Genomic DNA, 115,343 nt, shown 5'->3' with positions numbered 1-115,343 from the left:
TGGGGTGCGGTCAGAACATCAAATTGGGTGCGGAGCGCAAGGCACGGACGCGAAAAGGGGATGCGCAGAGGTCTCACTTCATCTGGTACAGGACCGATACGTTTTCGTGAGATGAAGGTGTCTGGACGGCAGACCCTTCACAAAATCACATCATTAACATTGCAGGAGTTTGTTATGAAACGGTTGACGGTCTTTCTCGCACTCGTCTTTATGTTGGCCTTGTCGGCGACCGCCTTTGCCGGTGAAGTTGCCGTGCTGGATGAGATGTACACTGACAAAGATGGCGACATGGTTGCCGATTTCGCCACTGATAACTGTAAGGATCCCAGCACGCTGGTATTCACCTACACCCCGGTTGAAGATCCTGCGGTCTACAAAGACGCATTTGCCGACTTCCAGGAATACCTGAGCAACGTCACCGGCAAGCGAGTGATCTACTACACCGTTCAGTCCAACGCTGCTGAAGTTGAAGCCATGCGTTCCGGCAAGCTGCACATTGCTGGTTTCTCCACTGGCCCCACCGGCTTTGCCGTCAACCTCGCTGGTTACGTACCCATCGCTGTCAAGGGTTACCCTGATGGCTTCCAGGGTTACAACCTCGTCGTTGTCACCAAGAAAGACAGCCCGATCAAGGAAATGAAGGACCTCAAGGGCAAGAAAGTTGCTCACACTTCCGCTTCCTCCAACTCCGGTAACCTCGCTCCTCGCGCTCTGTTCCCCGAACTGGGTCTCGTACCTGACCAGGACTACACCGTTGTTTACTCCGGCAAGCACGACCAGTCCATCCTCGGCGTTGTTCACGGCGACTACGATGCAGCTCCTGTTGCTTCCGACGTTTATGATCGCATGATCGAAGCCGGCCGTGTGGACAAGGACGCTCTCCGTGTCATCTGGCGCAGCCCCAAGTTCCCCACTTCCTCCTTCGGTATCTCCAGCCAGCTCTGTCCTGAACTCGCCCAGAAGATCATCGGCGCTTTCATGACCTACCGCTTCCCCAAGAGCATGCAGGACTCCTTCAAGGGTGCCGACCGTTTCTACCCCATCACCTACAAGGTTGACTGGAAGGTAATCCGTGACATCGCTGACGCCACCGGCACCAGCTACAACAAGGCCGGACTGGAAGCCATGGCAGCCAAAGAAGCCGCCAAGAAAAAGAAGTAAGCATACTGTGACTAATCAAAGCAATAATGGGAATGGGGGGGCAACCTCCCGTTCCCTTACCGTTAATAATGTCGTTAAGGAATATGTTGCAGGAACACAGGTTCTCAAAGGTATCTCCTTTGAAGTGTCCGGACGCAGCACCGTTGCCATCATCGGCCCTTCCGGTACTGGTAAATCCACCCTGCTGCGCTGCATCAACCGACTGATCGAACCGACAGGTGGCGAGATCCTTATCGCCGGTCGTGACATCACCAAGCTGTCCGGCAGAGAACTTCGCCAGGCCCGCCACTACATCGGCATGGTCTTTCAGGAGTTCAATCTGGTCGAACGGCTCTCAGTGATTGAGAACGTTCTGTGTGGCCGCCTGGGATTCACCTCGGTTTGGCGTGCATGGCTTCGCAAGTATCACCAGGAAGACATTGATCGCGCTTTCGAGCTTATCGAAAAGGTCGGTCTGGGCGATTTCGCCACTGCACGCGCAGACAGCCTGTCCGGCGGTCAGCGTCAGCGCGTCGGCATCGCACGCGCCGTCATGCAGAACCCCGACATCATCATGGCGGACGAGCCCACTTCTTCGCTCGACCCCAAGACCTCTGTCGAGATCATGGAACTGCTGAACGAATTTTCCGCTGACCAAGACATCCCGTTGCTGATCAACATCCATGATGTCAACCTTGCCAAACGATTCGCCGATCGCATTATCGGCATGAGTGAAGGACATGTCGTGTTTGACGGCAAGCCCGAAGAACTCAAGGATGAGCACCTCAAGGCCATCTACGGTGGGGAGGACTGGCTGGTATGACCCCCCGAACCGCTGTAAAACGGCGCCCCTTTCAGACCAACTGGCTAGCCCGTGTCGGGTGGCTTGTTGTTCTGATATACGCAGCCTATGCTATCTCCGCTCTGGATATATCATGGACGCGTTTTGTTGAGGGGCTCGGCAATGGCGCCAAGTTCATCGGAGAACTGTTTCCCCCCAACTTCGAGCGGTGGAAACTCCTGGTAGGCAACCTTATTGAAACCATAGAAATCGCTGTCATCGCTTCAGCGTTTGGTATTCTCTTCTCGCTTCCCATCGGACTTCTGGCAGCGCGCAACCTGATGCCGCCGTGGGCCACCTGGCCTGCACGCACCGTCATCTGCGTCTGCCGCTCCTTCCACCCTGTCATTTTCGCCATCCTGTTCGTCAAGGCAGTCGGCTTCGGCCCCATGGCAGGTATCCTGACGCTCATCTTCGCTTCCATCGGCTTCATCGGCAAACTCTTTGCCGAAGCAATCGAAGAGATTTCGCTGAAGCCTGTCGAAGCATGCAGAGCTGCAGGCGCACCCTTCATGAGTGTGCTCATCTACGCAGTCATGCCCCAGGTGCTGAACCGATTCATCGGTTTCGCCACCTACCAGTTCGACGCCAACATGCGTAACTCCACCATGGTCGGCATTGTCGGCGCAGGTGGTATCGGCGGCACCCTGTTCGCTGCGTTCCAGCGCTACGACTATGACTTCCTGTGCGCCATCCTGTTGTCCATCATCGGCCTGATCATGATCAGTGAATTCCTGGCCGTACGGATCAAGGCGGTGTTCAATGACTAAGCACTACGAATGGCAACGATTCACCCCTGCCCAACGGCTGGCACGATTCGCCGTCTACCTCGGTGCAGTCATGGCTCTTGTCGCTTCCATGCGGACCGTGGAAATCATACCGGAGTTCCTGTATGACGCCCCCACACAGATCGCCGATCTGTTCACACGCATGTGGCCCATTGATACCGCGCACTATGCCGTCGGCGTTCATGACGCGCTCATCGAAACGCTCAATATCGCCACTCTCGGTACTGTGTTGGCACTTCTCATGGCGTTCCCGGTCGGGCTCATGGCTGCCAGCAACATCACCAAGATTCCGGCGCTGAACTGGTTCGCGAAACTGATTCTCGTCTCCTCGCGTTCCGTCAACTCGCTGGTCTGGGCAATTCTGTTCGTGGCCATCTTCGGTCCCGGCGCCCTTGCGGGTACCGTGGCCATCGGATTCCGCTCCATCGGTTTCTGCGGCAAGCTGCTCGCCGAAGCCCTTGAGGAATGTAATCCCGGCCCCATTGAGGCTCTCAAGGCTGCAGGCGCACCATGGCCGACCATCATCCTCAAAGGATACTGGCCGCAGGTCGCCCCCGCGTTCTGGGGAATCACTCTCTTCCGCTGGGACATCAACGTCCGTGAATCCTCTGTCATCGGTCTGGTCGGTGCCGGCGGTATCGGTGTAGCACTCGACACGGCGATGAACCTGTTCAACTGGGATCAGGTCTCCCTTATCCTGTTGTGCATCTTCACCATCGTCATTGCTGCCGAGATCTTTGTCACCAAGGTTCGCGAACGCATCATCTAGACGCACTACATACTCAAACAAAAGGCGCTGCTCCAATCGGAGCAGCGCCTTTTTATTTCTGTATGAATGACCCGGATTAATCGAGCAGATCGAAGGGGAATTCCTCGCCTGTCTTGAGCAGGTAATCCACATCGAACTCACCGCTCGGATCATGCGGCCAGCCACAGAGGATCAACCCTGCGGCACGTGCGGCAGCCATTCCCACGGCAGAGTCCTCCACGGCAATACACTCTTCCGGCGCAAAGCCGGCCTGCTTGGCAGCCATCAGGTATGGATCGGGAGCGGGCTTGCCCGGATCGCAGTTGCCGCCTGTCACCAGAAAAGAAAACACATCGCTCAAACCGAGAATCTCGACATTGGCTTTCACGACTTCATGCTCTCCATTGGAGACACATGCCTGCAGGATGCCGCGCTCGGCAACCTTTCTGACAATCTTCAGGGCGCGGTCCAGTCCCTTGTCGGCTGTCAGTCGTTCAATATACCAATCCTCGCATTCGCGACGAAACAACGCTTCCGTTGCCGAGGAATCGACCCGTGGTGCCAGAATTTGCCATTTTTCAGGCATTGTCTTGGCAATCAATTCGTCATTCGCCTCAAGTGTGAGTTCATAACCGAACTTTGCGCACCAATCGCGAATAACCTCATAATGAAGGTCTTCGGTATCGATGAGGGTGCCATCCATATCCCAGAAAACAGCACGTGCTTTTGTGGTCATTGAGCGACCTGAATCCTTTGGTAGTTGGGTTGGGCTGATCCATGCAGCCGTTGAAAATATGGAGAATTTCGATCTCCCGTAAACAATGCATGATTTCATATAGGAAAAGGCCGAAGCTGTGAAGTACGGCAAGGTGCAAGTAATGTCTGGCGCATCGGCAGCATAATAATATAGTAATACATGCAGAGTTTACCAAGTCACATTCCTGTAAAAAACGCAGACGTCGGCTACACAAGGATTTCAAAATTGTAATCTTTCACCAGCACACCGACTTACCCGTACGCGACCTCTCCTCAGCTTCATCTTGGTATCGCTAGTTGTTTACTCCTGAAAGGTTTTCTGGCATTAGCATTGCACTTCATGACGGGCCGCGCTTTTCAGGTTCTGCGGCACTCATTGTATCACTCAAATCAAGAGAGAGGATTCCAGATGAAACGGTTTATGATCATCGCTGCTGCGCTCTGCCTGGCGGTTGCCATGTTTGCGGGCTCAGCCATGGCCGGGGACAAAATCAAGGTAGCGGGCATCTACACGCAGCCCATTCAGCAGAAGTGGGACGCATGTCTGCACAAGGCCCTTCAGAAGGCCGCTGACGCCGGTGAAATCGAGTATGTCTACTCCGAAAAGGTTTCCAACACCGACTACATCCGCGTCCTGCGTGAGTACTCCGAAAAAGGTGTGGCCCTGATCGTAGGTGAAGCCTTCGGTATTTCCCGCGATGTCACCAAAGTTGCCAAGGACTACCCTGAAGTCGCGTACCTCATGGGCGATTCCTTCGGTCCTCGCGGATCCAATCTTTCCGTCTTCGATAACTACATCCACGAGCCGTGCTACCTGATGGGCATGATCGCCGGTAAAATGACCAAGACCAACAAAATCGGCATGGTCGGCGGCTACCCCATCGGTGAAGTCAACCGTCTTTTCAATGCCTTCATGGCCGGAGCCAAGTCCGTCAATCCCGCAGTCGAGTTCAAGGTCTCCTTCATCGGCTCCTGGTACGATCCGCCGAAAGCCAAGGAATTTGCCTACGCTCAGGTCGAATCCGGTGTTGACGTGCTCTACGCCGAGCGCGCCGGTGTTGTTGATGCAGCCCGCGAAAAAGGCATCATCGCCTTTGGTAACGTCAATGACATGAACAAGGAAGAGAACGGCAAGGACGTCGTTGTTGCCTCTGCCCTGTGGCACATGGAGCCCGCCATCAACCACGCCATCGAGCTGGTCAAGGCTGGCAAATTCACTGCCGAGGACTACCGTGATTTCACCATGATGGCCAAGGGTGGCGCATCCCTCTCTCCCTTCTACGAATTCGACGCCAAGATTCCCGCCGAAGTGAAGGCCAAGGTCGAAGAGACCGCTGCCGCCATCAAGGCCGGAGATTTCACCGTTGAAATCAACGACAACGAACCGAAGTCCACTTTCTAGCGACAACAATGGACCGCCTCACCCGAGGCGGTCCTCTATTTTTCTTTGGGGAAGATGTGTCCAAAACGGTACTCAAACTGACAGGCATAACCAAGACCTTCGGCTCTGTGGTTGCCAACCAGGATGTGACGCTTGAACTGAGGGAAGGCGAAATGCTCGCCCTGCTCGGAGAGAACGGCGCTGGTAAAACGACCCTGATGTCCATCCTGTTCGGCCATTATGTGGCCGACTCCGGTTCGGTGGAGGTCTTCGGCGAAAAGCTGCCCGAAGGTTCGCCCCGTGCCGCGCTCAACAAGGGCGTCGGCATGGTTCATCAACATTTCACTCTGGCCGGAAACATGACTGTTCTTGAAAACGTCATGCTCGGCACCGAGTCACTGTTGGCGACCAGTCATGACAAGCAGACAGCCCTGACCAAACTTTCCGCGCTCATGGATCGCTTCTGCCTTGAAGTGAATCCCACGGCCATGGTCAAGGAGTTGTCCGTGGGCGAACGCCAGCGCGTCGAGATTCTCAAGGTGCTCTATCGTGACGCCCGCATTCTGATTCTGGACGAACCCACATCGGTCCTGACCCCGCAGGAAGCCGACCACCTTTTTGCCACCCTTCGCCAACTGGTCAAGGAAGGCTTGTCCGTCATCTTCATCACCCACAAGATGCGCGAAGTCATGGCCTCGTCCGATCGTTGCGCCGTACTGCGCCACGGTTGTGTGGTCTTTGAATCCGCCACGGACGCGACCACAGCCGAGGAACTGGCCCATGCCATGGTCGGCAGCGAGATACCCAAAGCGCAACGGTCGAGCCAAAGCACCGACATTGCCTGTGAGATTCTCTACCTCGATTCCATTTATATCAGTGACGGCACGGACAAACGCCTGCTGGACAACCTCACCCTGCGACTCAATTCCCATCAGATTCTGGGCATCGCCGGTGTTTCCGGCAACGGACAGGCCCAGCTTGCCGATCTGCTCTGCGGACTGATCGAACCCGAATACGGCCTTATGACCATCCACGGTGAACCGCAGCACAGGCCCACTCCGGCAGACATGATCGCCAATGGAGTTGGCCGTGTCCCTGACGACCGTACCGGCACCGGACTGGTTGCCGACATGACCGTCATGGAAAACACGGCCACTGAATCCTACACTCTCCCGCCCGTCTCCAGACGAGGCATCCTCAATTTCAAAAAGATCGCCGCACACGCCAAAGAGCTGATCGAGACTTTTGACGTCCGTTGCCCCGGCATCGATACGCCGGTGCGCAAACTCTCGGGCGGCAATATGCAAAAGCTCATCCTCGCCCGTGTTCTGTCGAGCAATCCATCCATCATCGTGGTCAACCAGCCCACCTGGGGCCTTGATGTGGGAGCCACCGCCTACGTACATCAGCAACTGCTTGATGCGGCCGAACGCGGCGCCGGGGTCATCCTCATTTCCGAAGACCTCGACGAACTGTTCCAGGTGACCGATTTCATCCAGGTCATGTATCAGGGCCGGCTCTCCGCCCCCATGCCCACCCACGAAGTGGACCGCGCCAAGCTCGGCCTGCTCATGTCCGGCAACAGTGAGCCGGAAGCATGCGAGACCGGAGGTGCAGCATGAGAATAGAAGCCCGTGAAAATGTTTCGCTGACCATCAAGACCCTTGCGCCGCTCATGGCGGTGGGTGTCGCCATGGCAGTCTGCTCTGTCCTGCTGCTCTGGGCGGACGCCTCTCCGCTGGAAGGATGGGCGCTGATGCTCTCCGGCGCGCTCGGCTCCAAATTCGCCATCACCGAAACCCTGACCCGCGCCACCCCGCTCATCTTCACCGGTCTGGCCGCAGCCGTGGCTTTCCGGGCCAAGCTGTGGAACATCGGCGGCGAAGGCCAGCTCTACATGGGGGCGGTTATCGCCACATGGCTGGGTACCGGATCTGTCGAGATGCCCGCGTATCTCATGGTCCCGTATCTCTTTCTTGCCGGGGCAATCGGCGGCGGGGTGCTCCTGCTGCTGCCCACCCTGCTCAAGACCAAGCTGCATGTGGATGAAGTCGTGACCACCCTGCTGCTCAACTTCATTGTCCTGCTGTTCGTCAACTGGCTGGTGTTCGGCCCGTGGAAAGACCCCATGGCAATGGGTTGGCCCCAGGCCGCACCCGTGGTCGACAGCGCCATTTTGCCGCAGTTGATCGCAAAATCCCGGCTCCACCTCGGTTTCATCTTTGCCCTTGTCTGTGCCGTTGGCGTGTGGTGGTTCATGCGAAGCACCACCTGGGGATTTGAAATCCGGGCTGTGGGCGCTTCGCCCAAGGCATCCCGCTTCGCCGGTATGCCGGTCAACGCCGTCATCGTACGTACGGCACTGCTCTCGGGCGGACTCGCTGCCATGGCCGGGGTTTCCGAGTTGTGCGGGGTCAAGGAATACCTGACCCTCGACCTGTCGCCCGGCTTCGGCTATTCCGGCATCGTCGTCGCCATGCTGGCCGCCCTCCATCCGCTGGGCGTCGTGGCCTCCTCCATTTTCGTGGCGGTCATCTACATCGGTGCGGATTCCATGAGCCGGGCCATCAACATTTCCAACTACATCGCCGACGTGACCACGGCCGTCTGCCTGCTGGCAGTGCTGGTTTCCATGTTTCTGGCGAAATACCGCATCCGCTGGAGGTAACCGATGGACATCTTCAACTTCCTCCTCGAAACCGGTTTCTGGATGGCTACCATCCGCATGGCCACGCCACTCATCTTCGGCACCCTTGGTGAGCTGATCTGCGAGCGCGCAGGTGTGCTCAACCTCGGCATCGAAGGAATCATGGCCGCCGGATGCATGGCTGGCTGGACCTGGGTTTACCTTGGCGGTGATCTGTGGACCGGCATCATGTTCGCGGCCTTCATCGGCGCACTGTTCGGCCTGCTCCACTCGCTGTTCACGGTCCACCTCGGATTGTCCCAGCATGTAACCGGGCTTGGTATCACCATGCTCGCGTCGGCCCTGTCGTCGTTCATCTTCCGCATGCTGCTGCCCAAGGCGACCACTCCGCCCAAGATCGTGCCGTTCCAGACACTCGACATCCCCGTGCTGTCCCAAATCCCCTTTGTGGGCGAAATCCTGTTCAGCCAATCCGCGCTGACCTATCTGGCATTTCTGGCAATCATCGTCGTGAGCTACGTTCTGTTCCGCACACCCATCGGGCTGGCGGTCCGCATGACCGGTGAAAACCCCATGGCTGTCGAGGCGCAGGGATTGTCCGTCTTTTCCATCCGCACCGGTGCCGTCATGGTCGGTTCCGCATTCATGGCAGTGGGTGGCGCCTTCCTCACCATGTCCGCCTTTGACGCCTACTACATCGGCATGGTCAACGGACGCGGCTGGATATGTATCGCCCTTGTGGTCTTCGCATCGTGGAAACCCGGCAAGGCGCTGCTCGGCTGCATCCTGTTTGCTGCGTTCGACGCCATACAGATGCGCGTGCAGCAACAGTCCGGCATTGCCATTCCGTATCAATTCTACTTGATGATGCCGTATGTTTTCTCCATCATAGCCCTGATCATCATGTCGCGCCGTGCCGCCTATCCTAAGGCATTGCTCATCCCCTTCCGAAAAGGTGAGCGATAAGCCAGCGTAGCGACTGTGATGGATTCATAGGACGAACTAACCACGGGGAACGCCCCTGGAGATACCATGCTTGATTTACTCGTAAAAAATGCCCGCATCGACGGTGAACAATATCTTGTGGACATCGCCTGCAAAGACGGCAAAATCGTTGAGATAGCGCCTTCCATCAGCGGCGAGACCATCCGCACCATTGACGCGCTGGGCAATTTCGTCACCCCGCCGTTCGTGGATTCACATTTTCATATGGATGCCACTCTCTCCATGGGCATGCCCCGACTGAACCAGTCCGGCACCCTGCTTGAGGGCATCAAGATATGGGGTGAGCTGAAACCCGACCTGACACCCGAAGGGCTCAAGGAACGGGCGCTCAAACTGTGTTCCTGGTCCGTGGCCAAGGGCAACCTCGCCATCCGCACCCATGTGGACACCACCGACCCGACCTTGATGGCCGTGGACGTGCTGCTCGAAGTCCGTGAAGAGATGAAGCAATTCATCGACATCCAACTCGTGGCCTTCCCGCAGGATGGTGTTTTGCGGTGCAAGGAAGGCGTGGACCTGCTCAACAAGGCGCTGGACAAAGGCGTCGATGTGGTTGGCGGCATCCCCCATTTCGAGCGAACAATGGACGAAGGCCGCGAATCCGTTCGTGTACTCTGCGAGATTGCTGCCGAACGCGGCCTGATGGTGGACATGCATTGCGATGAATCCGATGATCCCCACTCCCGGCACATCGAAGCACTGACCTTCCAGACCCAGCGACTGGGATTGCAGGGGCGCGTGGCCGGATCGCATCTCACCTCGATGCACTCCATGGACAATTATTACGTATCAAAACTTCTGCCGCTGATGGCCGAAGCCGAGATGAACTGTGTATGCAACCCGCTGGTCAACATGAACCTGCAGGGGCGTCATGACACCTACCCCAAGCGCAGGGGCCTCATGCGCGTGCCCGAACTCATGGATATGGGCATCAACGTCTCTCTGGGACACGACGACGTCATGGACCCGTGGTACCCCATGGGCACCCACGACATGCTGGAAGTCGCCCACATGGGCGCCCACGCCCTGCACATGACCGGTGTGGATCAGCAGGAGGCGCTCTTTGACGCGGTGACTGTCAATGGAGCGAAAACCCTCGGACTTTCCGGGTATGGTCTGGCCACCGGCGACAATGCCGACATGGTCGTATTGCAGGCCGCCGACAAGATGGAAGCGCTGCGCCTCCACCCGGCCCGCCTTTTCGTTATCCGCCGTGGCGCGATCATCAGCACCACCCCTGCGGTGGAAGCCACTGTTGAACTGGATGAAAGCATCAAGGTGGATTTCCGATAATCTCTGTCCAACAAGCACTCAAAAAAAGCCGCTCGGGATTCCGGGCGGCTTTTTTTCGGTTCTGCAAATGATGGAACACACTCTGCCGTCTGCTGCACACCGATGCCCCAGTCACATTCGTTGCTGCGTCAAAGGTCAAAGCACGAGATCACTCCCTCCAAAACGATATCAATCAGGCTGCGGAGACACAGAAACCCGTATCAAGGGGTTCCAATCATAGCGCAAATCATCTATCTGTCTAAAAAATATCGAGAGCAGGAAGGAAAACCGTGCACATCTATATGTCTTCACGTGTCCAATTCCTCTTGATGTGGATGGGACACCTTGGCTGAGTCGGAATCACTTCCGCCACTCACCAATCATCGATCCATCCCAATTTGCCCCGCCAAACAGGACCAACGCTTTTTTGCAGAGAGAGACACGCATGAAGAAGCACTTCATTTTATCGCCACGGCATTCATTTTACCTCTCATTCCTGCTGCTGACAGTGATTGCATCGTTTTTCGGCCCTTCTGCAGCACACGCCAACGAAAAGGTGAAGCTGGCTCTGCAATGGTACCCACAGGCCCAGTTTGCCGGATACTACATGGCAAAAGAGAAAGGTATATTCGACCGTTACAATCTGTATGTGGAGTTCATCCACGGAGGAGCGGACACGGATTCGCTCATCCTGCTGAGAGAAGGCAAGGCCGACTATGGTACCGCCTTTCTCTCCACCGCCATGGAGCAACGCTGCAATGGCATTGCGCTGGTCAATATCGGTCAGATAGTCCATCGCTCTGCGCTCATGCTGATTACCAGAAAGGATTCCGGCATCAAGACCATCAAGGATCTGGACGGAGCCAGAGTCGGGACGTGGGGGACCAAATTCCAGTTACAACCCACGGCACTTTTTTACCGGGAAAACCTCGATGTGACCTTTGTTCGTCAGTCACCGTCCTTTGAGCTTTTCATGCGCGGCGGTCTCGATGCCGCCCTGGCAATGTGGTACAACGAGTACCACCGCCTCATCGCCTACGGATTGAATCCTGAAGAAATGACCACGTTCTTTTTCAGCGATCTCGACCTGAATCAACCCGAAGACGGTATCTACTGTCTGGAATCCACACTTGCCGCCTCGCCTGAAACGGCTGATGCGCTGGTCAAAGCTTCGGTGGAAGGATGGGAGTACGCCTTTGCTCACCCCGAAGAGACAGTCGACACTATTTTGCGCATCATGAAAGAGGCAAATATCCGCGCCAACCGTGCTCATCAGGCATGGATGCTGGCCCGGATGCAGAACATCATCCTGGCCGAGGGACAGACACAATTGAGCACCGCGCTCGACCAGTCCGATTTTGAAAAGACCAAGAAAGCACTGCTGACGACCGGTGTCATTGAAAACGACATATCCTACAACGATTTCCATAGAGGGCCGACACAATGAGATTCAACGGCATCGCTTTCCGGCTGGCATCCCTGACCCTCCTTGTTTCCACCCTGACACTGGCGGCCATCGTCGGATATAACTACACGGTATCCCGGGACATCATCGTGAAAATGGCCGAGGAAAAAGGAACGCTGTTGGCCAATTCCACGGCACGGGATATCTCGGGTGTGCTCAAGACCGTCCAAAAGGTGGCGGATTCCATTTCGTTCTCTCTGGAAGACGGCAGCCTGTCCGAAAAACAGCTCAAGGAACTGGGGCGTCGCGTACTTACCGACAACCCCGAGATATTCGGCACGGCCATCGCCTTTGAGCCATACGGGTTCATGTATGACAGCGAGTACTATGCTCCCTACCACTATCGATCACAAAATCGCATCACCTACACCAATCTGGGTGGCGAAGACTATCAATACTTCTACATGGACTGGTACCAGTTGCCCAAGGAACTGGACCGCGCCATCTGGACCGAACCCTACTTTGACGAGGGGGGCGGGCAGGAATTGATGGGAACCTATTCGGTACCCTTCTACCGGCAGCGTGAAGGCCAGAAAGCGTTTGCCGGGGTCGTCACCGCCGACATCTCCCTGACATGGATGCAAAAGCTGCTGGCCTCCATCAGCCAGCGCGAATCTGGGTATGTCTTCCTGCTTTCCCGATACGGCACCTACATTTCTCACCCGGACTCAAGTCTCGTCATGAACGAGACAATATTCACCGCAGCCGAAAGCCTTGACCGACCGGCCATGCGCGAAGTGGGACGTAGAATGGTGGCCGGGGAATCCGGTGTTGTCGAACTCAGCGACATGCCGCTCACCGGCGACAGTTTCCTCTACTTCAGTCCCCTCCCGGACCAGCAGTGGTCCATTGGTGTTGTTTTCTCGAAGGAAGCGATGCTGGCTGATGTCTCGCGCATGAACAGGGAGGTCGCCACCCTCGGAGGCATCGGCTTTGTGGCACTGGCGCTCCTTATTATCTACCTTTCGACACGCATCACACGGCCGCTGCGCGCTTTGACCGAATCAGCCAACGACATGGCATCCGGCAACCTCGATGCGCAACTGCCTGAAGCGAAATCACAGGATGAGGTCGGTGAGTTGACCGATTCCTTCCAGACCATGCAGGACAGCATCAAGAGCTACATCACCAACCTGACGGAAACCACGGCGGCCAAGGAGCGCATCGAGTCCGAACTGCGCATCGCCCATGACATCCAGATGGGTATCCTCCCGAAACTGTTCCCGGCATTCCCGGAGCGCAGGGAGTTCGACATTCACGCATCCATCGAACCGGCCAAGGAAGTCGGTGGTGATCTCTATGATTTCTTTTTCATCGATGACGACCACTTCTGTTTCCTCGTAGGCGACGTTTCCGGCAAAGGGGTTCCGGCTGCCTTTTTCATGGCCGTCACCAAGACCCTGATCAAAGTCGTGGCAGAGCGGAAGGTCGACCCCGGCGCCGTGCTGGCAAAGGTCAACAACGACCTTGCCGAGGACAATGAGTCCTGCATGTTCGTGACGCTCTTCCTGGCGGTAATCAATATCCACACAGGTGAGGTCAACTATGCCAGCGCCGGACACAACCCGCCGCTGCTTCTGCCAAAAGGAAAAGAAGCCGAGTGGGTGCCGCCACTCAACGAACTGGTGGCAGGCATCATGGAAGATACGAGCTACACCACCAAGACAATGACGATGAACCCGGGCGATACGCTGTTCATCTACACCGACGGGGTCACAGAGGCCATGGACAACGACAAGGCACTCTATTCCGAGGATCGCCTGGTGGAGGTCATCAACCAGTGTAGCGGACAGTCGGCAGAAGAGATCATCCACTGCATAGAACACTCTCTCAAGCAGTTTACCGGCGGAGCTGAACAGTCGGACGATATAACCATGCTGGCGATGCAGTTCCTCGGCAACAGTGAAAAAGGTCAGGGAGATCAGTGATGGATATCGTGTGTGACAAGAAAGAGACAGGTACGCTGGTACGGGTTAACGGACGGCTGGATGCGGTCAATGCACCGGTCTTTGAAAAGGAATGCATGCAGGTCGTTGACGGCGGCGAAACCATGATGGTGATCGACCTGTCCGACCTCGAATACATCAGTTCGGCCGGACTGCGCAGCATTCTCTCGGCAGCCAAGAAGCTCAAGGGAACAGGCGGAACAATGCAGTTCTGCGGCCTTACCGGCATGGTTGAGGAAGTATTCAAGGTATCCGGGCTTGGCACCATGTTCACGGTAACCGATACGGCAGACGAGGCCTTTGCATCCTGATGAGCCACACTGACGAGTCACGGACCTTTCCCGCAGAACTGGAAGCGCTTACCCAGGTTCATCAGTTTGTCTGTCAGCAGGCACAATCTGCGGATGCACAGGATACCTTGCGCTCCAAGCTGGAACTGGTGGTGGAAGAGGTGTTCGTGAACATCATTAACCACGCCCGCCCAAGGCACAAGCCCGAGGTGGAGGTCACCTGTTCCCTTGAACAAAATGATAGCGCACCAAGCGGCGCATTCTGTGTAGCCTTGCGCGACTGGGGGCCGCCGTTCAATCCATTGGACCAGCAGCAGCCAAACCTGGAATTAAGTGTCGAAGAGCGTGCGATCGGGGGGCTTGGCATCCATCTGGTCAAGCAGATGGCTGACCGTTGTGAATATCGCAGGGAAAACGACAGTAATCTTTTCTCGATCTGCTTTTATCTATAAAAAAACGACCTCACCCGAATCGGATGAGGTCGTTGTATTTCTATTCAACAAGTCCAGGACTAATAGCGGCTGTAACCGTCGTCGAGACTTCCGGCATCAAGGGCCTGCCGGGGATCATTACGAACAACCCGGACCTGATGTGAGCCCGTTTGATCGGTCTTGAAGAAGGCCATTGTCCGCTCAAGGTTGTCTGACTGCGAGGTCAAACCGCTGGCCGTTGCTGCCAACTGTTCGGCAGCCGATGCACTGGACTGGATGACCGTTTCCATTTCACGGATGCTGACCAGCACTTCCTGCAACCAGCCCACCTGTTCGGTCGCCACAGAGGAAACCTCCTGCATCTGCTCGGATGTTGCACTGATGCGCGGCAGGAGATTCTGAATCAGGCTCCCGGCATTCTCGGCCAAAAGCATGGTGCTTGATGACAGCTCGCTGATCTCGCCAGCAGCCTCACCGCTTCGTTCTGCCAGCTTGCGAACCTCAGCGGCAACCACGGCGAACCCTTTGCCATGCTCACCGGCACGGGCAGCCTCAATGGCCGCGTTGAGTGCCAGCAGGTTGGTCTGCCGTGCGATGTCTTCAATGATGAGAATCTTTTCGGCAATGCTCTTCATGGCGCTGACAGTCTGCTCCACAGCCTCACCGGTGCGCTTGGCATCCTCGGTGGCCTGCGTTGCATTCTGCTCCGTATCGTTCACGATCTCCACGTTTCGACTCACACTCGAATCGACCTGCTCGATGTTGGTGACGATACCACCGATCGTGGCCGACTGTTCACTGGCACCGCCAGCCAATGTCTCGGAGGAACTGGCGACTTCCGCGCTCATCTGCACCAGATGCGCGACCGCTTCGTTGGTATCGGAAACCACCGAGGAGATGGAATCCGAAGTGGAGTTCAATGCGGTTGCCAGTATCTGGAATGATCCGGCATCGGCAGGATCAATACGCTGGGTGGTATCCCCCTGTCCCAGTGCATGCGCGCCGTTGGTACAGGTATCAAGCGCCGCAAAATCCTTACGGGTCAGCAGGAATCCGGTGACAAGAACAAAGAGCACACCAATGGCACCACCGATGAGAATCTTCATCTTACTTTTGGTGGTACTATCCTTGATAGCCTGGGTTGCCAGGGCAAAATCGCTATCGAGTTTTTTGACCAATCCACCGAAGTATTTACGAGACTGGTTCGCTACGGGAGTGGCGCTCTTGCCGTACTCTCCATACAGTGTATGCCGCTCTTCCTTGGGCAGATCTTTCATGCGCTCGACAAATGTAAGTCCGTCATTGGCGAAAGCCAGTGCTGCGGTGCGTGCCTTGGCAACATCATAGCCCGGTGCATTACCAAGGGCTGTTTCCAACTGGTCGAATGATGCCTTGATGGAGTCAATTCGAGCATGGAGCTTCTTGAGATCCTTGTCATAGTTGCTTCCCAGCATGATGTTTCTGGTCAGGCGGCTGATATAGTTCAGGTCCCGGTTGATCTCCAAGGTTGAAACCTTGGCCATCATCTCCCGATTCCAGGCACTGGTAAACGAAGCATCCAAAGAAGTAATGGACCAGTAACCGGCAGCAATACAGCCCGCAGTAGCCAGAAGCCCCAGAAGAATCGTCATCGCGATCTTCAGTCGAAAGGAATTGGCCTTGTCGAAAAGGCCTATCTTGTTTTTCATCATTATTTCACTCGTTAAAGATTATATCCGATAGGCAAGAGTCGCCCATAATCACTTGAGTAGCTCAAGTGACAAATCAAGAAACGTACCACATTGTAAATAATGCAATCGCCTACAATTATGTGATTTATTATTTTACTTTTTTAAAACATCGCCAACTGTGGTTGCCATTGCTGCCAACGATGGTTTACAAAATATGGATAGATAATAAGAATAGATATTCTCAAGTGATAGCTGCCTTAATAGTCAGCCCGATATGCCTAAGTCCTTCATTTTCTTCCAGAGCACCTTTCTGCTGATGCCCAACATATCGGCTGCCAATTGTTTCCTGTTTCCCGTCTTCTCCAGAGCGCCCACGATCCGCTCCCGCTCATACTGCTGCACCCCTTCCTCAAGGGTGAAGTTGTCCTTGGCCTTGCAGACCGAGACAGGCTGTTCTTCTCCGCGCACCCTCTGTGGCAGATGCCCCACGCGAACCACGCCGTCCTGAGCCAACAACACCGATCGTTCAATTATATTCCGCAATTCGCGGATATTGCCGGGATAGTCATACGCCAGCAGTGCCTTTTGTGCGTCAGACGAAATGGAAACTTCCTGCTTGTTATGGCGTCCGGCATAGAGATGGAGAAAGTGCTGCATGAGCTTGACGATATCGTCGCCACGCTCCTTCAACGGCGGCAGATTGATGGGAACCACGTTGATTCGGTAGTACAAGTCCTCCCGAAACGTGCCTTCCTCAAGGGCTGCATCCAAGTCTTTGGCTGTGGCGAAGATGGTGCGCACAGCCACCTTGATCGGCTTGTTTTCCCCCACACGGGTGATTTCGCCATCCTCCAGAACGCGCAGCAACTTTGCCTGCAATGAAAGGGGCATATCCCCTATTTCATCAAAGAAGAATGTTCCACCGTTAGCTACTTCGAACTTACCGATGCGCCGCCTGTGAGCACCGGTGAACGCCCCCTTTTCATGACCGAACAGCTCGGACTCCAGCAGGTGTTCCGGGAGCGCGGAGCAGTTGATTTTGATGAAAGGCTTGTCTGCGCGGTGACTCAGGTTGTGCAGGGCGCTGGCTACCAGTTCCTTGCCCGTACCGCTTGGGCCGAGGATCAGGACGGGCGTACAGGCATCGGCCACGGCGCGGATGCGATCAAAGGCGGGCTGCATGGCCTGTCCGCCGATCATGCCTTCCAGGTCCTCACCGCTCTTGAGCCGCGCATTTTCCTGCTTCAGGTCACGGTAGTTGAAGTATCGCTCCACAGCGATGAGCAAGCCTTCATTGGAAAACGGCTTGCACAAAAAATCGAATGCACCATGGCGCATGGCTTTCACGGCCAGATCAATTTCAGGAAATGCCGTAATGAGCATGGTTCCGGTTTCGGGATGCAGCTCTTCGACCTTGCTCAGTAGTTCCAGCCCGGACATACCGGGAAGACGCATGTCGGTGATGAGCAGGTCGAACCCGCCGGGCTGCATGAATCGCAACGCACTATCCGCATCTTCGAATGCCTCAACAGTATACCCTTCGGCAGTCAGCGTGTGCTGAATGCCTATGCGTATGGATAGTTCGTCTTCTACGACAATGATGCTCTTACTCATGCTGAATCCCCTTCTTCCGAATATGGAAAACTAATGGCAAAGACGCTGCCCGACGAATCGGAACTGCGCAATTCCAGTTTGCCCCCATGACGTTCGATAAGCGATTTGGCAATAGCCAACCCCAGGCCGGTCCCCTGCCCGACATCCTTGGTCGTGTAAAAGGGATCGAAAATCCTGTCCTGAATCTCGGGCGCTATCCCCGTGCCCGTGTCTGAAATAAGGAAAGTGAAGCTGTCTTCAACCGCCTGCCCACTGATCGTGATGGTTCCTCCATCAGGCGTAGCGTGAATCGCGTTGACCAGCAAGTTGACAAAGACCTGTTGGATTTTGGCACCGTCCATCTGGATCAATGGGAGCGGTTCCGGCAGGTCAACGTGGATGGTGACATCGCGCTTCTTACTGAACAGTTCGAGCAGGGAGAGGCTCTTGTGAACCACATCGCTGACATCGGTCTGCTGAATATTCAGCGAGGATTGACGCGAATAGTCCAGCAGATCACGCATGATGGTACGGATTCGTTCCAGACCGGAATTGATCACCTCCACATGCTGTCGATGGGCGTCCTCATCCAACCTTCCCTTCATCAGATTGTTGAAGCAGAGAAGGACACCGCCCAACGGATTGTTCACCTCGTGGGCAATGCTTGCGGTCAGCTGTCCGATGGTCGCCATCTTCTCGGTGTGGAACATTTGCTCCTTGGTCCGGTTGCGCTCCTGCTCCTCCCGGTGCAACCGCTTGACCATCCATTTGAAGCTCTGCTGCAACTGCCCGATTTCATCTTTTCGTTCGGGAAGGTCCGGAAAGGGTTTGGAGAAGTCGCCGTTGACCGTGAACCGCTCCATGGCATCGGAAAGCCGCTGCAACGACTTAACGAGGTAATCCACGCTGAATCCGATGACCATGAGAGAGAAAAGAAGGCATGCCCCTGAAATGGCAAAGACTTCATTGCGGGCTGCGATTCTGGCTTTTTCGATGTCCTCAAGGGAGAATTGCAGTCGGCAATAGCCCCACTGCTTCGATTCAATGGCCAGCGGCTTGGTAATAACGAACATGGCGTCAACGCCCTGCCCGATCAGCTCAATTTCCGTGTCGTTAACGGCCTCGGGAACAGCGGACTCCCGCCCGTCGTTGCGGACGGTATTCTCGACCACGATACGGCCATGTTTATCCACCACCGTGAACGCCTCGATCCTCGGGTCCGTGCGCATGACATCCGCCACATAGTAGGACAGGTAATCCACCATGTCGGACTCGTCGATCATGTCCAGCTCTTCATAGATGAGGGTGTTGGTAAAGACGATGGCAGACGCCTTGGTCAGGGAAAGCGCCTGTTGCCGGGCGGTGTCCATGAGCAGTTCACGCTCTTTGTCGAGCATGTAGTAGGCGGTGGAAAAGATCGTTCCCGAGATGCACAGCAGAACGATACCGATGAACTTGAATCGCAAACCCTGGGGGAAAAACATCGGTCTATCCCCCGTATCCATATTGCTGGGCACAGGTCAGCAACTCCCTGACACGGGCATAATCCTGGTCGGCGACCGAGGTGAACCCGTTACGCAGCAGAGAACTCCACTTAGCCGAACGTTCCTGCAGGTCAGGGGAAGAAAAATCCAGGCTCAAAAGGAAATGTTTGAGGTTTTGGATGGCTGGAAGGTCCGTTTTCCTTGCCACAATGACAAACCCGGGATGCGGCGGCGTTTCCGCCAGCACGGTCAGCCCTTCTGCGGCGAAACGATGGTAGGTGGAAACCGAAACAGCACCCGCATCGTGGCTTCCCCGGAGCACGGAACGGACAACGGACTCATGGGTTCGCAGATTGTCTTTCTTGCCAAACGAGACAGAAGAAACACCGTTGTTCCCCATGTAGCAAAGCGGATGCAGATACCCGGACGTGGAATGGATGGAAGCAAAGGCAAACCGCTTACCGACCAGATCCGCCAGACTTTTTACTCCACTACCCTTGTAGGTGAAGATAACGGTTCTGTTGGTGGGCGTCCCATCTTCGGAGAGAATGGCACACAGCGGCGTGATGGACTCTGACGCCGCCCGTGCTTCGATGTAGGACAGGCCGCCCAGCAGTGCGAGGTCTATCTCGCCGGTGAGCAGATCGTCGATGATGGTCTCGTAGTCCTTGGCAAGGATCAGCTCCACACCGATACCGCTCTCCTGGGAGATGTAATCGGTAAAGGGAAGGTACTGCCGATACATCATCAGAGGATGGTTGAGCGAGATGACACCGAGTTTAAGCGGCGTTTCCGCCCTCCCCGGCGTAGCGAGGGTGCAGAAAAACAATGACAAAAGGACCAGTGTCCGCATCAATTGTTTCATCACGCTCATCGCTCCTTTGGTTATTCATGTATCTGCTTTACTGCGCACGGTGCCTTTCGCATCAGGCTGCGGGACAGGCTGAAGGGGTTGAACCGCTTCCTCTTCCCGCCGATGACGAGCAGCTCGGAGCCATCCCGTCGGGCCTGTTTCACGATACAATATAAGGGAGCATCCCATTCGATGTACAGTTCATAGTCCACATTCAAGGCGCGGGCATGGGCCATCACCCGTTGCAGGCGCTCTGTGGCATCATGAGACTCCTGATGGCGGGCATGGCCGATGAATCTGTGTCGATCGCCTTCGGTGGCGAGGGTGTCGACCTGACCGTAGTGCTCCAGGCTGGAGTCCACGGCGTGAATGATACGAAGAGGCATGGCCTCTCGGGCACAATACGACACGGCGAACTCTTCGGCCCTTCGGCAGTCATCGCTGCCGGTGGTTGCAAGAAGTACGTGACGCATAATGACCTCCTGAAAAAAGTTTACCGGGGCCGCGTCGTCGGTTACGGCCCCGGTTTTATACAGTCTCGTTAGCCATTGATGGCAATGGCAACGAAGACCAACCCTATACCGAGAAGGCAGACCATCAGGTCTTGCTTACGGCTGGAGGAGAGGCGTTTGATGAAACTGATCATGATGTAACTCCTTTTCTGGTTATTGGATGAAGTACAATACGGCGAGCAGTGCGAGTCCTGCCTTGAGGGATGCGATGGTAAAGCCGACAACAACGCCGGATACGCCAGCAGCCTTCAGGTCGGACAGACGCGTGGTCAGACCGATGCTCGCAAAGCCGAGAAGGAATGCCCATTCCATGAAGGTCTTGGCAGTCTTAACGGCGGGTTCACTGATCATGCCCATGGTATTCAGCAGGACCACTGTCAGGAAGCCGAGTACGAAGACCGGGAACTTGGAGACAATGATCTGCCACTTGTTGACCGGCTCACAGGACAGGGAGGTTTCCCGCTGGCAAGCCATGATGGTCAGCATGAGAACGATGAAGGGAAGGAAGATCACTCGACCGATGTTGTAGACACCGGCAATGATGCCTGCTTCATCACTGAAGCCGAAACCGGCAGCCAGCACCTGGGCGGAGTTGATGATGCCGACTCCGGCAAACGCACCGTACTGGGCGTCGCTCAGGTTGAGCCACTGACCGAGAGGCGGAAAGATAACCAGCGCCAGCAGGCCGAACATCAGTACAACAGCGATGGAGTAGGCCATCTCTTCTTTTTTGGCATTAACGGCGGGTGCAACAGCGATGGTTGCGGAAACACCACACACGGAAAGACCGGCAGCCAGACATGCGCTCAGAGAAGGCGACATATTGATCTTTTTACCCACCCACATGAGTACGACAGCAGACATGAACAGGAAAAAGAAGATCATGCCGAGTGCCTGTCCACCAACCGTTACCAGACCGATGAGCGAGTATTTAGCCCCCATGATGACGATACCCGTCTTGGTCAGGATGGTTGAGAAGCGCAGGCCTGGCTGCAGGAAATTCGGCACACCCACGGTATTGCGGAGGCGATACCCACGAGGATGGCAAGAATGAAGTCTTTGATCGTCAAATAGGTTTTGAAGAAGGGGCTGTACCAGATAACTCCTTTGGGTTATCGGTATGGCAATGCGAAAAAGTCGTTTGAGCAAGGACAAGCAGCTTCGTTTAATCGAACATTTTGTGGCTGGCACGACAGCTCGTTGCGCTGCCGATCTGGTTGGTGTGAACGTCAAAACAGCCGCCTATTACTTTCACCGGCTCCGGGAAATCATAGCGGTAGAAGAGTCCTGTGAAGGGATGGATTTTGGCGAATTTGAGGTCGATGAGAGCTACTTCGGTGGCAAGCGAAAGGGCAAAAGAGGACGTGGGGCGGCTGGTAAGGTTCCTGTTTTTGGAATCCTTAAAAGGGGCGGGAAGGTCTATACACAGGTGATTCCTGATGCGAAAGGTAAAACCTTGCTTCCCATTATTCAGGAAAGAATCCAGCCAGACAGTGTGGTTTACTCGGACTGCTGGTATGGCTACAATGTCCTTGATGTGTCAGCGTTCAAACACTTCCGAATCAACCACTCGAAGCTGTTTGCAGATAGCCACAACCACATCAATGGAATCGAGAATTTTTGGAACCAGGCCAAACGCCATATGAGGAAATTCAACGGCATTCCAACCAAGCATTTTTCTCTGTTTTTAAAGGAATGCGAGTGGCGTTTTAATAACAGCAATCCGCGAAGCCAGTTTAAACAACTGAAACAGTGGGTTAGAAGACATATGGGCTAGTTATCTGGTACAGCCCCTTGAAGAAATCATACTGCTGCAACAAAGGCGCAGTGTAGTGCGCGAAAACTGCAACAGATGTGATGAGAAGAAGACCGGGCAGGCTGTCCAGAACTTCCTGCGCGAAGCTCTTTTGCAAATCTGCACCGTTTATAGCCGATGAATTGTTCGTCATGAGATCCTCCAATTTGTGATGACCTCATATAGGCAACTAGCGTGCCATCGGCTTTTTACATTCTATGCACTTGAAATTATGACTCTTTATTTTACCACTGCTTTTGCTGTCACCAAACAAGCGTTCCCTGTCGGGAACAAAAAACATGGCAATGTTCCCGAACGGGACCCAGTGTACCCTCTTCGGCACAAGGAAGTTTCTCCATGGGCATGTCGGCTGAAAAAGACCGGTCACATCAGAAAGAATCAAAGGCTCCCCGCATCAGCAGGAAGCCTTTGATGTGTAGTATCATGAGATCATTGCCGTTTGATTCGGCAAGCGGATCATTGGGGGTCAGTTAGTATAAACCACCCATGTTGGCAGCGGTATGAATCGTATCGGCAAAGAATCCGGCGCGTCCCAGCAGTTCGCCTGCCAAGGCGAGCACGGGCAGCCAGACCGGGATGGTCCGTGTCTTCCAGATCACGCCAAGCGAAACAATCAACACGCCGATATGCGCCCAGTAGAAGCCGGAACCAAGCCAGGCCTCGGCGGTCATGCGCATCACCGTGCTGCCGGAAAGCCAGATGCACGGGGCAGCCAGATAGAGAACCAGCCCGACCACAGCTGCGGAAGTGAACACGCGCGCCAGCATCGGCTGTCGAGCTTCACCGGCGAACCAGCTTGCGAATCCAGCGCCGAGCATGACCGCGGAGATCAGGAAGAACAGCGCGGGCAGTGCGTTGTTCACAGCAGGCAGTGCCGGAGGTGCGTAGGTCATACCCGCGGACAGAATCAGACCAAGCCCGAGCACCACGCCACCCCACGCGAATACAGGCTTGCCTTCACTGCCGCTGAGGACCGCAGCCAGCACGGCCAGACCGGCAAATGCACCGGCGAACAGCACTTCGCGGCTCAACCACGCCTTGTTCAAGTGGGCGATGGCATTGATCGCACCTTCGGGATGGCCAAGGTGAAAGAGCGAGGCGATCATTCCGACCACCATCAGCCCGGCAACCATCTGCCATTCCTTCTTCGCATCACCCTCGTCAGGACCGGAGACCGTACCGAGAGCGCGCATGAAGGTCATGCCGATTGCCACCTGAGACAACACCGTAAAGATGACAAGTGAGAGTTCCATGGACTGCATATCTACCTCCTCACCATCTTCGGCAATTTGGGAAGGATGAACCGCGTGGACGGATTCAGGTCCTTCATTTTCGGATACCCTGCCGGATACTGTACTTCGCTGGTCTGGCGATGGGTTGCCAGATCAATCAGTTGAAGCGCATCCGTGGGACAGGACTGCGTGCATGCGGGTTGCAGACCGGCATCCAGTCGCTCGTGACACAGGCTGCATTTTTCGGCCCGCTTCTCGACCGGGTTGTATTTCGGGGCACCGTAGGGGCAGGAACGGATACAGTTACCGCAGCCGATGCATTTTTCCTGATGGTGCACGACCACGCCGTCCTCTTCCCGTTTGGTGTACGCCTTCACCGGACAGACATTCAGGCACGCCGGGTCCTCGCAATGGTTGCAGGACAGCGAGAAGAACGCCCGTTCCCGATGGGGGTATATTTCCTCGTCCAGCGGATAGACCTGCCGCCAGATGACACCTTCTTCCTGATGATAGAAGTTCCGGCAGGCCATGGCACAGGTGAAACACCCGATGCACTTTTCGGCATCAACCAGAAACGCGTATTGTTTTTTCATCGTCACTACTCCTTAGACCCGTTCTATGTCGGCAAACTGGTCATGAATGGCGACGCCGGGAGCGCCCGCCTTGAATGCGCCCATATCGGCGGATTCATCGTCCACAAGGTTCTGTACGTTGAAGCTCGAATCCTTGCCGAACCACGCCGTGTACATCAGGAGACAGTCTTGAGCGACGTTGTCCGTCAGCTTGACGCGTACCCGCTGCTCGCCCACCTTGTTGAAGACACGGACCATGTCCAGATCCTCGATGCCCTTTTCGGCCGCTGCACCGGGGTGCATGTAGACGAACGGCTCCTTGTAGTATTCCTGCATCCAGTCCAGATTGACGAACTGGGAGTGGATACCAAACTTGGTGTGGGGAGTGAGCAGACGGAACTTGTCGTAGCTGTCGCGCCCCGCCTTGAACTCGGGCAATGCCTTGTGGCCGTTGTCCTCGCACTGCTGCGAGAAGAACTCGTACTTGCCGGACGGCGTTCCGAACTTCATGTCATGCCAGGATGCCGATGAAGCGTACTTGGCCTTGACCGGTCCGTTCAGAAGGTCTTTCCAGTCCTCGATACCGAAGTAATCGTAGATACCCTGGTTGAACTCCTTCTCCATCCATTCCTTGGTATCGATTTCCTGCGGGAAGGTGCAGGAACCGGGAGACAGCTCATTCATCTTTGTGGACAGGGCAGCCGCGATTTCGATGTTGGACTTGGTCTCGTACATGGGCTTGATGGCCTGCTCGTTGATGCCAAGCCAGTAGTGCCAGTAGGAGACATTGACGGTCCATTCCTCGAAGAGCGTGGTGACGGGCAGCACGATATCGGAGTTGGCCACGGTTTCGGTGAAGAACTGCTCCACGGAAACGACCATATCCAGCGTGTCGAACGCCTTTTCCAGCTTCGGACGATCAAAGTCCTGCCCGAACGGGTTCTTGCAGGAGACCCACAGCATCTTGATGGCCGGGTCTTTGGTGTCGAGGATTTCCTGTGCCGTCTTGTTGATATTGACGCTACGGTCAGAGTAGCTCTGCTCGGAATCGCCCGAGAAATCGAATTCACCCTTGGCAGCACCGCCGACGAATCCCTTGGACCCTTCCGGCTGCTTCTGAACAAAGGCGTTGTAGTTGAATCCCCAAGTCTGGAGGTGGCCGTAACGTGCGCCGCCCCCTTCCTTGCCGACATTGCCGGTCATGGCGACCAGCGCGTCGATCGAACGAACCGAGGCGCCACCGTTGACGTGGCGCTGCATGCCGTATCCGATCCAGATGGTGGCCGGATCGGCTGTGGCAAACTCTTCGGCCACTTCACGGATATCCTGCGCCGGGATGCCGCTCTGCTCTGCCGCCCACTCAACGGTCACATTGGCGTTGAGGTAGTCGACAAACTGATCAAAACCGAGGCTGTGCTGATTGACGAAATTAGTATCCACCAGCCCCTGATCCAGAATGTGCTTGGCCATGCCAAGGGCCAGCGCGCCATCGCTGGAGGTCTTGGGCTGCCAGAAGACATCGCCCTTTGCCGCTGTCTGGGTGAAGAGCGGGTCAATGACCACGACCTTGGCGCCACGACGTTTGGCTTCGAGGATGTATTTCATGGTGTGAACAGAACACCATGCGGGGTTGGCGCCCCAGATGATGATGTATTTGGATTTGACCATATCTTCGGGGTCGTTACACCACATGTTACCCAGGTCGTAGTTCTGGGCGTCAATACCTGCGGGCCAGCAGGGGGTGCCGACAAAACGGGTGGTGTACCCGAGGGAGGACATCATGCCTTCGACACCATAGTTGGTAATGCCGAAGTTGCCGGAATACTTGGTCAGGCCCAATCCGAGCAGATTGCCGTCCTGCTCCTTGAGTTCAAGGATTTTTCTGGCGATCTTGTCCATGGCTTCGTCCCACGAGATGCGACGCCACTTGCCCGAGCGGCGGCCATCCTGAATCATGGGATATTTGACCCGATTGGGGCTGTATGGCCGACGGGTGTAGCTGTACCCTTTGACGCACAATCCGCCGTCCGTGAAAGTCGATTCCGGGGCACCTTCAATATACTCGACCACGCCATCCTTGACGTAGGTCTTGATACTACAGGTGTCATAACAGTTTCTGGGGCAGGCATTGCGGAACACCTTGTACTCGTCCGGATTGAATCCGGCCGCCTGCGCCTCGGCAGGGATCAGGAACCTGCATGGCAACATGGCTGCCGCACCGGCTGCAGTGACTCCCTGCAGAAAACGTCGTCTGCTGAGGCCTTTTCGTTTTTCTGACATACTCATACTCCTCTCTTTCATCCGCTTCAGTGTCTGTCGTGCGACACGGCGCTTTCCAGCCAGCGCCCCAGGGCATCGGCTGCAACGGCCACCGCAGGGGTGACGTCCTGTTCCGCCTTGATCGCGGCAATAAAATCGGGAACCCATTTCCCCATGTGATCGGCGATGAACCACGCCTTAGTCCCGGCAAGGTCGTCATCCCCGGATACGTCCAGCCCAATCAGGGCAATGGCTGCGTCCAGTTCAAACGCCAGATGATCATCCGGGGTTTGTCCCTGATCGGGAACGGCAAGCCCCAGACGTCGATACACCTTGCGCGCTTCAAGTGCCGGTTTCCCCATCAGCGTCGGCTCCACCTGATAGGCAGAAGCATACGGCGGGGCCGGCACTGCCGCTGGACCGACAAAGAGCCGATTGAAGTCGTACTCCACTTCGGTCCAGTCAATCTCCCCGTCCAGCGGCAAATTGAAGCGCTGCGCAAGGGCCAGTCCGGCCGCCTGCAGATCATTCGCATCCACGGATGCAAAGAAATCCCGCAGTGCGGCTCCTTTTTCCATTATGTGTTCATTGTCTGCCACCTAGTCCTCCACTCTTGAGAATACAGGAATTACACATAGTATGTATTATAGTATTCAAAAAGGACGACAGACGGGAAAGTGGGGATAAAATGGGTAGAAAAATATACCCAGTCAGTTGGAGAGGCCGATCCGTTTGAGGTGGGCATACAGACTCACGCTTTTGCCATGCAGGCCGAGCTTGCGGCGAATGTTCTTGCGGTGCGTCTGCACGGTTTCAATGGAAAGGTTGAGGCTGTTGGCAATATCCTTGGAGGAATGCCCGGCCTGAATGAATTGGCAGACACGCGTTTCCATGTGCGTCAGCTTGAGCAGGCCCGGTTCGGACGAGGCACTGCCCGGAGCAAGGCGGGCAAGCTGATCCTTGGCCACGGTCAGGTACCCTTTACGGATTCCCGCATCCTCTTCATTTTCAATACGGTCCAGGGCAGGGAGCACGAAGTTGTTCACCTTGGCTGTCACTTCACCGAGGAGGTCTTCCCGCTCCTTATCGATGCTCTGCAGCACGTTGCGCAGGGTGATGTTCATCTCTTCCAGTTGTTCCTTTTCCTGGCGCAAGGCTTCGGTGCGCTCGGAAACCACCCGCTCCAGAGTCTCGCGCTGGGTGGCGTGGGCAGTGATATTGGTCAGCATGATCATGTACTCGTCACTGGCCATGCTGACATTGCCGATGGAATTGATCTGCAACCGGTAGATGATGTCATCATCAAAAGGGCTCATTTCGCAGGACATGCCTATGGGATAGTATTTGAGCAGGTCCTCGACAGACTGGCCTTCCAGAACCAGTGCATCCCAGACGGGAACACCCATAACGTCCTTTTCATCCACCACTGCCTTGACCGCTTCGTTGACGTTGGTCACGACCCCCTCACTATCGACCACAAGAATGAGGTCTGAGGTGGCGTTCAGGATGTTCTCGAAGCGACACTTCTCCAGCGTGAGGAGCCGGTTGGCATGATCAAGTTCGCGTGTGGCCATGTCCGGCAGGGTCTTGGTCCAGTCCCGGACAAAGAGCACTTCCAGGGCATCGCCATACAGCTTGGCATGACGACGGGCCTGAACCTTGGTCTCATAGGAGGCGTCCATCTTCTCGATGACATCCATGAGGCTATGGATGAATGTCTTAAAGCACCCAAGATACATGTCCGAGGTAATGCCGCGCATTCGATGGCGACGCGCCGACTCGATCTGTGGTTTGCCCCATTCGTTCTCGTGGCGGATGAGCCAGGGGAAATCCGGTTCGGCGCCGCCCATCTCCCAGTGCGCGATCATGGGACTCAGAAAGTCGTTCAAGGCCTGCAGACAATCAACACGCTTGGCCGTGGTATGCTGAAGATATCCGGCCTGTTCCATACGGACAGACCACCGTTCGAGAAAATATTCCTCCTCGTTCGGCATGCTTTTCAAGATATCCCGATAGTGCTTTCGACCTTCGCTCATGTTCTTCATAATCGCTCCTTCAGACAGCTACCCAGTACATACCCATACCTTGCAATATACCGGCGAAGACGTATCATGCAACCATGAACACAACATTATCGCGTCTTCCCATGCTGCTCCTGCTGGCAGGGATCATGTTTCTGGCTTGTGCCATGCCGATTCCGGCGGATGCCGGTGACACCGGCATAACTGATGCCGAGGTCCGCATCGAAGGGGAAACCACGGTCGGTCAACCGGTGACGCTGGTCTTTGACCTCAAGGGATATACGCTCCCAACCGGGACGTACTCTTCGGTCAATGTCCGCTATCTCAACCGACCAAACGGGCCAAAGCCCACGGTGAAGACAGGATACCCGACCACGGTCATGACCTTCAATACCCCGGGCAGTTACCGATTCGCACTCATCCTGAACGAAATAGCCAAACCGAGCTGCGGCGGTGTCGAGGCCAAGACACTGGTTGATACAGTCATTGACGTCGAGATAGCCCAGTAATCTGGCTTAAAGCCCCTCTTTCATACGCGGGCTATCCCCGTCCTCCCTTTGCCGGAACGGTCGTTACCAGTTATAGTCATCCGAATTTGTTGAAACAACGCCGTGCTTTTGGCATATAGAAGCATGGTGAATCCCGGCACGGCGTGAAGTGTTCCCGAGCCGACGACAAAAAAGGATGACTGCAATGACCACTGGAAATACCCCCACCGGCCTGGAACTGCTCCAGAGCGAAATGGCCCGCCAGCACCGTGACGCCTTGGTTTCGCTGGATACCAACCAGCAGCGAGCAAGCGAGATTGCCAAACATGCCAAGGCCACCGGGCGGCTGCTTTTGCTTGGGATGGGTGCATCCCACTGGATCAACCGCGTTGCCGAACCGCTCTACCGCGCCGCTGGCATTGATGCCACAGCCCAACCGCTCTCCGAATATCTCCGCGCCCCCATTGCAGGAAAGCAAACCGTCATTCTGACGTCCCAATCCGGTGGATCAGGGGAAATCATCCGCTATCTCGATACTGCCGAAAGTACTGACGGAATCTTCGGCCTGACACTGGACCCGCTCAGTCCTCTGGCCGATCGCGTTCCAAGCCTCATCGGGGCAGGAGAAGTCGAAAAAGGATTCGCCGCCACCCGAAGCCTGCTTCTTTCCCTTGCCATGCATGGAGCGGTTCTTGCCTGCCTCGGGCAGCCGCTTGACGATTTGAAGGCATACCTCAACGCTCCGAGCAAATACGAAGACGCAGCCGTTGTTTCCCATCTTTCCGAGAGTGACTGCGTGATTCTCTCCAGCCGTGGAGTATTGCAGGGCGTGGCCGACGCCGGATCGCTCTACTTCATGGAGTTGGCTCGTATCCCTGCATTTTCTCTGGAGGGAGGTCAGTTTCGTCATGGCCCGTTCGAGATGCTTCGCAAAGGAATCGGCGTGGTTCTCTTATGCCCATCAGACAACGACAGTGAGTCGGTACGTCGATTGGCAGAGGAATGCCTTGCGGCAGATGTCACTCCAGTCATTTTCGATATGAGCGGAAAGGATGCCGTGCCAGAAACACTGACCATCTCCATGCCCCCCTACACCGGGATCACCGCAGCCGCAGCCGGACTGGTCGCCATGCAGGAGACGCTGCTCAAAGCAGCTACGGCCATGGTGCCGGATGTCGGCACACCGATACGATCAACCAAGGTAACTGACGGGGAGTAAAGAGTGCCGAAAACTCTCATGACAGACATAACTGGACAAAAGACACCCTGTTGCGCTTATATTACATAGCATGACACCTTTTTACCCCGGATGCCGTTCATGAAGCGTATTTTACTCCAGTTAGTCGCCATCTATTTCGGTTTGTACGGTTGCGCCACACTCCCCAAAGGGTATGAGCGCTCGGAGTCCTTCGCCCTGCCCGCGGTCGAAGGCTCTGATCTGCAAAACGAAGCACGCACCATCCTGCCTACTCCCAACGGGGAAGACGCCATCCTGCTGCTGGGCAACGGCATCAATGCCTTTGCGGCCCGTGCCTTACTGGCCGAGCAGGCGCAAACCACCATTGATGCGCAATACTATCTGCTTCATAACGACATGGCGGGCAAGCTGTTCATCGCCAAGCTGGTTCAGGCATCACAGCGCGGCGTGCGGGTGAGGCTGTTGGTCGATGATATGGATCTGGCGGGACGGGACCTCGGCGCAGCGTCACTGGATGCGCTCCCCAATTTCGAAGTACGCATTTTCAATCCCTTTTCCCGCAACATCAACCGATTCACCCAGTTCCTTACCCGGTTCGGTCATGTGACACGCCGGATGCACAACAAGACGTTCATCGTGGACAATACCTTTGCCGTGGTCGGAGGGCGCAACATCGGTGACGAGTATTTCGAGGCCCACGCCGATGTCGATTTTCTTGATCTCGACGCCATGTGTACCGGCGATGTGGTTCAGGATGTTTCCTACCAGTTTGATGCCTACTGGAACAGCGAACTGGCCTACCCCATCTCGGTTCTCCACACAGGCCCACCGCACTCGACGGAAACGACCCTGTCCATGGCTCTGGACCCGCTCACGGAAGCCCAGAACCAACCTTTCCTGCAAAAAGTCAGTGATTCGAAGCTGATGAACGTTCCTCTCTCCACGCAACCATTCAAGACAGGCAATGCGCGAGCCGTATTCGACCTGCCGGAAAAGATCGCGGACACCGAAGGAAGAAGGGAGCTGATGCTTTCCACCAGCATTCACGGCGACCTGAGCAATATCCGAAAGGAACTGCTGCTCGTATCACCCTATTTTGTTCCGGGAAGAGATGGCGTCAAATACTTCAAGCAACTGGTGGAGAACAATGTTCGGGTTCGCATCCTCACCAATTCACTGATGTCCAACGACGTACCCATCGTACACGCAGGATATGCCAAGTATCGAAAGAACCTGTTACGAGCCGGGGTGGAACTCTATGAGTTGAAGCCGGCTGATCCTGACCGGGATATCAATTTCAGCGGGTTGAAAGGGTCATCCAAGGCGAGTCTACACGCCAAGACGTTCATCATTGACGATGAAAAGGTCTTTGTCGGGTCCCTGAATATCGACCCGCGCTCCTTTGCCCAGAACACCGAAGTCGGCCTGATGATCGATTCACCCGATATCGCTGACGAGCTAAAGCAGGGGGTGGAGAAGACACTCGAAACCAAAGCGTACACCGTGCGCCTGATCACGGACAGCGACGGAGTGGAACGGCTGCGCTGGGATGCTCCTGGCACGAACCCCAAGACATACCGGTCCGACCCGCATTCCTCGTTCATTCAGCGCTTCGGCATCGGACTGCTGGGAATCCTGCCCATTGAATCCCAGCTCTGATCACACAATGAATTGACCCAGCTCACCATGCACGGCCATTGTCAACAAAACAAATTCCGCTCCCATTACCATGAACAGGAGCGGAAACGAGTGACTTTCACCAACACGGCATGTGTCTGATTACATGATGGAACCGTCCGATCAGCCGAGCACTTCTTGAGCCAGCATTTCGGCAGACTGGCCGATCTCGCGATCCACACGCGCCAGAATATTCTTTGCTCTGTCCATTCGGCTCAGAATCGCTTTTTTAGCTCGCGGCTTATGTCCATGAAGCTCCAGCTTCTTCTCATACCGCTGCATCAATGGTGCGGGGTGTGAGCCGCAGACCAGTTTATCGGCCAAAAAGACGAGGGTATTTTCGCTCACCGCATCTTCGACTTCCAGCCGTTGATCAAAATGTTCCAGCGCGATGCGTGCGGCGGGATGAAATCCATGCTCGCGCAGTCGCTGTGCACCGACCACCTCGTGCTGCCTGCACCCCTGGCCTATGTCATGGGTCAAGGCGGCTCCGCGCACCAGGCCCATGTCGAGCCAGGCCCCGCTTCGCACATGGAGTCGTTCGCCCAATGCTTCGGCCACATTGGCAACGGCCTGACAGTGCGCGATGTTGTTGGACGGCGTATCGTAAATGCCCCACAACTGCTGGCACTCGTCGTCCAGCGGTCCCTCTGACAACATTCGGCTGACAGCCTGCTCATAATCGGGAAATTGATTCAACTCGAACACAGTACCGCAATCGGCAACATCGAGTTCCGCGGCATGGTCTTCGACCGAATCCAGTACACGCCCCAATCCTCCTTGCCCATCATGGGCGGTCAGCATCGGGATCATGCCCGCACCGATAAGCGGCGGATAGCCACGCTGCCCATTGAATTGAGGATACAACACAGCCGGTTTCCCGGACCTGTAGGCAGATACAAGGCGAGTCACGGTGTGATTTCTGATGGTCGGCATGTCTATGGGCAGGAAAAAGAAGGCATCAACCCCGACATCCAGCGCCCGGACGCCACTCACCATGGAGGTGAGCATACCCTGACGGTAGTCCTTGTTGAATACCGGCGTTGCACCGGCTCTTCGTGCCTCCACAGCCACTTCATCGGCACGATGCCCCGTGACTACGATGACCTGCTTGATGCAATTATACCTGAAAAGTTTGATACAGGTGGAAAGCACGGTACCATCCCCCAATGGCAACAACGGCTTGAACCCACCCATGCTTGCGGAGTTTTCTGAGGCCGGAATAATAGCAGCTATCTTCATAGCGCCTCACCTCCCCTTTGCTTGTGCATCAGCTTCGAGCCAATGCCGACAGCGAGTATCACGGGAATCTGCACACCTCTGTTCACCCCTGCAAAACAAGTACGTCGTTTCATGTTACCGCCTTTTTCTACTCTGTTCGGATACGTCGTTTCCCCAATCCTTCTCCAACGGTTGCACAGCCCTGCCGTACCACAATTTCCAGATTAACGGCACCCTCTGCGTGCGCTTTCCCCACTTGCGTTTCCCGAAGCAATGCATTGCGAATGTATTCGGACAGATCATGCCCCAGACCGCAGGCAAAAATGCGGAGCGTATTCCTGCTGTACTCCACGCTGAAATCGGCCAGTCCTTCCACGGCATACAGCGCCTCGTTCAGATCGAACAGGGAGAGGTTGACCCCTGCCAGATCAACGGTATCTGTCATGCGCCGTATCTGCGTATCCAAACGGCGAAGCGGACTGCCGCAAAAGCACTCTCCGGGGATTATCCGGCCCATATCGCCGGTACGGTAGCGAATAAGCGGCATGCCACGGCGCATCGGAGTCGTGATCACGATTTCACCGAACTCCCCATCCGGACAGGGAGTGCATGTGCCGACTCGGACGATCTCGACAAAAACATCGGTTTCGCGCAGGTGCATGCCTGAATGGGGCTCGCACTCCACCGCTCCACCGAGTCCGGTTTCGACCATGCCCCAGTGCCGATACACGCTGCATCCCAGCACCCGCTCCACCCTGTGGACAACAGGCCCCGGAACAGTATCCCAACACAGCAGGACCGAGTTGATATGGTGCGGGATCAGTCCACGCTGCTCCCAGCCCATGGACATCACATTGAGATGGGCAGGGGTACCGACAATACAAGTGGCTTTTGTTTCCAGACAATGATCGATGGCGGCATCAACATCTTCCAGAATTCCGTGTGTCACGACCTGCGCGCCGAAACGGGCCAGCGCTTCCTTCAGCAATCGCCCTACATTGCTTGGGCCATCTTCAGGCATCAGGACAAAAGCCACTTCACCTTCAGCGACCAGTCTGGACATGGTCCAGGTAAAGTAATCGATGGTTGCCTGCATATCTTCGGCGGTATGAAATGTATGCTTGGGCATCCCGGTTGTCCCGGAACTGCTCAATGTGACCAGTGAACCAGCACTCTCTTGCGGTACACACAACAAGCGTTCCGGTTCATTGCGAAGAATGTCCTGCGTCAGGCAGGGAATTTGGGCAAAGTCTTCAAATGACGAAATGGATGAAGGGTCAATGTTTCCAAGGTGATCTGCATAAAACGGACTGTGCTTCCGGGCGTGTTCAACGACATCGACAAGCCGCTCAAGCTGCCATTGCCGCAATTGTTCCCGAGTGGGAACGTGTTCGACATCCACCAGACCCATTCGATCTTTCAACCAGATATCAAGAGGAGCTGTATTCATACGTACTGTTTCAATATGGAGTTTTCGTTCACTGCTGACTCACCGTTCGCTCCGTTGAAGATGATTACGAGCGAAACGGCATGAGCCATGAGAAGTTTCCATTTGGGCGTTTCAAATCTGATATACACGAGGAGAAGCAGGAACCTACGGATTACGACGCGCTCGCACCTAAACGATACGGTACGGTTGTGACCGCCTGCCTTGTGCGGCCAAAAACCAACACACGGCAAGACTCCACCAAAGGCCCCACCCCTCTACATAAATCGAGACAGACACTCATCTTCCCCTGTGTCTATCCTTTACAACAAGCAACAGACCGTTATCACATGTTGGATATAAAAGGAACAACATACAGGATCGTAATATGCAGTTTTTTCCACAGCAGAACCAGGAGGCCGAAATGATGGAATCCGCCCCCGGATGGTCAGCCGCTCTGAAGTCTCCATCCATGGGCATATACGTTGAAAGAAGAGCTTTTGAGCCTCCCGACAAGGGTTATGTTGTTCTCCTCGGCATAGCCGATGCCCGAACTGGTGGCGGCGGAGAACCCGCACAGGATGGGAATGTTGGCCACAGCCGCCTTGACGGTCAATTCCAGTGCCAGACGTGACGAAAGTATGGCGATAACGACCCTATCCAGACTCCCCTCAAGAAGAGCGCGGCCCACGGCCTTGTCAAAGGCGTTGTGCCTTCCAACGTCCTCGCCAAAGGAGATCAGTTCGCCATCCTCGGCAAACAGAGCGGCAGCATGGGTCGAGCCGGTATTCTTATACAGATTCTGACGCCGCTCGAATCGTTCCTTGAACTCCAGCAGCATTTCCGGGGCCACCCGGACCGGCCTCGGCGAAGGGTAGATTCGACGGATGCCGGAACATCCCGCCAATTCCACATCCACCCGGGCCACGCCCCGATAGTTGAAGGAAATATTGGCAAGATCTCCTGCCTCCCTTATCCGGGAACAGGAAAAGAGATGACCGGCAACGAGGTTGAGGTCATCTCCCGGTGTCCGTGAAAGGATGGCTTCCTGTTGACCGGCAATCATCAGTCGCAGGTCGGATTCAACGGCAATGGAGTCACCGTGGAATTGGAACCGTCCGTTTTCGTACCGTTGCAACGTGGTCGGGCGAGAGAGCTTGGCGGGAGTAAGCCCTTGAGTTCTCTCTTCGCCTCGCAACGGTTCGGCGGTGGCGGCTTTAAGATGCGGGAGAGCCATGACTGTTCCTATTCCACGGTGTTCCAAAGGGTTGGCTTGATAGGTGTCAGACTGTTCTTACGGGCGTACAAATCCAAATGGATCAAACCCATCTGGATAGCGTCCAGATGCGGGTGCGGGTCAAACTCACGCATATCGATATTGAGACAGTACTTCCCGCACTGATGGCACGCCTCGATACGCTCGTACTGCACGTCATCAATATAAAAGACTTCCCGTGTCTCGCTGTCCTCATTGCCACAGGAAGGACATGCATTGCGCTTGAAGCGCCAATCGAACCCACACAAAGAACAGTGCAGAAACTTCTTTCCACCGCCGCCCACAAGCTGATCGAGGTCAGTGACTTCCTTGGGGGACAGGTGGGAAATGGATGGGGATGAACCGCAGGCCGGACAATGCCCTTCCTGCCAGTTCAAAGAGGAAAGGGACTCGTCCATGGTATCGACGATGGCACCCAGTACGGGTGAACTGATGGTCTCTGAAATATACAACATGACGGTAGGCGGGACGGAATCCTGTTGTACGGAGGTCTTTTCAAAGAAAGGCCAGTCACCGTCGATCCGGGCACGAACGAGTCCCATGACATTGTCGGCATCCCCGAAATATTCGATCAATTGATCCGCGACGTCACTCTCCAGTTCGAGCACTTCACACAGAGAAGGCAGGAGCCGTTCGGCAGCCATTGCAAAATCATCTCGCCACGTTTCCATATCATTGCCGGCCAGTACAGGAGCACCGGCTGCAACCCGGGCCTGATTGATATCGGCTGTCGCGATCCCACGTTTTACCAACTCATCATGGACTGATGCCGCGGCTTTGAACAGAGAACCGAAACGCTCCGTCAATTCTTCATAGGCAGGAGTTTTCACGCGAATGGATTCAAGTGTCTTTTCAACTGTGTCGAGGGCAGGTGCGGATTTCATTCAATGCTCCATCAAACCCTCCCCGAACCGGGCACCCTGCGGGTGCACCGGTCGGGAGAGGATGGTTATTGGTTGTGGCTACGCTTTCATCGCCTTAAAAGGACGGGCCAGTTGAGCGAAGAACTGCTTCTTCGTCATGGGACCGACACTGTTTTCGGCAACCGAGAACTCATGATAGTTCTCGGGCTTGTCGATCAGCAGGAAGATGACGTTGACATCATCCGGGTCCGCCATCATGGCATCGGGCCAATCCTTTTTAAGCACTTCGAGGCGCGCTTCAGCCTTTTTGAGCATGTCTTCCCGCTCACCGAACTGCATGGTGCCCGTGGGGCAGACCTTGACGCACGCAGGCGGCATGCCATTGTGGATACGGTCGTTGCACATGGTACATTTGGCCATGATTCGGGTTTCCATATTGCGGCGAGGGATGTTGTAGGGACAGGATTCCCTGATCTCCTCGAACTGCTCATCCGAGTATTCACGGGTCTTCTCGGTAAAGAGAATGGCCCCGGTGGTATCATCCCTGACGATCGCTTCTTCAATGTAGATATCAGCGGTCTCCTTGCAGGGAGCCATGTCGCAATGACGGCACTGATCCGGGAAAAAGTTCCAGCGGATGACGTCGCCATCGAGATGCTCACTGAAGCGGACGAGTTTATAGTTGTTGGGATTCAGATCCGGTGGATTCTGATGGCTGCCCCACTGATACTGAGTGGTTTTGTTGGCATCCAGTCCATGCCATTCCTTGCAGGCTATCTGACATCCGCGGCAAGCCGTGCAGCGGGACGTGTCTACCAGTATTGTCTTGGTCATGACGGTCTCCTTTTCCGTTAGGTTGCAAGCTCAGTGAGCTTGTCGGCCTTACGAATGTTTACGCAACAGGCTTTGTATTCCGGGATAGTCGTATTCGGATCACCGACAGACGGGGTCAGCCGGTTGGTGGCGTCACCGGTGCCGGGAGTCGTCCAACCGAAGCAGAACGGCATACCGATTTCATGAATGATACGACCATGGACCCTGAGGGGCCGCATGCGGACCGTGACCATGGCAAAGGCTTCCACTCTGCCGCGGGCGCTTTCAACAATGACACCGTCACCGTTGTTAATGCCCTTCTCCTGTGCCAGTTCCGGGCTCAACTCCACGTAGAGCTGCGGCTCGGTTTCGAGCAGATTCGGCACGTTGCGGGTTTCACCGCCACCGCACCAGTGCTCTGTCAGGCTGTAGGTTGTCAGTACGATGGGATAGTCCGGATCAGCGGGCTTGGCCAATTTGTCCATGTCGCTGGATACGAACTTGTAAACCGGGCTGTTCAACTGTTTGGAGAACATGTTGCTGTCCACCGGCGTTTCCACAGGTTCATAATGTTCGGAGAACGGACCGTCCTGACGGCCGGGACCGAATATCTGTCCGAGTCCATGCTTGGACATGATGAACGGATATCTGCCCTTGCCGGTAGCCATGGGCGGCCAGCCACCATCGGGAACGTCGCCGACCCACTTGCCGTCCTTCCACTCGATAACGGCCTTATCCGGGTTGTACGGATTACCGTTGAGATCGACGGAAGCGCGGTTGTACAGGATGCGGCGGTTGACGGGCCAACACCAGGACCACTTCGGATACAGACCGATATTGGCCTGCATCGGAGTCTGGGAGGCATCACGGCGCTTGGCCTTGTTGCCACCTTCTTCGGTGTAGCTTCCGGCGTAGAGCCAGTTCAGGCTCATGGTTGAACCGTCGTCGGTCAGGGCGGTGAACGAAGGCACCTGCTGGCCCTTCTTGTACGTCTTGCCCTTGATGACCGTATCCTTGGTGAAACGTCCGTTGATACGGGCGCACAGATCTTCAGGATCGTAGGTTTCCGGGTAATCGAGCCATGTGACGGCTTCAGGATGGGTTCCCCCTTCCTTTTCATACAGCTTCTTCACATGAGACACGACGCCACAGAACAGATCGCCGAACGGCTTGGCTTCGTAAGCAGGCTTGATGGCCTGATTGTGCCAGAGCAGCCAGCGACCGGAGTTGGTTGTGGAACCTTCCTTCTCCAAACGGTGGGCCGAAGGCAGCAGGAAGACTTCGGTCTTGATCTTCTTGGGATCAACGCCGGGTCGCTGCCAGTTGTCGGTGGTCTCCGAGTGGTGAAGCTCGGAAGTGACCAGCCAGTCCAGATTGTCCAGCGCCTTTCTGATCTTGTTGGAGTTCGGCACACTGTTCATGGGGTTCAAACCAATGATGAACCCGCCGCGAATCTGATTCTTGTACATGCGATCGAACAGGAACATGTAGGAGTAGTCCTCGCCCTTTTCGATCTTGGGAAGCAGTTCGTAACAGAAGCCGTTTTCCTTGGTGGCCTTGTCGCCGTACCACGCCTTGAGAAGGCTGGCCAGGTACTTGGGCTTGTGCTGCCACCAGTTGGCGGACATCGGGTCATTGGTTTGAGGCGTGTTGGCCTTGATGTACTCATCATAGGTCTGCCAGCCGTTGTGCGGCATGGCCATATACCCGGGAATGATGTGGTACAGCAGAGTGTGGTCGGTAGAGCCCTGTACGTTCGGCTCACCACGAAGGGCGTTGATACCGCCTCCAGCCACACCGAGGTTACCCAGCAGGAGCTGGATGATGGCAGCGGAACGAATGTTCTGCACGCCGACCGTATGCTGGGTCCAGCCCAGTGCATACATGATGGTTCCGGCCTTGTCCTTGCGACCGGTGGCGGCAAAGGCGCGGTAAACCCTGAGCAGGTTCTCCTCGCTGACGCCGGTGGTCTGGGCAACGGCATTCAGGCCGTACCTGGAGTAGTGCTTCTTCATCAACTGGAAGACACACCGGGGATGCTGAAGGCTCTTGTCCCGCTTGGGAACGCCGTTGGCATCCATTTCAAATCCCCACTTGGACTTGTCGTACGAGCGGGTCTTTTCATCATAACCGGTGAATATGCCGTTCTTGAAACCGTAATCCTTGCCCACGATGAGCGAGGCGTTGGTGTATTCAACGACGTATTCCTTGAAGTAGGTTTCCTCTTCGAGAATGTACTTGATCATGCCCCCGAGAAACGCGATGTCCGTTCCGGACCGCAAGGGGACGTGGAAATCCGATCTGGCGGAGGTACGCGAGAACTTCGGGTCCACATGCATGACAGTGGCGCCCTTGTCCTTGGCTCGCAATACCCACTTGAATGAAATCGGATGGTGTTCGGCAGCATTACTGCCCATTATAAGGATTGAATCGGCATTCTTGATGTCGATCCAGTGGTTGGTCATCGCACCGCGTCCGAACGACTCTCCCAGAGCCGCAACAGTTGCGCTGTGTCAAATACGTGCCTAGTGGTCCATATGAACGACGCCCAGGCCTCGCATTGCTTGGTGGATGATGGCACATTCCTCGTTGCCCGCATGGGATGTACCCAGCAGGAACATGGATTCCAGTCTGTTGACGGTGTCGCCCTTGTCGTTCTTGAGGATGATATCCTTGTCGCGGGTGTCCTTGATGCGTCTGGCCATACGCTCGAACATCCACTCCCAGCTTTTCTCTTCCCACTTCTCACTGTAGGGAGCGCGATACAACGGCTTTTGCAGTCGATGATGGCTGGTGGTCATGGTGAACATGGCTGCGCCTTTTGCGCACAGCGACCCTTCGTTGACAGGGAAGTCGGGATCACCTTCGGTGTTCACGAGCTTACCGTCTTTGACATGCCCTATGACATGACAGCTCACGGAGCAGAACGGACAGACTGTCACCACCTCTTTGGCGCCGGATATTTTTATATCTGCAGCGTAGGCTTTGACCGGAGCAAGACTGACTCCGAGCTGCCCGAGGGTGAGACACGCCGCTCCAGAGCCTGCGAGCTTCATAAAGCTTCGGCGGTCGAGTTTCATACCTGTGGCCTCCTTGGTCTATGCCTCGCAACAAGTCGCTCGGCAGTGTTGTTTCCCGAACCAAATGTTCGAGCACTGCTACGATAGCATTAAATACAATTATTACAACATGTTATATTTAACACATTAAAAGATACGCGATTCCTTTCACTCGTACTGCTTCAAAGAAAACGGAAGATATTCCAGACTCTTATCAAGAGCGAACTGTTCCACCTCGCGGTACCACTCATCAAAGCTCTTTGCGAGGTCGCTTCCAAAGGGGGTCAGGCGGTACCCGGCCCGTCGACTGGCGGCCCGTTCAATGAGTTTTTTTCCCAACGCTTCTTCGGTCGTTTTGATCTTTCCCCATGCTCCCCGATAGGACATTCCAAGGGACTCGGCCGCGCCTTTGAGCGAACCGCACTGTTCCACCTGTCGGATCAACTGTAAGCGTCCCAGCCCGAACAGAACCCCCTCTTCGGTTTCAAACCACAGATGCATCCGCATGGTCGGCCCAACAGGTGCGGGCTGATCTTTCTTGGACTGAGGGTTTCTCATTGACTACCTCCCGAAGGGGCATTTGGGGAACGTGCAGGATGCACACTCCATGCACATGCCGCCATTACCGAGCTTGGCAACATCATTGCGACTGATGGAGACACCGGCCAACAATCGCGGCAGCAGAACATCAAGACTGGTGGTCTTATGGAACAAAGCGCAGGCCGGGACACCCAGCACACGAGCGTTTCCAATCCTGCCAACCAGTGTCATGGCACCCGGCAGCACCGGCATACCGTAAAGGGCATCGGTCAGACCGGCCTCGACCAGTCCGAGGCGGGTGACATCATCGGGATCGACGGACAGTCCGGCGGTGGTGATTATCAGGTCACACCCCTGGGCTTCCAGATCAGTGGCCGCCTGTGCAATGGCAGTGGCGTCGTCGGGACGAATCAACGTATTGACGACACGACTGCCCAGTGCTGCGACCTTTGCGGTGATGACATCGGCGAAGCGATCTTCGATCAGCCCTTTGAACACTTCATTACCGGTGATGAGCAGACCGACTTTGGCCTGCATTATTGGGGCAATGGAGAAAACCGGTTTTCCATTGAGTATGGCCATGGCCCGGCCAAAAACGGATTGATCCAGATACAGGGGGATAGCCCGGGTAGCGGCGACACGGCGTCCGGCTCGAACCAGACTGTACTCGCGACGGGATGCGGCCATGACATGTTGCAGGGAGTTGAACGCCCGGAGCTTGGCATCGTCAATGATCAGCAGGCCATCGCTTTTGGCTACCATATCCACACGCCCTTCCCGCGGATCGGCAACCGGCTTGACGCCTGAACCGCACATGGAATCGGCAAAGGAACGAGCCGCATCATCTTCATGGATGAACCCGTTGGGCGCTTCCTGATCGACATACAGATTGAACCGGCCCATCTGCTGTAATCGGCACACATCACCGGCTGTGACCACGTGTCCTCGCGAAAAAGCAACGCCCTTGGATTCGCCCGGGACAATGCGCGTCATATCGTGAGCCACTGCCTTGCCAACGCTTTCCTGAAGCGGAACCGAAGGGATGGTTTCCTTGATATCCACGACCAACGAAGCGGACATATCGTCAACATACGGACTTTCGCCAGCGCAGTTGCGGCAGATGGACCCGTGTGGCTGTGGAAAGGCGTCGCCACAGATGGGGCAGATGGCAATGGCTCCCTTGCTGCGCTTGTGAACGACTTCGGGTTTGACCGTGATGCTCTGCACTTCGAGCATATCCGGGCCGTGCTCGCGGATTTCCCTGCGCAAGGCATCGGAGTCCTGATCCGCCTTGGGTTTCGTCTTCATCAGCCAGCAGCGGGTGTGAGGAAAATCTTCAAGTTTTGCGGGATCCAGACGGACACGAACCCCTTCGCCGGTATGCTTGTCGAAGAGTGACACGGCATACACACCGGTATTTCGGATACGCAGCCAGCCGTTGCCGACCGTGCAGGGGGTCAGCAGTTGCACGGCATCCGGCAGGCACCAGGATGTCTCGCTGACGGCATCAAACAACACCCCTTCAGGGATGTGGCTTTTAGCCACTTCAACCATGTACCCACCAAGCAGCAGCCCGGGAGCAGGATAATTGTGGAACCAGGTGGCCAGCTCAATGAAATCGTCAAAGGAGAAAGGTTTTCCCTGCCCCATTTCAGCATGTGTATGTTCGGTCGTGTGATTCAGCATTGTCCGTCCAAAAGTTTTATTATGCCCGATTAGACATAAAAACTCTCTATGGAGAGAACACCCACTTAGACAACAAACACAAGACTTACTCACACTTTGACACTAAGCGCAAATAAACCATTTAATTACAGACAACTATAAACATTTTTCCGTTATTCATTCTCCGCATTTTCAGAGTAAAAGCGGCTTTTTTTCTCACAATTACGCTTTGATGGCAGCGGGTTAGGCTTTTACCACCTCTGTTTGTGTCAAAACTTGGCACAGTCAGAGCACAACAGCATTCAGCACCACACAACACATCAACTCACGTCCCCAAAACACCGGGAGAAGCGATGTTCGAACGATGTCCCGTAAAGTGTATTCCGAGATTCTAGCCTGACAAAAACACAAGGCAGCAACCTCTTGTGGATACTTATTCCAACTTCGTCACACTTGTTGACACTTTTTTTAAATAAGTGTTACCAGACGCAATCTTATTAACAATACGTACCACCGAGAGGATCGTATGCATCAATGTAACAGCTCTTCATATCGAAAACTCATTCTCATTGTCCCCCTTTTGTTTTGTCTGCTGGGTACGACATTTACCACCCCTGCGGCAGCCAAAGACTCCCTGACCCTCGCCATCAAGGGCGAACCTGATGATGGTTATGATCCGACTCTGGGATGGGGCAGATACGGCAGCCCGCTGTTCCAGAGCACCCTGCTCATGCGAAACAGCGATATGCAAATCGTCAATGATCTGGCAACGAATTACACCATCTCCGAAGACGGACTGATCTGGCGCGTCACCATTCGTGATGATGCGTTTTTCTCTGACGGCACGCAACTCACCGCCAAGGATGTCGCTTACACTTTCACGACAGCAGCCACAGCCGGTGGCAAAGTCGATCTCATGAAGATGCAGTCGGCAAAGGCCATCGACAAACACACTGTCGAGTTCCGACTGAAGCAGCGTGACACGACCTTCATCAACAGGCTGGTCAGCCTGGGAATCGTCCCGGCAGAGACCCATGGTCCGGGATATGCCCGCACCCCCATCGGATCCGGTCCATACAAGATGGTTGAATGGAATGAAGGCCAGCAGATGATCGCCGAGAGCAACCCTCATTATTATGGGGACGAGCCCCATTTCAAGCGACTGGTTTTCCTGTTCACTGATGAGGACACTTCGTTCGCGGCAGCAAAGACCGGCGGCGTGGATGTGGTTGTTGTACCACAGGCCCTTGCCAGTCAGGAACTTCCGGGCATGCGCCGACACACCGTGCAAAGTGTTGATAACCGAGGCCTGTTGTTCCCCACTGTGCCGAACACCGGGAAAAAGACCGATAAAGGCGCTCCCATCGGGAACAATGTCACCGCTGACATTGCCATTCGCAAAGCCATCAACATAGCTGTGGATCGTGAACTGCTCGTTTCCGGCGTACTCGAAGGGTATGGACGTCCGGCATACGGCGTATGCGATGGTCTTCCCTGGGACAACCCCGCCAACCGCATTGATGACGGCGATCCAGCCGCAGCCAAGGCCCTGCTGAAAAAAGCGGGCTGGAATGACACCGATGGCGACGGCATCGTGGAAAAGGACGGCGTCAAAGCCGAAATCACCATCATCTATCCGGCCACACGCAGCACCCGCCAGTACCTCGCCCTTGCCTGCGCCGACATGCTCGCGCAGATCGGTATCAAGGCCAATGTGGAAGGCAAGCGCAGTTGGGACGAGATCAAGCACCTCATGCATTCCGAGGTCATCGTCTTCGGCTGGGGCAGTCATGATCCCATCGAACTGTACCATTTGTACAACAGCAAATACGCCGGTGACGGCTGGAACAACTCCGGCTTCTACAATAACCCCGTTGTGGACGAGTATCTGGAAAAGGCCATTGCGGCCCCGGATTACGAATCCTCCCTGACCTATTGGAAAAAAGCGCAGTGGGATGGAACGACCGGAGCCAGCGCCCAAGGCGATGCGCCGTGGGCCTGGCTGGTCAATCTCGATCACGTCTACTTCATTAATGAACACCTCGACGTAGGCGCATCGCAGATTGAACCGCACGGTCACGGCTGGCCCATCACTGCCAACATCCACCAATGGAAGTGGATCGACTAACCTCCCGTCTTCAGGGTGGCAGTCCTCCACTGCCACCCTGAACAAGGAATCCCCATGCACACGGCATCCCCTTCATTTTTACTCGGCAAGGCCGGACGACTGATCCTGATCATGGGGTTGGTTTCGGTTCTCGCATTCACTCTGGTATCCCTCGCTCCCATTGATCCGGTGTCGGCCTATATCGGGCTTGACCGCATGCAGATAAGCACCGAACAGGAGCAGCAAATCATCGAACGGTGGGGATTGGACAAACCCGCTGCCGAACGGTTCTTCATCTGGGCAGGCAATGCCCTTCAAGGCGATCTCGGCACCTCCATCATCTTCAATGAACCGGTGACAACGGTCATCGGCAAGCGGTTCATGACCTCGTTCTGGCTCATGGCCTCAGCGTGGACCATTTCCGGTGTACTCGGATTCATCCTCGGCGTGCTAGCCGGAATGCGTCGCGACTCATGGCTGGACCGTACCATCCGCCTGTACGCCTACACACTGGCCTCCACGCCTTCCTTCTGGATGGGGATCGTGTTGCTGGCGGTCTTTTCCGTATCACTGGGTATCACGCCGTTCTGCTGCGCCACACCGCCGGGTGTCTCGCCAGATGATGCAACCCTGTGGCAACGAATCCAGCACCTGATCCTCCCGGCTGCAACACTCTCCGTCATCGGCGTGGCCCAGATAGCGCTCCATACACGAGAGAAGACCATCGACGCCATGAACAGCGAGTACGCCCTCTTTGCCTTTGCACAGGGCGAGTCCCGTGCAGGCGTTGCGTGGCGGCACGCATTGCGTAACGTGGCGCTCCCGGCTGTCACCCTGCAATTTGCTTCCCTTGGCGAACTGTTCGGCGGGTCTGTTCTGGCCGAGCAGGTGTTCGCCTATCCGGGGCTGGGCAAGGCCACGGTCGAAGCAGGCATACGCGGCGATGTTCCGCTCCTGCTTGGCATCACCTTATTTAGTGCCCTCTTTGTCTTCACCGGCAACTTCATCGCCGACATGTTGTATGGCGTGCTCGATCCGCGCATCCGAATGAACATGGAGGAGGCAGCATGAGCGTGACCGAAACCATATCGCACGCAGCACCATCATCCTTTTTTTCCACTCGCGGAAACCGTCGAACCCGGGCCTTGTGGACAGCGGGACTCTGCCTGCTGTTTTTCTGTGTTCTCATCGTGGCGGGATGGCTGATGGACGACGCAGGACTGGCAACCAACTTCATGCAGAAGAAGATCGCCCCCAGCCTCGCCTTTCCCTTCGGGACCGACTGGCTGGGCCGGGACATGCTGGTTCGCACCATCAAGGGGTTGAACCGCAGCCTCTACATCGGTCTGCTGGCTGCAACCGTCAGTTCATTCATTTCCATCGTGCTGGGCGTTCTCTCGGCAACCATGGGGCGCAAGACGGATACGGTCATCTCCACCCTCATCGATCTGGTCATGGCCACTCCCCATCTGGTGCTGCTCATTCTGGTCTCCTTTGCCTGCGGTGGCGGGGCAACCGGTGTCATCATCGCGGTCGCTATTTCCCACTGGACACGACTGGCGCGCATCATCCGGGCTGAGGTACTGCAACTGAAACAGGCCGAGTTTGTCCTGATCTCTCGCCGACTGGGACGCTCCAACTGGTGGATCGCCAGAAAGCACATGCTGCCGCACATCATACCGCAGTTCATCATCGGCCTGATCCTGCTTTTCCCCCACGCCATCCTGCATGCCGCAGGGCTGACCTTCCTCGGATTCGGCCTGACTCCGCACACGCCGTCCATCGGCATCCTGCTCTCCGAGTCCATGCGCCATCTATCCACCGGCTACTGGTGGCTCGCCATCCTGCCCGGGGTGGCGCTGCTGATAACCGTGAAGCTGTTCGATGTGCTGGGCAACACCCTGCGCGTCCTCACCGATCCCCGGACCAATCAGGAGTAACCATGCTTTCCGTGCACAATCTGTCCATACAATTCACAAGGTACGACGGCGGCTGGCGAAGAAAGATCATCCAGCCCGTTCGCGACCTCTCACTGGACCTCGACGCCGGTTCCATTCTCGCAGTTGTGGGATCAAGCGGCTCGGGCAAAAGTCTGCTGGCCCATGCCCTGCTCGGCCTTCTGCCCTCAAACGCACAGACAGGCGGAACGATTCTGTATCAAAAGGAACAGGTGACCCTGAAGCGGGCCAAGAAGCTCCGGGGTCGCGAACTCGCGCTCATTCCGCAATCCGTAGCCTATCTCAATCCCCTGTCACGCGTCGGCAAACAGGTCTACCGCGCATCCCGCTTGAGTGGGCAGTGCCGCGACAGTGCATGCAAGAACAGGGATATGGCATTCAGCCGCTATGGTCTCGGCAAGGAAGTAGCGCCCATGTATCCGTTTCAGGTTTCCGGCGGCATGGCGCGCAGGGTGCTGACCGCCACCGCCACTGCCGGGGATGCCTCACTGCTCATCGCAGACGAACCCACGACCGGCCTTGATGCCGACGCCACCATTCAGACCCTGCATCACCTGCGGGAACTGGCCGATGGCGGCAAGGGCGTCATACTGATCACCCATGATCTGGAATCAGCCGTGGACGTTGCCGACAATGTGGCTGTCATTTACGCAGGCACCACAGTGGAAGTCGCCCCGGCCGCTCATTTCAGGGACGGCACAACCGTGCACCCCTACACCAAAGCGCTATGGAACGCCCTGCCACGCAATGGATTTCAATACCTGAGCGGCAACCAACCCTCCGAGGATGACATCATCAGCGGATGTATCTTCCATGACCGCTGCCCCAACCGGCAGCCTTCCTGCGAGACCAATGCGCCGAGCCTGCACAAGACAGGCGCAACCCAAGTGAGGTGTTTTCATGCTTGAGTGCAAAGCCATATCCTACGGCTACAACGACGACTCCATGATCATCAACGATGTGGATTTCCAACTGAACCCAGGGGAAGTCGTGGGGCTACCGGGACCAAGCGGGCAGGGAAAAACAACCTTTGCCAAAGTACTGGCTGGCTATCTGCAGCCGCAGACCGGCGCTGTCATCTGCGACGGAGCGCCACTGCCCACCGATAGCTACTGTCCGGTCCAATTGCTGTTCCAGCACCCGGAAAACGCCCTGAATCCCCGATGGAAACTCGGTGATTCCATTGCTGAAGGGTATACGCCGTCACCATCCATACTCGGCAAGCTCAACATCGACCCCAAGTGGCTGCATCGCTACCCGCACGAGCTTTCCGGTGGCGAGTTGCAACGTCTGGCATTGGCGCGGGTCATGACGGAGAAGACGCGCTACCTTATTGCAGATGAAATGACCGCCATGCTCGACCCGAACACCCAGGCCATGGTCTGGAACGCCGTCCTTGGCTGGGCTAGAAAACACGACGTGGGGATTCTTGCCATCAGCCACGATTATCCGCTGCTGCACAGAGTGACCGACAGGATTGATCGCACGTTTGCCAAAGAAGTACTGACTTCCGCCATCCGGCAGGAGTTGCGACCTGCGGCCTAGAACCGCTCGGACGTCTGATCACGAGTCAGTCAACGAGGTAGATCACTGCATTTTCTAGTCTTTTGGTAGGAATTACACTTTGTATTGGCAAAAGATGACAATAATGTATGTACATTCATTACAGAGTGACATTTCTGTATGAGAAACGTCACTTCTGCATAAGGAACTTTGAAATAAAGTGCTTTTGCATCAGGCAGTTATAGAGAAACAGCCTGTATGGAATGGAGCTTGCTTTGATCAACGCATGATTTCTCACGCCCACAGATATCTCTGTTTGCGCATCAGCGATAACCCCATCAACCATGGCAGCAGACACCGCTGCCGATTGACATGAATATTGCCTGGATAAACATAACCGAACCCGCATTTCTCGATCCGCTTCTGCTGACACTCAAAGTGGCGGGACTGGCGACATTCATGTCATTGATACTCGGTGTGGCCGCAGCCTATGCCCTCGCACGCTGGCGATTCTTCGGGCGGGACTTTGTAGATGCCGTGTGTACGCTGCCCATGGTCATGCCCCCGACGGTGCTGGGGTACTACCTGCTGGTCTTCATCGGCAGACGAGGCGTTGTCGGGCAATGGCTGCAAGAGACTTTCGGCATCACGCTCATGTTCACCTGGCAGGGAGCGGTCATCGCCGCAACCGTGGTCGCCTTTCCCCTTGTTTTCAAATCAGCACGAGCCGCTCTGGAAAGTGTCAGCAGGCAGTATGAAGATGCTGCCCGGACATTGGGACAAAACGAGCTGGCGGTTTTTCTGCGTGTGTCACTGCCCATTGCATTTCGCGGCATTCTCTCTGGAGGCATGCTTGCATTTGCCCGGGCCATGGGCGAATTCGGCGCGACTCTCATGGTCGCCGGCAATCTCCCGGGCCGTACCCAGACTCTTTCCCTGGCCGTGTATTCCGCGGTGCAGGCCGGAAATGACGCATTGGCTAATTCATTGGTCCTGATCATCAGCATTGTTTGCGTCATCATACTGATGACCACCAGCAAACTCTTGAAACCACGCTGTTAATCCCAACAAGGAGACACTTATGCTTTCTCGAATTCTCTACATACTCATCGCCTTGACCATGGTAACCGCGGTCCCGGCCACCTCCCATGCCCGGGAGCTGATCGTTTCCGCCGCTGCCAGCCTCACCGATGCCTTCAGCGACATCGAACCCGCCTTCGAAGCACAGCATCCCGGCGTCAATGTCATCATGAACTTCGCCTCATCCGGCGCGCTGTATCGTCAGATTCAACAGGGAGCGCCGGTGGACGTCTACGCTTCCGCCAATCCGAAATGGATGAAGAAAGCGGTTAGCAAAGGATTTGCAGACGAATCCGCAGTGGTGGTTTTCGCTCGCAACTCACTCGTACTGGCAACACCGAAGGACAACCCTGCCAATGTGACCAGCGTGGATGACCTGAAAGGAAACGGCGTGCAGAGCATTGGCATCGGTACACCGGAAACCGTCCCTGCCGGGCAATACGCCAAGGAAGCCCTGGACACCATGGAACTCTACGACGCGCTGACAACAAAGATGATCTACGCCGAGTCCGTCCGTCAGGTGCTGGATTACCTGTCTCGCGGTGAAGTGGACTGCGGATTCGTGTATCGGACCGACGCGGTCAAAGCCGACGACACGGTCTCCATTATTACGGAAATCCCGCTCAAGGCCCCTGTGAGCTACCCCATTGCATCGCTCAAGAACGCAGAGGAAAGCAAACTGGCTGAAGACTTTGTCGCATTTGTACAAAGTGAAGCCGGGATCAAGCTGCTGGAAGGCCGGGGTTTCAAGAAGCCGTAACCATCCGATCAGACATGACATTTGAACTCGACATAAAAAAAGCGCTGCGCTGCGGGGGAGAAGAGTTCCTCCTCAGCGCCCGCTTCACCACCGAAGACCGCGCCATTGTGCTCTTCGGCCCTTCCGGTTCGGGCAAGACCCTGACCCTGCAAGCCATTGCCGGTATGCTCACGCCCGATGAAGGATATATCCGCATCAACGGCACCACCCTTTATGATGCAGATAACGGCATCAATATCCCGACCCGCAAGCGCCGCGTGGGCTATGTCTTTCAGAACTATGCCCTGTTTCCTCACCTGACTGTCAGAGAGAACATTGGATTCGGGCTCAAACCGCTTCTGGGCAATATTTCCGATGAAAACAGGGAGCGTGTTCAGGAGCTTGTAGCAACCTTTGGTCTGGAACGAGTCGCCGAGCAAAAACCGTCTGCCCTTTCGGGCGGGCAGCAACAGCGTGCAGCGCTGGCCCGGGCGCTGGCTCCTTCTCCCGACATACTGCTTCTGGATGAACCATTCAGTGCGCTGGACCAGCCCCTGAGAATCCGGATGCGCGAGGAACTCTCAAGCACACTGCAACAATTCGACATTCCCATGATCCTGGTTACCCACGACTCGGATGAAGTCGAATCCTTTGCCCAATCCGTTGCCGTCTACCGGAATGGTTTGGTTGAGAGCGTACACTCGGCGCAAGATATAGCGCGTTCCGGTAGGGATATCGGAGAGACCGTGCGCCAAAAAGCAGCCGAATTCTACCCTTAACCACCCAGATTACCTGATCATACCTTCCACCTATGCAAACAACATGGCTTGTAGCGCCATGTTATAAATTCCGCTGTGATACCATAGATCATATTTACAAGGTGATATTTTCCGCTATTGTGGGATAACTTGTATATTCCATATGGGGCTGTACCAGATAACTAGCCCATATGTCTTCTAACCCACTGTTTCAGTTGTTTAAACTGGCTTCGCGGATTGCTGTTATTAAAACGCCACTCGCATTCCTTTAAAAACAGAGAAAAATGCTTGGTTGGAATGCCGTTGAATTTCCTCATATGGCGTTTGGCCTGGTTCCAAAAATTCTCGATTCCATTGATGTGGTTGTGGCTATCTGCAAACAGCTTCGAGTGGTTGATTCGGAAGTGTTTGAACGCTGACACATCAAGGACATTGTAGCCATACCAGCAGTCCGAGTAAACCACACTGTCTGGCTGGATTCTTTCCTGAATAATGGGAAGCAAGGTTTTACCTTTCGCATCAGGAATCACCTGTGTATAGACCTTCCCGCCCCTTTTAAGGATTCCAAAAACAGGAACCTTACCAGCCGCCCCACGTCCTCTTTTGCCCTTTCGCTTGCCACCGAAGTAGCTCTCATCGACCTCAAATTCGCCAAAATCCATCCCTTCACAGGACTCTTCTACCGCTATGATTTCCCGGAGCCGGTGAAAGTAATAGGCGGCTGTTTTGACGTTCACACCAACCAGATCGGCAGCGCAACGAGCTGTCGTGCCAGCCACAAAATGTTCGATTAAACGAAGCTGCTTGTCCTTGCTCAAACGACTTTTTCGCATTGCCATACCGATAACCCAAAGGAGTTATCTGGTACAGCCCCTTCCATATTTAGGTTTGGAGGATCTATGTTTCGCACGGTTCTGCTCTTCATGGCAGGGGCTGTTGTCGCCGTTCTGACCGTTTCGGCGGCCACGGCATACGAAGTCCCCGACAAAATCGTTTTGGACAGAGTAAAAGGCAACAAAATGCTGAATACCTGGGTCGACAAGGTCACCTTTGCGCATGGGTTCCACGCCATACGGGTGCCCTGCCGGGACTGTCACCACAAGGAATCCGACAAGACGCTGGGGGAATTCGTCGCATGTCGCCAATGTCACACCGATGATGATCCCAAAGAGCCTTCCGGCTTCTACCGGGCATGGCACTCTGACGGACCGCCCAGCTGCCTGGGCTGTCACACCCAGAGACGAACTCAAGGCGGCAAGAACCCGGTAGGCTGCACCACTGCCTGCCACAAGCCCCGTTAGCCGAAGGAGTATCGTATGCCCAATGGAAACAAATTCGACTCATTGAAGATGTTGGCCGGGGACAAGAAGCCCAGCCGACGGGAATTCATGAAGTTCTGCGGTCTGATGGCAACATTCATCGGAATGGGACCAGCCTTCGCACCACAGATCGCCCATGCACTGACCAATAAGAAGCGTCCATCCGTCGTCTACCTGCACTGCGCTGAATGTACCGGCTGCACCGAAGGTCTGCTCCGAGCATATGAGCCGTACTTTGATGAGATCATCATGAGTACCATCTCGCTCGACTACTGCGAAACGGTCATGGCCGCTTCCGGCGCAGCAGCCCATGCCGCACTGGAAAAAGCCCTGCGCAATCCCGAAGGGTACATCTGCGTCATCGAAGGCGGTATCCCCACTTACCACGGTGGAGAATATGGCAAGGTCGGCGGCGAAACCATGTTTCAACTCTGCGCCCGTGTGGCTTCCAAGGCCATTGCAACCATCGCCATGGGATCATGCGCCAGTTTTGGCGGCATCCAGGCGGCAACTCCCAACCCATCCGGCGCCAAGGGCGTGAACAACGCACTCGAAGCCGTGGGCGTCAAGGCGATCAACATCGCCGGTTGCCCGCCCAACCCCATGAACTTCGTGGGGACCGTGGTCCATCTGCTGACCAAGGGCATGCCCAAGCTCGACACCTGGAATCGCCCGGTACAATTCTACGGCGATACCGTCCACGCGCACTGCCCCCGTCAGGAGCACTTCAACAAGGGCGAATTCGCCCCCAGTTTCGACAGTGACGAAGCCAAGAAGGGATGGTGCCTGTACCAGCTCGGCTGCAAGGGACCATATACCTACAACAACTGCCCCACGGCCCTGTTCAATCAGGTCAACTGGCCGGTCAAGGCCGGAGCGCCCTGCATTGGTTGCAGCGAACCCAATTTCTGGGATGACTATTCACCGTTCTTCCATCCGATCGAAGATGGAACCAAGAGCTAACCCGCGCCATCCCGAAGGAGGAAATCCGCATGAGTCAGAATACAGCCACAAGCACCGGCAAGCGGTTGATCGTAGACCCGGTGACGCGAATCGAAGGCCACCTCAAAGTGGAGGTTGAGCTGGAGAACGACCGCGTTAAAAACGCCTGGGTCAGCACGCAGCTGTTCCGAGGCATCGAACAGATACTCAAAGGCAGACCACCCGAAGACGCCCCGCTGTTTACCCAACGTGCGTGCGGCGTCTGCACCAATACACACGCCCTGACCAGCATCCGCGCCATCGAGGATGCGCTCAACCTCAAGGCCCCGCCTCTGGCGGAATTGATTCGTCATCTTATCCTTTCGGCCCTGATTATTCATGACCATCTCGTACACTTCTATCACCTGCACGGGCTGGACTGGATAGACATGGCCGCCGCCATATCCGCCGATCCTTCCAAAGCTGGAACGATTGTCGGAAACACCAGCAACAGGGGAAGCAACCCGGCCGACCTGTACATTATCCAGAAGCGCCTCAAGGACTTTGTGGAGAATGGACAGCTCGGCATTCTGGAAAACGCCTACTTCCTCGGCGGCAACAAGGCGTATCGCCTGTCCCCGGAAGAAAATCTGATCATGGCAGCCCATTACTTTGAAGGGCTGCGCATTCAGCTTGAGCTGGGACGCGCCATGGCCCTGTTCGCCGGCAAGAACCCCCATGCCCAGACCATGGTCGTGGGTGGCGTGACCTGCTACGACAGCCTGCGACCGGAGGTGATCGAGCACTTCCGCGCCATCTGGAAGAAGACACTGGAGTTTGTCGAAAACGCCATGATGCCGGATATCCTGCTCATGACCCAGCGCTACCCTGAGGCTCTCAGTTACGGAAAGACCAAGAACTTCTTTGCATTCAACGAATTCCTCGACCCGGAATCCGGCAAAGATCCCTACTTCAGCTCCGGCGTGTTGTGGGGGAATTCACTCAGCGATGTTGAAAAGCTCAAGATGGATGAGATCGACGAGCACGTCTCCCGCAGTTGGTATGAAGGGGACTCGGTCCTCAAACCATACGACGGCGAGACCAAACCTAAATATACCAGCTACGATGACAAGGAAAAGTACTCCTGGTCCAAAGCGCCACGGTACAAGACCGAACCAATGGAGACCGGCCCGCTGGCACGACGCGCTATCGCCTACGCCAGAAAGGAAAAGGAAACCCGCACTATGTTCGACGACTTCTTCAAACAGTCGGGCATGAAACCGGACCAGCTCTTCTCCACCATGGGGCGCACCATCTCCCGCGTCATCGAAACCACCATGCTCACCCGCCGCATGGAAGGATGGATTGATGCAACGGCCGAACGGATCAGTGCCGGTGACGACGACATCTACAAGAAGTGGAAGATGGTGGATTCCGCCAAGGGCGTGGGTACCTGTGCGGTCACCCGCGGCGCTCTCTCCCACTGGATTCGAATTGAAAACGGTAAGATCGAGAACTTCCAGATGGTGGTGCCGTCAACATGGAACCTCGGCCCCCGCTGTGCCGAAGGCAAACTCAGCCCGGCTGAACAATCGCTTATCGGTTGCCCTTGTCCTGATCTGGATCGTCCGATCGAGATTCTGCGAACCATTCACTCATTCGACCCGTGCATCGCCTGTTCGGTTCACCTCGTGGATCAACGTTCTGGATCAACCAAGAAGTTCAAAGTGCTATAGGTAGCATCCCAACAAACAAACCGGCTTCGGATAATCGTCCGAAGCCGGTTTTCTTATTGCAAGTCGAGTATTCGCCACTGCTATGTGGATTTGCTGTCCTGGCTTTCTCCTGAATATTCGAGGATCAGATTGTGGAGCGCATCGGTTTCCACGGGTTTGGAGATGTAGCCATCCATTCCGCTATCAAGGAAACGCTCCTTGTCGCCGCCCATGGCGTACGCCGTCAGTGCAATGATGGGGATATTCTTTTTGGTTTCACCCGCATCGCCTCGCCGGATGGCCGTGGTCGTTTCCAGACCATCCATGACCGGCATCTGGATATCCATCAGGATCAGGTCGAAGTCCTGTTCCGCCAGAGCCGAAAGAACAGAGCCGCCATTATCCACCGAACAAACAACATGACCACGCTTTTCAAGTAATCGCGTAACCGCCTTGTTGCTGACCCGATCATCTTCGGCGAGCAGCACATTGACCGGCTTCTCCTCCTGCGTGCTGTCGTTCACTACACTCTCGGCCCGCTCCACCGTCGCGACCGTGTAGGGAATGGAAACATAAAATTCGGTTCCCTCGCCTTCCGTGCTCGACATGGCAAGGGTTCCACCCATCAATTCTATCAGTTCCTTGGAAATGGCCAATCCCAGTCCGGCGCCCTGATATCGACGGGTATACGATGTTTCCCCCTGCACGAACGCCTCGAACAACATCTCCTGCTTGTCATCCGGTATGCCAATACCACTATCGGCCACATGGAACAGGATTCTTCTTTCCTGCGTATCCCTCGGGCCGACAACCCAGGATTCCAACTTGATAGTACCTGAATCCGTAAATTTAACGGCATTACCCACGAGGTTGCTCAAGACCTGTTGCAGCCGAAGGGCATCGCCCAATACATGCTCGGGGAGGTCGGCATCAATATGGACATCAAAGTTGATGCCCTGCTGCCGCATGACCGGCTCAAACAGTTTGGCCACGATATCCAATGTCTGCTTCAAGTCGAAGGAAGCATTGGTTATTTCCAGATGTCCGGCCTCCACTCTGGAGAGATCCAGAATATCGGAAAGAAGTTGTGTCAGCCGCTGGCACGATTCAATGGCAGTCTCAGTATAGCCGTTTTGCTCGTTATTGAGATTTGTTGTCTGCATGAGCTGCAACATACCCATGATGCCGTTGATCGGCGTTCTGATCTCATGGCTCATGTTGGCAAGGAACTGCGATTTGGCCTTGTTGGCGTTCAAGGCATCTTCCTTGGCGGAAATGAGGTTTTCCTCAGCCCTGCGGCGTTCGGTGATATCTTCCAGCATGGGGAGGCAGTACTCCGCATCGCCATCCTCATCCAGTATCGCACTGACCGAGAGCTTGGCCCAGACCGTGTCACCTTCATTGGTCACATACCGCTTCTCCACGGTCAGCGACTCGTCTTCCAGATTGATAATCCGCTCAAACACCTGCGCATTCGCTTCCACATCATCAGGGTGGACCACATCGGTAAAGGGCAGCCCCTTCAATTCTTCTTCGCTGTATCCGAGCAATTCGCACATGGCTTCATTGGCCCGAATAAAAGACAGGTCCCGTGCAACAAGGGCCGCACCGATGGGGGAATTATCAAAGGTCAACCGGAAGCGTTCCTCGCTTTCACGGAGATACTTCTCTGTTTCCCTGCGGCGGGCCACTTCTTCACGAAGGCGCTCGGTGGCCTTTGCCAATTCTTCGGCCTGTCGTTCAGCGCTGCGCCGCTTGGCGAACTCTTCAACCTGCATTTCCTTTGAACGAAGGAAAGCAAGCTGCTTATCAAACAAGGCACGGCAGACGACGCCCCGATCACTGTCTGCATCGCAATCCCCGCCCTTGAACAACACGCCCTGTAGCGTTTCCCATATGTGGGTTTCCATGGCCGAGAGCTTGGCTTGGGCATCCCAGTTCTCGTAGCAACTATAAGCCTGTTGCCAGTAAGGTTGAGCCACCTGGCCCACCTTTTCTCCTTCCCAGTAACGGGCCGCACGTTCGTTGGCAACGCCCTCCCATTGAAGGAATCCACCACCGGCCGCGGTAGAGATGGCCATCTCGAAATGGTAAACGACATCATCGCTTCGGTTGTCCATTCGAGCCAGTTCCGCTTCCAGCAAATGCGACTTGAAACGGTAGTTCTCCGGGCAATTCGCAGCCCACACACGCATCCGTTCGCGAATGACCTGCAACTCCCGGCTCCAGAGAGCCTGTTGCTCACTGCTGGCGTCGTTGTGCAATACTGCGAGGATCAACCCCCGTATCAACAAATGTTCGGGCCACGGCAGCAACCCCTGCGTACCCACTGTGTAGATCAACTCGTTTGCCCGATCGGAATAGATCAGGGCCTGTTCCCAATCGTTCATGACAACAAGCTGGAATGACCGAATCACATTGTAAATGCAGGTAACCTGGATATTGCCGTTTTTTTCGACCCGATCCAGATATCGCTGCTCATGATCAAAGGTTGCCACGCTGTTAAAATCGGGATCATTGAGCAGTCGCATGACACGGATACCGCCCTCCAGCAGATCGACAGCCCACTGATTGTGGCGCGACCGACTGAAATCCAGCGATTTCTCTGTTTCATCCAACAGACCAAGAAGCGGCATTCCCTGATAGAAACCACAATACATATTGGGGCTGTACCAGATAACTAGCCCATATGTCTTCTAACCCACTGTTTCAGTTGTTTAAACTGGCTTCGCGGATTGCTGTTATTAAAACGCCACTCGCATTCCTTTAAAAACAGAGAAAAATGCTTGGTTGGAATGCCGTTGAATTTCCTCATATGGCGTTTGGCCTGGTTCCAAAAATTCTCGATTCCATTGATGTGGTTGTGGCTATCTGCAAACAGCTTCGAGTGGTTGATTCGGAAGTGTTTGAACGCTGACACATCAAGGACATTGTAGCCATACCAGCAGTCCGAGTAAACCACACTGTCTGGCTGGATTCTTTCCTGAATAATGGGAAGCAAGGTTTTACCTTTCGCATCAGGAATCACCTGTGTATAGACCTTCCCGCCCCTTTTAAGGATTCCAAAAACAGGAACCTTACCAGCCGCCCCACGTCCTCTTTTGCCCTTTCGCTTGCCACCGAAGTAGCTCTCATCGACCTCAAATTCGCCAAAATCCATCCCTTCACAGGACTCTTCTACCGCTATGATTTCCCGGAGCCGGTGAAAGTAATAGGCGGCTGTTTTGACGTTCACACCAACCAGATCGGCAGCGCAACGAGCTGTCGTGCCAGCCACAAAATGTTCGATTAAACGAAGCTGCTTGTCCTTGCTCAAACGACTTTTTCGCATTGCCATACCGATAACCCAAAGGAGTTATCTGGTACAGCCCCTACATATTATGACCGAATGCGTAGGCCGCGTATTGCAAATTACCGTACCGCAGCCCGATCTCATATGCATCGGAATAGTCTCGGCTGCATTCAACCATATGGGAAAACCAGTGGCGCGCGGAACTGCCGATCATCAAGTAAAAAACACTTTGATCCAAAGGCGAATCAAACATGTCGCGCATGATGTCCGTGGCCGTATCCATAAACTTTCTGGCTGTGGCAAAATCATTGTCCACCCAAATGAGCAAGCCGGCCAAAGCGGTATGACTGTATCCAACCTGTGGCATGTTGCCGTAACGCAATATGAGATCAACGGTCATGGGCACCAGCACCGACCAGAGCCGCTGGTGATACCGATAGCAGGGAGGCCCCATCGTGATCAGCAGTTGCGTGGCCTTGCGCATCTCCGGATTGTCCATGACCGGCATTCGGCTGTAGAACTCGTAGGGATGCTCGAAAAACCGCTGCTTCACCTTGTCTATCTGATAGTCCCTGTTGGTTGTAAAATCGTCATCCGGCAAGGAAATCCCAAGCACGTCAAGCCCTTCGCGGGCAGCGGCAATGGCTTCATCGTAGCGGGCCAGGAGCGTGTGATTGACGATGAGAATACGTTGGGACTCGGCTTTTTCAAGAGGACTGCGAGAGAAGGCAACCGCAGTGGCAAGCAGTGATTCGGATCGTTTCTGATCCCCTTCCAGGAATTCGCTCCCCGACCATCCGAGGTGTAAGGCAAAAGCCAATTCGTGATGTTCGTCCCATATGCGGTTGGAAGTCTCCTCTTCGGAGAAAAATGATCCTGCGGCCCTGTGAAATACCAATGCCGCCTGATATGCCGTGGCGGAAATGGCCTTATTTGCCGCTTCGAGGTTCAACTCCACAACAAGTACTTTTTCGGCAAAATCATCAATAAGTTCCAAAGCGGAATTGTAATTATCCACTATTTCGAACAAGGACTCTGCCAAACGCCCCTTTGGGAGTTTGCTCAAAAGCTTACGGGCAATATTCAACTTGATGATTGGCAAATCTGAAACAGGAATCAATCCATAGGCGGCCTGCTGAATACGGTCATGGGCAAAACGAAGCACAGCCGGTGGCGTCTTCGTGTCAAACGCTGTCTCCCCTTCCTGATCAAGATGAACGATAAAACCTTTCTTCAGATCAAACTGCAATTGTCTGTGGCACTCTTCCGTCGTTATATCGCAGACATACGCCAGGCTTTTCAGGCTGAACCTATTGCCGATACAGGCTGCATGGGAAAGGATGTTCTGTTGCAACGGATTTCGTTGCCGAAACCGCATGGCGAATAACTCCTCAACTGTTTCAGGGAGTACATTCGCGGCCTGCATGTTGTCCCGCCATACCCAGATGGAGCGTGACGCATCGAAGCGGAGCAGCTTTCTGTCATTGATGAATGGCAAGAAGGCATGAACAAAGAACGGATTTCCCTGAGTGCGCGTGAAAACGATCCTTGTCAGCTCTTCCAGATGTTCCACTTCGGGTTTCAGTGCATCCCGTATGAACATCCGAACCTCACGCATTCCCAAAGGGAGTACCTCTTGCGTAAGGATAAAGGTGTTTCCCTGACTTATATCCCTGACTGTTGCAGTAAACGGATGATTCTCATCCACCTCATTATCTCGATACGAAGCGATGACCAAAAAATATCGCAGGTCCCCCTGATTGCAGAGTTGGCGCAACAGTTCCAGAGATGCAACATCGGCCCACTGCCAATCGTCAATAAAAAAAACAAGCGGGTGATCCGGAGCGCAAAACAGCTTCAGGACTCTATGCACAACATTGATGAACCGATGCCGTGCTTCATGGGGGCTGATTATCTCAACGTCCGGCTGCGGACCGATCAACGCTTCCAGTTCAGGATTCATATCGATCAACAATTGCCCGAATCCGCCAGCGGCCTTGATGATCTCTTCACGCCAATAGGTTCTTTCCGTTTCGCTGTCGTCGCTTATGGATTGCCACAGCTCACCCAGGGCTTGTTGAATGGCATAATAGGGAACATTTTTTTGGTACTGATTGAATTTGCCTTGGCAGAAGAACCCGTTTTTTTTCCTGATTCGCCCTTGAAGCTGCCGCACTAGGGACGTTTTCCCTACGCCGGAAACACCGGGAACCAGGATAACACCACGTTCTCCAAGACTGATTTTCTCGAAAAACGCGAACATGGATTCAATGGCCTTCTCACGACCATACAAATACTCTGGAATCCGCAATACGCCGACAGATTCAACATTTTCATTTTGATCGGTCCAATCCACTTGGGAAACTCCCTTTTCGGCTGCCAGTCCGTGCCTTGATAGTCACCACCGAGATTTCGATTGACACTACTACAACTCAATCACCCGATTTATATCCAGAAATAGTCGCAACCCAGTATCTCACCATATGCCTTTTTTCCAGTTGCGGCACCATTATAATAGTTCGAATATATGCCGCTATATCCCATGTGGACAGTTTATTCACATGCTCTATGACAACCCCTTCAAAACAACTGAAAACCCCCAGCAAAACCTGCCAGGTGCCAAATCTTGATCAAGAAGATTGTCGTTGCCCATGTGCGCCAACAACCATAGGTGAATATCGATAGAAACGATTGACGATATCAATATTCCAACTTAAAGGGGTGGATATGGAAGCGACGACACACCGTGCCATGTGGGAAAAACTCGACCTGGATCTGGAAGCGCATGACGCGCTGCTTGAAGTACTTGGAAAGTTCTACGGCGACATCTACCTCTCCCAGAACAACCGGTTGCAAGGAGCTGAGTATCTGGACTTCGTCCTCTCCGAAGTGCATGGACTCCGCATCCAGGAAATACAGGATGCCAAAGCCAATGGCCGCAAGGTCATCGGTTCATTCTGTGTTTTCGTTCCCGAAGAGATCACACTGGCAGCCGACGCCATCCACGTTGGTCTCTGCGCCGGTGCCGATGCAGGAACCGAACTGGCGGAACAGTTGGTCCCCCGCAATACCTGCGCACTGATCAAGTCCTTCATCGGATTCAAGATGGCCAAACTCTGTCCGTTCATTGAATCAAGCGACATGATCATCGGAGAAACGACCTGCGACGGTAAAAAGAAGGCGTACGAAGCATTCAATGAGATCGCCCCGACCTACGTCATGGAAGTGCCGCAGACCAAATCCCCCGCAGCACGGGATTTGTGGAAATCCGAAGTTAAACGGTACCTGTCGGAAGTGGAGTCGCTCACAGGCCAAACCATCACGGCAGAAAAGCTCAAAAAGGGAATCCGGATCGCCAACGACAAACGCCGCGCCCTGCAACGACTGACAGCTCTGCGCGCTGCATCGCCTGCACCGATCTCCGGCCGGGACGGTCTCCTCATCAATCAAATCAGTTTTTACGACGATCCCATCCGGTTCACCGCAAAAGTCAATGAACTCTGTGACGAACTGGAAGAACGCATTTCCGCAAAAGAAGGCGTTGCTCCGACCAACACCCCTCGACTGATGCTTTCCGGTTGCCCCATGGCAGTCCCCAACTGGAAGCTTCCCTACGTTGTCGAAGGCTCAGGCGCTGTCATCGTCGGTGAAGAATCCTGCATCGGCACACGCAACAGCCGCGACCTCGTGGACGAATCCGCCGAAACCCTCGATGATATGATCGACGCCATTGCTGACCGGTACATGAAAATCGACTGTGCCTGTTTCACCCCCAACGAGGAACGGCTGGATAACGTCACCAATCTTGCCAAAAAACTCAACGCAGACGGCGTCATCCACTATAGCCTCCTTTTCTGTCAGCCCTACTCCCATGAATCCATGAAGATCAACAATGTGCTTCAGGAAGCGGGCATCCCCATGCTTTCCATCGAAACCGACTACTCCATGGAGGATGTCGAGCAACTCAAAACCCGTGTGGAAGCATTTGTGGAGACACTTGCATGATCGTCGGAATCGACATTGGGTCGCGCTCCATGGAAGCGGTAGTCATCGTTGACGGAGCCATTCAGGAGTCCCGGCAATTGCCGACGACATTTGACCCCATGTCACAATGTGTAAAACTGTTGGATGGGTTGCGACCTTCCTCCTTGGTCGGGACCGGTTATGGTCGCAACCTCATCCATCGTTTGAATATGGATTGTGAAGTCACATCCATCACGGAAATCAAGGCGCACGCCCTCGGCGCCATCCACCTTTTCCCCGAGGTGCGGACGATTCTGGATATCGGCGGGCAGGACACCAAAGCCATCTCGGTAAATTCCGGCAGGGTCATGAAGTTTGAGATGAACGATCGCTGCGCCGCCGGGACCGGGAAGTTTCTGGAATACACGGCCGGGGTCTTCCAGATTCCCATCGAAGAGTTCGGGGAATACGCCTCCCGTGGCAGCGAACCACCTGAAATCAGTTCCATATGCACGGTTTTCGCGGAAACGGAAGCGACCTCGCTCATGGCCCGTGGAGAAAAGCCGGAAAGCATCGCCCTTGGCCTGCACAAGGCGATCATCAAGCGGACCCTCACCATGCTGAACCGTGTGGGGCTGAACTACCCGCTGGTTTTCACCGGCGGTGTGGCCCATAATCCCTGCATCCGTCAGTTGCTGGTCCAGTCGCTTGATACAGCGCACGCCTCAGACATCCTTTTCCCAGAACAACCCGACATGACCGGGGCCCTCGGCGCAGCACTCAGCGCAATACAATAGTCGTAATTCCAAATAGTTACCGACAGGCAACCATGATCAACGAGTTGGCTCGTCGTATAAGAGTTTGATCGCCCTTCCGGTTCCGCTCCAAACAGTCAATCGATATCATTCTAATTCGAGACCTCTGCGCATCCCCTTTTCGCGTCCGTGCCTTGCGCTCCGCACCCAATTTGATGTTCTGACCGCACCCCAGCTTGGGCTCATTCCCGGCCTTTTCCTGCCATTTCTGGCCGAAATGCCGGATTTTGGACGCACCTCTCCCTTCAGGCTCGCGCCAGTCGAACAGCTTTTTTCAAATTGAACGCCATGGCGAGGATGTGGAACTCTCCCTCCACCTTCTCACGACCCACGTATCGGGACCGAAAGAATGCGTAGCCACGTTTGAGTGTGCCGAAGGCCCGCTCGACTATTTGCCGAATGCTGCTGATGTCACGGTTGCGGGTCTTTTCGAAGTCTGTCAGCCTGCCGCCACGAGGCGTCTTGTCCATGGTTCCGTCCTCCAAATCGCGATCAAACAGAATGTCCCGGTTCTTCCCGCTGCAATAGCCCTTGTCCGCATAAACCCGTGCGCCGGGATCAAGGCCGACGCCATTCACGAGCCGCTCGAATTCGCCCGTGTCCGAATGGTTCGCGGGAGTGATGTGACCACAGAGCAGAAACCCGTCTCGACTGTCCGTCGCGGCATGGAGCTTGTAGCCGTAATAGGCCCGATTTCTCTTGCGGAGCCAGGCCGCCTCCTCGTCATCCGAATAGCTGACCCGGCAGTCCACCGGCCCATCCTGTTCTTCGGCGTCCTCGGAACGGTCCTCAGGCATCACGTCGATAACCTTGCGCGGCCGCCGCTGCGACTCGACTACCGAGGCGTCCACCACGGCTCCCTCACGGACAAGAAGCCCTTGTCCTTCAAGCTGGCGGTTAAGCATGTCGAGCAAGGAGTCCAGCACCTTCAGGCGGATCAAACCGTTACGGAAACGGCATATGGTGGTCTCGTCCGGCACGTCGTCCTCGATGGAAAAACCGGTAAATCTGACAAAGGAGAGCCGGTCGAGCAGCGCCTGCTCCACGCCCGGATCACTCAGGTTGTACCAACGCTGCAAGAGCAGAATCTTGAACATCGCCAGAGGCGGATAGGCGGGATTGCCCACGGCGTTGGCCTTGCGCCTGATCTTCTTGCACAGAAAGGCGTTGATGGGCTGCCAGTCGATGAGTTCGTTGATCTCATCCAGAAATGTGGTCTTGGTTCTGCGGTGCCCCAGGAAGTAATCACCCAACCGAGGTCCTTTCTGCCGAATAGCCATGCCTTCCTCCTTTGGATGGAGAAATAATAGCATAATAAATCAAATAGTTAAAGAGTAAAAGTGTGGGATTTGCCGTGCAGAGGTCTCAATTCCTATTTGGATCAATTTGACGTACTTTTATTCCACTGCGAATAACAGGAGAGGTCGGTATGCCGGGACGCCATGTACTATCATTGATTTCGTTACTCATTGTTTTGGTCCTTTCAGGATGTGGTGAACCTGACCCCATTCGCATAGGACTTGTTGGACAATTTTCCGGCAGGCAATCCGAAATCGGTGTCTCGGTTCGTAACGGCGTGCAATTGCATTTGGACCAGATAAATCGCGCCGGCGGAATTAATGGACGCCCCCTGCAGCTTGTGGTGCAGGACAACAAAGGCGACCAGACTGAGTGCTCCCGAATCCTCGAAGGGATGATCAATGACGGCATCAAGATAATCATCGGCCCCATGTTCAGCCAGATGGCTGAAGTTGCGACCAAAGTCACCCAAGGCAAAGATGTCCTCCTGCTGTCGCCCACCATGAGTACGGATTATCTGACAGGTAAGGATGACAATATTCTCCGCACCAGTGCGACGACCAACCAACAGGGACATTTCCTCGCCGAAAAAGCCCTGGATGACGGCATGCGCTCCATAGCCGTAGTATACGATTTAAACAATCGCAAATATACGGAATTTCTATACAAATCATTCAGAGAAACCCTTGAACCGCATGGAGTCACTTTCCCGGTCGTGTTGACGATTCAAAAATCCGACTCCACGCCCATGCTTCCCCTGGCCCGTATAATATTCGATGCCAACCCAGACGGCGTGCTCATGTGTCTGGCGGCACTGGACGCAGCCAATTTAAGTCAGCAGTTGCGAAAAATCGGTGGCTCGATGCAATTCTACGGAGTCAGTTGGTCTCAGACCACCGACCTTATTCAGCACGGCGGCAGAGCGGTTGAGGACATGGTCCTCGTGGCCACCAGAAAATATGGCGTGATATCTCCTGAACTGGCACGGTTCAACGCCGATTACATCGCCCGCTACAAGATCAAGCCATCCTTTGCGGCCATTCGCGGGTATGATGCATTCTCTCTCTTGGCAACAGGTCTTGAGAAAGCAAAAGAACCTACGCCGTCAGTAGTGAAACGCGCTATCTTAAGCCTCCATGAATTTTATGGAATCTCCAACCGGATGGAGTTGGATGAATACGGCGACGTGAAGTCGGGCTACTTCCTGGTGAGGGTTAGTGGAGGGATATTTGTCGACGAATAAGCCAATCACGGAACGCCCCACGAGATTGAAGGTACGTTTTTACCGAAACATCACCTTTGCTCTTGCCGTTCCTCTCATATTCATGTCGCTGCTGACATCAATGACTGCATATAAAAATGCAGGCAAGCAAGCTGTTGAAAACAGCCTTCGCGTTTCCTTTCTCTTTTCCAACTCCATCACATCAGACATGCATGAAGCGGAGCTCCGCTTAAAATACCTCACCGAACTTCTCGATAATGATGGAATCGAAAATGACAAGATGCAACGACTGATAGATGAAATACGCTTCAGTCAAAACGGCATTCTCGATATCCGGATTCTCGACCTCAACGGGATCGTGACCATGGCTTCCCCTTCGGTTGAGGATGTGATCGGCATGGACATGTCCTACACATCCCTTTACGAAGCCACGGTCGAGACCGACAACACCATCTGGTCGCATGCTTTCATCTCGCCTGAAACCGGTATTCCCGTGGCTTCCATTGCCACAACATTTCGCAATGGCGTCATCGTCGCCAACTATGACTTCACTTCACTGCGCAAGACAATCGTGGATATGGCCGATCTGCAGGGAATGGAAGTCACTGTGCTCGATAGCGCCGGAACAGTTCTTGCGCATTCCGATCCCAGCCGCGCCATGCGCCGAGAATGGAACCGCCGAAGCCAACTTTACACAACCCTCAGCAAGCAGAAAAAGCACTTCAACACCATAGAAATAGACAATACGCAGTATCTCGTTACAGCCACGGCCATCTCAGAGACAGGCTGGACACTCATCGTCAAACAACCCACCGAGGCGATCTATGCGCCGGTCGTTCGCCTGACAGCGCTCTATGTCGTGTGTTCGCTGATTTTCATTATTCTGGGGATTCTGCTCTCCTACCGTTTTACCCAATGGATTTTTGAATACCTGCAACGCCTGCTGGTCAATATCAAAAGCGTCGCCGAAGGGAACTATGACTACGACCCGGAAGACACCCGTTTCACTGAATTGGCCGAAGTAGGCACGCATTTCACCAGAATGTTTCAGGAAACGCAGAAACGCGAAGAGCAGATAGCAGACCTCAACCAGCAATTGCAGCTTCGATTATCGCAGGCCGAATCGGCCAACAAGGCCAAGAACGAATTCCTTGCCAATATGAGCCACGAACTCAGAACCCCATTGAACGGGGCTTTGGGGATGCTGCAACTCCTGCAGGAATGCAATCTCAACAAAGAACAGGAAGAGTATACTGTTACGGCCATCAACTCCTGCAAGAACCTGACGACACTCGTCAACGATCTACTGGACTTGTCCCGTATCGAGGCGGGAAAGATGAAGGTCATCAGCGAGCCGTTCTCGCTGCATGCGCTGTGCTGCTCTCTCAACGATATTTTCATGTTGCCCCTCAAAGAAAAGGGACTGCGGTTTTCTCTGCACCTCGACAAACGAATCCCCCAATGGCAACGGGGAGATCAGATCAGGCTGAAGCAGGTTCTGCTGAATCTTGTCGGCAACGCCATCAAATTCACGGATCGCGGTTCTGTTTCCGTTGAGGTCTACCCTCTCCCAGCCATTCATGAAGACACATACCGCGCCTTATTCATGGTTTCAGATACCGGTATTGGACTCCACGCATCGGAAATCGATACCATTTTCGAGCCATTCACTCAGGCAGACGGCTCCTACACACGCTCCACAGGCGGCGCCGGTCTGGGATTGAGCATCGTCAAACGTCTGGTGACTCTGATGAACGGCAATGTCGCCATAGACAGTACTCCGGGAGAAGGGACAACCGTCTTTTTCTGCACGACTTTCGGTAAGCCACCGACTCCACCGAAGGAAAGAACACTTAAGGAAGCACCGGAGCAGTTGCTGACCCGAAACCTGCACATACTCGTTGCCGAAGATGAACAGGTGAACAGGCGCATGATCACGGCATTGCTGAACAAACATGACATACAGGTGACTGCGGTCCAAAACGGGAAAGAAGCCCTTGATGCGCTGGAGAAGGACCATTTCGACATCGTGCTCATGGATATCCAGATGCCGGTCATGGATGGCGTGACTGCCATGCAAGCCATTCGTGAAAGCGGCCAGGAATATTCGTCGATGCCCATTGTAGCGCTGACTGCCCATGCCATGTCAGGCGACAGGGAGCTGTTCCTTGAACAGGGATTTGACGGATACATAGCCAAGCCCATCGACGTGCAGGACCTGCTGAACACCATCCGCGAAAACATCTAGATTTCCACTTGGTGGGGGGATCCTATTCCGACTCCAACTGCCCGCTCCAAAACTTGCAACTTGCAGAAAAGAGGTCTCCGCGATAGGGACAGGACATCAAGGGGATTTCATGGGACATATAGAACTCATCACCATTGCCATTGCCCTCGCCATGGACGCCTTCGCTGTCTCAATCGCAACGGGGGTAGCACTCAAATCCGTCAGTCCGAGACAGATATTTCGGCTTTCCTGGCATTTCGGCCTTTTCCAGGCCCTGATGCCCATTCTCGGTTGGTATATGGGTGGCGCCATCCGCACGTACATAGAGAGTTATGCACACTGGATAGCCTTTGCCCTGCTTGGGTACATCGGCATAAAAATGATCAAGGAAGCCTTTGAGGAAGACGATGGCTCCAGGGGCGATCCGACCAAGGGCATGAGCCTGGTCATTTTGTCGGTAGCAACCAGCATCGACGCGCTGGCAGTGGGTCTGAGCCTTTCCATGCTCGGTATATCGGTATGGTGGCCCGCTTTCGTCATCGGCATCGTGGCCCTGGTTTTCACCATCGTGGGCCTGCAACTGGGCAAGCGTGCTGCGCAGGCTCAAAGTATCGGCAAGTATGCCGAGCTGTTGGGCGGCACCGTGCTGATTCTCATCGGAATCAAGATTCTATGGGAACACTGGACGCCGGGCGTCTAGATTCCTGAATGAATGCTCTCGCAAGCCCTGCGGCCGAAACCGCAGGGCTTTTTCCGTGTCTTTCGGCACGAAGACGTGAGATCGATTACCAACCCTTGTGTGAAAGGATTTCCTCGACCTTGTCCACCGTCTTCTTCTCCACGATGACCATCTTCTTGGCCTGAGCCTTTTTGATTTTCTCGGTCAGTGAATCGATGTCGGCGGGCTTTTCCATGAAGTCCATGGCACCGAGCTTCATCGCTTCGATGCCGGCCTCAAGGGTAGCCTGACCGGAAAGCAGGATAACCTGGGCTTCCGGGTGGCTTTGTTTGATGACCTTCAACAGATCGATGCCGTTCATGTCAGGCATCTGAAGGTCCAGTACGATGGCGTCGTAGTCATTGTCGTCCAGGGCCTGAACAGCCAGTTCGGCGGAGGAAGCCGAGTTGACGTCCATGCCGCGGATTTCCAAACGCTCGGATAAAGAGCTCAAGAATTCCACTTCGTCGTCAATGAGCAGTATTTTTTCAGCCATTGTAATTCTCCTGATGGTACATGTTACACAGAACCCCGAGCTGCTGGGAGTAACAGCTCGCAGGTGCTGTTTGCCTCGTCCTTGCTGAGGCTGGCATTCATTGCCTGCGCCAGGGACGAGAACGAGTCTAGGGTTACCGACGGAGCATCCTTTCCAGGTATGGAAAGGGAGAACGATGCGCCGTCATCCACAGGTTTCACACCGATAGCCAAGGTATCCCCGGCCGACATGGTTTCCAGAGTAGCTGCTATTGAGGAGTGTAGCAGCCGTAACAGGTCGAAGGGGTTGGCTGACTGGGAGACCGGCTCGCAGACACCGGTTGTCAGCCTGACCTGCTTCATGTCGGCAAGGCGGGATGTAAGGGCCACGACAAGCCCGAGGGTTTCCACGAGGTCGACCTCGCGGACAGGCTCGTCCGTGGAATGCGCAAAGGCATTCATGTTCTTCACGATACGATCACCGCGTTGAACCTGCCCCTGTATGGCATTAGCCGCCTTTCTCAACCGCTCGGGCTGGATAGGCATGCCACGCTCGGCCATACGGGTGAAATCTTCGATCAATCCCGATGCTTCGTTGATAACAGCGAAGACGTTCTTGATCTCATGGGAAACGGACGCGCTGACGCGCCCGAAAAATTGGAGACCTTCGTGCTGTGTTGACATTTTTTCGTCCATGATACCGCCCTGGTTATCCGGTCACTTCGTGAATCTTTTCCAACAGCTTTTCCAGATCTATCGGCTTGATGAGGTAGTTGCAGCCAGCCGCACACCCTGCCTTGAAATCCGACTCGGACCCATGCCCGGACAGGAAAATGAAATGCATGTTCGGGTGCGCTCCGGAGAGCTTTTCCTGCAATTCCAATCCGCTGATTTTGGGCATCTTCATGTCGAGCACAGCCACGGCATACTCATTTTCCGCAGCCATGCGCATGGCGTCTTCGCCATTGTCCGTCCAGTCCGCATCAATGCCTCGAAACGACAGCCGCTCCGCCATGGCGGAAACCAGCTCCACTTCATCATCGACCAACAATATCTTCATCACTACTTTGCCTCTTTCGATGCTTCGATGGGCATCGTTATGGTAAACACCGACCCGCGGCCAACCTCGCTTTCAACAAACATGGAGCCGCCCAACTCCTGAACAAGGCCGTAGGTGATGGACAGTCCCAATCCGGTACCGCCGTTTCGCTTCTTGGTGGAAAAAAACGGATCAAAAATCCGCTTGATGTCACCGGACGGAATGCCGCAACCATCGTCCGCCACCGTGAATACCAGTGTGTTTTTCTCCCCGGTCTTCGCCGCTATGTGCAGCTCGCCGCCATCATTCATGGCCTGGAATGCATTGTTGACCAGATTGAGGAAAATTTGCTGTAACTTGCCCCGATCAGAAATGAATTCAGGCAGGTTGGCCGGAATATCCATCACAATGCTGATGGAGCGATACTCGGCTTCCTTTCGCAGAAAATCGATGACTTCCTCGGCCAGTCCCTTGAACTGAATGGAGTCCTTTTCCACATCGATATGACGGGCAAAGCTGAGCAGACGTTTGGTAATCTTGCCACACCGGCTGACCGAATCGATGATGGAGCGAATATTGGACAACAGCCGCTCGTCGTGGGCGTACTCCTGCTTGTAGGTAAACAGGTCGTTGATAAGCCCCGCCTTTTCATTGATGATCGCCAGCGGGTTGTTGATTTCGTGCGCCACACCAGCGGCCAGCCGCCCAATGGACGCCATTCGGTTGGTATGCTCCATCCGGTGCAGTGTTCGGGCACGGGTCTGGTCGGCAATGTAAATCTTGTTGACCATGTAGGTAGCCACACCAACGATAACGATGAGGATGATGGCAACACTGGTCGCCAGTATCCACAGCAGTTCCATGCGTATGGTCTGCAAAGGCTTCATGAGGTCTTCGAGATTCTTGACCACCATCACGATGAATGGCGTTCCCCGAACATAGGCGTAACCGACATAATAGCGGGTATTGTCCGGCCCCAGCACCACGCGCACACTGGTCTTTTCGGAAAACTCAGGTATGGGCAGGTCCACCTGGGCCAGCAGTTCGCCATGCTGCTTGGACGGTGTCTGAATCATCCCGTCCTGATCCACGATGAAGGCATCACCATCACCGGGAAGATCAATGGATGACAGGATGGCGTTGAACTGTTCGGTGTCGAGAGTAGCCCGCAACACATACGCCTTGCCTGATGGCTCATCCACCACCTTGTGCGCGATGACCAGATGCGGCTCATCACGGAATCCACGAAAAACATGACTGACATACTCACCCTGTTGCAGGGCGCGCTCGAACCATTGCTGCTGGCTGTAGTCCAGCCCGAGCAGGTCGTAGGGACCGGCATAGGCAATCTGGCTACCCTTGGCATCGATCAGCCCGAGATCCACGAGGCCGCCAAAGCTGCTTTGCATGGATTTGAGCGTCATCTCCAGGGATTCCTGTTGTCGCAGATTTTGCACACCCTGCTGGAACGCGAGGAATTCAAGCGCCTGCTGCCGCTCCTGCAGGAAAAACGCCACGGTACGACGCGTATTGGACGTCGTGCGTGCTGTCCGTAGGAGGTTTTCCGATTCCATGGAATGCCGGGTGACGTTGTAGTCGATAAACGCCATGACGCAGAGCGGGACGAGCGCCACCACAGCCAACAGCGCGATGGCGAACCGCCAGATACGACGGTAATTGAACAGGGATTTCCCCGGTCCCATGCTGGCGTCCGTGTCCCAGAACTGCGGTCTGATCTTTTCGAGTATCGACATCCCGTCACCCGGCCTTTAGTACCTACTTGCCAGCCTGAACTTTTTCGTTGGCTGCCTTGAGCGTTTCGCTCAACACTTCGATATCCACCGGCTTGTGCAGGTAGGCGAAAGCGCCCAGTTCCATGCACACTTCACGATCCTTTTCAGAACCATGACCGGTGAGAATGATCACCTGCACCTCGGGGTGCTCGCTCTTGACGCGACGGAGCACTTCAATACCGTCGATACCGGGCATCTTCAGATCGAGAATCATGACTTCCGGTTCATCGTCCTTCACGAGGTTGAGCGCGGACTCACCATCATACACGACTGCGGAACCCATGTCGCGCATCATCAGTCGCTCAGACAGGGTCTGAACAAACTCGCGCTCGTCATCAACCAGCAAGACCTTGGACGGCACATCGAAGTCCATCTTGCGATAGATATCGGTCTGATGGAATCCTTCGCCAACAACGGTGTTCACCTTTTCAACGCCCTCGATGGGACCGACGATATCGGCCAGCTCACGCTCAAGACGTTCCAGCATGAGCACATGCTTGTTGATAGTCAGGGTCACTTCGTTGCCGTTGACGTGGACAGCCACGTTGTGTCCTTCGGCCGCGAGTACGGTTTCTACCTTGGCTGCCAGGCTGAAATCACAGACCTTGGCTTTCGAGGCGTCAGTCACCTGCACGGCTTCATTGGACAACTGCTCGACGATAAGATCGGCACTCCGCTCCACGCCGGTGGCACCGACCGGCACCACGAGATCATACAACTTGGCAGACCAGGGATCCTTTTCGCCGCGAAGGGTTTCGACCCAGGCGGCACGATCCTCATCGTCCTTGTGGATGAGTTTGATAGCATGTTTCTCGGCGTAACCTTCGGATCGCTCGGCAATAGCGAGGCGATTCTTCATTTCGGAAATCAGGCACACCTTGAGCACATGGTCGATATTCGGCGAAGGCAGCTGGGAAGCAAAACCGGAGAACAGCAGCTTGTCGCTGTCCAGCAGTTTGTTCGCCATGGCCAGTCTGAGCCATGCCACCGCACGCTCTTTTTCATGGCTGAATGTGTTGAAGACGGATGTCTTTGCCTGAAAGGCGCGGGCAATTTTGTCTTCGGACATCCCTGACAGCTTGGCTGCCTCTGCCACGATTTCCTGATCCGGTACGAGCCGGTAGCCAGTGGCGTCAACGACGCGCTTAACCACGACCCCTGCTTCGGAGAACAGGCCATTGAATATGGTGATTACAGACATTGTAACTCCTTCTTGGTTCCGTTAGGCAAGACGACAAACGGTTGTCAGCGGGCAGTTTTCTTCCTGACCGTCCGCATGCGCACTCTCATGGGTGGCGCAGATGGCGTTTTCCATGGTCGGGTAAACGTGATCCTTGCCGATCTTTTCCAGCAAGTGGGTACGTTCAAGAACGGCCATTACCGATTCGTTAACACCGCACATGGATATATCCAAGTTCGCAGCACGAACCCGATCAACTATCAGCGACAGGGCTTCCTCGCCCGACGCATCCATATCGTTGATTCCATTTGCCACGATAATGATGTGACGCAGCTTGTCGTTGTTCATCATGCGATCAGTGATCTGATCTTCCAGAAAACTGGCATTGGCAAAGAACAGCGGGCCATCAAAGCGGACCAGCGCAATGTGCTGGCACTCATGAAGACCGTGCACCGTAGCATCGCGCAATGCTTCATCATCTGAACGAGACAATGTCGCTACCTTGGGTCGCATGGACTTGTACAGGAAGACTGCCAAGGAAAGTGCAACACCCACCATGATACCCTTGTCCAGGTGAGGCGCAAAGGCCAGGGTGCAGATAAAGGACAGGATGGAGATGGCACCGTCATACCACTGGGCCTTCCACGCATGGATGAAACCGGAGGCGTTGACCAGCCCGATGACCGCCATCATGATGACTGCGGCAAGAACGGCCTGGGGAAGATGGTACAGCAGCGGGGTGAAAAAGAGCAGGGCAATGACAACGGTCAACGAAGTGAAGACCGAAGACATGCCGGAAACAGCCCCGGCCTGCAGGTTGACCGCTGAACGGGAAAATGAACCGGAAGCCGGATAGGACTTGCCACAGGCACCGAGAATATTACTCAGTCCCTGACCAATCAGTTCCTGGTTCGGATCAAGACGCTGACCGGTTTTTGCGGCCATGGCCTTGGCAATGGAAATAGCCTCCATGAACCCGAGCAGGGAGATGATTGCCGCAAACGGCAACAGGTGCAGCAGGATTTTAAAGTCGATCACAGGAATGGAAATGGACGGGATGCCCGAAGGAACCGTACCGACGACTGCACCGCCACCCATCATTTTCAGATCAGCGGTATCCAGCTTGGTGTTCCCGACTTTCAGACGCCAGGTTCGACCATCGGCCTGCATTCCGGCGGGTACGGAGCCTTCCGGATAAAAGGCCATGGCTCCACCGGCTTCCTCTACCCCATCAAAAAGAGTGGAACGGAGTTCGGCGCGCATTTCGTGTGCCTGGTGCTTGAGGCGACCGATGCGAACATTGATGACGCTCAGGTCGTGTTCCGCATCAAGGATTCCAACGGCGTCCTTTGCCTGCTTGGCTGCATCCATCTGGGCATTCAAGGCGGTGCGCTCCAGTGACAACTCATCGATCCCGGCAATGGCCGCATTGAACTTGGCAACCGACTCATGCACCTCGGGGGACTGGATGTTATCAATACTCACCTTGGTATCGTGATTGAAGCCCAAGCCCCATGAAAGCGCCGTTGTCACGACAACTGCCACCAGTACATTGGGAATTTTCGGGTTGATCCGCTTGAGCACGATCATGATGGCGAATGCAAGGACACCCATGGCCAGCGTGGGCCAGTGGGTATAATGAAATGCGGATTCGACAACGCGCATGATGGTTTCGTAGTGGTGTTCGGCCTTGTCTACGTAAACGCCGAACATCTTAGAGAGCTGGGAGGATGCGATGATGATGGCTGCGGCATTGGTGAAGCCGTTGACCACCGGGTGAGAGAGAAAATTGACCACCAGCCCGAGCTTGAGCACACCGAGCATGAATTGGAACACACCGACCATCAGAGCCAGCAAAATGGCGTATGCGATATATCCTTCGCTACCGGCTGTTGCCAGCGGCTCCAGAGATGCAGCAGTCATCAGGGAGACAACAGCCACGGGCCCGGTTGCCAGTTGTCGGCTCGAACCGAACAGCGCAGCAATAAGCGGGGGGAGAAAGGATGCGTACAAGCCGTAGTAGGCGGGCATGCCTGCCAACTGAGCGTACGCCATGGATTGGGGGATGAGCACAAGGGCAACAGTCAGCCCTGCGATGGCGTCGGCCCGAAGCGCCGCCGTGTTGTACCCCTTGAACCAGTCAATGAATGGGAATATTTTAGTAAGCATTCAACCTCTTCCTCTATGGAGCCTGCAACATTCTACGGCAGGTGTGCATCAGCTCATTGAACAGTGCGCCCGCATCGTACAAGTTGTAGTTTTTAAATCGAACCAAACCATCAACCATGGTAAATAAAATGAGGGCCGACTTCCGGGGGTGAATGTCAGAATTGATGGACCCGTCCTCCTGCCCGGTGACGATAGCTTTTTCAAAGATATCGACGAGGCAGTTGTAAATCGCTTCCAGATTTTCCCTGAACTCCGGATTGGTCTCGGAGAAGCGGTAGAGAAAATGCCTGTGAAGCAACAGGAACTTGTCTTCCATCAAACCGGCCAGGTAGAGATAAAACGAAATGACCTCCTCCGCCATTTCTAGCCCCGAGTTGAACGGTCTGTTCTCAAAAAACCGCTCGAACTGGTCCAGTATCTCGTCCCTGGTCTTTTGGAGGATCGCCAGCAGCAAGCCTTCCTTGCTTTTGAAGTGATAGAAGATTGTCCCTTCCGCCGCTCCGGTGAGTTGGGCCAGTTCCTGACCCGACGTGTCCGCAAACCCCTTATTTGCAAACAGAACCGTAGCAACTCTGAGTATGGCATCCTTCTTCTTCATTGTGGCAAATCCATCCTTTCCCGAAAACCGAGTAACCACTCAGTTTCGAGATTTGTAAACGCTAATTGGTTTTAATGTCAAAAAAAACGGCAAAACTGAGTGTACACTCAGTTTTGCCGTCAAGCAACCTCGAATCATTGTAATTCTTCTTGTCGACTCATAGGAGCCGGAAAACTTTTTTCACTTTTTTTTGGCCGTAGACAGCCCTTACACGGCGATTACTCTTCTTTTTGAATAGCAGAACAAATCCGGAAGGCGGCACAAGCTGCACCAAAGCCATTATCGATGTTGACCACCGAGATACCGCTTGCACAGGAGGTCAGCATCCCCAGCAATGCAGCGACCCCTTGAAAGCTCGCGCCGTATCCTACTGATGTGGGGACGGCTATGACCGGCTGTTCCACCAGCCCGCCGACAACACTGGCAAGCGCCCCTTCCATACCGGCAATGACGATAAGCACGGAAGCCGACCGAATGCGCTCCATCCTGTCAAAGAGGCGATGGATTCCGGCCACTCCGACATCGGACATGACAAACGAGCGGCAGCCCAGCATATCGCAGGACACACGCGCCTCTTCAGCTATGGGCAAATCCGAGGTCCCGGCGGTAATGATACCGACCTCACCGGGCAGATACGTGATGTCATTTCTGACAAGGGTCAGGGTACGGGCCAGCGGTTCATAGTTCACGTCAGGAATACGACCGGCAACATGGGCGGCAGTCGCTTCGGGAACCCGTGTGGCAAGGACATTCCCTGTCTGGCCCATGCTCTCGAAGATATCCCCCACCTGCTCCGCGGTCTTGCCTTCCCCATAAATGACTTCAGGGAACCCGTTACGCAGGGCGCGGTGTGAATCGACCACGGTATGGCCGAGGTCTTCAAAGGGCAGATAGCGAAAACGATCCATGGCTTTATCCAAATCCATGGAACCGTCCTGCACCGCTTGCAGAATTTCTTTCAATGTATCGTTGCCGTGCATGTTTGGTCCTTGAGGCGTTACCGTGTGTTGACTTCAGATGGTTGTACTATTCATCAAATCCACACGGGACACAACCCCGACCAGCCTAGGCACAGCCTTGGTAGCCAAGATCAGGAAGGCTTCTTTTCCTGCAATTCAGGGCGACTCAGAACTTCCAGCACATACTCACCCAGGTGCTGTGCAGCGTTGATGAAGCTCAGAACCTGGAACAGGCGGCGGGCCTTGAATCGCTCGGTCACGCCCTGACGGCGAATCTCGATGAAGCGGGTTTCGATGGCCTGAACCGCTTTGGTCAGTCGTTTCGTGTCATGGGGCTTTCCCTGACCAAGACTGCGAAGGGCTTCGTTCGTGGCATGAGCCAGTTCGTTGAGTTCTGGCGCGAGGATGATGTCGAAGCCAACCCCGTCCACCTCATTGAGCAGAATAGGCATGGCCTGCATGCGCTCCAGCACCGAGTTGAGCACACTGACCTGAAGGGAAAGCATATCCACGTCTTCCCTGAAGAACTTGCGCTCCGTGGCATAGACCTTGTGGTACATTTCCTTGTTTTTGTGCACTTCAGTCGCCAATTCCTGGAAAAGTGCAGGGTCTGCTTTTTTCTGACGGGACACAAAGTTGCCCATGAGCAGCGCATAGTGATCGGCCAACTGGTCATATTGTGAACGGAGCCTGTCCCGAAGGGCAGCAGCAGCACGATTGGGCCAGACCAGCACCGAGACAATGAACGCGCACATGACGCCGATACCGATTTCCGCAACCCGCAGCAGCGTGAAGTGGATGCGACCGTCCTGCCCGAGACTGGTGATATAGACGATGGCAACAGTGATGGCCGCCATGCGGAACCGGGTATTGTATCGCGTCAGGTACGCACAGATTCCGGTGGAAATAAAAATGCCGAGCAACGTATACAACGGTGTCGGCGGAAACGTGAGGATAGCCATGATACCTATGCCCGCACCAATGGCGGTGCCGGTAAATCGATACAGGCACATATCGATGGAGTCCGCCACATGGACCTGCATCACGATGACCGTGGTGATCACCGCCCAGAACGCGTACGGCAACTGGAGCTGACTGGAAAGAAAGTAGGCCAGCACACTGGCAAGCCCCACCTTGATTCCGTGCCTCGTATGCCCGCTTGAGGTGTGTGTTCGGAAAAAGTTCGATACGCTCATGAGTTTCATCCTGTTGGAAGCCGATCCGCCCTGCGCCTACCGGTGCAGAAGGGGCCTTTCTCACATCGCTTACGCCGGGTCAAGCACGAGACTGTCATCCTTTGCCGCCCGGAATAGATCCGTCACACCACTATACCTATCCTTTCTCCTGAATGAAACGCTCCATGCGCTTGAGCTTTTCCCGCAGCGTTTTTCGGTTAATACCGAGTATCTCCGCCGCACGGGTCTTGTTGTCCTGGGTCATGGTCAACACGTTGGAAATATGCTCGAACTCCACCTCTGCCAGAGAGCGATTGACGCTGCCCTCCTTGGCAAGACTGAAACGCATGGTTTCGGGAAGATCGGTCGGCACGATGGGATCGTGATCCACGATAACCACCAGACGCTGGATCAGATTTTCCAACTCTCGAACATTGCCCGGCCATGCGTGATTGCGAAGCGTCTTCAACGTATCGTCGTTGAGGGTCGGCGGTGTCCGGTGCATGGCCCGCGAGAATTTGGTCAGAAAATGGTTGATGAGTGCCAGGATATCATCACCGCGCTCGGCAAGGGACGGCACCGGGATATCCACGACATTCATACGGTAGTATAAATCCTCGCGAAACGATCCTTCGTCCACCATACCCTTGAGATCTTTGTGCGTGGCGGCCAGAATACGACAATCAACCGTATTCACTCGACTGGAGCCAACCTTGCAGTATTCCTTGGATTGTATGACCCGCAGCAACTTGGCTTGCATGTTCGGGCTGGCATCACCTATTTCATCGAGAAAAATCGATCCGCCATGGGCAATCTCGAAGAAACCTGCCCGCCCTTCCTTGGCTCCGGTGAATGCGCCTTTCACATGACCGAACAGTTCGCTTTCCACGAGACTGTCGGGAATGGCCGTACAATTGACCGGAACAAAAGGCGCACCACGTCGATCGCTGTTGTAGTGGACAGCGCGTGCAACCAGTTCCTTACCCGTACCGGAGTCTCCGGAAATCAGTACATTGGCATCCGTGCCAGCGGCCTTGCCAATACGGCTGAAGACCTTCTGCATGGCCGGAGACTCACCTATGATGCCAAAATTATCGGGAGGCGTGTCCGGCGAACTGAGCACCCTGCGGCGTTGACGACGCTCCATGATGCGGCCAACAGCAGATAACAGTTCCTCGGTGGTGAACGGCTTGGCCAGATACTCTCCGGCTCCATCCTTTATGGCTTCAACAGCACCCGGAATGGACGGGTAGCCGGTTATCATCATTATTTCGATTTCAGGATAATTGGCACGGATATGTTTTATCAGCTCCAGGCCGGAGGTCTTGGGCATGCGATAATCCGTGATGACCAGATCGATTTCCAGCTCTTCCAGCAACGGCAAAGCCTCTTCCACCCGTTCGCAGGTGTAGACCTCATACCCTTCTGGTTGCAGGTTTCGCTTCAAGACCTCAAGGGTGGATTTGCTGTCATCGACCGCCAGAATCCGTGTATTGCTCATTACTCAACCTCCGTACAACAATTGGGACAGGGGAATACAACTTCAACTCGCGTCCCCACACCCGGTGTACTCTCTACCTGGATAAAACCGCCGTGTGCTTTGACAATGCCGTGGACCACGGAAAGTCCCAATCCGGTTCCCTTGTCCACGTCCTTGGTGGTGTAAAATGGTGCGAAAATCTGCTTGAGCACTTCTTCTTCCATGCCCGGCCCGGTGTCTTCCACGATCAGGTACGCATCACTTTTATGACAGATGGTACTGACCCGGAGCGTTCCCCCCTTGCCCATTGCCTGGATAGCATTGGCAACCAGATTGACCACCACCTGCTTGATATGCTGGGGATCAGCGGAAATTTTGGACATGGAGGCATCGTAGTTGCGTATGATCTCCACACCGCTTCGCTTGGCACCGGATTCGGTAATGGCGAGCGCCTGTTCCAGTACCTCGTTGAGGTTCACGGAGATGAGCTGCGGCGGGAGTTGTCGTCCGAAAAACATGAGCTTGCGGATAATCTCGCGAGCATGGAGGGATGATTCCACAATGGAATGCAGGTCGCTCATCACCTGCTCCGGCAGATCATTGGTCTGCAACGCCAGTTCAGCAAACCCGAGAATATTGGCCAGCGGTTCGTTGATTTCATGGGCGACACCAGCCGAGAACTGACCGATCTTTGCCAGTCGATCAGCTTGACGCAGTTGCGATTCAAGTTCCTGCTTGGCCTGACGGGTTTCCTTTTTGGCGACCATGACCGACACCTGTTGTGCTGCCGTGCGCAACAAATCCCGCTCGTCTTCGATGAATGCCGGACGCTTGGAGGGACGCTGGGCACACACGGAAATGACGCCGCGTTTCTCTTTGTGGACAATAACCGGCTCGGACAGCCGGAAATCCGTTTCCCGGTAGCCCTCGGAGGTCCAGACACTCCGGTCGATTTCCAATTGAATATGTGAACGTGAGGGATGTTGGAATGCGGTGGGCAAAAGATCAACCACCTGCTGCAACAGGACTTCCAGGTCCTGCCCCATATCGGTCATGATCTGGCTGATCTTGAACAGGCAGCTCAACTCCTTGTTGCGTTCCATCAGTGCGAAACGCTCGCGGAGCAACCCATTCTCGCGCAACATGTGGTCGGTAACATCCTGCCCGACGCACAGAATAGAAATAATTTCTCCATCGGAATCAGCCAGCGGCTTCAGATTCCAATTGATGTAGACGAGGTCGCCATCCCTGTCAGTAATCACCCCGGCCATGGCGGAAACACCGTGGTCGTGCGCTCTTTCCAGCACTGCAGTACGGGCGGCCTCTCGTTCATCTTCCGGGATGAACGTTTCGAACCAGTCAGCCCCGGCCAACTCCTGCATGGAGTAGCCTGTCAGCATCTCAAGCTCTGAATTGCCGTGCACCACACGGCCATCGAGATTGAGCGTCACCACAATGCCGTGGCTGAGCTGCATGACTGTTTCGTAATAATTTTGCAGATTCATCGTATCACCCCCACTACCCATGAATATATGGATTTTAGCGCTGAGTAAACACTTTCCGGGGCGAAACGCCCCACCCCTTTAGGTGGGTACGGCCCGGTCCTCCGAGGACAACCGGGCCGCACTTTGCTTGGGGGTATGATGTAATACTATCTACTATTAATGACTCAACCTGAGGCCCCATCCTTCGAAGACGAAGAGGATGGCGAAGCCGTACCACAGGGTGTAGAAGACATAGAATGCCAGGGAGAAGATAACCAACCCGACATTGTCCATGATGCTGGTAGGTTCAACACCGAAGTAGTTGTACGCAGCTTCTACAGCCTTGCCCTGAACAGTACCGGTGACCTTGGCAGCGGCAAACGCTTCCTGGTTCTTGAGGCTCTTGTCCATCAGCTTGAGCGAGGTCCACCAGTTGAAGAGCGCACGACGCCCTTCGATACCGTACTTGGACTCCAGTGCAGCAGCATCGTTGTGGTACATGGAGTAGGAATCATCCAGAGCCGCACCGAGCATGGCGCCCAGCGAACCGGATACTTCCAGTTCCTTGCCGGCAACAGATGCAGTGGCGCCAGCGTTGGAGAAGAGCAGCGCGGACTGCGCAGCTTCGGCCTCGGTTGCGTAGGTCAGCTTCATGGTGACGTCTTTGTCAGCGAAAGGCTTGGTGTCCTCACGAATGCTTTCTACATAGTTAACAGATCCCTTGGAGATGGAGTTGTACAGGTTGTCCAGGTACTCCATCGAGTTATGCCCGTTGAACATGGGCTGGAACATAAAGAACAGGACTAAGAAGAAACCGACAAGCAGTCCGAAGCCCCCGTAGAATTCTTTCTTATTGTAAATCATCTTACTTTACCTCCTCTCGCTTCAGCGCAGGAATATTCTTCAGGAACGTACCGATGACCCATACGGAGAATCCACCGATAACAATGAAGAACAGCCAGATGCCGATATCGTTTAGTATCGATCCAAAAGCGGGTGAGATGGGAATGACACCCATTTCGCCAAGCTTGCCGGGCAACGCAAAGATACGGTTCATGAAGCCAGCCAGAACGGCCATGGCGTAGAAACCGCGAATGGTGATGCCGGGAACAACCTTGGTTACGAGTGCGCCAATCTGGATACCGAGCAGGGATCCGATGAGCATACCCATGGCCAGGGTGTAGAAGATGAAGCCGTAGATGGCGTACTGGCTGACCGACGCGAAACCAGCGGTAAACACGATCTGGAAGATGTCGGTACCAACGGTGGTCATGGAAGAAACACCGAGAACGTAAACAAAGATCGGGAAGGTCAGGAAGCCACCACCGACACCCATGATACCGGCAGCAAGACCGACCAGAGCACCGGAGAGTACCAGGAAGATCCAGGAGATCTGACGACCACCGGGAACGAGATCCTGGTCAAACTTGACCATGGGCGGGAAGTTGATTGCCTGCAGGTTACGGGACATGGCGCCCAGTTCGGCACCTTCGGTTCCGCCGTGAGCGTCACCGCCGCCACCGGCCTTGCGGGAGCGCAGGAAGTCGATCAGTGCGTAGAAGCCCAGGAAACCGAGCATCAGGGAGTACACCGAGGTAATGAACGCATCACTGAGAACGGGGTTGATCTCGTACAGGATACGGTTAATGAGTCCACCAGCAGTCGCACCGACAACGGCACCGATAAGGAACACGACGGCCAGAGGTACGGATACGTTTCCGAGTTTACGGTGAATGACACTACCCATGATCGCCTTGGCGAAAATATGGAAGAGGTCAGTACCGACAGCCAAAATACCCTTGATACCAGCGGACATCAACGCAGGCGCGATGATGAAACCACCACCGGCGCCGATGCAGCCGGTAATCAGACCTGCACCCATGCCGATGGCAATGGACACAAAGAAGATGCCGACGCTGTAGAAGGCCGGGCTGTACGCCTTTTTGCCTCCGAGCAGATCGGGCAGAACAGGACCGATGTCATCCGCAAAGGCGATGCCACCGATAATGATCGGGATAACCATCAAGGCAATGAGCATCAGCTTTTTTCTGCTGCTGACGATCGACTTGGCGTTGTTGATTTCCCACTGGGCGAGAGCTCCGGCTCCCGCCATCATGAATCTTCCCCATTGATTGAAAAATCGCATGATTTCCTCGCTTCCTCTTGAGTTTGGTTTTTTGCCTGAAACCCTGAGCCTAAGGGGCCCCCTGCTCCAGATTTCGTTTTCTCTGTTTAGCCGCATCCTTGATCTTCTGGACAAGGTCTTCGATCTCGGCCGGTTTCATGAGGTAATCGTATGCCCCCATGGCCAGGCTTGAAAGGACCGTGTCCGTATTGGCAAGGGCCGTCAGCATGATGACCTCTACCTGTGGATGCTGACTTTTGATGCGCCCCAATGTCTTGATCCCGTCCATTCCGGGCATCTTGATGTCGAGTAGTACGACGTCAATCGATGTTTGCTTCAAGACCTTGAGAGCCGATTCCCCACCGTCTGCGGCATGGACGTCCATGCCGCGTCTGGATAGCCGTCGGCCCAGGGACGCGGCAAAATCCATTTCATCATCTATATGCAGAACGTTGATGTCACTCATTGGACACCCACCTTCCACCTGCATGCAGGGTTTTGATAAGCAGCCGCTCGAAATCGATGGGTTTGTGCAGATAGCCGTCAGCGCCGTTGCGCATGCAGATCTCACGGGACTCTTCACACCCGTGACCGGTCAGCATGAGCACCGGCATTTCCGGAGCCATCAGCTTGAACACCTTGAGGATTTCGATCCCGTCCATGCCTTCGAGCTTGAGGTCGACGATGGCGACATCAAACGCCTGCTCTCGAAGGATGCGCACGGCTTCACTTCCGCTTGCTGCAGGCGTGGCATCCACTCCCCGGCGGGACATGCGCTTGCGCAACACGTCAGCGAATCCGATTTCATCATCAACGATAAGCAGTTCGACATTGGACTGGCTATTCATCATCATTCCCCGCTTGCAATCCTAAAGTTACGCCATACGTTGCGTAATGCCTTCGATGCGCTCTTCAATTGCCTCGGTTTCATGTTCCTCCTTGAGGGACACGGCTTCGAGGATTTTCTCGTTGAGCACATCAAAGCTGCATGGCTTCATCAGGTAATCGTATGCACCGTGCTGAATGCCTTCGACGGCAGTGGGTACGGTAGCGTGTCCGGTGAGCATGATTACCTCGACCAGCGGATACGACTCCTTGATCTCCTGCAATACGGTCAGACCATCCTTGTTGGGCATCTTCATATCGAGGACGACCACCTGAATTTCCGGATGCTGTTCCAACTGCTGGAGCGCTGCATCTCCCTCAAAGGCCTTGAATACGACCATGTTGCGCTTTTCAAGACGCTTGGCCATAGTGTCGACAAATCCCATTTCGTCGTCCACGATGAGAACGGTGGCATTAGTCATGGTGTAACTCCTTTGTTGGTTCCTGGATGGGATGCGGCAGGAGCGGCAGTCGGATGGTAAACCGGGTACCGACACCCACCGTGCTGTCTACGTCTATTTCTCCACCCATCTGGTGGATGATGCCGAAGCAGATGGAGAGGCCGAGGCCGCTCCCCTTGCCCACCGGCTTGGTGGTAAAGAAAGGCTCGAAAATTCGGCTGAGGTTGGCTGCCGGAATACCGGGACCGGTATCAGCAATCACCACCTGCGCCTGTCCATCCTGCTCGCTGCACGTCACGGAAAGCGTGCCGCCCTCCGCATCCATGGCCTGGATGGAATTATTGATCAGATTCAGAAATACCTGCTGCAACTCAGTGACCGATGCACGCACCTGCGGCATGTCGTCGTCCAGGTTCAGGGAGAAATCCACCTGGGCGTATCGCGCGGGCTGCATGGAGATATCCACGACCTCACGAATGAGCGGCGGCAATGAAACATCGGTCACGCGGGAATCGGTCTGCCGGGCAAAGCTCAACAATTTGTGGGTGATATCCTTGCAGCGGCGGCCCTGGGTCTGCACCTGCAGAAGCGCACGCTCAATCTCGCCAGCCGACTTGATTTCGCCGGACTCGTCTTCAAGAAGGTCAGAAACCCACCCCGCCTCTTCGATCATGATGGCGACGGGATTATTGATCTCGTGAGCGATACCTGCTGCCAACTCACCGATGGCTGCCAGCTTGCCGGTCTCGACCATCTGCTTGTTCATCATCTCGGCCTCGCGATCGATGATCTGACAGCGAACCACCAGCTTACGGGCAACAAGCAGCGCCATGAGCACGATGCCGATGCCGCCCAGCAGGAAGATGATCAATGTCACGTATTCGGTCCGGGTCATGGCCGAGAAGGCGTCGGAAGCGCGTTGCAGGTAGACCAGCTTCCAGGCACCGTCGTTCAGCGGTGCGGTGACGCTGATGTACAGCTCGCCATCACTGCCGTTGGTCTTGGTAATGGAAACATTGTCCGGGGTCGGATGATTGATGACGCGTTGGGGAGTCAGTACCAGGCCCTTGCCGTAGTTTTCACGGGGGCGGGTCTGGAATACACCTTCATCATTGAGTATGTATGCTGCACCGGTCTCACCGATGCGGATATTTTCGACAAGATGGCTGAAGGCGAGAAAATCGATGGTGGCACGGAGGGTCCACTGCTCGCCGTTATGGAAATTGTTTACCGTAATAATGAAGTGTGGGGACTGGCGAAGACCGAGGAAAACATCACTGATGCCGGCCTTGTGTGAGCGGGAATTCTGGTACCAGTCTGCACCGGAGTAGTCAGCGCCTTGCAGGTTGAAGGGACCGGCGTAGGCAATCTGCCTGCCCTCGGCATTGATCACTCCGAGGTCAACGAAGATACGCCCATACTGCTGCTGCATGCCGCGCAGTATCTCGTCAAGCTTGGTGTCATCAGTTAACTCCTCGTAGGAAAAGGCCTGCTCGAGGTAGTGAACTTCACCAAGCTTTTCTTCAAGGAAGGTGTTGATGTTCTCCTTGTGCTTGTCGACGACCTCGGCAAGGTGCGAATAGACCTTCTCCTTATAGATGGAGCGGAACTGGTCGAAGATGAGGCCACCCACAAGAATAAGCGGCGCAATGGAGACCGTAATCACGGTCAACGCCAGATTGCGCGAAAGCTTATCGTAGGATGACTTCTTTTCAGGATGCATAACAACCTCTCTTCGGCCTACCTTCCCAATGAAGGATACTGCGCCAGTTGGATGCACTTGAGCAAGGCGTGTGCCACGGTCGTGAAAAAAATATCATAAGCCTTCCGCACCGTTTTTCATGATAAATACTTAAATATCAGATGACTACATAAACACCCACTCACAAATCCAATCGAGAGATCAATCCAAAAAAATAACGGCTTGTGCCTTCCAAGGTCCAAAAAATCGCTTTTTTTGGTACATTTCGTACCAGTGGTACAAAGTGTACCACACCTGTGATTTCTGATGATAACCCTGATACCGTGAGGTAATTCACCTTTTTTGATACAGGTGGTACAATTTACCCCACTATTAAGAAAAGCGCAAAAGTACGCCACATTCCAGCACTCAAAAAAACGAGACTTTTTTACCCATTTTTTACTAACTCTTGTTATCATTGATAAAAAAATATAACTCAACGAAACATAAAAAATGGCGTACCTGTGCATGAACACAACTTCTTACAGAGTGATCAAGAATACAGCATGAAAAAAGACTCCACCGCACCGATCCGGGTTCTGCTTGTCGATGACGAAACAGCATTCAGCACGCCGCTGGCGAAACGACTGACAAGGCGTGGCATGGATGTGTCCACCGCCGAAGACGGAACCGACGCCTTTGCCATGCTTGAGACCGGACAGATAGATGTTGTTGTATTGGACCTGCTCATGCCCGGGATCAATGGGATGCAGGTTCTGAAGGTCATAAAAAAGCAATTCAGTGAGGTGCAGGTCATCATACTGACCGGGAACGGACGGATGTCCGACGGACTGAAGGCCCTTGCCGCCGGAGCGTACAATTTTCTCTTCAAGCCGGTGGAGATTGACGTGCTGGCTAAACTCATCGAAGAAGCGGCGGCATCGGCTCAGACAAAAAAACCGACCAAATAGTGAAGCTACTATTCTCAGCCCGAGAATACGTTACCGTTCCAAGCGAGAGCCCTTTTCAGGCACAAAAAAGCCCCGTCATCCATTGGATGACGGGGCCATTCATTGGCTTACGGCCAATAATGTAGTGCAGCTACTTGGCGTACTCGCTCAGTGCGTTACACAACTGATCGGTGCAGGAAGTGTCTTTTTTGCCGCAGGTGATCCCTTTGAGCTTGGCAATCACTTCCCCAACTTCCATTCCTTCCAGCAGACGGGAAATCGCTTTGAGGTTACCATCGCAACCGCCGACGAAATCCAGATTGGAAACCTTGCCTTCCTCAACTGAAAACCGGATCATTTTTGCGCAGACATTTTCCGTTTTATACGTGCTGCCTGCATCAAGTATTACATCTATGGGACCATCCATAGGGGCCAAAGGCGTGAGTTCGGTCAAATTGTCCATGTTCAATCCAACGGGTTTGAGTTCTCTTCATCCAAAAGTGGGCATGCGCCCTTCCGACAAGCCGGACAAACATATAGAGCATAGTAAAAGTTCGCAAGCAGGATAATAGTACTCTGTTCCATGCCCGACTGGTTATGGTCTATGATCAGTAAAAGTGATAGGTTCCGACGATGCCCATCGCTCCATTTACCCAGAAGGTCATCGACACAATCCTTTCGATTCCCAAAGGTCGCGTCACCTCGTACGGCGCTGTGGCTGCTTTGGCAGGCAGTCCTCGTGCCGCACGGCAGGTCGTGCGCATCCTGCACTCCTCGTCACGCAAACACGGGCTGCCCTGGCATCGGGTGGTCAACAAGCAAGGCCGGATATCACTGGCCCAACATCAAGGTTTTGCGCGGCAGAAGGAACTACTGGAAATGGAGGGAGTCGAGGTCAGCCCCGAGGGGCAGATCGACATGAAACTGTTCGGATGGAGCGGATAGCCGAATTACACCCGACGCACCGATTCACGCTCGACCAGTCGTGGTTCGATACGGATGATCTCGCCTTTGGTCCGCTTAGAGTCGAGTCGATCAATGAGCGTATCAACGGCCATGGCCGCAATACGGCTTTTGGGTTGATGCACGGTGGTCAGCGCCGGAACCGTGTATTGAGAGATGTAGATATCGTCATAGCCAACCAGCGACATATCCTCGGGAACCCGGATTCCCAGTCGGGCGGCCTGACTGATCATCCCCAGAGCCATCATGTCATTGCAGGCAAACACGGCTTCGGGCCGCTCCTGCAATGCCGCCAGCGTTCCCATGGCTTTGACACCGCCCGAGCAATCATAATCGCCTTCGACGATCCATTCCTCACGAACATCAAGCCCGGCCTCTTCCATGGCCTGACGAAACGCGCCCAGTCGCTCCTTTGCCGAACGCCGCTTGAGCGGTCCGGTCACGCATCCGATGCGGGTGTGGCCCATCTCGATGAGATGTCTGGTGGCCAGAGCACCTCCAGCCGGTGAGTTGTCGTAGATGCGATCCACGTTATCGGATTCCGGGCCCCAATCGAAGACCATGATCGGCACACTGCGATCCGCTTCGAGCAGGCTGATGATGTCGTCATTGACCTCGCTGCACAGGAGCAGCAGCCCGTCCACGCGTTTCTCTTCCAGCGCCGACAGATTGGTTTCCATGCGGTGGATGTCGCCTTCGGTATTGGAAAGAAACAACGTGTACCCCCGCTCGTAACAGCGCCGCTCCACCTCGTGGACTATTTCGGCGAAGAACGGATTTCGGCTGGCCGTGACCAGCATGCCGAGGGTGTTGGTGCGTTGCACCTTGAGCGACCTCGCGATGGATGAAGGACGGTAGTTCAACTCGCGTACGGCGTGCAGCACCCGGTCGCACGTTTCCTCACGCACGAATCGGGTTTTGTTCAGCACATGGGACACCGTTGATGTCGACACGCCTGCCAGTTTTGCCACGTCCTTGATAGTTGCCATGATCGCTAGTTGTTGGTCAGAAATTCTTCGACTTCACCCCTGTTCGGGATGGAGGTCTGCGCACCGAGGCGCGTCACGGAGATCGCTGCCGCTGCATGGGCAAAACGGATGGCGTCATCCATGGCCTTGCCTTCCTGCAAGGCAACCACCAGCCCACCGTTGAAGGTATCCCCCGCAGCCGTGGTATCCGTGGCCTTCACCGAAAAACCGGTGATGAGCTGTGCGCCGTCAGGACCGCTGCAATACGCACCCTGTGCGCCGAGGGTGATTATCACGGTTTCGATACCCTTTCCATGTAAAATATCAGCAGCTTGTCGGGCCGAGTCTTCGTCTGAGACAGTGACGCCCGTCAGCACTTCGGCTTCGGTTTCATTGGGGGTGATCATTGCCAGATTGAACAGCAGGTCATCAGACAGAGGCTGTGCCGGGGCCGGATTCAACACCACCTTGCCCCCTGCCGAAGCAACGGTTCTGGCCGCCAGTTCCACGGTCTCAATGGGCGATTCCAACTGCATCAGCAGCATCCCTGCGCCCCCAAGGTACTCAAGGTGCTGCTCCAGTGCTTCAACGGTCAGGGACGCATTGGCTTCGGCGGCAATGGCAATGGAATTTTCGCCATTGGCAGCCACCTGAATGAGCGCAACGCCTGTGGGCATGTCCGGGACAGCCATCACAGCCCGCGTATCCATGCCGTCATCCCTAAACGCCTTGATCATGCGAGAACCGAAATCATCATCGCCCACGCATGCCACAAAGCCCACCTCGCCCCCCAAACGGGCAGCGGCAACGGCCTGATTGGCCCCCTTGCCACCGGGAAGCACCTTGTATCCATGCCCAGTCACGGTTTCGCCGGGGCGCGGAAAGCTGTCCACCTGCAGGACATGGTCAGCGTTGACGCTGCCAAGAACAATGAGCTTCTTCGATGCCATGAGATTCTCCGGGGAAAGAGGAAAAGACGCACCGAAACACGCCGGTGCGTCCTTGATACACGTGTTACTTTACGACCATCAGGGGAACCGGAATGTACTCGTTCACCTTTTCGCCCTTGAGCACCTTGTCGGCGGTTTCCACGCCGAGGGCACCGATCAGAGCGGGCTGCTGGGCAATGGTACCGGCCATTTCGCCACGTTTTACAGCAGCAACACCGTCATCGGTGCCGTCGAAACCGACAACCACGACATCTTTACCGGCTGCCTGCAATGCACGAAGCGCACCCAGAGCCATTTCGTCGTTCTGAGCGAAGACGCCCTGCACATCACCGTGATTGGCGAGCAGGTTTTCCATGACGTTCAAGCCCTTGGTGCGGTCGAAGTCGGCAGGCTGGGAAGCCAGCACGTTGAAGCCGTTGGCCTCGACAGCCTTGGCGAATCCGGCACCGCGATCGCGGGCAGCGGAAGTACCGGCCAGACCTTCAAGCTGGATGACCTTGGCGTTCTTGCCAAGCTTTTCCGCCATGAAGTCACCAGCCATCTTGCCACCGGCAACGTTGTCGGAAGCGATGTGGGAAGCGACCTTGCCGCGAGTTGCGCCACGATCCAGAGTCAGAACCGGGATGTTCGCGCCATTGATCAGGCGAATGGCGTTGGAAACGGCATCCGAATCAGTGGGGTTGATGAGAATGGCCTTGACGCCACGCACCGTGAGGTCTTCCACGTTGGCCAACTCTTTGGACGGGTCGTTTTGGGAATCCAGCACGATGATGTCGTATCCCATCTCTTCCGCCTTCTGTACGGCACCGTCCTTGAGGGTGACGAAGAAGGGGTTGTTCAGGGTGGATACGACCAGTGCGATGGTGTCCTTGGCATGGGCGGATACGCCCAGCGCCAGAGACAGGACCAATGCCATGGCGAGAGTCATGAGTTTTTTCATCCTATACTCCTTGCGTTGTATCTACTTGCTCTTCGTATCCACCAGGACCGCTAACAGAATGACCAGCGCTTTCGCTATCATCTGATAATAGGAAGATACATCAAGCAAATTCAGTGCATTATTCAAAAATCCAATAATAAGTGCGCCAAGCAGGGTTCCCATGATGGTTCCCTTGCCTCCCATGAGCGACGTGCCGCCAAGCACGACCGCGGCAATGGCATCCAGCTCGTATCCATACCCTGCCGTTGGCTGGGCCGAAGACAGGCGCGAGGTGACGATCAGGCCCGATAGTGCGGACAGAAAACCGGCTATGGCGTAGACCGTGATCTTGATCGAGTCGACATTGATACCGGAAAGTTTGGACGCTTCCTCATTGCCACCAAGGGCATAAATGTAGCGCCCGAGGCGAGTGTGATTGAGCAGGTACCACGCCCCGCCAAAGGTGATTGCCATGATCCAGATGGGAACCGGCACACCGAGCACGTAGCCTGTGCCGATGAACGAAAACGCATCCGCCACATCGGTGAAGCCGGTGGAGATGGGACGACCATCCGTATAGACGAGCGTCAGGCCACGTACCAAAGTCATTGAGACAAGGGTGGCGATGAACGCCTGCACCTTGCCCTTTGCTATGACCACGCCCGAAGCGGCACCAAGCAGGGCTCCGGCACCAAGGGCCGCGCCCACGGCCACCACAACCGGCATCTCCGCCGCGATAAGACTGGCTCCGATGGCGCCGCACAGGGCCAGCACCGAACCGACCGAGAGGTCGATTCCGGCGGTGAGGATGACCATGGTCATGCCCACGGCCATGATGGCGTTGATGGCCGTCTGCCGCAAAATATTGAGGATATTGCCTGTGGTGAAGAAATTGGGGTTGAGAAAGGAAACCACGATGATCATCACCACGAGGGCGATGAGGGTTTTCTGCTGAATCAACCGCTGCTTGAGGGAGACACGCTGCTTCCCCATATCTGCCTTGTCTGCGCTCATGCCCGAGCCTCCTCCTGCGCCCTGCCGATAGCACAGGCCATGAGTGTTTCCTGATCGGCCTCTCCGGCCGTGAATTCACCGCGTACACGCCCTTCGTGCATAACGATTATGCGATCGCTCATGCCCAGAATTTCCGGCATTTCCGAAGAGACGAGAATGATGCTCATGCCCTCGCTCTTGAAGCGATTGATGAGCTGATAGATTTCCTTTTTGGCCCCCACATCCACCCCGCGGGTCGGTTCATCTAGGATCAGCACACGCGGGCGATCCATAAGCCCCTTGGCAATGGCGACCTTCTGCTGATTGCCGCCCGAAAGATTGCCGACCTGCTGCCGTAGGGAGGGAGTACGAATATTGAACGCCGCCACATAGCCGGATGCAGCTTCACACTCCATGGCCGCCCGAAGATGACCGGTGGGAGTGGAGAACATTTTCAGTGCAGCCAAAGTCATGTTCTTTTGCACCGACATGCCGAGAATCAGACCATCCCGCTTGCGATCTTCGCTGATGTAGGCAATCCCGGCTTCAAGGGCATCCTTGGGCGACCGGATGCGAACCGGCTCGCCAAACATGGAAACCGAGCCGGATTCAATGGGATGTGCGCCGAACACGGCCTTCATCAATTCGGTCCGCCCAGCGCCCATCAGCCCGGACACACCGAGAATCTCGCCTTCGCGCACGGCCATGGAAACCGAATCCAGACGCGGCCCGACCAGATCGGTGACCTCCAGGCTGAATCGGCCGGGAGTGACCTCGACTCGCGGGTACTGCTCCTCCAGTCGGCGTCCGACCATCATCTCGATCAACGCTTCCTCATCCATATCGGCAACCGGCGCTTCTCCGATGAAATTGCCGTCACGCAGTACGGTTACGTCGTCGCAGATTTCAAATATTTCCTTGAGCCGATGCGAAATGTACACGATGCCACGTCCCGAATCCCGCAACTCCCTGATAACGCCATGCAGCGCCTCGGTTTCGGTATCGGTCAGGGTGTCGGTGGGTTCATCCATGATGATGACCCGACTCTCGAAAGAGAGCGCCTTGGCGATTTCCACCATCTGCTGCTCACCGATGGACAGATCGCCCAGGCGTGTGCGTGATGAGCGGGAAACACCGAGCCGAGCCAGAAGCGCATCCGCCTGCTTGTACATTGCTTTCCAATGGATACGGCCCGCGAATCCTGATGGTTCGCGACCAAGGAAGATGTTTTCCGCTATGGAGAGTTCCGGGAGCAGATTCAGCTCCTGATGGATGATGGAGATACCAGCCTGCTGGGAATCACGAGGGCCAGCGAACTGTCGTTCCTTACCGAGGTAGGTGATGGTTCCGGCGTCACGTTGGTAGATGCCGGTCAGCACTTTCATGAGGGTCGATTTCCCCGCGCCATTCTCCCCGACAAGTGCCATGACGCGCCCAGCCTCGACCCGAAGATTGACGCGATCAAGCGCCTTGACGCCCGGAAAGGACTTTTCAATGCCGTCAAGCCTGAGCAGTTCCTCCATGACAGGTCTCCTAAAAGACAACGCCGGACTTGAGGGTCACATTGGCAAAAGGCGTGCACTCGCCGGTGCGCACAACGGCCAGGGATTTCTCGGTGTTGGCCTTGAATTCTTCATGGGGGATATAGGAAATCAACACTGGCTTGCCTCGTTCGTCAGCGATCGTTTCCAGAAAGACAAGCAGCTCCCGATGCAGTTCAGGGCTTTTCTCCTTGAACTCCTCGGCCATTTCAACGCCTTCGATTTCCAGCTCCGAAGCAATGGCCTTGACCGTTTCCATGAACGAGGGGATGCCACGAGTCACTGCCAGATCAATTCGCTGTGTCGAGCCTGGAATCGGCAGACCCGCATCGCAAACAGTGATCCCGTCACCATGGCCCATGGTGGAAACAATGTAGGATATGCCCGAGTTGATAAGCTTCGCTTTTTTCATGGAGTCGCTCCCTGACGCATGGCGCCCGTTACGTGATCAACTTTTTCCCGTCTAGCATACATCGAAACGTTTGCGCAAACGTTTCGATGCACGGTCATATCATGCTGAAAACCGCCATCATTTGTTCTCAGAACAACCGACAGAGATTTGCCTATTACCTTGGCACATGTTGTAAGTTTATATCAACAAAAGACAGGCATCATACGGAAGAATATCCGTCACTGATGGAACAGAAGGAAAGAGAGCTGGTATGTAGGATGAAAAGGACTGTGCTCCGTCTGAACGAAACAACGGCAGGGTCAGGAATCCAGGCCCTGCTGCATCATCATTTTGAAAATGGTTTCCATGAATTTTCCGGAAACCACATCAGGCAGGGGGAAGACCGGCATGTCATCGGCCATGGAGCCGGTGTAGGCAAACCATATTTCGGCAGAAATCTTGGACAGAGCAGGCGTGAGCAACCGCTCCCACAGGTCCCCATCCTGAGAATGGTCCTGCGCAAAGGCGCGGCACTGGAGGGGGCGATGGTCAAAGAGCAAACACTGCCCTTCTTCCAGCAGCGGACAAACGGCCCCGGCTTCGGACAGACAGAACTCGTCCCCTTCGGCATTGGTCTGCATGGCCGAGGCCGTACGGCGTTCAGCCTGCGCCGTTTCCACGGCCCGCTCGATCAGGGCCAGTCTGTTTTTGCAGGAGAGTTCGGTATTGATGCGATGACTGATGTGGACAGCCTCGACCAGTGTCAAACGGACCGGCGTGGTACAGCAGGAGGCGTTGTCCAATCCGCAGGCCAACCCCTGACGCTTGGAACCGACCTGTTCCTCCAGTCGTTCCACCAGTTCGCAATAATCATTGAAAAACGGGGCAAGGTCCACCAGCCGCTTGAACTCCAGCGAAGGCTCACGAACACTGAGCATGCCGGATTTCTTGCCGTACTTTCGCACTGTGCGCCACTGCACGAAGTTGGCCGGTTTGCTTTTCAGTTTTTTCAGGGCCTTGCCTGCAAGTTTGTGGCCCAATCCGCGACGCAGCAGGTAGGCATTGAGCACGGTGCCGGTCCGACCGATGCCGTGCCGACAGTGGATGAGCACTTTCTTTCCCAGATAAATGGCTTCGTCCAGCCATTCGAGGGCTTTCTCCAGCTCGATGAGTCCGGGCGCTTCTTCATCCTCCAAGGGGAGATAGTGGACTTCAAAACCGGCATCCTCTTCAATCTCATGCAGATCACAAAACTCACCGCAGAGATTGAGGATGGCATCCACCCCTTCAGCCCGGATGGCATCGAGCTGCGGATGGCTCATTGGGGCATGCCCAACGCCAAGCTGCTCGGTCACCCAGGTCACCTGGTAGGGCGTACTCTTTTTAGTCTTTTTCCAACCGAACATCTTTGTGCTCCGCTGCGTCCATGAACCGTTGCACTTCCTGATCCACCTGTTCCTCGTTCTGCATGCTCATGTCCATGAGTCGCGTCACAGCCATCAGGTAACCAAGTCGGGCCAACAGTCTGCGTGTGGTGTTCTCGTCTATTCTGGCGACCTTCGCATCGATCATGTCGCCCCGTGTACCAGTTTCAAAGCCATACTCATCCAGAACCTTGCGGATGAACTGCAAACGCAGCAGGCGCTGATCAAAACCGGCCCCGCCACCCTTGAAACGGAAATTGATATAGTTACGACCGGCATCCGGCCCGCAGATGGTATCAACCACCGAGAAGTGGTAGCCGAACCGGATCATCAGGTGGAGGTAGTCCTCGGAGATCAGCCCGTAGCTTGCCAGCAGCTTGGAATCAAAGCTGAAGATGCCGCCTGCCATCTTGTCAAAGGTCTCCCAGTCCATGTGGGTCAGCTTCTCGGGCCACTTGACCCGCGAATCCGCCAAACCGTACCAGAGCGCCCACATGGGACGACTTTTGATATCCTGCGGCGAAACCAGCTTGTTCTTTTCACACCCGTCGAACAGCCCCTTGCCCAGATCGAGCAGGTACATGACCAGCGGCAGATCGGTCTTGAGCCGTTTGGCTGCGTACATGCCACGCCCACGCTTATCGACGATGGAGAACATCTCGCCCACAGCCTTCTCGTGGCAAAAACGCACGACATCATGCAGCGAGCGGCACCCCTCGGGATTGAAATTATCACCCTCGGGATCAGTGAGATTGAGTTTGACCGTATAGGGAACGACCTTCTCGTATTGCTTGATGACCCGCTGTGGAATGAATTTCTCGCCCCGGGCACGGGTCAGAATCGCCTCGACACAGCCATCGTAGATGGCACCGCCGGTTCCATCGACAGTCACCACCTGTCCGGCTTCAAGCTCCTGATCCAGTTGGCCGACCAGAACCGGCACACCGGTCTCGCGGGCCACTGATGCAAAGTGGCTTGCCCGACTGCCGGTGGTCGAGATCACCGCGCTCATTTTGGAAATGAATGTCAGTAAAGAGGGTTTCAGGGACGGGGTGACGACAACGGCTCCCTCGGGTATCCGGGCAATGGATTCACCGGTGGGAGCAAAGTAGACTTCACCGCAACCTACGCCGGTGGAGGCTCGTTCAAGACCATCCTGCATGGGCTTGACTTCCAGCGGCTCATAGGTGGTCTCAGCCTCTTCTCGTTCAGCCTGAAGTGGCCTGGTCTGCAAAATATACAGCTCGCCGGTGACATCCTCGGCCCACTCGATATCCTGCGGTTTGCCGAACTCCTCTTCCAGACGCATGGCCAGACGACCAAGACGAACCAGCGTTTCTTCTCCGGGCAGGCCGTTGGTATCCGGGGTGCACTCCGGGGAAAGCGCCGGATTCTCACCGCGGCTCAGGTTCGCCTTGCCGGGAGAAACCGACCCGTCCACCAGATGCTCGCCAAGGCCACGCACACCATACACGCCAATGGTGTTGCCACCGCGACAATCCGGGTCCTTGGAGTAAACCACACCGGCATTCTCCGCATCGACCATGGGCAGCACCAGTGTTGCCATGGCCGTGTCGCGATCAGTCAAGCCGTTGGAAATTCGATACGCAATGGCGCGGGGGCAATACTTGCCCGCCAGAACACGCTTGTACGCTTCAAGGACATCGTTGGGGGGCACGTTGAGTTCACTGGCATACTGACCGGCAAAGGAAATCTCGCCATCTTCGGCCAACGCACTGGATCGAACCGCGATCAGGTCATCGCCGGAAATGATTTCGGAGACACCGAAGCGGATGCCACGGGCGATCTCTTCGGGTACCTCTCCGGCCAGGATCATCTCCTGCACCTCCAGTGTCAGTCGGGCCAACAGGTCGCGGTCGCCCACGACCATCTGTCGCAGGCACTCCTCGATACCGTCATTCAATCCGTTGTAATCGATGAAATAATTGTACGCATTGGCTGTCACCACAAACCCTTTGGGTACGGGCATGCCTTCCACCTTTGAAGCACGACCGAGGTTGGAAGCCTTGCCTCCGGCCAGTTGCGGGAACGCCCCCGCATCTTCCAAAGAAAGGATATATGGCGGCCCGACTTCAGGCTGTTCAAGCTCCAGCGACATTCGGACATAGAAATCGATCTTGCGGAAGTACTCCTGCAAATCCATGTACGCGGTGGGATTCATCTCCACCAACTGTCCGGCCATGATACTCACGGCCTCGGAGAGCTTGGCAGCAAGATGGTTAGCCCGTTGTCGATCCGCCAGCACCTCCCCATAAAACAGCTCTTCAAGATCGGCGATAAGCTCAAGGGCGATGGCGTCGTGCTTGAGCAGCGACTTGAATGCCTCGTACTTTCGACGCAACAAGGTGCCGGGTGCGAAAACCTGATAAGACCAGTGCTTGAAAAGCTGCGTTAACTGCATGCGTTAATCTCCGAGAACCTCAGCGACCTTGGCTTCGAGTTCTTCCTTGTTAATGGGCTTGACGCAATACTCCTGCGCTCCCAGACGCAAGGACTCGCGGGCGGTCTCCAGCGTGGGGTAGCCTGTGAGCATGATGGCCTTGATGTCCGGGCTGTTCTTTTTCAGTTCTTCCAGTACTTCCACGCCTGTCATCTTTTTCAGCTTGATGTCGAGAATGGCCAGATCCACCGGCTTTGAAGCGGCGTGCTTGAGGGCGTCCTCCTCTTCCGTGAACGCCGAAACAGAGTGGCCTTTTCGTTCAAGAATACGTTTTACCAGCATGCCTGCATCGGAGATATCGTCTACTACGATTATATTGGCCATGCCTCCTCCTTATGGGATATCCGCCCCGTCTGCCGGGGGCGTATCAAATGTTTCTTCCTGTTCCTTAACCGAACCATTGGTAGGGATATCTTCACTGTGGTCCAGGGGCAGCCGGACTTCAAAGACGGTCCCCGGCCCCTGATTTTCCTGACTGTTTTCAGGGAAAACAAAATTTTTCGGCACAGGACTCTCTGCATTTATATGACCGTCATGGTCTTCAATTATACCAAAGGATACGGACAACCCCAAGCCTGTCCCAACACCCACTGGCTTCGTGGAATAGAAGGGATCGAAGATCATCTTGAGTCGATCCGATGAAATTCCTTCGCCATTGTCGGCCAGCCACAGGGTGACAATGCCTCCAGGCGTGTCCAGAAGGGTTCGGATAACAATGGTGCCACCGCGGCCATTCATGGCGTCCCGGCTGTTATTGAGCAGATTGATCCATACCTGCTTGAGCTTTTCAGGGTCACCGTAAATGATGGGGAACCGATCATCGAGCTCGGTCACGATCTTCACACGGTCAAGCTGGAAGGTGTGGCGAACCAGTTGAACCGCTTCCATGACCGAGTTGTTGAAGCACATTTCCCGCTTGGTGGAATGGGTCTGTCGGGAGAAACCCAGCAGATCGGAAACGATCTTCTTGCAGACCTGCGTCTGCTTTTCGATAATCTTGAGGTCCTGATGGATTTGGCTTCCGTCTTCCACATCTTCCTGCAACAACTGGGAATATCCAAGGATGATCCCAAGAGGCGTGTTGATCTCATGAGCCACGCCACCGACCATCAATCCAAGGGATTCCATTTTCTGAGCCTGAAGTAACTGACGTTCGTATCCCTTGATATCCGTGATATCGCGGTCGGTCCGCAACAAGCCGGAGATGCTGCCGTCTTCATCGTAGACAGGAATGCAGACAACATGGAACCAACGCTCCCCTTCGTCGTTCTTGATCATGATCTGGGTGTCGAGTCGCTCGCCGGATTCCAGAATATCACGGGAGGCGAAATGGCGCTCTTCGGCCACATGTTCAGGGAACAAATCAAAGTCGGTCTTACCAATGATTTCGTGCAGTTCCCGCCCGACAAATTCGGCAAAGCTCCGGTTGGCGCCCTGATAGCGCATGGTGGTATCGACCAGCGACACGCGATCCGGGGTAACATCCAGAATGGTTCGGATGAGCCGCTGCTGATCACGCAGATTCCGCTCCGCACCGCGAAGCTCCTCGATATGTGTTTTCAGCGACAAAGCCATGACATCAAAGGTCTCGGCAAGGTCCTGCAACTCATCGCCCGACCCTTCACGGTAGACACGGCACTTCTGACAGGAATCCTGCACGCCGCGGCGGACGTCTTCATCATCGCAGTCCGGGCACATGGTTCCGGCGATATACCAGCACCGCCGTTGCCGCTCCCCATAGGCAGGACATTGCTTCAACCCGCAGTCCTGTTTTTCCCAGCAATGCACCCCGTCCAGCGGGCCGGAATGGGAATCGAGGTTACCCATCAACATGGCTTCGGCGTGCAGGCGCAAGGCAGCCAGACGGCTCGCCACCTGTTGAGCGAAAATGGACCCGAGGATGGTGGCGACAAAAAGCACGCCCGCAACAAGCATGGCCATGGTGGTCAACTGACGATTAACCGTGGCGTCGATGCGGGTTTTGGAAAGACCGATTCGGACGGTACCCAACCGGTTGTCGTCGATCTTCACCGGCGAAGCGAAATCGTAGATACGCTCCACCCCGTCAGCCAACAATTGGATATGAACCTTGTTCTCATCCCTGACCGTATTGGCCCGGATCAGATCGGTTGGGAATCCCCGATGAAACGTATGCGTGAGTACGTTGCCGAGCTTGTCCTGCACAAAAACGTACACCACATCACCCACGGCAATCTGCTCGTCGACCATGTTCTTCAGTCGGAGAAAGTCCTTTGCCAGCAAGGGGTCAACGGCACGGGCGGCCATGGATTCGGCAAGGGATGATCCTCGCTTCTTACTCTCTTCGACCAGTGTTTTGGTCGTTGTGCTGCCGACCAGCGGCAACAACAGCAACGCCATGATGATCAAGAGCCCGTAAATTCCCAGATTCAGCTTGGTGCGGAACTTGAGTTTATTGAGGAATCGCATGGTCATCATTATTCCAGCCCCAACTTATTGGCCAGTTGACGAACCGATTCGTAATCAATGTCTTTGGCCGGAATAATGCCACGCATTCCTGCGTTTCGCAGAATGCTTGCATGGTCCTCGCGGGAATTTTCCAACGCGAACATGGCTGCTGCAATACGAGTGACCACATCAGGATCAAGTCCTTTTCTGGCCGCGTAGACCCAGCCCGGGTATTGCTTTGTCTCGGCAAGAACCCGAATGGTGGACGGGTCGATTTTCCCCGAAATAACGTCCAAAGCCCCTTTGCGGATCGTGCCGATGTCATAGGCCCCGGCGTGAACGGCCAGAATGACTTTCTCCTGCTTGCCACCCGGTCCGGGTGCGAAGTCCACTTCCCTGAAATCCTTAACCATAATGCCATTGTCAAAGAAGAGTCCAAGGGGGAACAGGTAGCCGCCTGTAGACCCGGGATCAACGGCTATCCACCGTTTACCGGCACAATCGGAAATGGTCTGAATGGTCGGGTTGTCAGTGCGGCAGATGATTTGTCCCTGAAAATACGGCTCCCCACCGGGTTCGATGATACGCGCAAAGGCGGTGGCTCCAGCTTTGGCAAGCTGGATGTAAACAAACGGGTTGGAAAACGAGATATCGATTTCGCCACGTTCGACCATGGCGATATGTTCATCAAAGGTGTCAGGAAATATTTGTCGTAACGGCAGGTTGGTGGTTTCCCGCAGGTACTGAAGGAGCGCCCTGTGCCGTTGATAGGAAATCGTGTGCGAGTACTGCGGTAAATAGGCGTAGGTGATCGCTTCCTGTCGACGCGGGGCAAGAACCTTCTGCCGTTTGGTCAAATCCACGTGTACCACGGGGTCATCTTCGCCGCATCCGCCGACCACACCGATTATGATGAGACACACCAATACAACGAACGCCCGGACTCCATGTTTGAGCCAGAGGTCGGAGCGCTTTTCCCGCTGTTGTTTTATTTTTCCATGATTGATCATATATGCTTTAAACACTACAATATTTCCAGACGCTGTCCAAGAGGTTATATGACTTGGCAACAGCAGCCATACACCGTATGTATAGCCCACCAAACAACAGCTTCCACAAGGAGATTCCCCGTGGCGAAATCATACAAGGTCCCCATGAATAAAACAGTCCTGACGTTCTTTCTTTTGTGCGTCGCGGCTGTGGCCGCCACTGTGACCTGGAGCTTCAATTCCGGGCTCACCTGGACCGCCATCTGTCTCATTGCCGTAGCCGGACCATTGTCCGCTTTCTACTGGTACATGTTATACATCACGCCCAAGCGCGCGACCATCACCGTAGCCGATGAAGGCATCCTGCTCTCGGCTCCGCCTTTTGCCAGTGCCGTGATCCCCTGGGCCTCGGTCACCAAGACCATGCCGGTCAATCTGGTAACCGATGAGGACTTCCACGCGGTCAAAACCAAAAAATTCATGCACTTCGCCGGTTACCGTTCCGGGATCATCGAGATCAAGAACAACCAGGAAGCAGTGATCGTAGCCAACCGCGCCGATGTCATCTGCATCCAGACCGAAGAACGCTTCTACCTGCTCGGCCCTTCCGACATGGAAGGATTCAGCGAGTCGGTCAACGCGGGCATGAGCCAGATGGCCTGATAAGCCCACGCTCTTGGATAAGAAAGAAAAGCCGTCTTAGTAAGACGGCTTTTTTGCATTCTGAATCCAGCAACGCTGATTCCATCTTGTTCCAATGAGCCTGCACCCTGTGCAGAAGCTCAAAGCTCGCCTCTCCCTCGTCCCCCGAAAGCGTCACGACACAGTGTTTCAAAGAACAAAGCCGCCCGGAGGCGGCCTTTCAAACTGTTCAACACCAGTTAGGAGTTGTCAGGAACCGGTTCCTTCTTTTTCATGATGTCAGAGAACATCATCATTTCCTCTTCTCCCTCATTCTCCTTGATCTTCTGTCGGATCATGCGGAAGAGAGGCAGCCACGGCTTGGCCTTGCCGAACATCCAACGGGTAAAAATATACGCCGGGATGAAGATAAAGGACGGGCCGACCTGGCCGATCAGGGGAACAATGAATTCCACATCACCGAAGCGGTAGAACAACCATCCGATACCGAATGGAACGACCCACAGCGAAGATGCGAATAATGCGATGTGCGAGAAGAAATTTTTACCGAACGCATCGTTGGCGATGGAGTTGCACGCCTTCCATGCTTCCTTGTTCTTGGCGCCGAGCGCCTGGACGGAGAGGTTATGGTGGCCAACCATATCCTTGCTGATTTTCGCAAAGTGCTTGGCATTAAGGAAGTAGATGCCCGCCATGCACAGCTCGCCGATGACCGTGGCAAGAAGACAGATCCAGAAGATGCCTATGGCGAATCCGATGTAGGGATTCTCCGTCATGCGGAATGCCCATATCATCCAGGGATCGAGAAATTCGTAAATCATTTGGCCGGTCATTGTCTTTCCTGTTCTGTTTGTGAAGGGCCGCCCACTGCGGGCGGCCCCATATGTTCATGGTGTGGATTCGCGACTTAGAAGGGGGGTACCAGGGAGTAACCCAGGAAGCCCTTGGTGGTGTAGCGGATACCAACGTAGAAGGCGAGGAAGATGAAGATGTACTTCAGAACCTTCTCGGGGATGAACTTGGAGGTCTTGGGACCGATGACGGAACCGATGACGATACCGATAAGCTCGGCACCGATCAGGCCCCATGCAACCGGAGTCTGCTTGAGCAGCATGTAGGAAGCGATGGAGTTGACCATACCGATCAGAACGGCCATGGCGGAGGTACCGGCAACGAGGTACATGGGCAGACCGGCAACGGAAGTCAGGAACGGCACCAGCAGGAAGCCGCCGCCAACACCGAGGAAGGAAGCCAGAGCTGCGATGAAGAAACCACCGATAACCGGGATAACCGGGTTGAAGGAGAATTCAACACCGAAGAAGGTGAACTCACAAGCGGTCGGGGTGAACTTCTGAACCTTAACGCCCATTTCGCTCATGTCGACCTGGCCACCGGACTGCTGTTCCTTAACGGACTTCTGGAAAGCTTCAGCAGCTTTCTTGGCGGCCTTCTTGTTGGCCTGGCCCTTGGGGGTGGTTTCGTAGAAGAGGTAGCAACCGAGGAAGAGAACGAAGAGACCGAAGTAACCGAGGTATGCCTTCAGGGAGATCTTACCAGCGGTCAACCAGGGTACCAGCCAGGAACCGGAAACGGCACCGATGGCCAGAGCGATACCCAGAGGCAGCACGAGGCGACCGGCTTTGTAGTAGTTGAAGGAGGACAGTGCTGCGGAACAACCAACGAGCCACTGGTTGGACACGCGGATGGAGTCGGTGACGACCTTGTTCAGCTTCATGTCTTTTTTGAAAGACTTGGCGTAGTCACCGAGGCCGTAAATGGTGATGTGACCAACACCGGCCATGATACCACCGAATGCGCCGACGGTGGAGAAGATCCAGCCTACCCAGATCGCCCACACGAGACCGATGATGACGTTGAGTTGCGGAGCGCCGGGGATACCGAGGTAACCGGGCTCACCTTGCGGTTTGGCTTCGGCGATGGCTTCGGCCAGACGATCGGCGAAGGCGGGCTCTGCAGTGAAGCAGACCGCGGCCACCAGAGCCAGCATCAGGAGAGTTTTTTTGGAACGTAACACGTTTCCTCCTCATTTCTTGAAATGTTAACCCCAAAAGAGCACCGAGCAGCCACCCAGCCGCTCGGTAAATACCACATTATTCCGACCGCACGAACTCAAGGGCATTGGCTGTGCAGCCAGTCACGCAGGCCGGGATACCCCCGGCATCCACGCGGTCCACGCAAAAATCACACTTCATGATCTTACCTGTCGCTTCATTGTAGACAGGAACATCCCACGGACACGCTTCAATACAGGATTGACAACCGTCACACTTGTCCATGTGGATCAAAACCAGCCCATCTTCCCTTTTATAGAGGGCTTCATTGGGACATGCCGGGACACACAAGGGCTTCTTGCAGTGCAGGCAGGTCTGGTACTTGAGCTTGGCCGTGGGCTTGCCGTCCTTGTCGGCAATGGGCCCTTCGGCGGTAAGCCGGTTCAGGCTGATTCCTGCTGGCACCTTGTTCTTCACTTTGCAGTGAACGAGACAGGCGTCACAGGCGATACACCGTTTCTTGTCAAACTTGATTTTGTACGTGGCCATGTTTTTTCACCTCTGTAGCGATTTATTGCGCGCAGTTCTTACGTTAATTCACGGTGTGATGAAAAATGCGGGGCGGGTCAACGGGACTCTGGCTTGTGATGAATTTCTCAAACTTTTTCAGAAAATCAATGAGAAATTGAAAAAAATAATACCAATCCATGTGATGGATTTCACATACTGGGATATAGTTGCGAGGGCTTGACGCACATTGCTAGCGTCCATCCTACGAAAAAAGTGTCGTACATTTCATCCGTGATTTTCCGAGGAGGAGTCGATGAGTAAGGAATATGTGAACAGCATCTGCGGCATGTGCTCCGTGCGCTGCCCCATTCAGGTCGAAGTAGTAGACGGGAAAGCCGAGTATATTCAGGGCGGTAAATCCCTGAACGGCTCACTGTGTCCTCGTGGCGCTGCCGGAACAGCTCTCACCTATGATGAAGAGCGCCCGCAGTACCCCATGATTCGTGCAGGCGAACGAGGCGAAGGCAAATGGCGCAAGGTCTCCTGGGACGAAGCCCTTGATTACGTTGCCGACAAGCTGAAAGCCGTTCAGGAAGAATATGGCAAGGATGCCATCCTCTTCTCCGACCGCGGCGGCCCCTTCCGTGATTTCTATCGCGCGTTCCTGCGTGGCATAGGCACCGCCAACTACAACAACCACGACTCTGCCTGCGCCCGTAACGTCCAGAACTCCGCCCTTTCCGTATTCGGATTCGGACGCAAGGGTGTCTCCTACGATTTCAAGAACTGTAAACACATTGTCCTTCAGCAGCGCAACGTCATGGAAGCTATCAACGTGGCCGAAGTGAACAACGTGCTCTCGGGCATGGAAAACGGCGCCAAGCTGACCGTCATCGACATCCGCGCCAACGTTCCGGCAACCAAGGCCGACAACTTCTTCCTCATCCGCCCCGGCACAGACTACGCGTTCAACCTCGCAGTCCTTCATGTCCTTATTAATGAAGAGCTCTACGACAAGGAATATGTCGCCAACTGGTTCGACGGTTTCGACGCGCTCAAGGTCTTTGTCCAGCAGTACCCCCCGGAATGGGCGGAAGAGGAAACCGGCATTGCCGCCGATTCCATCCGCGACTTCTGCCGTCAACTGGCCGAAGCCGCCCCGAGCGTTATCTGGCATCCCGGCTGGATGACCGCCCGCTACTCCGATTCTTTCTACATGTCCCGCACTATCTACCTGATCAATGCCCTGCTCGGCGCCATCGGCGCAAAGGGTGGCCTGCCGTTCATGGGCAAGCCGGGCGATGCCGGAGCAAAGGGACTGCAATCGTTCATGAATCTCTATCCGAAGCCCGAAGGCAAACGTGCCGACGGCATCGGCTGGATGGAAGGCCGCAAGCACTACGATGCCGGTCCCGGACTGGTGAACCTCGCCTACGACGCCATCGTCGAAGGCAAGCCCTACCCGATCAAGGCGTACATTGCCCAGCGCCACGACCCTCTCATGGCTTTCCCGGACATGAAAGACGTCAAGGCCATGTGGGACAATCTGGACCTGCTCGTTGCCGTGACCTTCTCCTGGTCCGACACCGCGTGGTACTCGGACGTGGTTCTGCCCATCTCGCCGTTCCTTGAGCGCGACGACACCATCATGACCAAGAACGGTCCCAAGCCTTCCTTTGTCATGCGCAAGCGCGCCATCGAGCCTCTCTACGACACCAAGGCGATCTGGGAGATTTATTCCGGCCTCGCCAAACGGTTCGGACTGGATGATCTGGTATATGAAAACATCGAAGATATCTGGAAATTCCAGTTGGAAGGCACCGGATATACTATCGAGGACTTTGCAGAAACCGGCGCAGTCGGCCTCGCTTCCGCCCCCATCTACAAGCCCGTAACCGAGAACTCTTTCAAGACACCGTCCGGAAAGATCCAGATTATCGATGCCAAGCTTGAAGAAGACGGGCTTCCCTCGCTGAAGCCCTACGAGTCTCCCGAACGCCCCCCGGAAGACAAGTTCCGCATCACCTTTGGCCGTTGTGCCCTGCATACACAGGGCCACACGGTCAATAACAAGCTCCTGTTCGAGCGCATGCCCGAGAACACGCTCTGGATTCACACCGATCGAGCCAAGGCCCTCGGCATTGAGAACGACGAATACGTCAGCGTCGGCAACAACGGTTACTCGGCCAAGATCCGCGCCTTTGTCACCGACTTCATCCACCCCGAGTGCGTCTTCATGATCCACGGTTTCGGTCACACCCTGCCGTGCGAATCCCGCGCCATAGGCAAGGGAGCCGCAGACAATGAACTGATGCCCAAGGGTATCCGCAAGTATGACAAGGGCGGCGGCGCCATCTCCATGCAGGAGCATTTCGTCACCGTTTCCAAAGCATAGAGCATCCTACTCCTTACCAACCCCCATTGAGAGAGGCCCGCACTACCAGGATGCGGGCCTCTCTCTTTTTGCTAGTACTTGCATCTGCCCGCAAACGACTTATATTTTACGTATATCCTTTGAAACGGAATGAAGAAAAAGGAGGACACATGACCTTCATCACTGCTGCCCGGTTTGACAAGGATACCTTTGAAAAGCACGAAGAAGTGCGCACCAAGGCAGATGCGGTACAGAAGCATCTGGAAGATATCGCCCTTGATGTCGGCCTCGATCCCGAGCGCAACGTCACTCGGACCGACACCGGCGATGAAATCCGCATCGGTGTGAGCGAATACATGGATCAATACTACCGCGAGGCCCCCGGTGCCTGGCGTCACTACTGACCTGAAAAGTACGGCCCGTCCTCATATGAGGACGGGCCGCTTCTCATTTCATATTTACAACGGACTTACTCGACCGGACCAATGGTACGGACCGATGCAATGCGCTCCCAATCGTAATAGGTATTCAAGGCTGCTCCGTCCTTGGCACATGTCACCCGGACGAACTCTTCACCCAGAAACAGGGTTGCACCTTCGTACACTTCGCCTTCATTGACCTGAATTTTGACATCCTTTCGCAGTTTGCGGGACATGGTCCCCTGCACCGGCTTGGATGCATACTCGAAAACTTTTTCCAGTGTTTCCTTTTTCATCGGTCTCTCCTTGATATAGGTGTTTTATGACAGTGACATGATTAGCCGCAGCCGCCACCGCCACCCGAACAGGCCGAGCCGATGCCGCTACGTCGCACCTTGAGTGCATTGATGTCGCCGCCTTCATAGACAAACCGCAGCGCATCCTCGATGAACCCGTCCACGACATAGGATTTCACCCCATGCTCTTCCAGCAACATCTTCGGTGTTTCACCGATTGCCGCACACAATACAGCGCGACAGTCGCTCAAGGTGTTGGCAAGGTCAGCCCAACGCTGGGGACCACACCCGGATTTCGGCGCCTGACGTTCCTCCACCATCCGGAAGGTTCCGGCATCTGATTCGCCCCATATCTGGAATGATCCGGCCTCACCGAGGTGCTGATTCACCAGCATGCCTTCACGGGTGGCAACCGCCACGTAAGGGCGGGCCATTTCCACTTCCAGCGGCTTGAGCTTGGAGCAAGCCTGCAAGGTGCCGCACAGGGCCATAGACTTGTCTTCGTTCAGCAGGCCGACAGCATCGGCACGACACCGCTTGCAGTGGGTCATCTGCTCGATGTATTCGCCCGCCTCCTTGCGCAGGGGAACAACGGTCTCCCTACCGGGTTCGGTGATTCCCGAGAACGGGGTATCCTGCGTCGGCTTGAGTGGAATCATGTTCTGGATGTCGGCCCCGAGTTCTGCGGCAACCTTGGCAACTTCTACAATGTGCTCATCGTTGATGCCCGGAATGACGATGGAGTTCACCTTAACCACAACGCCCCGCTCCTTGAGGCCCTTGATGGCTGCCAACTGCCGGTCCAGCAGGATTTTGGCCCCCTGCTCGCCGCGATAGACGACATTGCCATCCTTGACCCAGGAGTAGATTTTCGCGCCAATGGCCGGGTCCACCGCCGAAATGGTGATGGTCACATGGGACACGCCCAGCTCGGCTATATCATCCAGATACGGCAGGATTCCCATGCCATTGGACGACAGGCAGAACAGGAGCTGTGGATGCTTCTGATTGAGCAGACGCATGGTCTCAATGGTTTCGGCAGGGTTGGCAAACGGATCGCCCGGACCGGCAATGCCTGCCACCGTGATACGCGGTTCCTTTTCCAATACCTTATCCATGTACTCCGCAGCCTGATACGGTTTGAGAACGCCGCTGGTCACACCGGGGCGGGACTCGTTCACACAGTCATACTTGCGATTGCAGTAGTTGCACTGAATGTTGCATTTGGGGGCCACGGGCAGATGTACACGGCCGCAGGAGCCAGCTTTTTCCTTATTGAAACACGGGTGCTTGGTGGTATCCTTGTGCATGATTCTCTCCTGTGGTTGCCGCCTGTCACTCTCTCTCTCGAAGCCGTTGAAGGCGTTCTGCGGCAGGCCTTGTTGCGAAACACGATATATTATTTCAAAGTATCCTAGATGTATCCGTAGCCGACCAAGCTATCAGCCTGCTTTTTCTCGATAACGACGTTGACGATCTGATCAAACAGATTGAGCGCGCCCTTGTAGCCGAGGTGCAGCATGCGCTGCCCGCCGAAGCGGTCATGGATGGGGAATCCGACACGAACCAGCGGAACGCCCCATGCCTTGGCATAGCGGTACCCCTTGGAGTGACCGACAAGCAGATCGGGCGCGAGGGTCTCGGCTTCTTCGGCAATGTCGTGAAAATCGACACCTTCACGGACCTGCGGCGCCATCCGGGCCACACCATCCGTCACTGCGGCAATGGCGTCTTCCAGTCCCTTGTTGCGGGAGCCGGTTCCGGCCAGGACGACATCAATGCCGATCTCGGACAGAAACGCGCACAGCCCGACCACCAGATCTTCCTCGCCGTAGACAACGGCCCGCTTGCCAAACACGTACTTGTGTCCGTCCACGTAAGCATCCACGAGGCGGCCACGCTCCAGTTCGTATCGACGGGGAATGTCGGTGCCGGACAGTTCGACCAGCGTGTCGTAGAGTCGATCCGACTCGCGTAACCCCATGGGCAGGCCAATGCGGTGATTGGTGACACCGAAGGAGGATTCCAGCGAGGTGCCGCCAGTTTTCTTGGGCAGGCACCGGCCAAACTCGATGGTGCCGCGAGCACCGGACATCTCCTTGATCTCCTCAATGGGCGTGCCGCCGGAGGGGATTTTCACGTAATCCTCCAGGGCCGGACCATCGAGGGTTTCGGAAATGTCGGGCAGAATGGTGGCTCCGATACCGAAATCGCGGCAGATGTCCTGCAAATGGCGGATATCTTCGCAGGAGACCATGTTGGGAAGAATGTTGATTTTTCCTGTATCCTCTACTTTAGAAACGCAAAGCTGCTCGACCAGCGAACGGACCGCGCCGTGCCATCCATCGGTGTGGGTCCCGCTGTAGCTGGGCGTTGAGACCTGCACGATCTCCGGCAGTTCCAGATCACCAAACTCGGCATGGAACTCCTTCATGATCATGGGCACGTCATCGCCGATGGTCTCGGTGAGGCAGGTGGTGGCAACGCCGATGAGCTTCGGCTCATACTTTTTCATGACGTTGAGGCACCCCTTCTTCAGGTTGGGACCACCACCGTAGATGGCGTTCTTTTCACCAAGTGCCGAAGAAGCGATATCCACCGGCTCACGAAAATGAGAGATGATGTACCGACGCATGTAGGTGGCACACCCCTGCGATCCATGCAGGAACGGGATGGCGCCTTCCACACCGCGGAATGCCATGGATGCGCCAAGGGGCGTACACAGCTTGCAGGCGTTGGTGGTGGAAACATAGTTGGGCTTTGCAGGCATTTTGACCTTACTCATTGACGGCCTCCTTTCCCTGTTCGGATGGGCGATTGGCCCGGCGCGGCGCGAACTGCCACACAGGTGACATGGCCGAGGCATGAATCTCGCGGGCGAAATTAAGCATCCCTTCAAAGCCTTCCAGCGCTTCCTTGCGCTCGTGGTTGTGGTCACAGAAACCAACACCCAATTTGTAAGCAATGGGGCGTTCCTTGACCCCGCCCACAAAGATGTCCACATCCTTTTCCTTGATGAAATGGGACAACTCAAGCGGGTTGGCATCATCAACAATGACCGTGCCTGGATCAGTGATCTGTTCCAGCTCGGCGTAGTCTTCCTTGGTCCCGGTCTGGGAGCCGACCATGACCACCTTCATGCCGAGATGCCGGAACGCCTTGACCAAAGAGAAGGCCTTGAACGATCCGCCCACGTACATGGCGACCTTTTTGCCTTCCAGATCGCGGCGGTACTGCGCCAGCTCGGGCATGAGCTTCTGCAACTCATCCCGAACCAGAGTGCGGGTGCGCTCCACGATCTCCGGGTCCTTGTCCTTGAAGAAATCGGCCACCTTGTAGAGTGAGTCAGCCATATCCTCGATACCGAGGTAGGAGACCCGCTCGTAGGGTGTTCCGAAGGATTCCTCCATCATCTTGGCAAGGTCGAGAGTTGCGCCCGAGCACTGCACCAGATTGAGAGCTGCGCCGTGGCATCGGCCGATATCGTTAACGCGGCCGTCTCCTGTCACGTTGGCAACTACCTGCACACCCATCTTCTCGAAGTATTCACGGATGATCCAAATCTCACCGGCGAGGTTGAAATCACCAAAAATATTAATGGAAATATCGGATATGCCTTCGGTTGGACGGGTGCCGATGAGCTTGAACATCGCCTTGCAGGCAGCCAGATATCCGGCCCGCTTGTTGCCCTTGAACCCTTCGGACATGACCGGAAGAACCGGTATTCCCTTGGCTTCGGACATCTTACGACAAACCGCTTCCAGGTCATCGCCGATCAGCCCCACGATGCAGGTGGAATAGACAAAAGCGGCCTTTGGGTTATGCCGGTCAATGAGTTCATCCAGAGCGGCTTCCAGTTTTTTCTCACCACCAAAAATGACATCGGTCTCCTGAAGATCGGTGGAAAAGGACAGCCTATGCAGTTCCGGGCCGCTTGAGAGCGCCCCTCTGATATCCCAGGTGTAGACGGCACAACCGATGGGACCGTGCACAAGGTGCAGGGCATCGGCTATGGGATACAGGACCACGCGGGAGCCGCAGAACACACAGGCCCGCTGGCTGACCGCACCCGCCAGAGACTCACGGTTGCAGGCGATATCGATAGCGCCTTCACCGGTCCGGTGGATCTGATCCTTTCTTTCTTCCAAGATGGTACTCATTGTTCTTCCCCTAATGAGTTATTGGCCTGATACGTTGTTACATTCGATTACGAAGGCAGATGAGTTGCGTCTTTCGCCAGCCAAGGTGAGCGTAGAAATCAAGTGCTGCGCTGTTGTCGACATCGGCCAGAAGCTGAAGGCGCTGCGCCCTGTTCTCCTGCGCCCACTGGCTGATTTCATTCATGAGCCGGGCCCCAATGCCCTGGCCCCGCCAGTCCTTGTGGACGACCACGTCCTCTATAAGGACGGCGGGACCGCCTTCTGCCGTGGATATTGTCAACTGTCCCGAGCACATGCCAACCACAGTCCCGTTGGCATTACAGGCAGTCAGGATGCGTCCCCGACCATTGTTCAGCATCATCTCCAGCCCACGCCGCTGCTTGGCAGGGTTGAAGCGGAAGTCCTCCTCCAGTGAGAACAGCGCTTCAAGCAGACAGACGAGACCAGAAAGGTCAGCATACTCGGCGGGTCGGATGACAACGGCTTCAGGCATGGGGATTTCTCACCTAGGCAGCAAGGTAGTCGGCACAGGGTTCGCCCTCTTCCAGCGCATCAAGGATTTCGTCGATGGCTTCTTCGCTATCCACGCCCTTGAACCACCAGTTGTCGGGCTGAACGACCATGATCGGGCCGGATTCACATTGCTTGAGGCATGTGGTGGCAACGACCAGCGCGTCCAGGCCACGGTCGAGAATTTCTTCTTCGATGTACTGCAGGAATCCATCAGTCTGCTTGTGGCAGATGCCTTTTGGGTCGCCCGCGGCACGAAAACTCTGACAACAAATAATCATTCTCTCAGGTACAGCCATTGTTTATCTCCTCATTTATATGGTGTTCTTTTTCTTGCCTTTCTTTCCGCCGCCATACAGCACGTCCACGGTTCCTTCGATGCCGCCGTCCGTGATCAGCACGGAAATGCCGTTTCGACTGAGCACATCGCGGGGCCGTTCTCCGGCGCTGGCCGCAAGCAGAACAAAACAATCGGACAGCATACTCGACAACTGTTTCCAGCGGTTGACGCCGGAACCGGGTTCCGGTGCGTCACGCACTTCCAACAGACAGGCCAGCCCATCCTCGCGGGGGCCGTAAATCATGACCTGCGCCGCATGCCCCAGATGGAGGTCGACATCCATTCCATTGGATGAGACCACCGCCACATTGGGGCGCTCCGGGGTCGGCTTGGGCAGGACGGTGACGCCGCCCATCGAAGGCTTTTTCATTTCAGTGCCGACAATGGATTCGCCACACTCATCCCAGGCAGGCATGAGATTGATATGTGCAGCCGCACATTCGCGGACAGTGGACAGCAGCCCCTGATCGGTGCGGGAAATTTCATGGTTTTCTTCGGTCGGGATGTACGGCACCACCGCCATCATCGAAGCGCCGAGCTCGGACACGGTTTTGGCCACCGATTCAACATGACCGGCATTGATGGAGGGATAGACCGTGGTGTTGACCTTGACGGTGATCCCTGCTTTGGAAAAAGCCGAAACCGCAGCAGCCTGCTCATCAAGCAGCTTGCGGACCCCTTCTTCGAGGGACACGGTTTTGGTGGACGGACGAACCCATGCGTAAAGCTTTTCGGCAACAGCGGGATCAACGGCATCCACCAGCAGCGTGATGTGTGACAGGCCGATATCCGCCAGTTCCGGAGCGTGCATGGCGCCGTTCAGACCGATGGAGGTCAGGCACAGCTTCATGTCGGGATAGGTCTCCCGAACCATGCGAAGAGTACGGATGACCGGCTCGGGCGAGGCCAGCGGATCACCGGGACCGGTGATGCCCACAATGTCGATATCCATGCCGTTATCAATGACCTGTTCCATCCAGCTCAACGCCTCTTCAGGCATCATGGCAGGCTGCGGACGGGCATTTGACGTAAAGCGAACCTTGGCATTGGAGCGTGGAGCCACCGGCAGGTGCAGGCGACCGAACTGTTTCCGGGCTGCTATGCCGAAACAGGGGTGATTGGTGTATTCGGTGGTTGTCGTTTCCATGTCTGCCTACTTTTGTTGCTTTTCATTTCGACGATTCATTGCGGCTATTCAGAAAAGTGCGAGTGCGTCGCCATCGGACCTTTCTCAATAGCCGCGGCGGAGGGGGAAGCTCTCCGCCGCGGAGGTACTGGAGTGCTACAGAACGAGCTCGAAGACCTGTTCAGGATCGTCGCGGTCCTTGCGATCCAGGAAGAGGTTCAGGATTTTTTCGAGTAGCCTGAGCCCACCCTTGTAGCCGACTGTCGGGAAGTACTGGTGGCCCTGACGGTCCACGATGGGGAAGCCCCAGCGCATGAACGGAATGTCTTCGTCACGGGCGATGTACTTGCCGTAGGTGTTGCCGATAAGCAGGTCGACAGGTTCATTCTTGATCCACTGGTGCATCAGGAACATGTCGCCCTTGGCCTTGACCTTCACTTCAAAAGGCTGGTCTGCGCAGATTTCCTGAATGCGCTTTTCGAACTTCTTGCCCGGGGTACCGGTCACGACGTACACGGGCTGCATGTCGAGGGAGACCAGGAATTCGCACATGGAGATCAACTGATCAGGGTCGCCCCACAGGGCCACGCGCTTACCGTAGAAGTACTGGTGCATGTCGGAAATCATATCCACGAGCTGACCGCGCTCGTAGGCGACGCTATCCGGTACCGAGACACCGGCCACCGTCCGCAGGACGTCGATGAAACGATCAGTGGCAGCGAGGCCGAACGGCATATCCAGCACGGTGCAGGGAACCTTGCACTTGGAATCGAGCCAGCGGGCGGCATCGGCCGAGCACCACTCGCCAAGGGCCAGGGTACCGGTCGCGTCACCGGCATGCTTCAATTCCTCGACGGTCACTCCGCCTTCAGGGAACATCTTGTATTCGCCGGTCAACGGGGCATCGAGTACGCCCGAGGTATCCGGGAACAGCGTGATATCCACACCGACCATGGTTGCCAGGCGTTTGATTTCCGCCATGTCTGCCGGTTCAACCCAGCCCGGGATCACGTTGACCTTGCCGGATTTCTTGCCGGAGGGTTCCGCCAGTTGAGCCATGGCCTTGACCATGTTCGAAAAACCGGTGACATGGGAGCCGACGTAGCTCGGAGTCGGTGCGCCGATGACGGTCTTGCCTTCGGGGATTTTGCCGGTCTTCTGGGCCTTGTCGCGAATCTGATTCAGATCATCGCCAATGGTTTCCGACAGGCAGGTGGTGTGCACCGCGATGACTTCGGGCTCGTACACGGTGAAGATGTTGTTGATGGCCTGGACAAGGTTGGCCTGACCACCGAAAACCGATGCGCCTTCAGTGAACGAGCTGGTGGCAGCGGATACAGGTTCCTTGTAGTGCCGGGTCAGCATGGAGCGGTGGTAGGCACAGCAGCCCTGCGAACCATGCGAGTGCGGCAGGCAGCCGTGGATACCCAGCGCCGCGTACATGGCGCCGATAGGCTGACAGGTTTTGGCCGGGTTGATGGTGAGCGCCTTGCGCTCTTTGACTTCAGCCGGGGTATGTCTGAGTAATGCCATTATACTATCCTTTTCCTTCAATTTGCGTCTGGACCGGACATGCGAAGTCCAATTCGAGGTTACGTTCCGATGAGGCTGACGGTTCCCCCTCAGGACAACGCAGCCGGTGGTTTCGACAAATTGCTATTCCCAGACAAAGGTGCCTGTGAGTTCCGGGTTCTCCTGCCAGGGAGCTTTCATGTAGCTCCAGACCTTGCTTCCGACGAGGCGGTCGATTTCCTTGTAGAAATTGACGGCGCCCTGGAATCCGGCATAGGGACCGCCGGAGTCGTAGCTATGCAGCTGCTTCATGGGCACACCGGTCTTCTGGATGGAGTATTTTTCCTTGATGCCCGCGCAGAAGATGTCGGGCTTCATGATTTCCACCAGCTTTTCGGCTTCGTACTGGTTGAGGTCGTCGATGATCAGGGTTCCCTTG

Annotated in this window: 103 protein-coding genes and 2 pseudogenes (1 of these 105 running past the window's edge); 38 read left to right on the top strand and 67 right to left on the bottom strand. The window is 55.1% G+C overall.

Annotation, left to right across the window (positions count from 1 at the left end):
- Positions 1–174 precede the first annotated feature (174 nt).
- Genes phnD (DPRO_RS17075) through phnE (DPRO_RS17060) form a run of 4 tightly spaced genes read left to right on the top strand, consistent with a single transcriptional unit; the run spans position 175 to position 3,538 of the window.
- Complete coding sequence (phnD, locus tag DPRO_RS17075; RefSeq protein WP_097013156.1) at positions 175–1,161, top strand: phosphate/phosphite/phosphonate ABC transporter substrate-binding protein; 987 nt, start codon at positions 175–177, stop codon at positions 1,159–1,161.
- Positions 1,162–1,168: 7 nt separating this feature from the next.
- Positions 1,169–1,963: a phosphonate ABC transporter ATP-binding protein gene (gene phnC / locus DPRO_RS17070; RefSeq protein ID WP_097013155.1), complete on the top strand. Its 795-nt coding sequence runs from the start codon at positions 1,169–1,171 to the stop codon at positions 1,961–1,963.
- The gene (gene phnE / locus DPRO_RS17065; RefSeq protein ID WP_097013154.1) at positions 1,960–2,751 is read left to right on the top strand and encodes a phosphonate ABC transporter, permease protein PhnE; all 792 of its coding nucleotides are present in this window, start codon (positions 1,960–1,962) and stop codon (positions 2,749–2,751) included. Before phnC ends, phnE (DPRO_RS17065) begins: the two co-directional genes overlap by 4 nt.
- Positions 2,744–3,538 (top strand): phosphonate ABC transporter, permease protein PhnE, encoded by a 795-nt coding sequence (gene phnE, locus DPRO_RS17060; protein ID WP_097013153.1) that lies wholly within the window; start codon positions 2,744–2,746, stop codon positions 3,536–3,538. Before phnE (DPRO_RS17065) ends, phnE (DPRO_RS17060) begins: the two co-directional genes overlap by 8 nt.
- A gap of 76 nt (positions 3,539–3,614) precedes the next feature.
- On the opposite strand, the gene DPRO_RS17055 is transcribed toward phnE (DPRO_RS17060), so the two are convergent.
- A complete protein-coding gene (locus DPRO_RS17055; RefSeq protein WP_157917539.1) occupies positions 3,615–4,253 on the bottom strand; it encodes an HAD family hydrolase in 639 nt (212 codons plus the stop codon).
- 429 nt (positions 4,254–4,682) lie between these two features.
- Here DPRO_RS17055 and DPRO_RS17050 point away from each other — a divergent pair, with 429 nt between their 5' ends.
- The 9 genes from DPRO_RS17050 to DPRO_RS17010 all read left to right on the top strand — a co-directional run bounded on the left by DPRO_RS17050 (position 4,683) and on the right by DPRO_RS17010 (position 14,731).
- On the top strand, positions 4,683–5,675 hold the full coding sequence (locus DPRO_RS17050) for a BMP family protein (protein WP_097013151.1): 993 nt from the start codon (positions 4,683–4,685) through the stop codon (positions 5,673–5,675).
- A 56-nt stretch (positions 5,676–5,731) separates the two neighbouring features.
- Positions 5,732–7,276: an ABC transporter ATP-binding protein gene (locus tag DPRO_RS17045; protein WP_097013794.1), complete on the top strand. Its 1,545-nt coding sequence runs from the start codon at positions 5,732–5,734 to the stop codon at positions 7,274–7,276.
- Positions 7,273–8,322, top strand: a complete 1,050-nt coding sequence (locus tag DPRO_RS17040) for an ABC transporter permease (RefSeq protein WP_097013150.1) — start codon at positions 7,273–7,275, stop codon at positions 8,320–8,322. The genes DPRO_RS17045 and DPRO_RS17040 overlap by 4 nt, the downstream gene beginning before the upstream one ends.
- Before the next feature lie 3 nt (positions 8,323–8,325).
- Positions 8,326–9,267, top strand: coding sequence for an ABC transporter permease (locus DPRO_RS17035; RefSeq protein WP_097013149.1), 942 nt, complete (start codon positions 8,326–8,328; stop codon positions 9,265–9,267).
- 66 nt (positions 9,268–9,333) lie between these two features.
- A complete protein-coding gene (locus DPRO_RS17030; protein ID WP_097013148.1) occupies positions 9,334–10,599 on the top strand; it encodes an amidohydrolase family protein in 1,266 nt (421 codons plus the stop codon).
- 424 nt (positions 10,600–11,023) lie between these two features.
- Positions 11,024–12,025: an ABC transporter substrate-binding protein gene (locus DPRO_RS17025; protein WP_097013147.1), complete on the top strand. Its 1,002-nt coding sequence runs from the start codon at positions 11,024–11,026 to the stop codon at positions 12,023–12,025.
- Positions 12,022–13,971 (top strand): SpoIIE family protein phosphatase, encoded by a 1,950-nt coding sequence (locus tag DPRO_RS17020; RefSeq protein ID WP_097013146.1) that lies wholly within the window; start codon positions 12,022–12,024, stop codon positions 13,969–13,971. The genes DPRO_RS17025 and DPRO_RS17020 overlap by 4 nt, the downstream gene beginning before the upstream one ends.
- Entirely contained in the window at positions 13,971–14,300 is a 330-nt protein-coding gene (locus DPRO_RS17015) for an STAS domain-containing protein (RefSeq protein ID WP_097013145.1), read from the top strand. Before DPRO_RS17020 ends, DPRO_RS17015 begins: the two co-directional genes overlap by 1 nt.
- The gene (locus tag DPRO_RS17010; protein WP_097013144.1) at positions 14,300–14,731 is read left to right on the top strand and encodes an ATP-binding protein; all 432 of its coding nucleotides are present in this window, start codon (positions 14,300–14,302) and stop codon (positions 14,729–14,731) included. Before DPRO_RS17015 ends, DPRO_RS17010 begins: the two co-directional genes overlap by 1 nt.
- A gap of 59 nt (positions 14,732–14,790) precedes the next feature.
- On the opposite strand, the gene DPRO_RS17005 is transcribed toward DPRO_RS17010, so the two are convergent.
- The 6 genes and pseudogenes from DPRO_RS17005 to DPRO_RS16980 all read right to left on the bottom strand — a co-directional run.
- Positions 14,791–16,401, bottom strand: a complete 1,611-nt coding sequence (locus tag DPRO_RS17005; RefSeq protein WP_097013143.1) for a methyl-accepting chemotaxis protein — start codon at positions 16,399–16,401, stop codon at positions 14,791–14,793.
- 243 nt (positions 16,402–16,644) lie between these two features.
- Positions 16,645–17,994: a sigma-54-dependent transcriptional regulator gene (locus DPRO_RS17000; protein ID WP_097013142.1), complete on the bottom strand. Its 1,350-nt coding sequence runs from the start codon at positions 17,992–17,994 to the stop codon at positions 16,645–16,647.
- The gene (locus DPRO_RS16995; RefSeq protein WP_162291191.1) at positions 17,991–19,457 is read right to left on the bottom strand and encodes a sensor histidine kinase; all 1,467 of its coding nucleotides are present in this window, start codon (positions 19,455–19,457) and stop codon (positions 17,991–17,993) included. Before DPRO_RS16995 ends, DPRO_RS17000 begins: the two co-directional genes overlap by 4 nt.
- 4 nt (positions 19,458–19,461) lie before the next feature.
- Complete coding sequence (phnD, locus tag DPRO_RS16990; RefSeq protein WP_232005800.1) at positions 19,462–20,322, bottom strand: phosphate/phosphite/phosphonate ABC transporter substrate-binding protein; 861 nt, start codon at positions 20,320–20,322, stop codon at positions 19,462–19,464.
- A 20-nt stretch (positions 20,323–20,342) separates the two neighbouring features.
- On the bottom strand, positions 20,343–20,783 hold the full coding sequence (locus DPRO_RS16985; RefSeq protein ID WP_097013139.1) for a universal stress protein: 441 nt from the start codon (positions 20,781–20,783) through the stop codon (positions 20,343–20,345).
- Between the two features lie 192 nt (positions 20,784–20,975).
- A pseudogene (locus DPRO_RS16980) lies at positions 20,976–21,910 on the bottom strand (YeiH family protein); the annotation flags it as partial.
- 38 nt (positions 21,911–21,948) lie between these two features.
- Here DPRO_RS16980 and DPRO_RS16975 point away from each other — a divergent pair.
- Entirely contained in the window at positions 21,949–22,599 is a 651-nt protein-coding gene (locus tag DPRO_RS16975) for an IS1595 family transposase (RefSeq protein ID WP_097012874.1), read from the top strand.
- Here the strand turns inward: DPRO_RS16975 and DPRO_RS16970 are convergent.
- The 6 genes from DPRO_RS16970 to DPRO_RS16945 all read right to left on the bottom strand — a co-directional run bounded on the left by DPRO_RS16970 (position 22,580) and on the right by DPRO_RS16945 (position 28,746).
- Complete coding sequence (locus DPRO_RS16970) at positions 22,580–22,771, bottom strand: hypothetical protein (protein WP_097013138.1); 192 nt, start codon at positions 22,769–22,771, stop codon at positions 22,580–22,582. The genes DPRO_RS16975 and DPRO_RS16970 overlap by 20 nt on opposite strands.
- A 337-nt stretch (positions 22,772–23,108) precedes the next feature.
- The gene (locus tag DPRO_RS16965; protein WP_097013137.1) at positions 23,109–23,900 is read right to left on the bottom strand and encodes a dimethyl sulfoxide reductase anchor subunit family protein; all 792 of its coding nucleotides are present in this window, start codon (positions 23,898–23,900) and stop codon (positions 23,109–23,111) included.
- A gap of 2 nt (positions 23,901–23,902) precedes the next feature.
- Complete coding sequence (locus DPRO_RS16960) at positions 23,903–24,463, bottom strand: 4Fe-4S dicluster domain-containing protein (RefSeq protein ID WP_097013136.1); 561 nt, start codon at positions 24,461–24,463, stop codon at positions 23,903–23,905.
- A 12-nt stretch (positions 24,464–24,475) separates the two neighbouring features.
- Positions 24,476–26,722 (bottom strand): molybdopterin-dependent oxidoreductase, encoded by a 2,247-nt coding sequence (locus tag DPRO_RS16955; RefSeq protein WP_097013135.1) that lies wholly within the window; start codon positions 26,720–26,722, stop codon positions 24,476–24,478.
- A gap of 26 nt (positions 26,723–26,748) precedes the next feature.
- Positions 26,749–27,300: a TorD/DmsD family molecular chaperone gene (locus DPRO_RS16950; protein WP_232005634.1), complete on the bottom strand. Its 552-nt coding sequence runs from the start codon at positions 27,298–27,300 to the stop codon at positions 26,749–26,751.
- 111 nt (positions 27,301–27,411) lie between these two features.
- Positions 27,412–28,746 carry a LuxR C-terminal-related transcriptional regulator gene (locus DPRO_RS16945; protein WP_097013134.1) on the bottom strand — a complete coding sequence of 445 codons (1,335 nt, stop codon included), beginning with the start codon at positions 28,744–28,746 and terminating at the stop codon, positions 27,412–27,414.
- A 74-nt stretch (positions 28,747–28,820) separates the two neighbouring features.
- Between DPRO_RS16945 and DPRO_RS16940 the strand changes: the two genes are divergently transcribed.
- From DPRO_RS16940 to DPRO_RS16930, 3 genes are all read left to right on the top strand, one after another.
- Positions 28,821–29,231, top strand: coding sequence for a hypothetical protein (locus DPRO_RS16940; protein WP_097013133.1), 411 nt, complete (start codon positions 28,821–28,823; stop codon positions 29,229–29,231).
- 184 nt (positions 29,232–29,415) lie between these two features.
- Positions 29,416–30,429 (top strand): SIS domain-containing protein, encoded by a 1,014-nt coding sequence (locus DPRO_RS16935; RefSeq protein ID WP_157917536.1) that lies wholly within the window; start codon positions 29,416–29,418, stop codon positions 30,427–30,429.
- Positions 30,430–30,528: 99 nt separating this feature from the next.
- Positions 30,529–32,067, top strand: a complete 1,539-nt coding sequence (locus DPRO_RS16930) for a phospholipase D family protein (protein ID WP_162291190.1) — start codon at positions 30,529–30,531, stop codon at positions 32,065–32,067.
- A 141-nt stretch (positions 32,068–32,208) separates the two neighbouring features.
- Here the strand turns inward: DPRO_RS16930 and DPRO_RS16925 are convergent, their stop codons facing one another.
- From DPRO_RS16925 to DPRO_RS16885, 8 genes and pseudogenes are all read right to left on the bottom strand, one after another.
- Positions 32,209–33,327, bottom strand: a complete 1,119-nt coding sequence (locus DPRO_RS16925; RefSeq protein WP_097013130.1) for a DVU_1551 family NTP transferase — start codon at positions 33,325–33,327, stop codon at positions 32,209–32,211.
- 127 nt (positions 33,328–33,454) lie between these two features.
- Positions 33,455–34,756, bottom strand: coding sequence for a DVU_1553 family AMP-dependent CoA ligase (locus tag DPRO_RS16920; RefSeq protein WP_097013129.1), 1,302 nt, complete (start codon positions 34,754–34,756; stop codon positions 33,455–33,457).
- Positions 34,757–35,180: 424 nt separating this feature from the next.
- Positions 35,181–35,969: a formate dehydrogenase accessory sulfurtransferase FdhD gene (locus DPRO_RS16915; protein WP_097013128.1), complete on the bottom strand. Its 789-nt coding sequence runs from the start codon at positions 35,967–35,969 to the stop codon at positions 35,181–35,183.
- An 8-nt stretch (positions 35,970–35,977) separates the two neighbouring features.
- Complete coding sequence (locus tag DPRO_RS16910) at positions 35,978–36,892, bottom strand: formate dehydrogenase accessory protein FdhE (RefSeq protein ID WP_097013127.1); 915 nt, start codon at positions 36,890–36,892, stop codon at positions 35,978–35,980.
- Positions 36,893–36,970: 78 nt separating this feature from the next.
- Positions 36,971–37,705: a 4Fe-4S dicluster domain-containing protein gene (locus DPRO_RS16905; protein ID WP_097013126.1), complete on the bottom strand. Its 735-nt coding sequence runs from the start codon at positions 37,703–37,705 to the stop codon at positions 36,971–36,973.
- Positions 37,706–37,722: 17 nt separating this feature from the next.
- Positions 37,723–40,764 (bottom strand): annotated as a pseudogene (fdnG, locus tag DPRO_RS16900) (formate dehydrogenase-N subunit alpha).
- A gap of 147 nt (positions 40,765–40,911) precedes the next feature.
- Positions 40,912–41,301, bottom strand: coding sequence for a winged helix-turn-helix domain-containing protein (locus tag DPRO_RS16890; RefSeq protein WP_097013123.1), 390 nt, complete (start codon positions 41,299–41,301; stop codon positions 40,912–40,914).
- A 3-nt stretch (positions 41,302–41,304) separates the two neighbouring features.
- Positions 41,305–42,969, bottom strand: a complete 1,665-nt coding sequence (locus tag DPRO_RS16885) for an FmdE family protein (RefSeq protein ID WP_232005633.1) — start codon at positions 42,967–42,969, stop codon at positions 41,305–41,307.
- Positions 42,970–43,474: 505 nt separating this feature from the next.
- Between DPRO_RS16885 and DPRO_RS16880 the strand changes: the two genes are divergently transcribed.
- From DPRO_RS16880 to DPRO_RS16845, 8 genes are all read left to right on the top strand, one after another.
- A complete protein-coding gene (locus DPRO_RS16880; protein WP_097013122.1) occupies positions 43,475–45,076 on the top strand; it encodes an ABC transporter substrate-binding protein in 1,602 nt (533 codons plus the stop codon).
- 54 nt (positions 45,077–45,130) lie between these two features.
- Positions 45,131–46,126, top strand: coding sequence for an ABC transporter permease (locus tag DPRO_RS16875; RefSeq protein ID WP_097013121.1), 996 nt, complete (start codon positions 45,131–45,133; stop codon positions 46,124–46,126).
- Positions 46,123–46,995 (top strand): ABC transporter permease, encoded by an 873-nt coding sequence (locus tag DPRO_RS16870; protein ID WP_097013120.1) that lies wholly within the window; start codon positions 46,123–46,125, stop codon positions 46,993–46,995. The genes DPRO_RS16875 and DPRO_RS16870 overlap by 4 nt, the downstream gene beginning before the upstream one ends.
- Before the next feature lie 2 nt (positions 46,996–46,997).
- On the top strand, positions 46,998–47,921 hold the full coding sequence (locus DPRO_RS16865) for an oligopeptide/dipeptide ABC transporter ATP-binding protein (protein ID WP_097013119.1): 924 nt from the start codon (positions 46,998–47,000) through the stop codon (positions 47,919–47,921).
- Complete coding sequence (locus DPRO_RS16860; protein ID WP_097013118.1) at positions 47,914–48,558, top strand: ABC transporter ATP-binding protein; 645 nt, start codon at positions 47,914–47,916, stop codon at positions 48,556–48,558. The genes DPRO_RS16865 and DPRO_RS16860 overlap by 8 nt, the downstream gene beginning before the upstream one ends.
- Before the next feature lie 330 nt (positions 48,559–48,888).
- Positions 48,889–49,578 carry a molybdate ABC transporter permease subunit gene (gene modB / locus DPRO_RS16855; protein WP_173806811.1) on the top strand — a complete coding sequence of 230 codons (690 nt, stop codon included), beginning with the start codon at positions 48,889–48,891 and terminating at the stop codon, positions 49,576–49,578.
- A gap of 19 nt (positions 49,579–49,597) precedes the next feature.
- Positions 49,598–50,356, top strand: a complete 759-nt coding sequence (modA, locus tag DPRO_RS16850; protein ID WP_097013117.1) for a molybdate ABC transporter substrate-binding protein — start codon at positions 49,598–49,600, stop codon at positions 50,354–50,356.
- A gap of 14 nt (positions 50,357–50,370) precedes the next feature.
- On the top strand, positions 50,371–51,114 hold the full coding sequence (locus tag DPRO_RS16845; protein WP_097013116.1) for an ATP-binding cassette domain-containing protein: 744 nt from the start codon (positions 50,371–50,373) through the stop codon (positions 51,112–51,114).
- A gap of 161 nt (positions 51,115–51,275) precedes the next feature.
- Here the strand turns inward: DPRO_RS16845 and DPRO_RS16840 are convergent, their stop codons facing one another.
- The gene (locus DPRO_RS16840) at positions 51,276–51,926 is read right to left on the bottom strand and encodes an IS1595 family transposase (protein ID WP_097012874.1); all 651 of its coding nucleotides are present in this window, start codon (positions 51,924–51,926) and stop codon (positions 51,276–51,278) included.
- A gap of 66 nt (positions 51,927–51,992) precedes the next feature.
- On the opposite strand from DPRO_RS16840, the gene DPRO_RS16835 reads away from it, so the two are divergent.
- Genes DPRO_RS16835 through DPRO_RS16825 form a run of 3 tightly spaced genes read left to right on the top strand, consistent with a single transcriptional unit; the run spans position 51,993 to position 55,069 of the window.
- Positions 51,993–52,394 carry a cytochrome c3 family protein gene (locus DPRO_RS16835; protein WP_097013115.1) on the top strand — a complete coding sequence of 134 codons (402 nt, stop codon included), beginning with the start codon at positions 51,993–51,995 and terminating at the stop codon, positions 52,392–52,394.
- A gap of 15 nt (positions 52,395–52,409) precedes the next feature.
- Positions 52,410–53,375: a hydrogenase small subunit gene (locus tag DPRO_RS16830; protein WP_097013114.1), complete on the top strand. Its 966-nt coding sequence runs from the start codon at positions 52,410–52,412 to the stop codon at positions 53,373–53,375.
- Between the two features lie 29 nt (positions 53,376–53,404).
- On the top strand, positions 53,405–55,069 hold the full coding sequence (locus tag DPRO_RS16825) for a nickel-dependent hydrogenase large subunit (protein ID WP_097013113.1): 1,665 nt from the start codon (positions 53,405–53,407) through the stop codon (positions 55,067–55,069).
- Positions 55,070–55,149: 80 nt separating this feature from the next.
- On the opposite strand, the gene DPRO_RS16820 is transcribed toward DPRO_RS16825, so the two are convergent.
- From DPRO_RS16820 to DPRO_RS16810, 3 genes are read right to left on the bottom strand one after another with little or no spacing between them, the layout of a single operon-like run.
- Complete coding sequence (locus tag DPRO_RS16820; RefSeq protein WP_097013112.1) at positions 55,150–57,708, bottom strand: PAS domain S-box protein; 2,559 nt, start codon at positions 57,706–57,708, stop codon at positions 55,150–55,152.
- 20 nt (positions 57,709–57,728) lie between these two features.
- On the bottom strand, positions 57,729–58,379 hold the full coding sequence (locus DPRO_RS16815) for an IS1595 family transposase (RefSeq protein WP_097012874.1): 651 nt from the start codon (positions 58,377–58,379) through the stop codon (positions 57,729–57,731).
- Positions 58,380–58,419: 40 nt separating this feature from the next.
- Positions 58,420–60,696 carry an ATP-binding protein gene (locus DPRO_RS16810; protein ID WP_097013111.1) on the bottom strand — a complete coding sequence of 759 codons (2,277 nt, stop codon included), beginning with the start codon at positions 60,694–60,696 and terminating at the stop codon, positions 58,420–58,422.
- A gap of 371 nt (positions 60,697–61,067) precedes the next feature.
- On the opposite strand from DPRO_RS16810, the gene DPRO_RS16805 reads away from it, so the two are divergent.
- Both DPRO_RS16805 and DPRO_RS16800 read left to right on the top strand, forming a co-directional pair.
- Entirely contained in the window at positions 61,068–62,345 is a 1,278-nt protein-coding gene (locus tag DPRO_RS16805; protein WP_097013110.1) for a double-cubane-cluster-containing anaerobic reductase, read from the top strand.
- Entirely contained in the window at positions 62,342–63,100 is a 759-nt protein-coding gene (locus DPRO_RS16800; protein ID WP_097013109.1) for an acyl-CoA dehydratase activase, read from the top strand. Before DPRO_RS16805 ends, DPRO_RS16800 begins: the two co-directional genes overlap by 4 nt.
- A gap of 263 nt (positions 63,101–63,363) precedes the next feature.
- Here DPRO_RS16800 and DPRO_RS16795 read toward each other — a convergent pair whose 3' ends face one another.
- Positions 63,364–64,431 (bottom strand): IS5 family transposase, encoded by a 1,068-nt coding sequence (locus tag DPRO_RS16795; protein ID WP_097010253.1) that lies wholly within the window; start codon positions 64,429–64,431, stop codon positions 63,364–63,366.
- 116 nt (positions 64,432–64,547) lie between these two features.
- Here DPRO_RS16795 and DPRO_RS16790 point away from each other — a divergent pair, with 116 nt between their 5' ends.
- The 3 genes from DPRO_RS16790 (at position 64,548) to DPRO_RS16780 (ending at position 68,566) form a co-directional block, all read left to right on the top strand.
- A complete protein-coding gene (locus DPRO_RS16790; protein WP_097013108.1) occupies positions 64,548–65,660 on the top strand; it encodes an ABC transporter substrate-binding protein in 1,113 nt (370 codons plus the stop codon).
- Positions 65,647–67,887, top strand: a complete 2,241-nt coding sequence (locus DPRO_RS16785; protein ID WP_097013107.1) for a hybrid sensor histidine kinase/response regulator — start codon at positions 65,647–65,649, stop codon at positions 67,885–67,887. Before DPRO_RS16790 ends, DPRO_RS16785 begins: the two co-directional genes overlap by 14 nt.
- Before the next feature lie 109 nt (positions 67,888–67,996).
- Positions 67,997–68,566: a manganese efflux pump MntP gene (locus DPRO_RS16780; protein WP_097013106.1), complete on the top strand. Its 570-nt coding sequence runs from the start codon at positions 67,997–67,999 to the stop codon at positions 68,564–68,566.
- Between the two features lie 85 nt (positions 68,567–68,651).
- Here the strand turns inward: DPRO_RS16780 and DPRO_RS16775 are convergent, their stop codons facing one another.
- From DPRO_RS16775 to DPRO_RS16695, 17 genes are all read right to left on the bottom strand, one after another.
- A complete protein-coding gene (locus DPRO_RS16775; protein ID WP_097013105.1) occupies positions 68,652–69,080 on the bottom strand; it encodes a response regulator in 429 nt (142 codons plus the stop codon).
- Between the two features lie 23 nt (positions 69,081–69,103).
- The gene (locus DPRO_RS16770; protein ID WP_097013104.1) at positions 69,104–69,754 is read right to left on the bottom strand and encodes a sensor histidine kinase; all 651 of its coding nucleotides are present in this window, start codon (positions 69,752–69,754) and stop codon (positions 69,104–69,106) included.
- Positions 69,755–69,767: 13 nt separating this feature from the next.
- Complete coding sequence (locus tag DPRO_RS16765; protein ID WP_097013103.1) at positions 69,768–70,118, bottom strand: response regulator; 351 nt, start codon at positions 70,116–70,118, stop codon at positions 69,768–69,770.
- Between the two features lie 2 nt (positions 70,119–70,120).
- The gene (locus tag DPRO_RS16760) at positions 70,121–71,851 is read right to left on the bottom strand and encodes a sensor histidine kinase (protein WP_097013102.1); all 1,731 of its coding nucleotides are present in this window, start codon (positions 71,849–71,851) and stop codon (positions 70,121–70,123) included.
- A gap of 22 nt (positions 71,852–71,873) precedes the next feature.
- Complete coding sequence (locus tag DPRO_RS16755; RefSeq protein WP_097013101.1) at positions 71,874–73,091, bottom strand: response regulator; 1,218 nt, start codon at positions 73,089–73,091, stop codon at positions 71,874–71,876.
- Between the two features lie 21 nt (positions 73,092–73,112).
- Positions 73,113–75,239 (bottom strand): SulP family inorganic anion transporter, encoded by a 2,127-nt coding sequence (locus tag DPRO_RS16750; protein ID WP_097013100.1) that lies wholly within the window; start codon positions 75,237–75,239, stop codon positions 73,113–73,115.
- A gap of 13 nt (positions 75,240–75,252) precedes the next feature.
- Positions 75,253–75,837, bottom strand: a complete 585-nt coding sequence (locus tag DPRO_RS16745) for a TetR/AcrR family transcriptional regulator (protein ID WP_097013099.1) — start codon at positions 75,835–75,837, stop codon at positions 75,253–75,255.
- Positions 75,838–76,055: 218 nt separating this feature from the next.
- Positions 76,056–76,817: a nickel pincer cofactor biosynthesis protein LarB gene (gene larB / locus DPRO_RS16740; protein WP_097013098.1), complete on the bottom strand. Its 762-nt coding sequence runs from the start codon at positions 76,815–76,817 to the stop codon at positions 76,056–76,058.
- A 110-nt stretch (positions 76,818–76,927) separates the two neighbouring features.
- Positions 76,928–77,992 (bottom strand): FUSC family protein, encoded by a 1,065-nt coding sequence (locus DPRO_RS16735; RefSeq protein WP_157917535.1) that lies wholly within the window; start codon positions 77,990–77,992, stop codon positions 76,928–76,930.
- Between the two features lie 136 nt (positions 77,993–78,128).
- Positions 78,129–79,472, bottom strand: coding sequence for a sigma-54-dependent transcriptional regulator (locus tag DPRO_RS16730; RefSeq protein WP_097013096.1), 1,344 nt, complete (start codon positions 79,470–79,472; stop codon positions 78,129–78,131).
- Positions 79,472–80,956 carry a PAS domain-containing sensor histidine kinase gene (locus DPRO_RS16725; RefSeq protein ID WP_097013095.1) on the bottom strand — a complete coding sequence of 495 codons (1,485 nt, stop codon included), beginning with the start codon at positions 80,954–80,956 and terminating at the stop codon, positions 79,472–79,474. Before DPRO_RS16725 ends, DPRO_RS16730 begins: the two co-directional genes overlap by 1 nt.
- Before the next feature lie 156 nt (positions 80,957–81,112).
- Positions 81,113–81,799, bottom strand: a complete 687-nt coding sequence (locus tag DPRO_RS16720) for a hypothetical protein (protein WP_097013094.1) — start codon at positions 81,797–81,799, stop codon at positions 81,113–81,115.
- Between the two features lies 1 nt (position 81,800).
- Positions 81,801–83,081 (bottom strand): sulfite exporter TauE/SafE family protein, encoded by a 1,281-nt coding sequence (locus DPRO_RS16715; protein ID WP_097013093.1) that lies wholly within the window; start codon positions 83,079–83,081, stop codon positions 81,801–81,803.
- 49 nt (positions 83,082–83,130) lie between these two features.
- Positions 83,131–83,526 carry a response regulator gene (locus tag DPRO_RS16710; RefSeq protein ID WP_097013092.1) on the bottom strand — a complete coding sequence of 132 codons (396 nt, stop codon included), beginning with the start codon at positions 83,524–83,526 and terminating at the stop codon, positions 83,131–83,133.
- Positions 83,519–83,914, bottom strand: a complete 396-nt coding sequence (locus DPRO_RS16705) for a response regulator (protein WP_322788575.1) — start codon at positions 83,912–83,914, stop codon at positions 83,519–83,521. The genes DPRO_RS16710 and DPRO_RS16705 overlap by 8 nt, the downstream gene beginning before the upstream one ends.
- A gap of 21 nt (positions 83,915–83,935) precedes the next feature.
- Positions 83,936–84,367 (bottom strand): response regulator, encoded by a 432-nt coding sequence (locus DPRO_RS16700; protein ID WP_097013091.1) that lies wholly within the window; start codon positions 84,365–84,367, stop codon positions 83,936–83,938.
- Positions 84,360–86,069 carry a sensor histidine kinase gene (locus DPRO_RS16695; protein ID WP_097013090.1) on the bottom strand — a complete coding sequence of 570 codons (1,710 nt, stop codon included), beginning with the start codon at positions 86,067–86,069 and terminating at the stop codon, positions 84,360–84,362. The genes DPRO_RS16700 and DPRO_RS16695 overlap by 8 nt, the downstream gene beginning before the upstream one ends.
- 524 nt (positions 86,070–86,593) lie before the next feature.
- Here DPRO_RS16695 and DPRO_RS16690 point away from each other — a divergent pair.
- Positions 86,594–86,998: a response regulator gene (locus DPRO_RS16690; RefSeq protein WP_097013089.1), complete on the top strand. Its 405-nt coding sequence runs from the start codon at positions 86,594–86,596 to the stop codon at positions 86,996–86,998.
- 130 nt (positions 86,999–87,128) lie between these two features.
- Here DPRO_RS16690 and DPRO_RS16685 read toward each other — a convergent pair whose 3' ends face one another.
- Positions 87,129–87,440: a TIGR03905 family TSCPD domain-containing protein gene (locus DPRO_RS16685; RefSeq protein WP_097013088.1), complete on the bottom strand. Its 312-nt coding sequence runs from the start codon at positions 87,438–87,440 to the stop codon at positions 87,129–87,131.
- 170 nt (positions 87,441–87,610) lie between these two features.
- On the opposite strand from DPRO_RS16685, the gene DPRO_RS16680 reads away from it, so the two are divergent.
- The gene (locus tag DPRO_RS16680; RefSeq protein ID WP_097013087.1) at positions 87,611–87,922 is read left to right on the top strand and encodes an MGMT family protein; all 312 of its coding nucleotides are present in this window, start codon (positions 87,611–87,613) and stop codon (positions 87,920–87,922) included.
- Positions 87,923–87,927: 5 nt separating this feature from the next.
- Here DPRO_RS16680 and DPRO_RS16675 read toward each other — a convergent pair whose 3' ends face one another.
- The 11 genes from DPRO_RS16675 to DPRO_RS16625 all read right to left on the bottom strand — a co-directional run bounded on the left by DPRO_RS16675 (position 87,928) and on the right by DPRO_RS16625 (position 101,039).
- Positions 87,928–88,929 (bottom strand): substrate-binding domain-containing protein, encoded by a 1,002-nt coding sequence (locus DPRO_RS16675; protein ID WP_097013086.1) that lies wholly within the window; start codon positions 88,927–88,929, stop codon positions 87,928–87,930.
- 5 nt (positions 88,930–88,934) lie between these two features.
- Positions 88,935–89,858, bottom strand: a complete 924-nt coding sequence (rbsK, locus tag DPRO_RS16670; protein WP_097013085.1) for a ribokinase — start codon at positions 89,856–89,858, stop codon at positions 88,935–88,937.
- Positions 89,859–89,922: 64 nt separating this feature from the next.
- Positions 89,923–90,798, bottom strand: a complete 876-nt coding sequence (gene rbsB / locus DPRO_RS16665; RefSeq protein ID WP_097013084.1) for a ribose ABC transporter substrate-binding protein RbsB — start codon at positions 90,796–90,798, stop codon at positions 89,923–89,925.
- A gap of 21 nt (positions 90,799–90,819) precedes the next feature.
- A complete protein-coding gene (gene rbsC, locus DPRO_RS16660) occupies positions 90,820–91,791 on the bottom strand; it encodes a ribose ABC transporter permease (protein ID WP_097013083.1) in 972 nt (323 codons plus the stop codon).
- Positions 91,788–93,293: a ribose ABC transporter ATP-binding protein RbsA gene (gene rbsA / locus DPRO_RS16655; RefSeq protein ID WP_097013082.1), complete on the bottom strand. Its 1,506-nt coding sequence runs from the start codon at positions 93,291–93,293 to the stop codon at positions 91,788–91,790. Before rbsA ends, rbsC begins: the two co-directional genes overlap by 4 nt.
- A 10-nt stretch (positions 93,294–93,303) precedes the next feature.
- The gene (gene rbsD / locus DPRO_RS16650) at positions 93,304–93,723 is read right to left on the bottom strand and encodes a D-ribose pyranase (protein ID WP_097013081.1); all 420 of its coding nucleotides are present in this window, start codon (positions 93,721–93,723) and stop codon (positions 93,304–93,306) included.
- 299 nt (positions 93,724–94,022) lie between these two features.
- Positions 94,023–95,108, bottom strand: a complete 1,086-nt coding sequence (locus tag DPRO_RS16645; protein WP_097013080.1) for a protein-tyrosine phosphatase family protein — start codon at positions 95,106–95,108, stop codon at positions 94,023–94,025.
- The gene (locus DPRO_RS16640) at positions 95,086–97,548 is read right to left on the bottom strand and encodes a PEP/pyruvate-binding domain-containing protein (RefSeq protein WP_097013079.1); all 2,463 of its coding nucleotides are present in this window, start codon (positions 97,546–97,548) and stop codon (positions 95,086–95,088) included. The genes DPRO_RS16645 and DPRO_RS16640 overlap by 23 nt, the downstream gene beginning before the upstream one ends.
- A gap of 3 nt (positions 97,549–97,551) precedes the next feature.
- Positions 97,552–97,911 carry a response regulator gene (locus DPRO_RS16635; RefSeq protein WP_097013078.1) on the bottom strand — a complete coding sequence of 120 codons (360 nt, stop codon included), beginning with the start codon at positions 97,909–97,911 and terminating at the stop codon, positions 97,552–97,554.
- A 9-nt stretch (positions 97,912–97,920) separates the two neighbouring features.
- Positions 97,921–100,035 carry an ATP-binding protein gene (locus tag DPRO_RS16630; RefSeq protein ID WP_173806860.1) on the bottom strand — a complete coding sequence of 705 codons (2,115 nt, stop codon included), beginning with the start codon at positions 100,033–100,035 and terminating at the stop codon, positions 97,921–97,923.
- A gap of 8 nt (positions 100,036–100,043) precedes the next feature.
- On the bottom strand, positions 100,044–101,039 hold the full coding sequence (locus DPRO_RS16625) for a phosphate/phosphite/phosphonate ABC transporter substrate-binding protein (RefSeq protein ID WP_232005632.1): 996 nt from the start codon (positions 101,037–101,039) through the stop codon (positions 100,044–100,046).
- 105 nt (positions 101,040–101,144) lie between these two features.
- Between DPRO_RS16625 and DPRO_RS16620 the strand changes: the two genes are divergently transcribed.
- A complete protein-coding gene (locus DPRO_RS16620) occupies positions 101,145–101,666 on the top strand; it encodes a PH domain-containing protein (protein ID WP_097013075.1) in 522 nt (173 codons plus the stop codon).
- A 218-nt stretch (positions 101,667–101,884) separates the two neighbouring features.
- Here the strand turns inward: DPRO_RS16620 and DPRO_RS16615 are convergent, their stop codons facing one another.
- The 3 genes from DPRO_RS16615 to DPRO_RS16605 form a co-directional block, all read right to left on the bottom strand.
- Positions 101,885–102,478 carry a hypothetical protein gene (locus DPRO_RS16615; protein ID WP_097013074.1) on the bottom strand — a complete coding sequence of 198 codons (594 nt, stop codon included), beginning with the start codon at positions 102,476–102,478 and terminating at the stop codon, positions 101,885–101,887.
- 74 nt (positions 102,479–102,552) lie between these two features.
- Complete coding sequence (locus DPRO_RS16610; protein WP_097013073.1) at positions 102,553–103,680, bottom strand: sulfite exporter TauE/SafE family protein; 1,128 nt, start codon at positions 103,678–103,680, stop codon at positions 102,553–102,555.
- A 76-nt stretch (positions 103,681–103,756) separates the two neighbouring features.
- Positions 103,757–104,206, bottom strand: coding sequence for a 4Fe-4S dicluster domain-containing protein (locus tag DPRO_RS16605; RefSeq protein WP_097013072.1), 450 nt, complete (start codon positions 104,204–104,206; stop codon positions 103,757–103,759).
- A 274-nt stretch (positions 104,207–104,480) separates the two neighbouring features.
- Between DPRO_RS16605 and DPRO_RS16595 the strand changes: the two genes are divergently transcribed.
- Both DPRO_RS16595 and DPRO_RS16590 read left to right on the top strand, forming a co-directional pair.
- Positions 104,481–106,562 (top strand): molybdopterin-containing oxidoreductase family protein, encoded by a 2,082-nt coding sequence (locus DPRO_RS16595; RefSeq protein WP_097013070.1) that lies wholly within the window; start codon positions 104,481–104,483, stop codon positions 106,560–106,562.
- A gap of 149 nt (positions 106,563–106,711) precedes the next feature.
- Positions 106,712–106,945: a hypothetical protein gene (locus DPRO_RS16590; RefSeq protein WP_097013069.1), complete on the top strand. Its 234-nt coding sequence runs from the start codon at positions 106,712–106,714 to the stop codon at positions 106,943–106,945.
- 65 nt (positions 106,946–107,010) lie between these two features.
- Here DPRO_RS16590 and DPRO_RS16585 read toward each other — a convergent pair whose 3' ends face one another.
- From DPRO_RS16585 to nifD, 9 genes are all read right to left on the bottom strand, one after another.
- Positions 107,011–107,256, bottom strand: a complete 246-nt coding sequence (locus tag DPRO_RS16585) for a hypothetical protein (protein WP_097013068.1) — start codon at positions 107,254–107,256, stop codon at positions 107,011–107,013.
- A 41-nt stretch (positions 107,257–107,297) separates the two neighbouring features.
- Entirely contained in the window at positions 107,298–108,566 is a 1,269-nt protein-coding gene (locus tag DPRO_RS16580) for a radical SAM protein (RefSeq protein WP_097013067.1), read from the bottom strand.
- Between the two features lie 104 nt (positions 108,567–108,670).
- Positions 108,671–110,041, bottom strand: coding sequence for a nitrogenase component 1 (locus tag DPRO_RS16575; protein ID WP_097013066.1), 1,371 nt, complete (start codon positions 110,039–110,041; stop codon positions 108,671–108,673).
- On the bottom strand, positions 110,034–111,416 hold the full coding sequence (nifE, locus tag DPRO_RS16570) for a nitrogenase iron-molybdenum cofactor biosynthesis protein NifE (protein WP_097013065.1): 1,383 nt from the start codon (positions 111,414–111,416) through the stop codon (positions 110,034–110,036). The genes DPRO_RS16575 and nifE overlap by 8 nt, the downstream gene beginning before the upstream one ends.
- A 37-nt stretch (positions 111,417–111,453) precedes the next feature.
- Positions 111,454–111,909 carry a GNAT family N-acetyltransferase gene (locus DPRO_RS16565; protein WP_097013064.1) on the bottom strand — a complete coding sequence of 152 codons (456 nt, stop codon included), beginning with the start codon at positions 111,907–111,909 and terminating at the stop codon, positions 111,454–111,456.
- A gap of 13 nt (positions 111,910–111,922) precedes the next feature.
- Positions 111,923–112,225, bottom strand: coding sequence for a (2Fe-2S) ferredoxin domain-containing protein (locus DPRO_RS16560; RefSeq protein WP_097013063.1), 303 nt, complete (start codon positions 112,223–112,225; stop codon positions 111,923–111,925).
- A 15-nt stretch (positions 112,226–112,240) separates the two neighbouring features.
- Entirely contained in the window at positions 112,241–113,413 is a 1,173-nt protein-coding gene (locus tag DPRO_RS16555) for a NifB/NifX family molybdenum-iron cluster-binding protein (RefSeq protein WP_097013062.1), read from the bottom strand.
- Positions 113,414–113,548: 135 nt separating this feature from the next.
- Positions 113,549–114,925: a nitrogenase molybdenum-iron protein subunit beta gene (gene nifK / locus DPRO_RS16550; protein WP_097013061.1), complete on the bottom strand. Its 1,377-nt coding sequence runs from the start codon at positions 114,923–114,925 to the stop codon at positions 113,549–113,551.
- Positions 114,926–115,048: 123 nt separating this feature from the next.
- Positions 115,049–115,343 carry the 3' end of a nitrogenase molybdenum-iron protein alpha chain gene (gene nifD / locus DPRO_RS16545; protein ID WP_097013060.1) on the bottom strand. It continues 1,343 nt past the right edge of the window, so the window shows 295 of its 1,638 coding nt (coding positions 1,344–1,638); its start codon lies beyond the right edge, outside the window — the gene reads right to left on this strand; it ends in the stop codon at positions 115,049–115,051.

It is taken from the genome of Pseudodesulfovibrio profundus, from assembly GCF_900217235.1.
In the GTDB taxonomy this organism is placed as follows: domain Bacteria; phylum Desulfobacterota; class Desulfovibrionia; order Desulfovibrionales; family Desulfovibrionaceae; genus Pseudodesulfovibrio; species Pseudodesulfovibrio profundus.
Note: the sequence above shows the minus strand (reverse complement) of the source record. Positions and strands in the feature narration are given on the sequence as shown.

Excerpts from the sequence above, each read along its gene's own strand:
- phnD (WP_097013156.1), top strand. The coding sequence starts at position 175 with ATGAAACGGTTGACGGTCTTTCTCGCACTCGTCTTTATGTTGGCCTTG.
- phnE (WP_097013154.1), top strand. The coding sequence starts at position 1,960 with ATGACCCCCCGAACCGCTGTAAAACGGCGCCCCTTTCAGACCAACTGG.
- phnE (WP_097013153.1), top strand. The coding sequence starts at position 2,744 with ATGACTAAGCACTACGAATGGCAACGATTCACCCCTGCCCAACGGCTG.
- DPRO_RS17055 (WP_157917539.1), bottom strand. The coding sequence starts at position 4,253 with ATGACCACAAAAGCACGTGCTGTTTTCTGGGATATGGATGGCACCCTC.
- DPRO_RS17050 (WP_097013151.1), top strand. The coding sequence starts at position 4,683 with ATGAAACGGTTTATGATCATCGCTGCTGCGCTCTGCCTGGCGGTTGCC.
- DPRO_RS17040 (WP_097013150.1), top strand. The coding sequence starts at position 7,273 with ATGAGAATAGAAGCCCGTGAAAATGTTTCGCTGACCATCAAGACCCTT.
- DPRO_RS17035 (WP_097013149.1), top strand. The coding sequence starts at position 8,326 with ATGGACATCTTCAACTTCCTCCTCGAAACCGGTTTCTGGATGGCTACC.
- DPRO_RS17030 (WP_097013148.1), top strand. The coding sequence starts at position 9,334 with ATGCTTGATTTACTCGTAAAAAATGCCCGCATCGACGGTGAACAATAT.
- DPRO_RS17025 (WP_097013147.1), top strand. The coding sequence starts at position 11,024 with ATGAAGAAGCACTTCATTTTATCGCCACGGCATTCATTTTACCTCTCA.
- DPRO_RS17020 (WP_097013146.1), top strand. The coding sequence starts at position 12,022 with ATGAGATTCAACGGCATCGCTTTCCGGCTGGCATCCCTGACCCTCCTT.
- DPRO_RS17015 (WP_097013145.1), top strand. The coding sequence starts at position 13,971 with ATGGATATCGTGTGTGACAAGAAAGAGACAGGTACGCTGGTACGGGTT.
- DPRO_RS17010 (WP_097013144.1), top strand. The coding sequence starts at position 14,300 with ATGAGCCACACTGACGAGTCACGGACCTTTCCCGCAGAACTGGAAGCG.
- DPRO_RS17005 (WP_097013143.1), bottom strand. The coding sequence starts at position 16,401 with ATGATGAAAAACAAGATAGGCCTTTTCGACAAGGCCAATTCCTTTCGA.
- DPRO_RS17000 (WP_097013142.1), bottom strand. The coding sequence starts at position 17,994 with ATGAGTAAGAGCATCATTGTCGTAGAAGACGAACTATCCATACGCATA.
- DPRO_RS16995 (WP_162291191.1), bottom strand. The coding sequence starts at position 19,457 with ATGTTTTTCCCCCAGGGTTTGCGATTCAAGTTCATCGGTATCGTTCTG.
- phnD (WP_232005800.1), bottom strand. The coding sequence starts at position 20,322 with ATGAAACAATTGATGCGGACACTGGTCCTTTTGTCATTGTTTTTCTGC.
- DPRO_RS16985 (WP_097013139.1), bottom strand. The coding sequence starts at position 20,783 with ATGCGTCACGTACTTCTTGCAACCACCGGCAGCGATGACTGCCGAAGG.
- DPRO_RS16975 (WP_097012874.1), top strand. The coding sequence starts at position 21,949 with ATGCGAAAAAGTCGTTTGAGCAAGGACAAGCAGCTTCGTTTAATCGAA.
- DPRO_RS16970 (WP_097013138.1), bottom strand. The coding sequence starts at position 22,771 with ATGACGAACAATTCATCGGCTATAAACGGTGCAGATTTGCAAAAGAGC.
- DPRO_RS16965 (WP_097013137.1), bottom strand. The coding sequence starts at position 23,900 with ATGCAGTCCATGGAACTCTCACTTGTCATCTTTACGGTGTTGTCTCAG.
- DPRO_RS16960 (WP_097013136.1), bottom strand. The coding sequence starts at position 24,463 with ATGAAAAAACAATACGCGTTTCTGGTTGATGCCGAAAAGTGCATCGGG.
- DPRO_RS16955 (WP_097013135.1), bottom strand. The coding sequence starts at position 26,722 with ATGTCAGAAAAACGAAAAGGCCTCAGCAGACGACGTTTTCTGCAGGGA.
- DPRO_RS16945 (WP_097013134.1), bottom strand. The coding sequence starts at position 28,746 with ATGAAGAACATGAGCGAAGGTCGAAAGCACTATCGGGATATCTTGAAA.
- DPRO_RS16940 (WP_097013133.1), top strand. The coding sequence starts at position 28,821 with ATGAACACAACATTATCGCGTCTTCCCATGCTGCTCCTGCTGGCAGGG.
- DPRO_RS16935 (WP_157917536.1), top strand. The coding sequence starts at position 29,416 with ATGACCACTGGAAATACCCCCACCGGCCTGGAACTGCTCCAGAGCGAA.
- DPRO_RS16930 (WP_162291190.1), top strand. The coding sequence starts at position 30,529 with ATGAAGCGTATTTTACTCCAGTTAGTCGCCATCTATTTCGGTTTGTAC.
- DPRO_RS16925 (WP_097013130.1), bottom strand. The coding sequence starts at position 33,327 with ATGAAGATAGCTGCTATTATTCCGGCCTCAGAAAACTCCGCAAGCATG.
- DPRO_RS16920 (WP_097013129.1), bottom strand. The coding sequence starts at position 34,756 with ATGAATACAGCTCCTCTTGATATCTGGTTGAAAGATCGAATGGGTCTG.
- DPRO_RS16915 (WP_097013128.1), bottom strand. The coding sequence starts at position 35,969 with ATGGCTCTCCCGCATCTTAAAGCCGCCACCGCCGAACCGTTGCGAGGC.
- DPRO_RS16910 (WP_097013127.1), bottom strand. The coding sequence starts at position 36,892 with ATGAAATCCGCACCTGCCCTCGACACAGTTGAAAAGACACTTGAATCC.
- DPRO_RS16905 (WP_097013126.1), bottom strand. The coding sequence starts at position 37,705 with ATGACCAAGACAATACTGGTAGACACGTCCCGCTGCACGGCTTGCCGC.
- DPRO_RS16890 (WP_097013123.1), bottom strand. The coding sequence starts at position 41,301 with ATGAGAAACCCTCAGTCCAAGAAAGATCAGCCCGCACCTGTTGGGCCG.
- DPRO_RS16885 (WP_232005633.1), bottom strand. The coding sequence starts at position 42,969 with ATGCTGAATCACACGACCGAACATACACATGCTGAAATGGGGCAGGGA.
- DPRO_RS16880 (WP_097013122.1), top strand. The coding sequence starts at position 43,475 with ATGCATCAATGTAACAGCTCTTCATATCGAAAACTCATTCTCATTGTC.
- DPRO_RS16875 (WP_097013121.1), top strand. The coding sequence starts at position 45,131 with ATGCACACGGCATCCCCTTCATTTTTACTCGGCAAGGCCGGACGACTG.
- DPRO_RS16870 (WP_097013120.1), top strand. The coding sequence starts at position 46,123 with ATGAGCGTGACCGAAACCATATCGCACGCAGCACCATCATCCTTTTTT.
- DPRO_RS16865 (WP_097013119.1), top strand. The coding sequence starts at position 46,998 with ATGCTTTCCGTGCACAATCTGTCCATACAATTCACAAGGTACGACGGC.
- DPRO_RS16860 (WP_097013118.1), top strand. The coding sequence starts at position 47,914 with ATGCTTGAGTGCAAAGCCATATCCTACGGCTACAACGACGACTCCATG.
- modB (WP_173806811.1), top strand. The coding sequence starts at position 48,889 with ATGAATATTGCCTGGATAAACATAACCGAACCCGCATTTCTCGATCCG.
- modA (WP_097013117.1), top strand. The coding sequence starts at position 49,598 with ATGCTTTCTCGAATTCTCTACATACTCATCGCCTTGACCATGGTAACC.
- DPRO_RS16845 (WP_097013116.1), top strand. The coding sequence starts at position 50,371 with ATGACATTTGAACTCGACATAAAAAAAGCGCTGCGCTGCGGGGGAGAA.
- DPRO_RS16840 (WP_097012874.1), bottom strand. The coding sequence starts at position 51,926 with ATGCGAAAAAGTCGTTTGAGCAAGGACAAGCAGCTTCGTTTAATCGAA.
- DPRO_RS16835 (WP_097013115.1), top strand. The coding sequence starts at position 51,993 with ATGTTTCGCACGGTTCTGCTCTTCATGGCAGGGGCTGTTGTCGCCGTT.
- DPRO_RS16830 (WP_097013114.1), top strand. The coding sequence starts at position 52,410 with ATGCCCAATGGAAACAAATTCGACTCATTGAAGATGTTGGCCGGGGAC.
- DPRO_RS16825 (WP_097013113.1), top strand. The coding sequence starts at position 53,405 with ATGAGTCAGAATACAGCCACAAGCACCGGCAAGCGGTTGATCGTAGAC.
- DPRO_RS16820 (WP_097013112.1), bottom strand. The coding sequence starts at position 57,708 with ATGTATTGTGGTTTCTATCAGGGAATGCCGCTTCTTGGTCTGTTGGAT.
- DPRO_RS16815 (WP_097012874.1), bottom strand. The coding sequence starts at position 58,379 with ATGCGAAAAAGTCGTTTGAGCAAGGACAAGCAGCTTCGTTTAATCGAA.
- DPRO_RS16805 (WP_097013110.1), top strand. The coding sequence starts at position 61,068 with ATGGAAGCGACGACACACCGTGCCATGTGGGAAAAACTCGACCTGGAT.
- DPRO_RS16800 (WP_097013109.1), top strand. The coding sequence starts at position 62,342 with ATGATCGTCGGAATCGACATTGGGTCGCGCTCCATGGAAGCGGTAGTC.
- DPRO_RS16795 (WP_097010253.1), bottom strand. The coding sequence starts at position 64,431 with ATGCTATTATTTCTCCATCCAAAGGAGGAAGGCATGGCTATTCGGCAG.
- DPRO_RS16790 (WP_097013108.1), top strand. The coding sequence starts at position 64,548 with ATGCCGGGACGCCATGTACTATCATTGATTTCGTTACTCATTGTTTTG.
- DPRO_RS16780 (WP_097013106.1), top strand. The coding sequence starts at position 67,997 with ATGGGACATATAGAACTCATCACCATTGCCATTGCCCTCGCCATGGAC.
- DPRO_RS16775 (WP_097013105.1), bottom strand. The coding sequence starts at position 69,080 with ATGGCTGAAAAAATACTGCTCATTGACGACGAAGTGGAATTCTTGAGC.
- DPRO_RS16770 (WP_097013104.1), bottom strand. The coding sequence starts at position 69,754 with ATGGACGAAAAAATGTCAACACAGCACGAAGGTCTCCAATTTTTCGGG.
- DPRO_RS16765 (WP_097013103.1), bottom strand. The coding sequence starts at position 70,118 with ATGAAGATATTGTTGGTCGATGATGAAGTGGAGCTGGTTTCCGCCATG.
- DPRO_RS16760 (WP_097013102.1), bottom strand. The coding sequence starts at position 71,851 with ATGTCGATACTCGAAAAGATCAGACCGCAGTTCTGGGACACGGACGCC.
- DPRO_RS16755 (WP_097013101.1), bottom strand. The coding sequence starts at position 73,091 with ATGTCTGTAATCACCATATTCAATGGCCTGTTCTCCGAAGCAGGGGTC.
- DPRO_RS16750 (WP_097013100.1), bottom strand. The coding sequence starts at position 75,239 with ATGCTTACTAAAATATTCCCATTCATTGACTGGTTCAAGGGGTACAAC.
- DPRO_RS16745 (WP_097013099.1), bottom strand. The coding sequence starts at position 75,837 with ATGAAGAAGAAGGATGCCATACTCAGAGTTGCTACGGTTCTGTTTGCA.
- larB (WP_097013098.1), bottom strand. The coding sequence starts at position 76,817 with ATGCACGGCAACGATACATTGAAAGAAATTCTGCAAGCGGTGCAGGAC.
- DPRO_RS16735 (WP_157917535.1), bottom strand. The coding sequence starts at position 77,992 with ATGAGCGTATCGAACTTTTTCCGAACACACACCTCAAGCGGGCATACG.
- DPRO_RS16730 (WP_097013096.1), bottom strand. The coding sequence starts at position 79,472 with ATGAGCAATACACGGATTCTGGCGGTCGATGACAGCAAATCCACCCTT.
- DPRO_RS16725 (WP_097013095.1), bottom strand. The coding sequence starts at position 80,956 with ATGAATCTGCAAAATTATTACGAAACAGTCATGCAGCTCAGCCACGGC.
- DPRO_RS16720 (WP_097013094.1), bottom strand. The coding sequence starts at position 81,799 with ATGATTTACAATAAGAAAGAATTCTACGGGGGCTTCGGACTGCTTGTC.
- DPRO_RS16715 (WP_097013093.1), bottom strand. The coding sequence starts at position 83,081 with ATGCGATTTTTCAATCAATGGGGAAGATTCATGATGGCGGGAGCCGGA.
- DPRO_RS16710 (WP_097013092.1), bottom strand. The coding sequence starts at position 83,526 with ATGAGTGACATCAACGTTCTGCATATAGATGATGAAATGGATTTTGCC.
- DPRO_RS16705 (WP_322788575.1), bottom strand. The coding sequence starts at position 83,914 with ATGATGATGAATAGCCAGTCCAATGTCGAACTGCTTATCGTTGATGAT.
- DPRO_RS16700 (WP_097013091.1), bottom strand. The coding sequence starts at position 84,367 with ATGACTAATGCCACCGTTCTCATCGTGGACGACGAAATGGGATTTGTC.
- DPRO_RS16695 (WP_097013090.1), bottom strand. The coding sequence starts at position 86,069 with ATGCATCCTGAAAAGAAGTCATCCTACGATAAGCTTTCGCGCAATCTG.
- DPRO_RS16690 (WP_097013089.1), top strand. The coding sequence starts at position 86,594 with ATGAAAAAAGACTCCACCGCACCGATCCGGGTTCTGCTTGTCGATGAC.
- DPRO_RS16685 (WP_097013088.1), bottom strand. The coding sequence starts at position 87,440 with ATGGACAATTTGACCGAACTCACGCCTTTGGCCCCTATGGATGGTCCC.
- DPRO_RS16680 (WP_097013087.1), top strand. The coding sequence starts at position 87,611 with ATGCCCATCGCTCCATTTACCCAGAAGGTCATCGACACAATCCTTTCG.
- DPRO_RS16675 (WP_097013086.1), bottom strand. The coding sequence starts at position 88,929 with ATGGCAACTATCAAGGACGTGGCAAAACTGGCAGGCGTGTCGACATCA.
- rbsK (WP_097013085.1), bottom strand. The coding sequence starts at position 89,858 with ATGGCATCGAAGAAGCTCATTGTTCTTGGCAGCGTCAACGCTGACCAT.
- rbsB (WP_097013084.1), bottom strand. The coding sequence starts at position 90,798 with ATGAAAAAACTCATGACTCTCGCCATGGCATTGGTCCTGTCTCTGGCG.
- rbsC (WP_097013083.1), bottom strand. The coding sequence starts at position 91,791 with ATGAGCGCAGACAAGGCAGATATGGGGAAGCAGCGTGTCTCCCTCAAG.
- rbsA (WP_097013082.1), bottom strand. The coding sequence starts at position 93,293 with ATGGAGGAACTGCTCAGGCTTGACGGCATTGAAAAGTCCTTTCCGGGC.
- rbsD (WP_097013081.1), bottom strand. The coding sequence starts at position 93,723 with ATGAAAAAAGCGAAGCTTATCAACTCGGGCATATCCTACATTGTTTCC.
- DPRO_RS16645 (WP_097013080.1), bottom strand. The coding sequence starts at position 95,108 with ATGTTCGGTTGGAAAAAGACTAAAAAGAGTACGCCCTACCAGGTGACC.
- DPRO_RS16640 (WP_097013079.1), bottom strand. The coding sequence starts at position 97,548 with ATGCAGTTAACGCAGCTTTTCAAGCACTGGTCTTATCAGGTTTTCGCA.
- DPRO_RS16635 (WP_097013078.1), bottom strand. The coding sequence starts at position 97,911 with ATGGCCAATATAATCGTAGTAGACGATATCTCCGATGCAGGCATGCTG.
- DPRO_RS16630 (WP_173806860.1), bottom strand. The coding sequence starts at position 100,035 with ATGCGATTCCTCAATAAACTCAAGTTCCGCACCAAGCTGAATCTGGGA.
- DPRO_RS16615 (WP_097013074.1), bottom strand. The coding sequence starts at position 102,478 with ATGACCGGCCAAATGATTTACGAATTTCTCGATCCCTGGATGATATGG.
- DPRO_RS16605 (WP_097013072.1), bottom strand. The coding sequence starts at position 104,206 with ATGGCCACGTACAAAATCAAGTTTGACAAGAAACGGTGTATCGCCTGT.
- DPRO_RS16595 (WP_097013070.1), top strand. The coding sequence starts at position 104,481 with ATGAGTAAGGAATATGTGAACAGCATCTGCGGCATGTGCTCCGTGCGC.
- DPRO_RS16590 (WP_097013069.1), top strand. The coding sequence starts at position 106,712 with ATGACCTTCATCACTGCTGCCCGGTTTGACAAGGATACCTTTGAAAAG.
- DPRO_RS16585 (WP_097013068.1), bottom strand. The coding sequence starts at position 107,256 with ATGAAAAAGGAAACACTGGAAAAAGTTTTCGAGTATGCATCCAAGCCG.
- DPRO_RS16580 (WP_097013067.1), bottom strand. The coding sequence starts at position 108,566 with ATGCACAAGGATACCACCAAGCACCCGTGTTTCAATAAGGAAAAAGCT.
- DPRO_RS16575 (WP_097013066.1), bottom strand. The coding sequence starts at position 110,041 with ATGAGTAAGGTCAAAATGCCTGCAAAGCCCAACTATGTTTCCACCACC.
- nifE (WP_097013065.1), bottom strand. The coding sequence starts at position 111,416 with ATGAGTACCATCTTGGAAGAAAGAAAGGATCAGATCCACCGGACCGGT.
- DPRO_RS16565 (WP_097013064.1), bottom strand. The coding sequence starts at position 111,909 with ATGCCTGAAGCCGTTGTCATCCGACCCGCCGAGTATGCTGACCTTTCT.
- DPRO_RS16560 (WP_097013063.1), bottom strand. The coding sequence starts at position 112,225 with ATGGCTGTACCTGAGAGAATGATTATTTGTTGTCAGAGTTTTCGTGCC.
- DPRO_RS16555 (WP_097013062.1), bottom strand. The coding sequence starts at position 113,413 with ATGGAAACGACAACCACCGAATACACCAATCACCCCTGTTTCGGCATA.
- nifK (WP_097013061.1), bottom strand. The coding sequence starts at position 114,925 with ATGGCATTACTCAGACATACCCCGGCTGAAGTCAAAGAGCGCAAGGCG.